The sequence below is a fragment of the Chryseobacterium luteum genome (assembly GCF_000737785.1).
In the GTDB taxonomy this organism is placed as follows: domain Bacteria; phylum Bacteroidota; class Bacteroidia; order Flavobacteriales; family Weeksellaceae; genus Chryseobacterium; species Chryseobacterium luteum.
Genome location: NZ_JPRO01000014.1, coordinates 173,014 through 288,356, shown reverse-complemented (window position 1 = coordinate 288,356; position 115,343 = coordinate 173,014). Strand labels below are relative to the sequence as shown.

The 115,343-nt window shown below is 37.6% G+C and carries 101 protein-coding genes (2 of these 101 only partly in view); 44 read left to right on the top strand and 57 right to left on the bottom strand.

The features are described from left to right. Nucleotides 1–301, top strand: partial view of a type I restriction endonuclease subunit R gene (locus tag IX38_RS15405; protein WP_034706442.1) — the 3' portion only. It extends 2,837 nt beyond the left edge of the window; the window shows 301 of its 3,138 coding nt (coding positions 2,838–3,138); its start codon lies beyond the left edge, outside the window; its stop codon occupies nucleotides 299–301. A 94-nt stretch (nucleotides 302–395) separates the two neighbouring features. On the opposite strand, the gene IX38_RS15400 is transcribed toward IX38_RS15405, so the two are convergent. The 3 genes from IX38_RS15400 to IX38_RS15390 form a co-directional block, all read right to left on the bottom strand. Beyond that, nucleotides 396–584 (bottom strand): hypothetical protein, encoded by a 189-nt coding sequence (locus IX38_RS15400; RefSeq protein ID WP_034706440.1) that lies wholly within the window; start codon nucleotides 582–584, stop codon nucleotides 396–398. Between the two features lie 365 nt (nucleotides 585–949). Next, nucleotides 950–1,750: a class D beta-lactamase gene (locus IX38_RS15395; RefSeq protein ID WP_117585907.1), complete on the bottom strand. Its 801-nt coding sequence runs from the start codon at nucleotides 1,748–1,750 to the stop codon at nucleotides 950–952. A 273-nt stretch (nucleotides 1,751–2,023) separates the two neighbouring features. After that, complete coding sequence (locus tag IX38_RS15390) at nucleotides 2,024–3,079, bottom strand: serine hydrolase domain-containing protein (RefSeq protein WP_034706439.1); 1,056 nt, start codon at nucleotides 3,077–3,079, stop codon at nucleotides 2,024–2,026. 535 nt (nucleotides 3,080–3,614) lie between these two features. Between IX38_RS15390 and IX38_RS15385 the strand changes: the two genes are divergently transcribed. After that, a complete protein-coding gene (locus IX38_RS15385; RefSeq protein ID WP_034706438.1) occupies nucleotides 3,615–4,145 on the top strand; it encodes a hypothetical protein in 531 nt (176 codons plus the stop codon). Between the two features lie 364 nt (nucleotides 4,146–4,509). Here IX38_RS15385 and IX38_RS15380 read toward each other — a convergent pair whose 3' ends face one another. Next, complete coding sequence (locus IX38_RS15380; RefSeq protein WP_034706436.1) at nucleotides 4,510–4,734, bottom strand: hypothetical protein; 225 nt, start codon at nucleotides 4,732–4,734, stop codon at nucleotides 4,510–4,512. A 970-nt stretch (nucleotides 4,735–5,704) separates the two neighbouring features. Here IX38_RS15380 and IX38_RS15375 point away from each other — a divergent pair. From IX38_RS15375 to IX38_RS15335, 9 genes are all read left to right on the top strand, one after another. Continuing rightward, nucleotides 5,705–6,172 carry a hypothetical protein gene (locus tag IX38_RS15375; RefSeq protein ID WP_034706435.1) on the top strand — a complete coding sequence of 156 codons (468 nt, stop codon included), beginning with the start codon at nucleotides 5,705–5,707 and terminating at the stop codon, nucleotides 6,170–6,172. 4 nt (nucleotides 6,173–6,176) lie between these two features. Beyond that, nucleotides 6,177–12,596, top strand: coding sequence for an RHS repeat-associated core domain-containing protein (locus IX38_RS15370; protein WP_084680291.1), 6,420 nt, complete (start codon nucleotides 6,177–6,179; stop codon nucleotides 12,594–12,596). Next, the gene (locus IX38_RS15365; RefSeq protein ID WP_131368692.1) at nucleotides 12,580–13,107 is read left to right on the top strand and encodes a hypothetical protein; all 528 of its coding nucleotides are present in this window, start codon (nucleotides 12,580–12,582) and stop codon (nucleotides 13,105–13,107) included. Before IX38_RS15370 ends, IX38_RS15365 begins: the two co-directional genes overlap by 17 nt. 118 nt (nucleotides 13,108–13,225) lie before the next feature. Then, nucleotides 13,226–13,909 carry a hypothetical protein gene (locus IX38_RS15360; RefSeq protein WP_034706431.1) on the top strand — a complete coding sequence of 228 codons (684 nt, stop codon included), beginning with the start codon at nucleotides 13,226–13,228 and terminating at the stop codon, nucleotides 13,907–13,909. A 1-nt stretch (nucleotide 13,910) separates the two neighbouring features. Beyond that, the gene (locus IX38_RS15355; RefSeq protein ID WP_034706430.1) at nucleotides 13,911–14,435 is read left to right on the top strand and encodes a hypothetical protein; all 525 of its coding nucleotides are present in this window, start codon (nucleotides 13,911–13,913) and stop codon (nucleotides 14,433–14,435) included. A 229-nt stretch (nucleotides 14,436–14,664) separates the two neighbouring features. Continuing rightward, complete coding sequence (locus IX38_RS15350; protein WP_131368691.1) at nucleotides 14,665–15,186, top strand: hypothetical protein; 522 nt, start codon at nucleotides 14,665–14,667, stop codon at nucleotides 15,184–15,186. 90 nt (nucleotides 15,187–15,276) lie between these two features. Then, nucleotides 15,277–15,753 carry a hypothetical protein gene (locus tag IX38_RS15345; RefSeq protein WP_034706427.1) on the top strand — a complete coding sequence of 159 codons (477 nt, stop codon included), beginning with the start codon at nucleotides 15,277–15,279 and terminating at the stop codon, nucleotides 15,751–15,753. A gap of 19 nt (nucleotides 15,754–15,772) precedes the next feature. Beyond that, entirely contained in the window at nucleotides 15,773–16,141 is a 369-nt protein-coding gene (locus tag IX38_RS15340; protein WP_131368690.1) for a hypothetical protein, read from the top strand. A gap of 39 nt (nucleotides 16,142–16,180) precedes the next feature. Continuing rightward, complete coding sequence (locus IX38_RS15335; RefSeq protein WP_034706424.1) at nucleotides 16,181–16,780, top strand: hypothetical protein; 600 nt, start codon at nucleotides 16,181–16,183, stop codon at nucleotides 16,778–16,780. Nucleotides 16,781–17,789: 1,009 nt separating this feature from the next. Here the strand turns inward: IX38_RS15335 and trxB are convergent. Both trxB and holA read right to left on the bottom strand, forming a co-directional pair. Next, entirely contained in the window at nucleotides 17,790–18,731 is a 942-nt protein-coding gene (trxB, locus tag IX38_RS15330; protein WP_034706423.1) for a thioredoxin-disulfide reductase, read from the bottom strand. Between the two features lie 903 nt (nucleotides 18,732–19,634). Beyond that, entirely contained in the window at nucleotides 19,635–20,672 is a 1,038-nt protein-coding gene (holA, locus tag IX38_RS15320; RefSeq protein WP_034706420.1) for a DNA polymerase III subunit delta, read from the bottom strand. 7 nt (nucleotides 20,673–20,679) lie between these two features. Between holA and IX38_RS15315 the strand changes: the two genes are divergently transcribed. The 3 genes from IX38_RS15315 (at nucleotide 20,680) to IX38_RS15305 (ending at nucleotide 23,036) form a co-directional block, all read left to right on the top strand. Continuing rightward, nucleotides 20,680–21,111, top strand: coding sequence for a type I restriction enzyme HsdR N-terminal domain-containing protein (locus IX38_RS15315; RefSeq protein WP_034706418.1), 432 nt, complete (start codon nucleotides 20,680–20,682; stop codon nucleotides 21,109–21,111). Between the two features lie 298 nt (nucleotides 21,112–21,409). Then, entirely contained in the window at nucleotides 21,410–22,021 is a 612-nt protein-coding gene (locus IX38_RS15310; protein ID WP_034706416.1) for an HAD family hydrolase, read from the top strand. A gap of 271 nt (nucleotides 22,022–22,292) precedes the next feature. After that, a complete protein-coding gene (locus IX38_RS15305; RefSeq protein WP_034706414.1) occupies nucleotides 22,293–23,036 on the top strand; it encodes a dienelactone hydrolase family protein in 744 nt (247 codons plus the stop codon). Nucleotides 23,037–23,133: 97 nt separating this feature from the next. Here IX38_RS15305 and IX38_RS15300 read toward each other — a convergent pair whose 3' ends face one another. The 5 genes from IX38_RS15300 to IX38_RS15280 all read right to left on the bottom strand — a co-directional run bounded on the left by IX38_RS15300 (nucleotide 23,134) and on the right by IX38_RS15280 (nucleotide 25,955). Continuing rightward, entirely contained in the window at nucleotides 23,134–23,493 is a 360-nt protein-coding gene (locus tag IX38_RS15300) for a cupin domain-containing protein (protein ID WP_034706413.1), read from the bottom strand. Continuing rightward, on the bottom strand, nucleotides 23,490–24,017 hold the full coding sequence (locus tag IX38_RS15295) for a GNAT family N-acetyltransferase (RefSeq protein ID WP_034706412.1): 528 nt from the start codon (nucleotides 24,015–24,017) through the stop codon (nucleotides 23,490–23,492). The genes IX38_RS15300 and IX38_RS15295 overlap by 4 nt, the downstream gene beginning before the upstream one ends. A gap of 3 nt (nucleotides 24,018–24,020) precedes the next feature. Beyond that, on the bottom strand, nucleotides 24,021–24,626 hold the full coding sequence (locus IX38_RS15290; protein WP_034706494.1) for a DUF2911 domain-containing protein: 606 nt from the start codon (nucleotides 24,624–24,626) through the stop codon (nucleotides 24,021–24,023). 207 nt (nucleotides 24,627–24,833) lie between these two features. Further along, nucleotides 24,834–25,382 carry a DinB family protein gene (locus tag IX38_RS15285; RefSeq protein WP_034706411.1) on the bottom strand — a complete coding sequence of 183 codons (549 nt, stop codon included), beginning with the start codon at nucleotides 25,380–25,382 and terminating at the stop codon, nucleotides 24,834–24,836. A gap of 54 nt (nucleotides 25,383–25,436) precedes the next feature. Further along, the gene (locus tag IX38_RS15280; RefSeq protein WP_034706410.1) at nucleotides 25,437–25,955 is read right to left on the bottom strand and encodes a Crp/Fnr family transcriptional regulator; all 519 of its coding nucleotides are present in this window, start codon (nucleotides 25,953–25,955) and stop codon (nucleotides 25,437–25,439) included. Between the two features lie 76 nt (nucleotides 25,956–26,031). Between IX38_RS15280 and IX38_RS15275 the strand changes: the two genes are divergently transcribed. Beyond that, a complete protein-coding gene (locus IX38_RS15275; protein WP_034706408.1) occupies nucleotides 26,032–26,883 on the top strand; it encodes a hypothetical protein in 852 nt (283 codons plus the stop codon). A 981-nt stretch (nucleotides 26,884–27,864) separates the two neighbouring features. On the opposite strand, the gene IX38_RS15265 is transcribed toward IX38_RS15275, so the two are convergent. The 7 genes from IX38_RS15265 to IX38_RS15235 form a co-directional block, all read right to left on the bottom strand. After that, nucleotides 27,865–28,908, bottom strand: a complete 1,044-nt coding sequence (locus tag IX38_RS15265; protein WP_034706404.1) for a bifunctional transcriptional activator/DNA repair enzyme AdaA — start codon at nucleotides 28,906–28,908, stop codon at nucleotides 27,865–27,867. 5 nt (nucleotides 28,909–28,913) lie between these two features. After that, complete coding sequence (locus IX38_RS15260) at nucleotides 28,914–29,684, bottom strand: isocitrate lyase/PEP mutase family protein (RefSeq protein ID WP_034706403.1); 771 nt, start codon at nucleotides 29,682–29,684, stop codon at nucleotides 28,914–28,916. A 63-nt stretch (nucleotides 29,685–29,747) separates the two neighbouring features. Then, on the bottom strand, nucleotides 29,748–30,218 hold the full coding sequence (locus IX38_RS15255; RefSeq protein WP_034706402.1) for a DUF1203 domain-containing protein: 471 nt from the start codon (nucleotides 30,216–30,218) through the stop codon (nucleotides 29,748–29,750). Nucleotides 30,219–30,353: 135 nt separating this feature from the next. After that, nucleotides 30,354–33,533 (bottom strand): carbamoyl-phosphate synthase large subunit, encoded by a 3,180-nt coding sequence (gene carB, locus IX38_RS15250; RefSeq protein ID WP_034706400.1) that lies wholly within the window; start codon nucleotides 33,531–33,533, stop codon nucleotides 30,354–30,356. Between the two features lie 171 nt (nucleotides 33,534–33,704). Continuing rightward, nucleotides 33,705–34,151: an IS200/IS605 family transposase gene (gene tnpA / locus IX38_RS15245; protein ID WP_034706399.1), complete on the bottom strand. Its 447-nt coding sequence runs from the start codon at nucleotides 34,149–34,151 to the stop codon at nucleotides 33,705–33,707. Nucleotides 34,152–34,164: 13 nt separating this feature from the next. Then, nucleotides 34,165–35,250, bottom strand: a complete 1,086-nt coding sequence (locus IX38_RS15240; protein ID WP_034706397.1) for a carbamoyl phosphate synthase small subunit — start codon at nucleotides 35,248–35,250, stop codon at nucleotides 34,165–34,167. A gap of 136 nt (nucleotides 35,251–35,386) precedes the next feature. Then, a complete protein-coding gene (locus IX38_RS15235; protein ID WP_034706396.1) occupies nucleotides 35,387–36,277 on the bottom strand; it encodes an aspartate carbamoyltransferase catalytic subunit in 891 nt (296 codons plus the stop codon). A 241-nt stretch (nucleotides 36,278–36,518) separates the two neighbouring features. On the opposite strand from IX38_RS15235, the gene IX38_RS15230 reads away from it, so the two are divergent. Beyond that, nucleotides 36,519–36,980 carry an Lrp/AsnC family transcriptional regulator gene (locus tag IX38_RS15230; protein ID WP_034706394.1) on the top strand — a complete coding sequence of 154 codons (462 nt, stop codon included), beginning with the start codon at nucleotides 36,519–36,521 and terminating at the stop codon, nucleotides 36,978–36,980. A gap of 109 nt (nucleotides 36,981–37,089) precedes the next feature. Here the strand turns inward: IX38_RS15230 and argH are convergent, their stop codons facing one another. From argH to IX38_RS15190, 8 genes are all read right to left on the bottom strand, one after another. Then, nucleotides 37,090–38,394 carry an argininosuccinate lyase gene (argH, locus tag IX38_RS15225; protein WP_034706392.1) on the bottom strand — a complete coding sequence of 435 codons (1,305 nt, stop codon included), beginning with the start codon at nucleotides 38,392–38,394 and terminating at the stop codon, nucleotides 37,090–37,092. 271 nt (nucleotides 38,395–38,665) lie between these two features. Next, nucleotides 38,666–39,748, bottom strand: coding sequence for a M20 family metallo-hydrolase (locus IX38_RS15220; RefSeq protein WP_034706390.1), 1,083 nt, complete (start codon nucleotides 39,746–39,748; stop codon nucleotides 38,666–38,668). Then, on the bottom strand, nucleotides 39,723–40,517 hold the full coding sequence (argB, locus tag IX38_RS15215) for an acetylglutamate kinase (protein WP_034706388.1): 795 nt from the start codon (nucleotides 40,515–40,517) through the stop codon (nucleotides 39,723–39,725). The genes IX38_RS15220 and argB overlap by 26 nt, the downstream gene beginning before the upstream one ends. A gap of 75 nt (nucleotides 40,518–40,592) precedes the next feature. After that, a complete protein-coding gene (locus IX38_RS15210; protein WP_034706387.1) occupies nucleotides 40,593–41,552 on the bottom strand; it encodes a Rossmann-fold NAD(P)-binding domain-containing protein in 960 nt (319 codons plus the stop codon). 133 nt (nucleotides 41,553–41,685) lie between these two features. Beyond that, a complete protein-coding gene (locus IX38_RS15205) occupies nucleotides 41,686–42,825 on the bottom strand; it encodes an aspartate aminotransferase family protein (protein ID WP_034706386.1) in 1,140 nt (379 codons plus the stop codon). Nucleotides 42,826–43,111: 286 nt separating this feature from the next. Beyond that, on the bottom strand, nucleotides 43,112–44,077 hold the full coding sequence (gene argC / locus IX38_RS15200) for an N-acetyl-gamma-glutamyl-phosphate reductase (RefSeq protein WP_084680290.1): 966 nt from the start codon (nucleotides 44,075–44,077) through the stop codon (nucleotides 43,112–43,114). 61 nt (nucleotides 44,078–44,138) lie between these two features. Further along, entirely contained in the window at nucleotides 44,139–45,335 is a 1,197-nt protein-coding gene (gene argG / locus IX38_RS15195) for an argininosuccinate synthase (protein ID WP_034706382.1), read from the bottom strand. Beyond that, complete coding sequence (locus IX38_RS15190; RefSeq protein WP_051884790.1) at nucleotides 45,304–45,909, bottom strand: GNAT family N-acetyltransferase; 606 nt, start codon at nucleotides 45,907–45,909, stop codon at nucleotides 45,304–45,306. The genes argG and IX38_RS15190 overlap by 32 nt, the downstream gene beginning before the upstream one ends. 160 nt (nucleotides 45,910–46,069) lie before the next feature. Between IX38_RS15190 and IX38_RS15185 the strand changes: the two genes are divergently transcribed. From IX38_RS15185 to nhaA, 12 genes are all read left to right on the top strand, one after another. Then, entirely contained in the window at nucleotides 46,070–46,486 is a 417-nt protein-coding gene (locus tag IX38_RS15185) for a transposase-like zinc-binding domain-containing protein (protein WP_034706381.1), read from the top strand. Nucleotides 46,487–46,770: 284 nt separating this feature from the next. After that, nucleotides 46,771–48,150, top strand: a complete 1,380-nt coding sequence (locus IX38_RS15180) for a hypothetical protein (protein ID WP_034706379.1) — start codon at nucleotides 46,771–46,773, stop codon at nucleotides 48,148–48,150. A 50-nt stretch (nucleotides 48,151–48,200) separates the two neighbouring features. Then, the gene (locus IX38_RS15175; RefSeq protein ID WP_051884788.1) at nucleotides 48,201–49,781 is read left to right on the top strand and encodes an MFS transporter; all 1,581 of its coding nucleotides are present in this window, start codon (nucleotides 48,201–48,203) and stop codon (nucleotides 49,779–49,781) included. A gap of 44 nt (nucleotides 49,782–49,825) precedes the next feature. Further along, nucleotides 49,826–50,053, top strand: coding sequence for a DUF6814 family protein (locus tag IX38_RS15170; protein ID WP_034706377.1), 228 nt, complete (start codon nucleotides 49,826–49,828; stop codon nucleotides 50,051–50,053). Nucleotides 50,054–50,123: 70 nt separating this feature from the next. Beyond that, the gene (locus IX38_RS15165; protein ID WP_034706376.1) at nucleotides 50,124–50,318 is read left to right on the top strand and encodes a hypothetical protein; all 195 of its coding nucleotides are present in this window, start codon (nucleotides 50,124–50,126) and stop codon (nucleotides 50,316–50,318) included. Further along, nucleotides 50,311–53,007, top strand: a complete 2,697-nt coding sequence (locus tag IX38_RS15160; RefSeq protein WP_034706375.1) for an ATP-binding protein — start codon at nucleotides 50,311–50,313, stop codon at nucleotides 53,005–53,007. Before IX38_RS15165 ends, IX38_RS15160 begins: the two co-directional genes overlap by 8 nt. Nucleotides 53,008–53,013: 6 nt before the next feature. After that, complete coding sequence (locus IX38_RS15155) at nucleotides 53,014–53,376, top strand: response regulator transcription factor (RefSeq protein ID WP_034706374.1); 363 nt, start codon at nucleotides 53,014–53,016, stop codon at nucleotides 53,374–53,376. A gap of 254 nt (nucleotides 53,377–53,630) precedes the next feature. Beyond that, nucleotides 53,631–55,517, top strand: a complete 1,887-nt coding sequence (locus tag IX38_RS15150) for an AMP-binding protein (RefSeq protein WP_034706371.1) — start codon at nucleotides 53,631–53,633, stop codon at nucleotides 55,515–55,517. Between the two features lie 53 nt (nucleotides 55,518–55,570). After that, the gene (acs, locus tag IX38_RS15145; RefSeq protein ID WP_034706370.1) at nucleotides 55,571–57,478 is read left to right on the top strand and encodes an acetate--CoA ligase; all 1,908 of its coding nucleotides are present in this window, start codon (nucleotides 55,571–55,573) and stop codon (nucleotides 57,476–57,478) included. Nucleotides 57,479–57,853: 375 nt separating this feature from the next. After that, nucleotides 57,854–58,219 (top strand): hypothetical protein, encoded by a 366-nt coding sequence (locus tag IX38_RS15140; protein ID WP_034706369.1) that lies wholly within the window; start codon nucleotides 57,854–57,856, stop codon nucleotides 58,217–58,219. A 110-nt stretch (nucleotides 58,220–58,329) separates the two neighbouring features. Beyond that, nucleotides 58,330–60,540 (top strand): RelA/SpoT family protein, encoded by a 2,211-nt coding sequence (locus IX38_RS15135; RefSeq protein ID WP_034706367.1) that lies wholly within the window; start codon nucleotides 58,330–58,332, stop codon nucleotides 60,538–60,540. A gap of 2 nt (nucleotides 60,541–60,542) precedes the next feature. After that, nucleotides 60,543–61,721 carry a Na+/H+ antiporter NhaA gene (gene nhaA / locus IX38_RS15130; protein ID WP_034706365.1) on the top strand — a complete coding sequence of 393 codons (1,179 nt, stop codon included), beginning with the start codon at nucleotides 60,543–60,545 and terminating at the stop codon, nucleotides 61,719–61,721. On the opposite strand, the gene IX38_RS15125 is transcribed toward nhaA, so the two are convergent. Continuing rightward, nucleotides 61,718–62,731, bottom strand: a complete 1,014-nt coding sequence (locus tag IX38_RS15125; protein ID WP_034706363.1) for a YihY/virulence factor BrkB family protein — start codon at nucleotides 62,729–62,731, stop codon at nucleotides 61,718–61,720. The two genes, nhaA and IX38_RS15125, sit on opposite strands and share 4 nt — an antisense overlap. Before the next feature lie 347 nt (nucleotides 62,732–63,078). Between IX38_RS15125 and IX38_RS15120 the strand changes: the two genes are divergently transcribed. After that, nucleotides 63,079–63,552: a 23S rRNA (pseudouridine(1915)-N(3))-methyltransferase RlmH gene (locus IX38_RS15120; RefSeq protein ID WP_034706361.1), complete on the top strand. Its 474-nt coding sequence runs from the start codon at nucleotides 63,079–63,081 to the stop codon at nucleotides 63,550–63,552. A 28-nt stretch (nucleotides 63,553–63,580) separates the two neighbouring features. Here the strand turns inward: IX38_RS15120 and IX38_RS15115 are convergent, their stop codons facing one another. The 4 genes from IX38_RS15115 to IX38_RS15100 form a co-directional block, all read right to left on the bottom strand. Beyond that, nucleotides 63,581–64,036, bottom strand: coding sequence for a tRNA (cytidine(34)-2'-O)-methyltransferase (locus IX38_RS15115; protein ID WP_034706360.1), 456 nt, complete (start codon nucleotides 64,034–64,036; stop codon nucleotides 63,581–63,583). A gap of 127 nt (nucleotides 64,037–64,163) precedes the next feature. Continuing rightward, nucleotides 64,164–64,979 carry a tetratricopeptide repeat protein gene (locus tag IX38_RS15110; RefSeq protein WP_034706359.1) on the bottom strand — a complete coding sequence of 272 codons (816 nt, stop codon included), beginning with the start codon at nucleotides 64,977–64,979 and terminating at the stop codon, nucleotides 64,164–64,166. Continuing rightward, complete coding sequence (locus tag IX38_RS15105) at nucleotides 64,976–65,542, bottom strand: phosphatase PAP2 family protein (RefSeq protein WP_034706357.1); 567 nt, start codon at nucleotides 65,540–65,542, stop codon at nucleotides 64,976–64,978. The genes IX38_RS15110 and IX38_RS15105 overlap by 4 nt, the downstream gene beginning before the upstream one ends. A gap of 3 nt (nucleotides 65,543–65,545) precedes the next feature. Further along, nucleotides 65,546–65,881 carry a Sec-independent protein translocase subunit TatA/TatB gene (locus IX38_RS15100; RefSeq protein ID WP_034706355.1) on the bottom strand — a complete coding sequence of 112 codons (336 nt, stop codon included), beginning with the start codon at nucleotides 65,879–65,881 and terminating at the stop codon, nucleotides 65,546–65,548. A 466-nt stretch (nucleotides 65,882–66,347) separates the two neighbouring features. Between IX38_RS15100 and IX38_RS15095 the strand changes: the two genes are divergently transcribed. Next, nucleotides 66,348–67,292: a hypothetical protein gene (locus tag IX38_RS15095; protein ID WP_034706353.1), complete on the top strand. Its 945-nt coding sequence runs from the start codon at nucleotides 66,348–66,350 to the stop codon at nucleotides 67,290–67,292. Between the two features lie 66 nt (nucleotides 67,293–67,358). On the opposite strand, the gene IX38_RS15090 is transcribed toward IX38_RS15095, so the two are convergent. The 5 genes from IX38_RS15090 to IX38_RS15070 all read right to left on the bottom strand — a co-directional run bounded on the left by IX38_RS15090 (nucleotide 67,359) and on the right by IX38_RS15070 (nucleotide 74,211). Further along, nucleotides 67,359–67,826 (bottom strand): DoxX family protein, encoded by a 468-nt coding sequence (locus IX38_RS15090; RefSeq protein WP_034706351.1) that lies wholly within the window; start codon nucleotides 67,824–67,826, stop codon nucleotides 67,359–67,361. Nucleotides 67,827–68,094: 268 nt separating this feature from the next. Then, complete coding sequence (locus tag IX38_RS15085) at nucleotides 68,095–68,751, bottom strand: hypothetical protein (RefSeq protein WP_228377972.1); 657 nt, start codon at nucleotides 68,749–68,751, stop codon at nucleotides 68,095–68,097. A 75-nt stretch (nucleotides 68,752–68,826) separates the two neighbouring features. Beyond that, nucleotides 68,827–69,726 carry a helix-turn-helix domain-containing protein gene (locus IX38_RS15080; RefSeq protein ID WP_034706349.1) on the bottom strand — a complete coding sequence of 300 codons (900 nt, stop codon included), beginning with the start codon at nucleotides 69,724–69,726 and terminating at the stop codon, nucleotides 68,827–68,829. A gap of 47 nt (nucleotides 69,727–69,773) precedes the next feature. After that, a complete protein-coding gene (locus IX38_RS15075) occupies nucleotides 69,774–71,009 on the bottom strand; it encodes a TCR/Tet family MFS transporter (protein WP_034706347.1) in 1,236 nt (411 codons plus the stop codon). A gap of 292 nt (nucleotides 71,010–71,301) precedes the next feature. Beyond that, nucleotides 71,302–74,211, bottom strand: a complete 2,910-nt coding sequence (locus IX38_RS15070) for a protein translocase subunit SecDF (RefSeq protein ID WP_034706345.1) — start codon at nucleotides 74,209–74,211, stop codon at nucleotides 71,302–71,304. A gap of 218 nt (nucleotides 74,212–74,429) precedes the next feature. On the opposite strand from IX38_RS15070, the gene IX38_RS15065 reads away from it, so the two are divergent. After that, on the top strand, nucleotides 74,430–75,794 hold the full coding sequence (locus tag IX38_RS15065; protein WP_034706343.1) for a PQQ-dependent sugar dehydrogenase: 1,365 nt from the start codon (nucleotides 74,430–74,432) through the stop codon (nucleotides 75,792–75,794). An 85-nt stretch (nucleotides 75,795–75,879) separates the two neighbouring features. Here the strand turns inward: IX38_RS15065 and hemN are convergent, their stop codons facing one another. From hemN to IX38_RS15050, 3 genes are all read right to left on the bottom strand, one after another. Next, complete coding sequence (hemN, locus tag IX38_RS15060; RefSeq protein ID WP_034706342.1) at nucleotides 75,880–77,238, bottom strand: oxygen-independent coproporphyrinogen III oxidase; 1,359 nt, start codon at nucleotides 77,236–77,238, stop codon at nucleotides 75,880–75,882. 177 nt (nucleotides 77,239–77,415) lie between these two features. Further along, nucleotides 77,416–78,441, bottom strand: a complete 1,026-nt coding sequence (locus IX38_RS15055; protein WP_034706341.1) for a beta propeller repeat protein — start codon at nucleotides 78,439–78,441, stop codon at nucleotides 77,416–77,418. 54 nt (nucleotides 78,442–78,495) lie between these two features. After that, nucleotides 78,496–80,040, bottom strand: coding sequence for an APC family permease (locus tag IX38_RS15050; protein WP_051884785.1), 1,545 nt, complete (start codon nucleotides 80,038–80,040; stop codon nucleotides 78,496–78,498). A gap of 166 nt (nucleotides 80,041–80,206) precedes the next feature. Between IX38_RS15050 and pnuC the strand changes: the two genes are divergently transcribed. The 5 genes from pnuC (at nucleotide 80,207) to IX38_RS15025 (ending at nucleotide 86,181) form a co-directional block, all read left to right on the top strand. Then, nucleotides 80,207–80,884 (top strand): nicotinamide riboside transporter PnuC, encoded by a 678-nt coding sequence (pnuC, locus tag IX38_RS15045; protein WP_034706339.1) that lies wholly within the window; start codon nucleotides 80,207–80,209, stop codon nucleotides 80,882–80,884. Next, a complete protein-coding gene (locus tag IX38_RS15040) occupies nucleotides 80,881–81,576 on the top strand; it encodes a hypothetical protein (protein WP_034706338.1) in 696 nt (231 codons plus the stop codon). The genes pnuC and IX38_RS15040 overlap by 4 nt, the downstream gene beginning before the upstream one ends. A gap of 90 nt (nucleotides 81,577–81,666) precedes the next feature. Beyond that, the gene (dapF, locus tag IX38_RS15035) at nucleotides 81,667–82,434 is read left to right on the top strand and encodes a diaminopimelate epimerase (RefSeq protein WP_034706337.1); all 768 of its coding nucleotides are present in this window, start codon (nucleotides 81,667–81,669) and stop codon (nucleotides 82,432–82,434) included. Between the two features lie 30 nt (nucleotides 82,435–82,464). Further along, nucleotides 82,465–83,490, top strand: a complete 1,026-nt coding sequence (gene mltG, locus IX38_RS15030; protein ID WP_034706336.1) for an endolytic transglycosylase MltG — start codon at nucleotides 82,465–82,467, stop codon at nucleotides 83,488–83,490. A 168-nt stretch (nucleotides 83,491–83,658) separates the two neighbouring features. Continuing rightward, nucleotides 83,659–86,181, top strand: a complete 2,523-nt coding sequence (locus tag IX38_RS15025) for a TonB-dependent receptor (protein ID WP_034706334.1) — start codon at nucleotides 83,659–83,661, stop codon at nucleotides 86,179–86,181. Nucleotides 86,182–86,220: 39 nt separating this feature from the next. Here IX38_RS15025 and IX38_RS15020 read toward each other — a convergent pair whose 3' ends face one another. The 4 genes from IX38_RS15020 to IX38_RS15005 all read right to left on the bottom strand — a co-directional run bounded on the left by IX38_RS15020 (nucleotide 86,221) and on the right by IX38_RS15005 (nucleotide 89,387). Further along, on the bottom strand, nucleotides 86,221–86,673 hold the full coding sequence (locus IX38_RS15020) for an adenylyltransferase/cytidyltransferase family protein (RefSeq protein ID WP_034706333.1): 453 nt from the start codon (nucleotides 86,671–86,673) through the stop codon (nucleotides 86,221–86,223). Nucleotides 86,674–86,778: 105 nt separating this feature from the next. After that, nucleotides 86,779–87,798 carry a UDP-glucose 4-epimerase GalE gene (galE, locus tag IX38_RS15015; RefSeq protein ID WP_034706331.1) on the bottom strand — a complete coding sequence of 340 codons (1,020 nt, stop codon included), beginning with the start codon at nucleotides 87,796–87,798 and terminating at the stop codon, nucleotides 86,779–86,781. 19 nt (nucleotides 87,799–87,817) lie between these two features. Continuing rightward, nucleotides 87,818–88,261, bottom strand: a complete 444-nt coding sequence (locus tag IX38_RS15010; RefSeq protein WP_034706329.1) for a hypothetical protein — start codon at nucleotides 88,259–88,261, stop codon at nucleotides 87,818–87,820. 1 nt (nucleotide 88,262) lies between these two features. Next, a complete protein-coding gene (locus IX38_RS15005) occupies nucleotides 88,263–89,387 on the bottom strand; it encodes a DegT/DnrJ/EryC1/StrS family aminotransferase (protein WP_034706327.1) in 1,125 nt (374 codons plus the stop codon). An 86-nt stretch (nucleotides 89,388–89,473) separates the two neighbouring features. Here IX38_RS15005 and IX38_RS15000 point away from each other — a divergent pair, with 86 nt between their 5' ends. Next, entirely contained in the window at nucleotides 89,474–91,078 is a 1,605-nt protein-coding gene (locus tag IX38_RS15000) for a S8/S53 family peptidase (protein ID WP_034706326.1), read from the top strand. A 405-nt stretch (nucleotides 91,079–91,483) separates the two neighbouring features. Here IX38_RS15000 and IX38_RS14995 read toward each other — a convergent pair whose 3' ends face one another. Then, nucleotides 91,484–94,018, bottom strand: a complete 2,535-nt coding sequence (locus IX38_RS14995; RefSeq protein ID WP_034706325.1) for a phosphoenolpyruvate carboxylase — start codon at nucleotides 94,016–94,018, stop codon at nucleotides 91,484–91,486. 128 nt (nucleotides 94,019–94,146) lie between these two features. On the opposite strand from IX38_RS14995, the gene IX38_RS14990 reads away from it, so the two are divergent. The 6 genes from IX38_RS14990 (at nucleotide 94,147) to IX38_RS14965 (ending at nucleotide 98,879) form a co-directional block, all read left to right on the top strand. Further along, nucleotides 94,147–94,578 (top strand): SLATT domain-containing protein, encoded by a 432-nt coding sequence (locus IX38_RS14990; protein ID WP_034706322.1) that lies wholly within the window; start codon nucleotides 94,147–94,149, stop codon nucleotides 94,576–94,578. A 406-nt stretch (nucleotides 94,579–94,984) separates the two neighbouring features. Beyond that, a complete protein-coding gene (locus IX38_RS14985) occupies nucleotides 94,985–95,389 on the top strand; it encodes a hypothetical protein (RefSeq protein ID WP_034706321.1) in 405 nt (134 codons plus the stop codon). A gap of 39 nt (nucleotides 95,390–95,428) precedes the next feature. Beyond that, nucleotides 95,429–96,049, top strand: a complete 621-nt coding sequence (locus IX38_RS14980; RefSeq protein WP_051884783.1) for a hypothetical protein — start codon at nucleotides 95,429–95,431, stop codon at nucleotides 96,047–96,049. A 249-nt stretch (nucleotides 96,050–96,298) separates the two neighbouring features. After that, nucleotides 96,299–97,462 carry an iron-containing alcohol dehydrogenase gene (locus IX38_RS14975; protein ID WP_034706319.1) on the top strand — a complete coding sequence of 388 codons (1,164 nt, stop codon included), beginning with the start codon at nucleotides 96,299–96,301 and terminating at the stop codon, nucleotides 97,460–97,462. A gap of 232 nt (nucleotides 97,463–97,694) precedes the next feature. Beyond that, on the top strand, nucleotides 97,695–98,156 hold the full coding sequence (locus IX38_RS14970; protein WP_034706318.1) for a lipocalin-like domain-containing protein: 462 nt from the start codon (nucleotides 97,695–97,697) through the stop codon (nucleotides 98,154–98,156). A gap of 66 nt (nucleotides 98,157–98,222) precedes the next feature. Then, nucleotides 98,223–98,879 carry a GDSL-type esterase/lipase family protein gene (locus tag IX38_RS14965; RefSeq protein WP_034706317.1) on the top strand — a complete coding sequence of 219 codons (657 nt, stop codon included), beginning with the start codon at nucleotides 98,223–98,225 and terminating at the stop codon, nucleotides 98,877–98,879. Nucleotides 98,880–98,920: 41 nt separating this feature from the next. Here the strand turns inward: IX38_RS14965 and IX38_RS14960 are convergent, their stop codons facing one another. The 4 genes from IX38_RS14960 to IX38_RS14945 form a co-directional block, all read right to left on the bottom strand. After that, complete coding sequence (locus tag IX38_RS14960) at nucleotides 98,921–100,282, bottom strand: DEAD/DEAH box helicase (RefSeq protein WP_034706315.1); 1,362 nt, start codon at nucleotides 100,280–100,282, stop codon at nucleotides 98,921–98,923. Nucleotides 100,283–100,537: 255 nt separating this feature from the next. Then, nucleotides 100,538–101,047 (bottom strand): hypothetical protein, encoded by a 510-nt coding sequence (locus IX38_RS14955; protein WP_051884781.1) that lies wholly within the window; start codon nucleotides 101,045–101,047, stop codon nucleotides 100,538–100,540. Between the two features lie 126 nt (nucleotides 101,048–101,173). After that, nucleotides 101,174–102,823, bottom strand: coding sequence for an ABC1 kinase family protein (locus IX38_RS14950; protein ID WP_034706313.1), 1,650 nt, complete (start codon nucleotides 102,821–102,823; stop codon nucleotides 101,174–101,176). 399 nt (nucleotides 102,824–103,222) lie between these two features. Then, nucleotides 103,223–103,429 carry a cold-shock protein gene (locus IX38_RS14945; protein ID WP_034706311.1) on the bottom strand — a complete coding sequence of 69 codons (207 nt, stop codon included), beginning with the start codon at nucleotides 103,427–103,429 and terminating at the stop codon, nucleotides 103,223–103,225. A gap of 402 nt (nucleotides 103,430–103,831) precedes the next feature. Here IX38_RS14945 and IX38_RS23045 point away from each other — a divergent pair, with 402 nt between their 5' ends. Continuing rightward, nucleotides 103,832–103,999, top strand: a complete 168-nt coding sequence (locus tag IX38_RS23045) for a hypothetical protein (RefSeq protein WP_165570742.1) — start codon at nucleotides 103,832–103,834, stop codon at nucleotides 103,997–103,999. A gap of 118 nt (nucleotides 104,000–104,117) precedes the next feature. Here IX38_RS23045 and IX38_RS14940 read toward each other — a convergent pair whose 3' ends face one another. The 9 genes from IX38_RS14940 to IX38_RS14900 form a co-directional block, all read right to left on the bottom strand. Then, nucleotides 104,118–105,626 carry a carbon-nitrogen hydrolase family protein gene (locus tag IX38_RS14940; protein ID WP_034706310.1) on the bottom strand — a complete coding sequence of 503 codons (1,509 nt, stop codon included), beginning with the start codon at nucleotides 105,624–105,626 and terminating at the stop codon, nucleotides 104,118–104,120. A gap of 199 nt (nucleotides 105,627–105,825) precedes the next feature. Then, complete coding sequence (guaA, locus tag IX38_RS14935) at nucleotides 105,826–107,355, bottom strand: glutamine-hydrolyzing GMP synthase (RefSeq protein WP_034706309.1); 1,530 nt, start codon at nucleotides 107,353–107,355, stop codon at nucleotides 105,826–105,828. A 154-nt stretch (nucleotides 107,356–107,509) separates the two neighbouring features. Further along, the gene (gene purD, locus IX38_RS14930; RefSeq protein WP_034706308.1) at nucleotides 107,510–108,748 is read right to left on the bottom strand and encodes a phosphoribosylamine--glycine ligase; all 1,239 of its coding nucleotides are present in this window, start codon (nucleotides 108,746–108,748) and stop codon (nucleotides 107,510–107,512) included. 87 nt (nucleotides 108,749–108,835) lie between these two features. Then, nucleotides 108,836–110,353, bottom strand: a complete 1,518-nt coding sequence (purH, locus tag IX38_RS14925) for a bifunctional phosphoribosylaminoimidazolecarboxamide formyltransferase/IMP cyclohydrolase (protein WP_034706305.1) — start codon at nucleotides 110,351–110,353, stop codon at nucleotides 108,836–108,838. A 357-nt stretch (nucleotides 110,354–110,710) separates the two neighbouring features. Continuing rightward, entirely contained in the window at nucleotides 110,711–111,280 is a 570-nt protein-coding gene (gene purN, locus IX38_RS14920; protein WP_034706303.1) for a phosphoribosylglycinamide formyltransferase, read from the bottom strand. Between the two features lie 153 nt (nucleotides 111,281–111,433). Next, on the bottom strand, nucleotides 111,434–112,426 hold the full coding sequence (gene purM, locus IX38_RS14915) for a phosphoribosylformylglycinamidine cyclo-ligase (RefSeq protein ID WP_034706302.1): 993 nt from the start codon (nucleotides 112,424–112,426) through the stop codon (nucleotides 111,434–111,436). 301 nt (nucleotides 112,427–112,727) lie between these two features. Further along, nucleotides 112,728–113,279 carry an NADPH-dependent FMN reductase gene (locus tag IX38_RS14910; RefSeq protein ID WP_034706300.1) on the bottom strand — a complete coding sequence of 184 codons (552 nt, stop codon included), beginning with the start codon at nucleotides 113,277–113,279 and terminating at the stop codon, nucleotides 112,728–112,730. Between the two features lie 147 nt (nucleotides 113,280–113,426). Then, nucleotides 113,427–114,155 (bottom strand): pirin family protein, encoded by a 729-nt coding sequence (locus IX38_RS14905; RefSeq protein WP_034706298.1) that lies wholly within the window; start codon nucleotides 114,153–114,155, stop codon nucleotides 113,427–113,429. Between the two features lie 853 nt (nucleotides 114,156–115,008). Next, nucleotides 115,009–115,343: the 3' end of an MFS transporter gene (locus IX38_RS14900; RefSeq protein WP_034706296.1), read on the bottom strand. It continues 832 nt past the right edge of the window; only the last 335 of its 1,167 coding nucleotides appear in the window; its start codon lies beyond the right edge, outside the window — the gene reads right to left on this strand; the stop codon is at nucleotides 115,009–115,011.

Genomic DNA, 115,343 nt, shown 5'->3' with positions numbered 1-115,343 from the left:
TAAATTAGGATTGGATTATAGAGAATATGCTTTTTATACAGCACTAGAAGTAAATAACAGTGCAGTTGCCGTACTTGGAGATGATATTTTAAAACAAATAGCTCAGGAATTATTAAAAACAGTTCGTAATAGCACGACTATTGACTGGACAATAAAAGAGTCTGTTCAGGCAGAACTCCGAAGAAACATCCGAAGAGTATTAAGAAAGTCTGGCTACCCACCGGACTTACAAGAAAAAGCGGTTGATACCGTAATTACACAAGCGAAAATGTTAGTTGATGATTTAGTAAATAATGATTAATAATCCTTGTTTACATTTTATTCAAATATATTTAAGACATCATATTTATTTACAAAAAATAAAAACAGAAGCCAAAGATACTTCGCTCTCTAGTCTAACTGCTAAATTCTGTCAAGGTCAAGCCCTCTATATTTTCAGAAAAAGTTTTTGCGTATAAAAGATAAGCAAAAACTTTTCCAAAAAAACCTTGACAGAATGTCTCGCTACTTTCCTTAAGGCTTTCTTTTTTTAAGATTTTTTCTTCGTTTTCTTTTAAAATATTTTCAGCTAAGAAATATCCCAAGAGTAAAAAGAATATTAAATTCCAATTATCAATTCAAAAAAAGTGTTCAAAATTTACCAATATTTTACTTTCAAATTCCAACGAAAATTTCTACTTTTACTACGTAAAATTTTTATATTGGATTTTACCGCTTTTTGCAAATGCCCTATTTAAGGCCTTTCACAAGATGCTACAGCGAAATGCTTATCAATAAAAGGATGAGAAGAAGTTACAAAAACCCTCTCTCTCCGCAAAAAAAGGGACAAATCAAATAGATTTGTCCCTTTTTTATTATAAATAATCCATTCGGAATGTTCAAAATTCTGGAGCCGTTTCTTGACCAGGGAAAATAACTTTGTTGGATAATTTTATTAAATTAAGGATATTCAATCAATAATCTGCAGTTCTTTAAAAATAGATTTTGTTATCTCTTTTCTGCAATTTCCAAAATTTGATACATTTAATTTTCTATCCTGTAAAATCCGGGTAGCAAAAAAGTAAACATCACCCCTACTTTCAATATAGCCAACCCACCATCCTGTATTGATATTATTTTCCCTGGTCCAGCCGGTTTTTGAACTTATAATGAATTTGTCGGTCTGTTCTGTGACCATCACATTTTTCACAATTTGCTGATTTTCCTCTGAAAAAGGAAGCTCCTTTTTATAAAGTTTCCTGAGAAAATTAACCTGGTTGATCGGCGAAATTTTAAATTCACCAAAATTCCAGAAATCGGCATCTTTTTGCGAGAGGTTTAAATTTCCGTAGTTGGATAAACTTAAGTATTTTTTATAGTTTTCTTTACCTATTTTTTTTGCCAGTTCCACAAAAACCCAGCCTGCCGAAACTATAAATGCTTCTTTTACGGTCATATCGTGATAAATATCCGGACGGTAGCCATATTTAACAGTATCTGTTTTGCCAGGCCACTTAATTATTTCATTTTCATTTGTTATCGTTTTTGTCTCTAAGGCAATGAGCAGGTTGATTATTTTGAAAGTTGATGCAGGAAGATTTTCAGTTCTCGCATCCTTCATATCGTTTAATATCCATGTTTTATTTTTACTATCATAAATGACTGCAGATCCTTTAACCTGACAATTATCAAAATATTTCTTAAAATCTTTTCGGATTAGAATTTTTTCAGCAATATTATTTTTTGCCATAAGCGATGCCATCATATCCATTCTTTTTTCCTGACCAGATCCGTGTACCGGAACAATACCTGCGTGCAGTTGCTTAGGTTTGTAAATGGTTCCTGAAAGACTCACGCCCTCATTTTCAAAAGTGATTTCTTCGGTAGTGAAAACAGAGTCATTAGCAGGTTCTGAGGATTTCTGTGCAAGAAAGCAATTGCTAATGCAACAGAATAATAGAAGTATATAAGATTTCATTATAATTATATCAATGGATTTTACAGCTGTTTTTTGATTGAATTATATCTTTACTTAATAGTTAGTCTAGAGGATGGCCTTACCAATTTTATATGCATAGTCACCCAAATCTGTCAGATTTGTGTTTGATAGAATGATTATACTCAAGTCATTATTTAAATAGTGAAACCAAACACTATTTGCACCTGCGATTCTGCCATAACGCTCCATACGCCTGTATTTTTCAACATCTCTTATCCATACGCTATAGCCATAATCATCTAAACCGGGTGTTAAAAGCTGATCCAAAGTTTCTTTTTTTATCAACTTAAAATCAAATAGTGCATTATTGAATTTTATCAGGTCGGACGTTGTAGAATACATGGCACCGGCAGAAGAAAAATCTTCGACATAGATGGGTATATTCGGAATCAGGTGATCGAGACTTTTATCTTTGTAATATGGCGTTGCCAGACCTTTTATCAATTTATAATGTGAAAGCAGACCGGAATTATGCATTCCTAACGGAATAAGAATTTTATCATTTAATACCTGTTCAAATGTCATCTGATACATAACTTCCAAAATGCGACCTAAAATCATATACTCCCCGTTGTTATAATCGAATTTTGTCCCCGGTTCATTCACCAGATTATTTGAACAAAATCGATTTACGATTTCCTTTAACTGGTATGGTGTATGATAAAATCCAATGCCATACTTCAAGAAATTGGCATCTTTAGCTGTATCCGTGTTTTTCATTCCGGAGGTATGATTCAGTAACTGGCGAATGCTTACTTTATCACCACCTTCGCCTTTATAATCAGGTAAATAGTCACGAATTTTATTATTCAGGTCAATCTTCCCTTTCTCAGCAAGCTGAAGAATGAGAACAGCTGTAAATGTTTTTGTTATTGAGCATACCTGATATTTCGTTTCATTTGTAACCGGCGAGTTGAATGAGCGCTCAGCAACACCAAAGCTTTTATGGTATATTACATGACGCCCTTTCTGAACCAAAACCGTTCCGTTAAACTGATTTTCAGCAGCATACTGATCCACCAATTTGCTTATATTATTTTTTTGAGCAAAAGAATAATTGCTTATAAAAAGTAGAAAAATTATATTTAAAATATTTTTCATAATTAGTTTCTATTTTTTGGAATGATATTGCATATGATTATTTGTAAGTACCAAATGTACACTGTGACATTCAGCCGTAAAATGGTTAATAATAACCATTTATAAATTACTTTCTGTTTCTATCTTTGCAGTCTGTTATACTATACTTACCACACAACACACTTAATCAATGTAAAACAATGATAGCTGTTCAGTATTGTTTTATTACCACGAAGACGGATAATCTGTTCAACTTATTAAAACGGCCTCACAATAATTCGCAAATTATAGAAAACACCAATAGAAGTATTGATTTTTTGTGTACTATTGCAAAAATTATACAGCATAAAGCTGATATGGGTTAAAAATTTACCTGTATATAAGTTCCGCATCACTATATGAAAAAGGCTATGAGAAATAGATGATACAGAATATGATAAACCGGGCTTAACCGGGAAATATCTGAATACATCTTTTACGGATCTTACGAAAATCAATTTTGCTTCAGGTGAAATAAAGTATATAAGAATTTAACATCAACAATTTAAATAAAATTATGAAAAAAACCATTCTGCAACTGCTGCTTCTGCCTCTTATTTTTGCAGCCTGTAAGACGTCTCATGTGAATAATGACCCGGCTCAATCTTTTTTACCGATGCAAATCGGAAACTACTGGAAGATGGATGCCCAAAATTATACAGAGATACAGGATACCATGAGGATAGATGGCAAATTGTATTATAAATTCTATTCCATGGTTGGCGGTGATGCTGTTTCAACGGAGTATCTGCGAATAGATGAGAAGAATCAGTTAATGGAATCATGGCCGGAAGCAACCGGTAAGGAATATACCCGCGCAAAGTTCAACAGCAAGGTTGGTGACAGCTTCTTCACTCTTAATGACCATACCACCAATGATTATAAAGTAACGGTAGTTGAAAAATCCGACAGCAAAATGACCTTCTCTTTTGATATGGTTTATCAAGACAATATGAAAGGCCAGCCGCATCAGGTAACTTATATCAAGGGATTAGGTTTAGATAATCAATGGAAAAGCATTAAGATTGACGGGAAAATTATAAAATAACCTGAAGATTTATAGCTGGATTAATCTGCTCAATCTGCCTAATCTGCGTGAGGAATATGATTCTTTAGTAATTATTTCTGCATCATAATTTTATCGAATAAAATTTAAACACATTCTTAATGGTTTAGAATTTTTTATCTCACGCAGATTTCTCAGATAACGCAGATTTTTTTCAGCTATAAAAATCTCCTCAATCTCCATGATCTGCGAGAGCAATATGTTTCTTTAGTATTATTATACAGAATCTCAGAGATACACGAAACTGTTAAATCCTGCAATTTTATAATTACAGGATTTTTTATTTTGGAATTATATTCAAAATTGGAGCGGTATAGTCTTGAAGGCCTTTTGAGACTTAGTTTACTTACACCTTAGCTTCCTCCCGGTTCACTATGGCAATGAAGCTGTTTTTGATAAGATCCGACGGATACACAAACTGATCTCCATTTTCTCCCTTTACCACAATGGCAGCCTGTTCATCGTTCAGGCATTTGTCCAGTTGGCTTTGCATTTCATTAAGTCTGCCCTCAGGAATATCTATCGTGTAGGTTCCTGTGATGTGTTTTATTTTTATGACCTTTTTTTCCATATTATTTTTTTGATTGGGGTCTAAATTTAGGAATTTTACTTTTAAATAAGGCCAGAAATATTTGGGAAATGAGGTCTTAACTCATAACGGAAGTTTTAGGAAATATCTGAATGAACGAATATAGAACCTTTTTGTAGGGGGGCTTTTCTATATTTGGGAGAAACGATAACCATGGGATATAAAGAAAAATTAAAATTTTAGGCTATGCTAAAGTAAATAATTTTCTGAATGAAATTAGTAATATCGCATATAAATATATGCATAGGTAGACGCATAGGTATATGAAAAAAAGATAATTCAAGTAATTATTAGCAAAAATCCTTTCCTAAAAGGCTATAACTCCAATACAGGAAAATAAGAACGGTATTATAAAACCAATTGAAAATACTTTTTTATTATCGCTTCCTGAAACAAAACTACAACAGTTAAAACAAATGACTGTGGATAAAAAAACACTGTGAGAAATTTAATCAACTCTACCATTGATGAAAAATATTTTAAATAATAAAAGCAAAGAGGCTGTCTCAAAAGTGAGACGACCTTTTTTTAGTATCAACAATAATAGGAAAGTTTTTGGCTTTCCTATTATTTGCAAATTGATAATTTGCTGTGTGTTAAGTAAATCAAAAATAGTCTTTAAAGATTATAATCCCAAATAAAATTTTCTTTTCCCTTCAAATTTATCGGAGTTAATAGAAAGTAACCATCCCGTCCACATTGTTTCATAAGTTATAGATGGCCTTGATATCAATAATTTAATCCTTGATTCATCTGTAAGAGATTTACTTATATAAAATATGAATTTCCTCATTGTGAGAAATATGAAAAAAATATAACTTGTTAGCTTAAAAACATAATATATAAAAATTAAAATCATCAGGAAATTGTCAGCTTTGACTTATGCTTTAATCCTGGAATTAAAATAAATTACGAACCAAACTTTCTAACTATTAACATCAAAACAATACTTATGAAAAAAAAGATACTCTCTTTATCTTCCTTACTGGTGGGATTTTTAGGGTTTTCCCAAACTGAAGTTTATTTCAAATATGACGAAGCAGGCAATCAACGATATCGCGGTCCTGATGCTTTTGCCAAACAATCTTCCGAAAGCTTCTCAAACACCCAGGCAAAAACAGCTTCTTTAACCCCGGTTCAGACTATGGATGAAAAAACATTCTGGAAACAGATCAGGCTTTATCCTGTCCCGGTTAATGATGTACTCACCATTGACTGGACCGAGGAAGTGGATGGATTGATAGAATCCGTTTCATTATACCAACACAGTACTGTACACTGGAAATTTCAGCAGCAGAATCTGCCTGATCTTAATAAACAAATCAAAATCAATATGACTGGATATGACTGGGGCGTATATGTACTGCGTTTTACCCTAACAGACGGACGGATTTTCAGTAAAAACATTACCAAAAGATAGAGCTATGAAATATTATAACAACAAAAAGAGATTTTTTTCCTCCTTTGTGCTGCTCCTGATCTCTATGGTAAGTTTTGCACAAATAGCCCCGGTACAGAATGTTCATGTTACCAAAGGAAATATTGAGGTCAATGGAGCTGGACAGCTTCAATTTGCTTTACCAATTGCTCTACCGCCGGGTATAGAAAGTGTAACACCGCAGGTAAATCTTGTCTATACCAGCGGTGCATCCAATGGAATTTCAGGCTATGGCTGGAATATTTCCGGCATTAGTTCAATTTCAAGAGTCGGAAAGAATATTGAAAAAGATGGAGAAATCAAAGGTGTTCAGTTGGACGAATTTGATTTTTATAATTTCAACGGGCAAAGGCTAGTTTTAAAGTCCGGTGAATATGGAAAAGATGGAGCCCAATACGTCACAGAAAAATTTTCCAATACAAAAATTAAGTCTATTGGTGCTATTACGGGACAAATATGGAAAGGGCCTGAATATTGGGAAGCCACCTTTTCGGATGGGTCACAGGCTTGGTATGGAGCAACAAGCTCAGGTGCCAGTACCGCCAGAACTCCTTTGGAATATAATATTGTGAAATGGAAAGACCCACAGGGAAATTATATCACATATAATTACTCACAAGATACAGGAACTAATGTTGCAGTAATATCTTCCATTAAATGGGGAGGAAATGAAACTTTAGGGAAGCCTCATTTTAATGAAATTGTGTTTAACTATAATGTAACTACAGCACGCGGACTTAAAGAACAATCTTATATGAATGGCATATCCTTTATTCAAGATAAGTTATTAAACACTATTGTAGTAAAAACTAATAACTCTCAGTATAAAAAATATGACATCATATACAAGTCTGACGATACAAAATACCAGTTTGTAGAAAAAATACAGGAGTATAATTCAGAAAACCAACCCGCTCACCCAATTGAATTTTTTAGATATGAATCTCAGTCCAGTAACAGCTATCTTCATGATTCAAGCTGGTCAAGTTTTCACAATCTTGCCTTGAATGGTGACTTTCGCGGAACTCATTCTTTGGATGCTATTATATATAAAAACGCGTCTGGTGGTAGTCCAGAAGGTTATTATCTGCATTATGAAGATAGCTTACCCAAGTATTATTTAGGTACAGAGAATGTTTATACAGCTGCGATTCCAATAAATATTAAAGACGGTAATAATGTTGTCAAGAGCAGACAAGGGTTTGTTTCCTACCAGGTAAATCCCACAACCAGAGATTTAACCCTTAATTATTATCTTATTGATTTGACAAAACCAGTTTCTTATACCGGTTCAGGCTTTCTTTATCCTAATGCCCTATATTTGGCAGCGACAAAAGTTATTCCGCGCAATCAATGGGATGAAAGTGAAAGTAATTTCTCTAATGTTTTCGATAGATATGAAAAAGTAACGAATATAACTAAACTTATTCCATATGATATTGATGGAGATGGTGTATCTGAAGTCTTGATATCAAAAAATAATACGATAACAAATAGAGTATGTACTATACCGGAAAATCAATTCCCGACAGAGGATGATTGCCAAACATATACTTATGATGAAAGTAAATATATTACTGTAAAACAGCAGGACAACTCCTTTCCCTTTTTTCAATTTGATTTTGATAAAGATCTTCTTTTGGGTGATTTTAACGGTGATGGAATTGATGACATTGGGAAATCTTTATCTACAAATTATACTACAATAAATGGGGAGTCTGTACCTGGAAATACTCTACAGGCATATAATCTGAAAAAAGACTTACAGGGCAATATGAGCTTATCTGAAGTTTTTTCTGCGGACTATTCCGGTGTTTCTTCTCAGGTACAAGTCGGGGATTTTAACGGGGATGGCATCTCTGATTTATTTGTGCGTACAGACGTCAATAATCACTATATTATAAACCTCAATACAGGAAAGAGCTTCTTAAAAACACCTTATTTTAATGATTTTAACGGGACTTATAGTTTAACTACTTCTCAATATGGTAATTATTCTACAGCCAGAGTTTTAGACATTAACGCAGATGGAAAGTCTGATATTATAAATTTTGCCACCGACTATAATATTACCTCCCCTTCTTCTGCAAATTCCTCACTCAACATAAAGGTCAGTGAAAATCAGGGGTATTTGGATGGAAAAATCCAATTTGGAGCTAACCCGGTAGTTACCACTAATTACAATGCTCCCCTTATTTTTAGAGAGATTTTAGGATTAAGACAGAATCAATTATATGTTTATACCCCTAGCAACAATCAATATATTGGCGGAGTCACTCCCTTTTATCATTATTCTAACCTTCAAAAATCACCAATTTACAATATCATACAGGGGGGAATAGGAACAAGGGTTCTTTATGATGGCTCAGATGTCCTTAGAGGATATTATAAGCCCATAAAAAATGAACAATATCCATTAATGGAACTTGGAGAAGTAAATTCAGAATTAGTTTCAGTCATTTCTGAAAGTAGTAATCAGGTTAGTAGATTTAAAAATTTCCGTTATCGTGGGCTTATCATAAACCTGCACAATAAGAAAACCATTGGTTTTAGACAAATGGCAAGTTCCTCATGGTATGCAGAGGGTTTTGAGAACACAAAAATATGGTCAGGAACTGAAACAGACCCCCTAAAAGAAGGAGCCCCGGTTAAAGAATGGTCTATCAGAACCAATGATAACTCTAAAATTTTTCCGGAAGATATTTCTGAAAACAATACCCAGCTGCTGAGCTTTAAATCTACAATTTATCAAGCGGATAAGCTCTTAAATGGTCAGGTAGTAACAACCGTTTCTGATGCAGACAAGGCTAAGGTGGTTACGGTGATTTTCCCTAAAATAACCAAAGCGAAAGATTTCTTAACAGATGCTACGGCAGAAAGTACAGTTACTTATGGTCAGTACTATCTGCCGTCACAAACGATCTCGAAGATCAATACTTCATATGCTGTGACAACTTCTAATTATCTATATGATAACAATCCTTTAGGGGTTGGGGGAAACTATTACATAGGACGTCCAACATCCAATACAAAGGTTGTTCAGGCATATGGTGACAGCAAAAGCAGTAAAGAAGAGTTTACCTATGAAAATAACCTTGTAAAAACCTTAAAAACATGGAACAGGGATAATAACGCATATACTTTAGACACTTTTACTTATGATAATTTTGGAAATATTACACAAAAAGTATCTGGTAATAGTGCAGATTCCGGGACGATAACGTCAGGTTACCAGTATGATCCTAAAGGCAGGTTTGTTGTAAAACAAACCGATAATCTAGGATTACAAACCGGGATTGATTACAACGATTGGGGGCAGATAACAATTAAAACAGACCCCTTTAATAATACGATTACCAATACATATGATAGCTGGGGTAAATTATTAACTTCCACATCCAGTTTAAGCGGAACTACGTCGTACCAATATGAAAGAGATAATAACTCTAATATCATTGTTACCCAAAATGATCCGGACGGTAATCTATCGAAAAAATTCACCAATGTACGGGAACAGGAGTACAAAACTTCAACTAAAGCTTTTGGTCAGGGACAGTTTATATCAAAGGAGACTCAATTTGATGCTTTAGGAAGAAAAATTAAAGAATCTGAACCTTATTTTGAGGGCCAAAGCGCCAACCAGTGGAATAGTATTGCCTATGATGACTCCGTATATCCGGCTAAAGTAACAGCAACTGCATTTAACGGCAAACAGACAGAAACAGCTGTTTCAGGATTCTTAACAACCGTAAAAGAAATTAACGGATATACAAGAACCAATTCCAAAATTACCGATGCCTTAGGGAATGTCATCTCTACCACAGATAAAGGAGGAACTATACAATTCTCCTACAATGCTGCAGGAGAACAAACCGAGGCCAGTTATGCTGAAAATACCGTTATCACAAAGTATGATTCCTGGGGAAGAAAATCAGAATTCAACGATCCTTCGAATGGGGTGTATGAGTATGAATATAATGGGCTTGGACAACCTAAGAAAATTATAAGCCCAAAAGGCACAAAACAATATACTTATAATAATTTTGGACAGCTCGTCAATCAAGTAGAATTATCATCGGATGGTATTTCTACAATTAAAAATATTACTTTTGATTATGACGGTTTTGGCAGGATTACTTTAAAATCAGGAACATCGAATGGAAAACCTTATAGTTCAAGTTTTGAATACGACACTTTTGGCAGAATAAAATCACGTATTGAAAAGAGTAATGGTAGAGTTTACACTCAAAACGGAATTTTCTATGATGATAAGTCAAGAGTTACATCTTACACAAAAAGTTTATCTTCTTCAGGCATTGTTACAACAGTAACAATTATACATAAATATAATGACTGGAACGGTGAATTGTATCAATTCAAGGATAAAAAAACAGACTTAATACTTTGGGAGCTTCAAAGCGCCAATGCCAAAGGTCAAGATCTTACATCTAAATTAGGTACTGCCACTATTAATAATACCTATGACAATAATGGGTTCTTAACCAATATCAACCATTCATCTGCCATTAAACCAAATATTCTTCAAATAGCATATTCATTTGATGCCATAAAGAATGAGTTGAAAAGCAAAAGTACAGGAGGAGATTTTAATATAAATGAGTCATTTAATTATGATGATAATAATCGTTTGGTCAATTGGACAGATCCCATAACGGGAGCTATACCTTCTGCCAACCGAAATACATACGATGTTAAAGGAAGGATAACACAAAACGACCAAGTAGGTGCAATCAAATTTGAAAATTCAACTAAGGTTTACCAGCCAACAGGAATGATTTTAAATACAGCCGGAGCCCAGAATTATAATAATGATCTGATTCAGACCATAACCTATAACGAAAATAATGATCCTGTATTTATTGACGGGCTAAAAGGAGATGTAAATTTTGAGTATGGACTAACATCAATGCGTCAGAAAGTTTCTTATGGAGGTAATTTTGGACCCAATAAAGCAGGTAAATTCATAAAATTATATAGTGAAGATGGGAGCTTTGAAGTGACAATTGATAATAATACTAAATTAGAAAAACATACTCTTTATATTGGTGGAACACCCTATGAGAGCAATATTATTTATTTGAAGAATTATAAAGACACATCAGGTTCTTACAAATTTTTACATAAAGATTATTTGGGAAGTATTCTTGCAATTAGTGATGAAACAGGTAAAAAATTAGAACAAAGACACTTTGATGCATGGGGAAATCTTACCCATTTACAGTTAGGCACTGGAAGTATAATTACCCAAAAATCAGGAATAGAGGAAGCCATAGCAAAATTCGGTCTAGTTACAGATCGTGGTTATACAAGCCATGAGCATTTCCTAGAAGTTGGGATTATACATATGAATGGTAGATTATATGATCCATTATTGCGAAGATTCCTAAACGCCGATGAAAATATTCAGGATCCTACCAATACTCAGAATTATAATAAGTATGGGTACGTAATGAATAACCCGATGATGTATAATGATCCAAGTGGAGAGTTTTGGGCGTGGTTTATTGGGGCTATAGTAGGAAGTTATTTTTCCGGTGTTCAGGCCAATCATGGAAATTATAATCCTGTAAAATGGGATTGGAAGAACACCTGGACTTCTGTAGTGGGAGGTGCGTTTGCCGGAGCTGCCATTGGTCAGGGGGTAAGCAATATTAGTGTATATGGAACTAAGTTTATTGCAAATTCCATAGTTGGATCTGTTGGAAGTATGTTTAATGGGATAGCAACCGGGCAAAATATTTTTAAGAGTGCACTAATAGGATTCACAGGAATAAATTATACATTTGATTTATTTCAAAATAAGATTACCTCTACAGATAATATGTACTCTATTACAAATGAATCATTTGGTAATGAATCACTTAATATAGATCAAATCAAAAATAAATATCCTAGATATTATAAAGTATTAACTAAACTACACGATTTTGTCTTAAATACAGACATTGTAGCACAAGCATTTATAGATAATTCTGGAATGTCTAAAGAAGAGATGTCAGCATTATTAAATATGGAAAGTATCAGAAACCTTCCTCTTAAAATTGATGAAATTGTATCTGTATTTCATAGTGGTAATGGAAAAGATTATGAAAATAAGTGGAATGTTGGGGGTAAAACAAGTGCATATTCTCCTTTTAATATTACTATTAACAAGCTTATGGTTATGACATTAGAAAGATTAACTGTAAAAACAGCCATTAATGCATATTCTTTTTCTTTAGGTATAACTACTTTACATGAACTTGTACATTATGCAAGATTTAAAAAAGGATTAGATAATTATAATTATGAGTATGGAAATGCTTTTGAAAAACAAGCCACGGGAATATTTTGGCCTTACGATGAAAATTTATTTAAAACAAATATACATGGTTGGAAATTTTAAATATTTAGCGCTTTTTGCGCTTTTCTTGTCCTGCTTTTCTTGTCAAAATAGAGAAAGAAAAGTTCAGTTAGCTAATGAATTAATTACGGAAAATTTATCTGTACTATTAGATAATTTAGATTATTTTAATATATCTAATGATTCTTTAACTGTAGGAGTTTACCAATATGTTGGTGAAATTAAATCAGATCAGAAAATAGTTATTGAAAAATTTCAAAATAAGTTCAATTTAAATGATGAAAAAATATTTAATGAGTACATTAAAATTGAAAAAATACCAAAAAAAATAGGTAATTATTCTCTTTTTTTAGATACTGATAATACTTTTCAAAAACGAAATAATATCGTAAAAGTTTCTTTTGTTAATTTTATTATAAGTAGGAATAATCAATATGCTTCTGTTGAAGTTATTAAATCTCTAGGCAATGGTACAAAATTTGAGATTTATTATTTTAAACAGATAGATGGTAAATGGGTTTTTGATAGCAAAGAGCTTATAGGATTAGGATAATTGAAGTCTACACATATAATAGTAATTATTAAAATCCTCTTGATAAATTCAAGAGGATTTTTGTTTTCATTATTTCACAAAATTTATTGAAAATTCCATAGTTGGATCTGTTGGAAGTATGTTTAATGGGATAGCAACCGGACAAAATATTTTTAAAAGTGCACTAATAGGATTTTCAGGAATAAATTATTCATTTAATTTATCTTCTACTGATGGAATTAATGCCGGATATAAACATTATATGATGTCTAATGATTATACGGAAGATAAATTTGGAATAAGTGGCGGTAGTAAAGATGCTTTAAGTACTGTATTAAATCTTTTAGGTATAAATCCTAGTGCTCCGGCAAGCATGTATTCATTTAGTGCTATGGCTTCTGTTCTTGTTCCCAAAGATGCTTGGATTGCTGTAGCAAATAAAGACACAATGGATGAATGGGCAAAAGGTTATGTGAAATTTAATATTAATAAGAATGACTTTCTTGAATATTCTAACGGATTTCAAAAGGACGTAGCAAGAGGAATAACAAATCCTGTTACCGGAAAAATGATATTAGCACCCGCTTTACTTAACGGAAAAAGAACTAATTTTGGATTAGGTAGTGTAATGATACATGAGGTCAAGCATTATACTAATTGGAAAAACGGTATACTTCAGGGTAATGACCCTTTAGTTAATGCTCTAAATGAGATCTCATCATATCAATTCACGGCAGAATGGACAGGATCAATGGACTCTGGAATCTTTGAATATTTAATGACTATTAGCCTTTATTATTTAAATACCTTAAAATATAAATAATATGAAAAGAATTATTGTAATAATATCATGTCTTGGCTGTACTTTTTGTTCACCACAAATGAAGTTAAATAAAAGTAAGCAAATAGATATTCTATTAGAAACACCTGGTAAACTAAACGGGGAAAATGATAAAATGTATACTATAATAAATAATAGCAAAGAAAGCTACATTATTGATCCATTTGGGTTTATTGGCAATTCTTATTGGATTGTTGATGGTAAAAAGATAGAACCTGCTGATTTCTTTAGAGGACATTATAAGCGTGATGATAATGAACTTTGTAAGGATGATTTAATTATATTGAATCCTTCTCAAAAAATTAGTACATATATAAATTTAGATTATTATAATAAAGGTATTTATGATTTTTCAAAACAAGGTAATTATATTTTAAACGTAAAATCAAAGCATAATAGGCAAAACGCCACATTATTAGGGTGTGATTCATATATCAAAATATTGGAAAGTCAGGGGTACCGAGTACTGGAAGATAGTATTGTAGCAAAAATACCTTTTGTAAAATAAATTTGATTATTGACCTCAATAAAAAATAAGGCATTAGAGTAAGAGCAGGAGAACCCTGTTCTTACTTATTTTACAGAAAAAATACCATATATTATTTTTAGTCAGTACTTTAAATGAGATCTCATCGTATCAATTCACAGCAGAATGGACAGGATCAATGGACCTTGGAATCTCTGAATATTAACGACTATTAGTCTGTATTAATTAAATACCTTAACATATATATAATATGAAAAGAATTGTTGTAATAATATCATGTCTTAGCTGTACTTTTTGTTCACCACAAATGAAGTTAAATAAAAGTAATGATATTGATATACTTGTCAAAACACCTGTAAAACTAATAGCAGATGAGCCAGTAATATTTACTATAAAGAACAATTCTAATTTTACATATATTATCGATCCATATGGTTTTGTTGGTAATTCGTATTGGATGTTGAATAATAAAAAATTAGATCCTGTAAATTTTTCAAGAGGATATCGTTCTCGTGAAGCGATAGATTGTAAAAATGATCTGATTATATTAAAGCCTAAACAGAAAATGGATACCACTTTAAGCTTAAATTTTATGGAAAGAGGTATTTATGATTTTTCTAAAGCAGGTAATTATATTAGAGTTGCCGAATCGAGGCATAATGAACAAAATGGTATGCCGCTAATCTGTAAACAGTATATTAATGAATTAGAAAGTAAAGGCTACCGCTTATTAGATGATAGTATTGATGCTAAAATACCTTTTGTAAGATAAATTGTTTATTGAAATTAATAAAAGGACATTGAAGTAAGAACAGGGTTCTCCTGTTCTTATTATTTTAGAGGCAAAATAATAAATTCTATATTGGAAAAGCTAATATCAAGTCTTTTAAATATAAAAACAGAAGACTTCAAGGTAATCCACCCTATATGGCCAGGGAATAAGCAATATAATGTATATGGAACTAAGTTTATTGCAAATTCCATAGTTGGATCTGTTGGAAGTATATTTAATGGAATAGCAACCGGACAAAATATCTTTAAAAGTGCATTAATAGGATTTACAGGAATAAATTATACATTTAATTTGTCTTCTACTGATGGAATTAATGCCGGATATGAATACAGTGTAAGTGAAATGCTTGTTAGTGATGATAATACTTTAAATGGCACAACGGAAGCTGCTTTCAGCCGTGATACAGTATTAAAAGTAGCAAATGCTCACTATAAAAATCAATTTATCCGCGGTAGTTGGCATTTTGTAGATGAAACAAGTGACTTAAGCCCTTACATAGTAAGCCAAGGCTATTCATTTGGTGGAAGTAGTAATAAAGATCTTTAGTCAATGGAGAAAGAAGATCTTGGGGATTAACGAAGTTCTTACACATAATAATATTATTGTATGGCAAAGAATATATTTACCAAAAGGAACATTCATAAGTTTAGAGCAATTGGACTTAACAATGGGACACGAGATTTTTCATTCTATTTTAAATAATGCCAGACTATTTGATGTAGAAGAGCTTACTGCAACTCATCAACGTGTTAGAGTACATGAATACTATACTTCCAGATGGGAACAACAATATATTATGTTTAGGAAGTGGGAAAAGCTTAATTTGAATATGGGTGCATTTAATACTGAAGTAAGTAACTTTAAAAGTTTTGATATCTTAAAACCCAAGATACAACCAATTTTTAATAATTATTTAAAAAGTACTTTAAAATGAAAAAATATCACATTAGCTTTATTAATAATATTTTGTTTATTGTCTTGTAAGCAAAAGCAGAAAAAGAATAATACTTTTAGCTTAGAGTATATTAAAAACGATAATGAATTGATTCTTATATTTGAAAATAATACTTCTCAAAACATTGTTTTCCCAGTACCGAATACACTTGAATTTGGAGATAAGAAATTCAAAGATTTTTCTACCCAAGGTGGGAAAGAAAGAGATTTTCCTATAAATGTATATGCTATAATAGAGGATAATCAATTTTCAAAATTTTATCAAAAAAAACTAGATAGTATTCACAATGCTTATCTAACTGAAATTGGAAACGCTGATTTTATAGGGGACGAAAGACCTGGTGATGGAAACTCTGTTTTTTATTTAAAAGAAAGGGAAAAATTGAGTGTAAAATATAAGTTAATTATCAAACAATCTGCCCCATTAGAAAAATATTCTTCAAAGTATAAACAAAACTATTATCCTTATGACAAAGTATTAAAAGGAAATTATCCCGAAGGAGAATACTTACGAAGATTTTCAAAACTTAATTTTGGGAAGACGAAATTTATAGCACAACCTATAATAGAGGACAGTTTGTTTTTGAACATCACGCAGAATGATGCTAATAAACAGTAGTTATCTACAATTATTGAGTATAATGTATAAATCTGTCCTTTTACTAGTCCGGAAAATCCGATATAGATTAAAGGACAAAAATAAATAATTGGACCAGAGCAAAAAAGTTTTTGCTCTGGTTTTTGTTTTTATAGTTTTTTGTGATTGTCTGTGCATATGATTTGAAATTAGATATGATTTGAAAATGTGGACGTAGTTCCTTATAAACTTCAATAGCCTGATCTACCATTTTCCTTCTCATATCAATATTAATATATGTTTATCAATATCAAATTCATACTTTAAAATACCGTTTACTCTTTTTGTAATCGTATTTTCATAAGGATCAAATTTTAGGCTATACTACATTTAATCGATATTTTTACAGAATCATCTAATATTCATTCAGGCAATACTAAAGGCCACAGTCACAATGATGAATCAGTGATTCATTGGTACTGTTATACTTTCTTAATACCCTTTGCAGGACTGTCAGACTGCTTTCTGTGTTTAAATTATCTGCCACCACCGGAAGCTGTTTTTTTGTTTATAGCCACTACCCCCTTCTATAACTGCCGGCAACCCCTTGCATAAGTCCCTACACCCCCTTACCCAGGGGGCTAAATCCCCTTTCATAAGAGGGTAAAAGCGGTTAGTCAAGTAGCTAAAGGCAGTTCAGTAACTGTCCCGCACCACTTACGAATAGCCCGGAGATACTTCATGAACTGCCCGGAGGAAGTTCATAAGCCGCTATACCTGCTTTTCTAATGGGTAAAACCATTTCAACAACCGGTTAAAGACACTTAATTAAGTGGTAATAGAGAGTTGACAGACCACCCGGAGGAAGTTCAGAACTGCCGGAAGGCTAAAGCCTATTCCTCACGCGGATCATGGAGATTCAGCAGATTTTTTTATTGTTGCGAATAGAAGCTTCTTTGATTTTTATAAAGTTTAAGGTATTGAAATGTAAATTATCTAAACAAAAAAAGCGCACCCACCGGGTACGCTCTGTATTGTACAATCTGAATTATTAATGTAATTCAGCCAGATACTTTTCTGCATCCATAGCCGCCATACATCCGCTTCCTGCAGCAGTGATCGCCTGTCTGTAGATATGATCCTGAACATCTCCTGCAGCAAATACGCCCGGAAGATTGGTTCTTGTAGATCCTTTTTCAGTAAGGATATACCCGTTTTCGTCAAGGTCTATCTGTCCTGCGAAGATATCCGTATTCGGCTTGTGGCCAATGGCGATGAAGATCCCTTCTACATCAACGGCAGAGGTTTCCTGCGTTTGGTTGTTGATGATCATGGCTCTTTCCACAAGGCTGTTTTCTCCTTCAATGCCGATCAGCTCATGGTTGAATTTCACTTCAATATTCGGAGTGTTTTCCACCCTGTGGATCATTGCTTTAGAAGCCCTGAAAACGTCTTTTCTCACCAGCATCGTTACTTTTCTGGTCAATTTGGCAAGATAAGTGGCTTCTTCTGCTGCTGTATCTCCTGCTCCTACTACCACTACATCTTTTCCCCTGTAGAAGAATCCGTCGCATGTAGCACATGCCGAAACACCGCCTCCTGCATATTTTTTCTCATCTGCAAGGCCCAGATATTTTGCGGTAGCCCCTGTGGAGATAATAACCGTTTTGGCCAGGATCTCTTTGTTTCCTGCGTATAGTTTGTGAACACCGCCGTTTTCTTTAGAGAACTCAGCTTTAGTGATCATTTCGTAATGAACTTTCGTGTCGAATCTTTCCGCCTGCTTCTGCAGATCCATCATCATTTCAGGTCCTGTAATCCCTGCCGGATATCCTGGAAAGTTATCAACCTCCGTAGTTGTGGTCAATTGTCCGCCCGGTTCCAAACCTGTGTACAGCTCCGGTTTCAGGTCTGCTCTTGCTGCATAAATAGCTGCTGTAAAACCGGAAGGCCCGGATCCAACGATCACACAATCTAAAATATTTTGTTCCATAATTTACTTTGTTCAAAAAGATTTTAATTCAGTCTGCTAATTTCGTAATTTTTAATGTTTTATTAAAGTATTTTTAATGATACTTGTCAATATGAAATATCAGATTTATATATTAAATCTGTTTAAATTTATATTTTACACAGTTGGCCAATCGCAAATGCGCAAAAATTTTATCTGCGATAAAATTTCTAAGAGGTTGTTTAATTTTTAAAATCTAGCAGATTACGCAGATTTTTATAACTGAAATAAACCTCCTTGGTATGCAAGAGAATATTTTTTTTTACTAATTATTTCTGCATTATAATTTATTGAATATAATTTAAACAGGCTTTAACTTTTTTACTATAGAATTTTTACTGAAAATCTTTGATTTTCTTGCGCCTTAAAAACATCCATACAGTTAAAAAAACTTTGCGCCTTTGCGATTCTCCAATAAAGAAGTTTAAACAAATTCATTATTTTAAACTAAACTTTTTGGAATTGACGACCAAAAACCAGAAAAGAAAAAATAAACTTAAAACAACAATTATATTAAATAGTGAAAAACGGCCAAAAGGATAAACCACCCAATTCCAATAATCATTAAATACAGAGTACAGAAAAAGATTTACTGAAGTAACAATAAGTAACGAAATATATTTTTGAGATTTATATATCACTTTTAAATATAAAAAGCTGGTTGATATTGATATAAAAATTAATTTTAAAATAAAAAAAAGCATATTGACTTTAATGCTGCCAAAACCGAATCTCCCAATATCTGTATTATTTAGTACAGTAACATCCTCATAACTTGCCTGGGAATAATATGGATAGAAAAAAATAAATGATAGAATTAAAATACTCACAAAAAATAAAAACAGAAAATTCAATACCGTAAGTAAAAATACCTTATTTCTCATTTTAAACTTTCATCTTAATCTTATCCACATTGATAATCTTATAGACAAGCTCTTTGATGAGTTCCGCCTCGCTCATATTCACAGCACCAAGGCCCTTTCCTTTCATATCAAATTCTCTCAAGATCGAAATGACCCTTGTTGCATGCTTCAAAGGATACAATCTTGCGCTTTCCGCATAATCTTTAATAAAATAAGGGTTAACACCCATTTGTGAAGCAATAACCTGTGGCGGCTGTCCGGCCATCGTCTGGTAAATGATCACATTGGAAAAGTAACTGTAAAGACTGGCAAGCATCATCACAAAAGGATTGTTCTTTGGATTTTTACCCATAAAATGAGCAATCCTGAAGGCAGCATCAGCATTTTTGGCTCCTAAAGCTTTCTGAAGCTCAAAAACATTATATTCTTTGCTGATCCCGATATGGTTTTCCACGATCGTTCCGTCCAGTATCTCACCTTCTTTTAGGATGATCTTCAGCTTATTCAGTTCGTTGGCAATTCTTGAAAGGTCATTCCCCAGATATTCCGCAAGGAGATTGGAGATATTCGGAGCCGTTTTAATTTTGAGCTGTGCGCATTCGTCCGCAATCCATTTCGGCAGATTGGTATCCCTAACCGATTCACTTAAGAAGAGAGCCTTTGCTTTGTCCAGGGCTTTTGCGGCTTTTTTCCTGCTGTCCAGCTTTTTATGCTTGTGGGCAAAAACAAGCACTGTAGACGGGACGGGATTTTCAACATAGGCTTCCAAAATCCTGTTTTCTTCTTCATTCAGCTTCAGATCCTGGGCTTCCTTTATAATGATCACCTGCCTGTCCCCCATCATCGGGAACTGCCTGGCCAGGGAAAGGATCTCCTGATAGGAAGTATCTTTTCCGTACACTACGGTCTGGTTAAAAGCTTTTTCGTCTTCCTCCAGAAAGTCGTGTTCAAGCACTTTTATGGCAACATCAATAAAGTAAGGTTCTTCTCCGTGGAAAAAATAAATAGGTAAAACTTCTTTATTTTTAATATTTTTGAGGATTAAATCTAATTCTTTCATCTTATTAATGGAACTTCCAAAACTGAATTTTCAGGAAACTTTTGATTTTAAATTCAAGAAAGACAAAGATAAGTTTTTTATTTATGACTTGGTCCGCAAAACTTACCTTCTCCTTACCCCCGAAGAATGGGTGAGGCAGCACTGGGTACACTATTATCTTACCGTAAAAGCTTATTCCCCGTCAGCACTTATTACCGAAAAAAAGATCCTTCTGAACGGACTTACCAAAAGAATAGACCTCCTCGTTACCGAGAAAACAGAGCCCATTATCCTGATCGAATGCAAGGCACCACAAATCAGGCTGACAGAGAAAACGTTTGAGCAGACGGCAAGATACAACTCCATTATCGGGGCAAAAGAAATTATCCTGACGAATGGCCTGCAGCATATCAATGCGTACTATGAAAACGGGCAGTACCAGTTCTATAAACCGGAGTAAATTTGTAACCACAAATTTTTAATTGGCAGGCATCACATTCCCCTCCTCCGGAGGGGTGTCGAAAATTCAAAGAATTTTTGACGGGGTGGTTTAGGTTTATATCAACCACAAAAGTCACAAAAGCTTTTTAAACACTTTAGTTATCGTAAGTTTTATAATTTTTTTGATCTTCTGCTTATATGAACTTAATGTTCTCAGAATAATAATCTTTTGAAATTTATGTATTCTAAAGGGTTTAAATATCAAAACTTTTGCGACTTTTGTGGTTAGGTAAAATTAAAAAAGCTTAAAAGCATATATGGAAATTAAGAATATTATCTTCGATTTTGGAGGTGTATTAGTGGATTGGAATCCCAGATATTTTTTCAAAGATTATTTCAATGACGATGAAAAGATGGAGTATTTCCTCCGGCATATTGCCCAGTCGGATTGGAATGAAGAACAGGACCAGGGAAGAAGCCTGGCAGAAGGTACAGAAATCCAGGTGAAAAAATTCCCTGAATGGGAAAAAGAGCTCAGGGCCTATTACGATAACTGGACCGTGATGCTGAGAAGTGATATTCCGCAAAATGTAGAGATTTTAAGACGCCTAAGCCGTACGGATTATCAATTATTCGGGCTGACCAACTGGTCTGAGGAAACTTTTCCTTATGCCCTGGAAAATTATGATTTCTTTCAGCTTTTTAACGGGAAAATTGTAGTTTCAGGAGCAGAAAAACTGATCAAACCGGACCCTGAAATATGGCATATCCTGCTGGAAAGATACCATCTTAAGGCGGATGAATCTGTTTTCATAGATGATAATCCTAAAAATACAGAAATGGCCGCTTCGCTGGGTTTTAAAACCATTAAAATTGATCCGGATACTGATCTGGAAAAGGAACTGGCGGACCTGGGAATTCAATTCTGATAAGGTTTATTTATCATAATATTCATCCTCAATATAAGTTATTTTCTGTAATTTAGTTGAGGATTTTTTTATTAGAGGCTGTTTAAATTTTAAAAATCTCGCAGATTTGGCAGACTACGCAGATTTTTATAACTGAAATAAATCTGCGTAATCTGCAAGAGGAATATGTTTCTTTAGTAATTATTTCTGCATCATAATTTTTATTGAATACATTTTAAACAGGCTCTTAATTCATACTCAAAAGCCTTTAACGTTTACTAAATTACAGAATATGATACGCAACCTCTTATTAACAGCATGCATGATCAGTGCAGGAACACTTTTCAGCCAGAAGCTTAAAACGGTCTCTTATCAGGACGGTTCACAGAAACTGAACGGCCTGGTAACCTCCAACGCAGGAAAAAAGCTGCCGGGCGTCCTGATCCTGCCCGCCTGGAAAGGCATTGATGATGAAGCCAAAACTGCGGCTTCGGAACTTGAAAAGCAGGGGTATATTGCCTTTATTGCCGATATTTACGGTGAGGGAAATATTCCTGCCGACAATGCTTCTGCCGGTAAAACAGCAGGATACTACAAACAGAATTATGATGCCTACCAGAAGCGTATTTCCCTGGCTTTGGAACAATTGAAGAAAAACGGGGCCATCTCCGATAAAATTGCCGTGATCGGGTACTGTTTCGGCGGAACGGGCGCTTTGGAATCGGCAAGAGGAAACCTTCCGGTTGTGGGTGCTGTTTCCATTCATGGAAGTATTGGAAAGGACCAGACGAGAAAAAACGGACCTATTTCTGCAAAGATCTTGGTTGAAAACCCGGCGGATGACCAGGGAGTAACCCCGGAAGATTATAATAACCTGATCAAAGAAATGAATGAAGGCAACGCGGACTGGCAGATCATCACCTACGCCCACTCAAAGCATACTTTCACCGATCCGAAATCACCTGATTATAATGAAGTGATGGCGAAAAGAGCCTGGAATCATACGTTGTTGTTTTTGAAGGAAATACTGAAATAAATTTCATTTATTTCAATGTAACAATGTTATCCGTTTAACAGTGTAACAATGGTTTTACCGCGAATTGGTCCATTGCTACACTGCTATACCGGTATATTTAATCTTCTCTGTTCACCAGATCCATCGAAAATGCAGGAAGGCAAATGGCAATATATTCGCAAGGTTCTGAAAAAGGGTTGCTGTAACGTACTCTTGCTCCTTTTTCTATTAGAATGCTCTGCCCTTTTTCAAGGATGATGATTTCCCCATCTATCTCAAACTGTTTTTTCCCTGAAATGATAAGGGTAAATTCATCAAACTCCGGAGTCTGGTGCGGCTCGCTCCATTCCGGCGGCGCTACCATATGGGCAATGGAAACATTGGAGTTTCCTGTAGAATTCCCCCAGTGTTCTTCTATAAGTTTTCCATCTGTGGTAGGAACTACAAACGGTGCTTTTTGAATTTTATATTTTTTCATGAGTGATCTTCTTTTTTGATTTCATATACAAAATTAGTCCTTGCAGGCTCTGCAAAATAAGCCACTTCCTCTTCTGCAATCTTCTTTCCGCCTATTCTTTCCAGAGCGGTCTGAGAGCGGAAATTTTCTTTCCCGATATGGAAATGCACTTTGTCCACGTACCGGAAGATATAATCCAGCATCAGCTTTTTCACCTGCGGATTGATGCCTTTTCCCCAGGATTTTGTCCCGTAGAAGGTGTATCCTATGAAAATATGGCTCTCCGTTTCGTCAAAATCATAAAAACGCGTGCTGCCTAAAACATCTCCCGAAGATTTTTCAATGATCTTAAAGGCCCCGCCACTTTCCATGGCTCCTTTAAAAAAGTTTTCAAAAACCTCTCTTTTATAGCGGTCTTTATTGGGATGCTGCTCCCAAACCCGCGGATCTGAAGCCACCTCGTATAAAGACTCAAAATCCCCTTGCTGCAAGGGGATTAATTGGTATTCCTGATTTTCTAAAACAGGTTGAATTGAAAATTTCATTCTTTAGCTTTTGGCTTTTGCAGCGTCTGCTTCTATTTTCTTGATTTCTTTCAGTTTATCTGAAATTTTGATCACGGCATCAGGTTTTGCAGGTTTCAAAGCAACTTCTGCCTCAGCCATATCCCATTTAATAACAAGGTTTCCTGAGTTTTCATCGGTCGGGTTCAATGTAATTTCAAACCATTCCTGCTTGTCTGCCAGTTTATTAACAGGTACTGTAACATCTACCACATCCTGTTTAGGATCATAGGTATAAGCGCCCCACTGCTGGAAATCTTTATTTAATATTACTTTCCACTCTTTTTCTGTAGGAACGATAAAAAGACCGTAAGTTCCTGCCGGAACCATCTTTCCACCGAAATTAACAGACTGCCCGAATGTGATTTTAGTAGATGAGTTAGCGCCCGCTCTCCAAACCTGTCCGTAAGGAACGAGTTCTCCGAAGATCTTACGCCCTTTGACTCCCGGTCTTCCGTAATCAATACTGATTTTAGACATGGAGAACTGCTGTTCTACCTTCTGGCGCGGACTTGCTGCCGGTACTGAGTAATCCTGGGCAAAACTTAAAGCCGAAGCTGATATGCAAAGTGCAAATAGTAACTTTTTCACGTGTAAATTTTTGCCTAAATTTACAAAAATCAAAATAAAATAGCCTTCTCTAATTCCAATAATTTTTGTTTCCTCCATATTCCGCCTGCATAGCCTACCCCTGCTCTGCGGAGCAGGTAAGCATTTCTCCCAGCGGAATCTGTATTTTTTTCCGGCAGATGATTCCCATTGATTTAAATTAATACATATTTGGAATTCTTTACCATACTAAAAATTCATGAAAACGTTTTGTGCCTGACGGATATGTCTTTGGTTATGATGGATGATAAAGCGAAAAGTATCACCCAGTTTCAGTTTGATCAGTTTTGAAATGCTGATGCCAGTTTTAACCGTATTAAGATTGATATCTTTTGCTTTTTCCAGCAATTCTATGAGCTGATACTGCTGTTTTATAAACTCTTCCACTACTTCTTTATCCAGCCGGCTGTTGATGGGATCCATGCTTTTGAAAGTTTTCATTTTGTTCAGTTTTTCCTTAGGAAGCATCGATTCAGCAAAGTAGTTTCCCAAGATTCCGGATTTGAAAACAGAGGCAGGTGAAGTTTTTGATGAAGAAATTCTCCTGCTGATCTCAGGAATATAAAATTTTCCGTAAAGATTGAGATGTTCAAGGCATTCCAGTACGCTCCAGCTTTTATCTGAAATTCTGGAATTAAGCTTGTCATCCGGTTCCCGCAGAAAGTTTTCAGCATAGCGGATATGTTCTATAGTTAATGCTTTCAATTCGTCCAGTAATCCTGATGCAGATATTTTCATTGATGATTTTTATGCAAATTTCGGGATCGTTTTTTTCTTAAATCTTGACTGAACTCAAGATTTTTTGAGCCTTGACAAGGTTTCCGGGGACATTCTGAGATAGTTGGCAATATATTTATTGGGAACTTCCTGAAACAGCTTCGGGCTTCTTTTTAAAACTCTTTCAAAACGTTCTTTTGGCGAGTGGGTCAGCAGGTCTTTTTCTCTTTCGATCTGCTGGAGTACAAGATCCTCCAAAATATGGATCCAAAATTTAAGATTTTCTTCCCCGGACTGAATGAATCTGTAGAAGTCTTTTTTTCCGGCCGTTCTTACCGTGGTTTTCTTAATCGCCTGAATATAGAAATCCGATGGTTTTCCGGACAAAAAGGAATCGAGGGAAACAACAATATTTCCCGTATATCCGAAGCGGATGATCCTTTCTTCATTTTGGTCCATGATAAAGATCCTGATGCTGCCGTTTTCCACAAAATAAATATGGGTATCGGTATTTCCTGAGACTTTCAGAAATTCATTTCTTTTGAATTCCTTTTTCTCCCAATGCAGTCCACTGTTAAGCAGTTTTTGAATCATTTGATATTGGTATTTGCCGTTCCAAAGATAATAGGTAATTTTAAAACTCCGGAATTTAACCGCTAATCACTTTATAATGTTCAAAAAAACAAGCTTTATCCTACTTTTTTCTGCCGGCCTTTTCAGCATACACGCACAGCAGACGATTCCCTTCAGAATTACGAAACATAATAATATCATTGTAAAAACCCTGGTGAATAAAAAAGATTCTCTGGATCTGATGTTCCAGATTGCTATGGAGGATGCTTCGATTTCTCCGGAAAGGCAGCGCAAAGCAGACCATATTATTTTCAGCCAGGAAATAAGCGAAAAAAATACGGTCCGGATTGGAAAATTAAATATAGATAACGTTCGTTTTTTTGACAATGAACTTACGGGACAGGAAGCGGACGGAAAGATAGGAACGGGAATGTTTGCGGGAAAAACCTTTAAAATTGATTATGACAACAACAGGTTTGAAATCTATGACCGCCAGCCTGATCTGAAAGGTTATCAGCCGATTATGCTCCTGAATGATAAAGGTGCTTTTTATATTGCAGCTGATAATGTTATTGACGGCAAGCAGCAACAGGAAGCCTATTTCCTCCTCCAGTCCGGATATCCCGGAGGCCTGCTCTACAGTAACAAGTTTGCCGAAGAAAAAGGACTGAATGAAAAACTGAAAATAACGGGAGAAAAAACGTTAAAAAATTCCAGTGGGAAGAGTATCATCACCAAACAGGGCATTCTTCCTTTTTTTAAATTGGGGAATTCTGTTTTAAAAGATGTTTCAGCAGGATTTTTTGCCGGAGATATGAAAACCCAGACGGTCAATTATTTCGGAGCGGATATGATGAGAAGGTTCAACTGGATCTTCGATGCGGACAGAAAAACGGCATATATCAAGCCGAGCAAGTATTTTTCGGAGCCGTATTATAAGGTTAAATAAGGCCGAAACGCGCATTTACTGATGAGTAAGAGGCTGTTTAAATTTTATTCAATAAAAATTATGATGCAGAAATCATTATTAAACAAAAATATTCCTCCCACAGATTAAGGAGATTGAGCAGGTTTATTTTAGTTATAAAAAATCTGTGTAATCTGCCAAATCATCGAGATTTTAAAAATTTAAACAGCCTCTATATTTATACTTTTAATCTGCTCAGCATGATCATTTTAATACTAACTGTATTTTGTAGACAGTCCTGCTGAGCATCAACTGAAGGTTTACGAATAGTGTTCATAAAGTATTTTTTAAAGCACTTTTAGTCTTAAGTCTGGGTATTTCAAAATCAAAAAATGTAAAGTCTGGGATGTTTCCTTAACAAAATAGCCTGACAACGGGGTAAAACTTCTTTGGCGGCCACTTTTATATTTCCGCCAACCTGCATAATATGATATAAAAATGCCTGCTATATATTTGATATAGAAAAATATAGAATGTGGCTTTCCAAGAATGTAAAAATCTGTATTGTCATCTAATGTAAATCGAATTGCAGTGATTTTCCATTTAGAGATTATAGAATCAGGATACATATTTTCGGTTTTTATTTTGGTGATCCGGGACGGATCTATTTCCAGACTATTAAACATTATTTTGTCTGTTAAATACAGTGTATTCAGATTTATTCCAAGCTTTTGTACAATGATAACTGTATCAATCAGCCAGATCAATATAAACGTTATAGCTGCAAGCACAGAGAAAGCCTGTAATGTATGGTTGAAGAAAACGCCGGTAAGACCGCAAAATAAGGCCATGGGAAAAACATTATACCTTAACCTGTCGAAAAAATTACCACTGATCCTCATAATAGTTGCTGCTAACGTTCCAGAGTTTTGGGATCGGACGGATTTCCGAACCTCAACGCTCAACTAATATAAAAAAATCAAACGAAGAACGACACTTACAGCAGTCCTTTTGTAAAGATATTTAAAATAAGATAGCGCCCTCCAGTTCCAGAAGTTTCTGTTTTCTCCATATTCCTCCGGCATAGCCTACCAGTTCACCATCTGATCCTATCACCCTGTGACACGGAATAATGATAGCGATTTTATTGATTCCATTAGCCGTTCCCACGGCACGTACGGCTTTAGGATTACCCAAAAATCCGGATTGCTGCTTGTAGGTACGGGTTTCTCCTGCGGGTATCTCTTGTAAAAGCTGCCAGACTTTCTTCTGAAAATCGGTTCCGGTGATGTAAAGAGGTACATCAAACTGTGTCCTTTTTCGTTCAAAGTACTCGCTCAGCTCTTCTTCCAGCTGTTTGAAATGCTTATTTTCACCCTGAATGATTTCTGCATTCATTGCCTTGGACAGGCGGGCAAGCTGCAGGTCTATATTTTTCCGGTCCGTAAATTCAAGCAGGCAGATTCCCTCTTCACAGGCACAGGCAAACATGGGGCCTAGCGGAGTCTCTATTCTTTTCAGGTCAATGATTTTCTGGCGGCCTGTATTTTTCGGTGTAGTACCAATTATATCTTTGAACCGTTCATTGAAGCCGCTTAAGCTTTCGTAGCCTGATTCCATTGCTACTTCTATGATACTTTCACCGTTTTTTATTTTCTTAAATGCCTGATTCATTCTGAATTCTCTTTGAAAAACCTGGAATGTCATTCCATGGTTTTTCAGGAACCAGCGCCTGATGGTTACCGGTTCAATATTTCTTTTCAGAAGATCTGCATCTTTGATTTTTAATGATTCATGCTGTTGCAGCTCATCCAGCAGATCCTGAATGTATTGGGGTGTTTCATTGAGTTTTTCAAGCGGTCTGCATATTTTACAAGGTCTGTAGCCGTTTTCTATGGCTTTTTCGGTATTGGTAAAGAATTCCACATTTTCTCTTTTGGGTTTTCGGGCAGTACAGGTGGGCCGGCAGAATATACCTGTCGTTTTTACGGCCATCCAGTAAATGCCTTCAAATGAGGAATCTTTTTCTAAAGATGCCCGATACATCCTTTCTTCTGTAAGTTTCATTATCTCTAAAAAACCGGAGAAAAACTTCCGGCCTCTCCAATGGCTTTTAATGTGGTTTCCAATTGCCCATAAATATAACCATTTAAGAAGTTTCCTGATGAAATTCTTTTAACACCTAATCTTTTAAGGGTTTTAAAATCCGGAAGTTCCGGCATACACATAACACTGAATGGAAGCTTTGCCGTCTTAATAACGGTTTCAATATCCTTTACCTGGGTAATGCACGGGACAAAAATTCCGTCCGCTCCTACTTCCTCAATGATTTTTATCCGCCCGACGGTTTCTTCTGTGGCATTTTCTACGCCCAGGAGAAACGGATCTATTCTGACATTGATGAAAATGTCAATATCCTGATCTTTAAGTTTGAGAATGACTGCATTTAATTTTTCATAAAAATCATGGGTACTCAATAGTTTTCTGGTTCCATCCATGATGATGCTGTCTTCGATATTGATTCCGACAACTCCGGCCTTCGCAAGCCTGGAAATGTTTAAAACAATTTCATCCGCGGTTTTCCCATAACCTCCTTCCAGGTCTACGGACAGGGGAATTGATATGGATTTTAAAATTCTTTCAATGATATAAAAATACTCATCAAAGCTTATATTTTCGCCGTCTTCGTATCCCAGACTAAATGCTACAGCCGAGCTTGAAGTCGCGACTGCTTTGTAGCCCTCTTTTTCATATGCCCTGGCGCTTTGTACATTCCAAACGTTTCCTATTAATAATGGATCATCCTGCTTATGCAGTTCTCTGAATCTCTGAATTGCCGTCATTTTAATTTTTTTATAAAAGTACTGGGGATCTTATTTTTATGCAACCGAAAAACGGACAAGTATTTATATTCTTTTTACGGTACAATTAAAGCATCCCGGTTTTGCATTATGCAAATGTATATATTCAATGTTTGGATTTTCCAGAATTTGCAAAAGTTTGTCTTTTAAAAATTTGCCTTCGGAAACATCAGCAACAACCATCATTGCATCTTTGCTATACCCCCGGATTGAAAGCAATCTATGATTGAACATTACCGGAATCTCATTTTGTGCATACGTTTTTGTTAATTGATTGGCCCGTAAAAAAACAGGCCCGCTGGCCCGATACGGAGAATTGACATTGTGAAAATCATAGTTGAGGAGAAAAACCATTTCACCGATCCCGGCATCTTCCAGAGTAATCCTGCAAGGAAAACCCGGAAATTTGTCCACTTTCATCTTTTTAATATGATTCTCTGCGAGCTCAGTTTCTGATAAATCATTCAAATATTCAAAATCTAAATGATTCAATGCTTCCAATTTAAAATTATTCATTTCTTTTTTTCTACAAATTTAAACGGAAAGGATTCCTATTACAACCGAAAAACGGATATGTATTTTTTAATGGAAATAAAAAATAAACCCCGCAAGAAAACTTACGGGGCTTGAATTATATATCTGGTTCCGAAATTACATCGTCTCCATTTTGAAACTCATGCTTTCAATAACTTTTAGAATCGCTTCTACCGTGTCCATTGAGGTTAAACAAGGAACACCGTTCTCCACACTCATTCTTCTGATCTGGAATCCATCTCTTTCTACCTGTTTACCTTTGGTCATGGTATTCACTACGTACTGTACTTTTCCTTTCTGGATCAGGTCGATCAGGTTGACATCATCTTCTCCGATTTTGTACCCTATTTTACAAGGAATTCCCTGTTCTCCGAAGAATTTGGCTGTTCCTTCCGTTGCCCAGATTCTGAAACCAACTTCATGGAATCTTGCCGCCAGATCCGCAGCTTCCTGCTTGTGCTTATCTGCCACTGTAAACAAAATTGAACCGTGCATCGGGACTTTTCTTCCTGCTGCGATCAGTCCTTTGTAAAGGGCTTTTTCCAGGGTTGTGTCTTTCCCCATTACTTCTCCTGTGGACTTCATTTCCGGTCCTAGAGAGATGTCTACTTTCGTCAGTTTTGAGAAAGAGAACACGGGAACTTTTACGTAAACTCCTTCTTTTACCGGAGCAAGACCGTTCTTGTACCCTAAATCTTTCAGTTTCTGACCTAAAATAGCTTTTGTTGCTAAGTTCGCCATCGGAACTTCTGTAATTTTAGACAGGAAAGGAACTGTTCTTGATGAACGTGGATTCACTTCAATTACGTATACATTTCCTTCGAAAAGAACGTACTGGATGTTCATTAAACCAATCACATTCAATCCTTTTGCCAGTCTCTGGGTGTAATCTACCAGGGTATCAATTTCCTGAGGCGAAACATTCTGAGGCGGATAGACTGCAATGGAGTCTCCGGAGTGCACTCCCGCTCTTTCGATGTGTTCCATGATTCCAGGAATAATGACTGTTTCGCCATCGCAGATTGCATCTACTTCAACTTCTTTTCCTGTAATGTAACGGTCCACTAAAACCGGATGTTCCGGGCTTGCATCTACCGCAAATTCCATGTAGTGAGCCAATTCGCTTTCGGTGTAAACAATTTCCATGGCTCTGCCTCCCAATACATAACTTGGACGAACCAGAACCGGGTACCCGATCTCGTTGGCAATTGTAATGGCTTCTTCTTTTGAAGTTGAAGTTTTTCCTAAAGGCTGTGGAATCCCCATTTCCTGAAGGGCTTTTTCAAACTTATCCCTGTTTTCAGCTCTGTCTAAATCTTCTAATGAAGTTCCCAGAATTTTCACTCCGTAACTTGCCAGCTTATCTGCTAAGTTGATGGCTGTCTGACCTCCGAACTGAACCACCACTCCCATAGGTTTTTCAAGATCTATGATACTCATTACATCTTCTTCCGTTAAAGGCTCGAAGTATAATTTATCTGAAATTGAGAAGTCTGTGGAAACGGTTTCCGGGTTGTTGTTGATGATGATAGCTTCGTAACCCATTTCTTTGATCGCCCAAACCGAGTGAACGGTTGCGTAGTCAAATTCAACTCCCTGCCCGATTCTGATAGGTCCTGAACCCAGAACAATGACTTTTTGCTTATCCGTTACTACGCTTTCATTTTCTTCTTCGTAAGTTCCGTAGAAATAAGGGGTTTCACTTTCAAATTCTGCGGCGCATGTGTCTACCATTTTGTAAACCGGTATCACGCCGTTTTCTTTTCTGAAGTTATACACTTCTCTCTGGGAAGATTCCCATAAATGAGCGATATTCTGATCTGAAAAACCTAATTTTTTAGCCTGAATTAAAGTTTCTTTGTCGAATTGATGAGCAGCAATTACTTTTTCAAAATCAACAAGCTTCTTTAATTTCCAGATGAAGAATTTATCAATTTTACTCCATTCTACAATCTGTTCCCAGTCGTAACCTCTTCTTAAAGCGTCACAGATAATAAACAGTCTTTCATCATCACAAACTCTGATTCTTCTTTCGATATCTTCATCCGTTAAAGCTGCGGCCTGTTTTGTTTTTAATCCTAAGTGTCTTAAACCAGTTTCTAAGGAACGAACGGCTTTCTGTAAAGATTCTTCGAAGTTTCTTCCGATGGCCATTACTTCTCCGGTCGCTTTCATCTGGGTAGACAGTCTTCTGTCGGCTGTTTCGAATTTATCGAACGGGAATCTCGGGAACTTGGTTACCACATAATCAAGGGCAGGCTCAAAACATGCATATGTTTTTCCTGTCACCGGATTCATGATCTCGTCAAGCGTTAAACCTACTGCTATTTTTGCAGCAATTTTCGCAATCGGATATCCTGTCGCCTTACTTGCCAGTGCTGATGAACGGGAAACTCTAGGATTCACCTCGATGATATAGTAGTTGAATGAATGGGGGTCTAAAGCCAGCTGAACATTACATCCTCCTTCAATTCCCAGGGCTCTGATGATCTTTAGGGAAGCGTTTCTCAGTAACTGGTACTCTCTGTCAGAAAGTGTCTGAGAAGGCGCCACTACGATAGAATCTCCTGTGTGAACGCCTACCGGATCTATATTTTCCATGTTACAAACCACAATCGCATTGTCGTTGGCATCACGCATTACTTCGTATTCAATTTCCTTGAAACCAGCAATGGATCTTTCGATAAGACATTGTGTAACAGGGCTGTATTTTAATCCTAATTCAGCAATCTCTTTCAATTCAGCTTCTGTAGAGGCGATGCCCCCTCCTGTTCCTCCCATTGTAAAGGCAGGACGAACAATTACCGGATAGCCGATTTCATCAGCAAAACGGATCGCTCCTTCTACTGTAGTCACGATATCCGATTCAGGAACCGGCTCATTCAGTTCTCTCATCAGCTCACGGAAAAGGTCTCTGTCTTCCGCTCTGTTGATGGCAGAAAGCGTAGTTCCCAAAACTTCCACTTTGCATTCTTCAAGAATTCCTGATTTTTCCAATTCTACCGCCATATTCAGACCTGTTTGTCCGCCAAGAGTCGGTAAAAGGGCATCCGGGCGCTCTTTTCTGATGATGTGGCTTACAAACTGAAGGGAAATTGGCTCGATATATACTTTATCCGCGATTTCTACATCAGTCATAATGGTTGCAGGGTTTGAATTGATCAGAATCACCTTGTAGCCTTCTTCTCTCAAAGACAGGCAGGCCTGCGTTCCTGCATAATCGAATTCAGCTGCCTGACCGATGATAATAGGTCCTGAACCGATTACTAAAATTGTTTTTATGTCGTTTCTTTTCATTTTTTTCTTTTTTATTATTCCATGGATTGCATCCGTGACTATTATTGTTGAACCATTTCATGGTTCTTTTTGGGCAGCCACGGAGTGGCTGAATTTTAATAGCCGTAGGTGAAACCTATGGATTGGATAGTTAATCACATTCCGACAACCCATTTATGGGTTGAATATTATTTACCACAGATATTTTTCATCGAATTCAATTCCATGAGATTTTAGCAAATTCTTATATTCAATCTCAAAGGATTCATTTTTATGATGTTCTTTTTGATTTTTAATATAATCAATGATCATATCTTTTTCTCTTTCTGAATAAGTGAATGCACCGTAACCACTTTGCCATTCTTCAAAATCAGGGAATAATCCGCTTTGCTTTATCCACAAGTTGCTTGAAACCTTTATATCTTTTATAAAACTGCTTAAAGAAACTGAAGGATGCAGGTCAGTAAATAAATGAATATGATCCGGCATTCCATTAATTCTATAAAGTTTACAGTTTTTATTTTTGACAATTCCCCAAATGTATTTATATAATTGATCTTCATGCTCAATATTTAACACAGGCTTTCTGTGCTTCGTACTAAATACAATATGATAATAAATTTGGCGAAAAGTTGACATTTATAAATGCAAATTACTGATTATTCTTATTCTTAAAATCCTCCATTAAATCGATGAAATCATCAAATAAATAATTGGCATCTTCAGGGCCCGGGCTTGCTTCCGGATGGTACTGAACTGAGAAACAAGGGTGAATTTTATGTTTCAGTCCTTCGTTTGTTCTGTCGTTCAATGCGATATGAGTTTCAATAAGATCCGTATCTTTTAAACTTTCCTGATCAACCGCATAACCGTGATTCTGAGAAGTGATTGCCACTTTGTTTTTCTCTAAATCCAAAACCGGATGGTTTCCTCCTCTGTGTCCGAACTTCAGTTTGAATGTCTTTGCACCGCAAGCCAAACCGATTAATTGGTGCCCTAAACAGATTCCGAAGATGGGAACTTTTCCTAATAATCCACGGATCATTTCTAATGCCTGTGGGTTGTCCTCAGGGTCGCCGGGACCGTTTGAAAGCATAATTCCGTCCGGATCCATTAACAGGATTTCTTCTGCTGTTGTATCCTGGGAAACCACTGTAATATCACAGTTTCTCTGAGACAATTCTCTGATAATTCCCAATTTGGAACCGAAATCTACCAGCACTACTTTAAATCCTCTTCCGGGATTCGCGTAAGACGTTTTCGTAGAAACCTGCTCTACCTGATTGGTTGGGAAAACCGTTGATTTTAATTCTTCAACGATTGTGCTTTCGTCAGTATCATCGTTGACGATTTTACCTTTTACAACTCCGGAATTACGAAGAACTCTTGTGAGCCTTCTGGTGTCGATTCCGGAAATTCCTGAGAGGTTTTTCCTTTTAAATAATTCATCCAAGGTCATCTGAGTACGGAAATTGGAAGGAAGATCGCAAACTTCTTTTACGATAAGCCCTTTAATAGCCGGCTCGATACTTTCATAATCATCACGGTTAATACCATAATTCCCGATAAGCGGATAGGTCATGCAAACAATCTGACCGCAGTATGACGGATCGGAGATCAGCTCCTGATAGCCTGTCATTCCCGTATTGAAAACCACTTCTCCGGCAGTTTCTAATTCTGCTCCGAAACCTTCTCCATGAAATACTTCACCGGACTCCAGTATTAATTTTTTCTTCATTTTATTTTATCTCTTTATTCTATTTTATCTTTTTTTAACCACCCCGTCAAAAATTCTTTGAATTTTCGCCACCCCTCCAGAGGAGAGGAATTTTTGTAGGTTCAAGCTCCCGAACCCAAATCTCAAAACTTGTTATCTATTTAAAAGTATACCCTTCCTTTTCCAGGGTTTCTTTTAAAATGGCCATTCTTGCGAATACGCCGTTCTGCATCTGTCTGAAAATTCTTGAACGTTCACACTCAACAAGGTCTGTATCAATTTCAACACCTCTGTTGATCGGAGCAGGGTGCATAATGATCGCGCCTTCTTTCATTGCTTTTTCTCTTCCTTTTGTAAGACCGTATTTCCTGTGGTATTCGGAAGCAGAATAGCTCATTTTCGCATCATGTCTTTCATGCTGGATTCTTAGCAGCATTAATACGTCTACCTCAGCGATTAACTGATCAACCGGCAAGTAGGTTCCGTTGATTAAAGCGCCTTCGTCGAACCACTGTTCCGGACCTGAAAAATATACTTTTGCGCCTAATCTTCTTAAGGCTTCGGCATTTGAATTGGCAACACGGCTGTGTTTTACATCTCCTACGATTCCTACTTTTAAGCCTTCGAATTTTCCAAATTCCTGATAAATCGTCATTAAATCCAGCATGCATTGGGACGGGTGGTTTCCTGTTCCGTCTCCTCCGTTGATTACAGGAATGTTTATATTGTTCAACTCGTCAAAATATCTGTCTTTCTTATCTCTGATCACGACAAGATTTACGCCTATGCTTTCAATCGTCTTTACGGTATCGTATAAACTCTCGCCTTTATTCACAGAACTGTTTGCTGCATCAAAAGGTACTACCTGCAGGCCCAGCTTTCTTTCTGCCATATCAAAACTTGTCTTTGTTCTTGTACTGTCTTCAAAGAAAAGATTTGAGCAAAAAACCTCTCCTTCTATTTTCGCAGTTTTCCCGTTGGCAAAAGCCAGTGCTTCGGCCAGTATACTGTTGATTCTCTCTGTACTTAGTTCTGTAATCGTAAACATAATTCTTAATTTTTGAGCATAAAAAAAGCGAAGACAGGATCTTCGCTTAATAATAATAAATATCGTAAAGGGCGCTTTCGCCCGGTAAATCTAATGATATAAACACTCTTTTATTCATTAGGTGCAAAGATACAAAAATTTTACGAACCTGCAAAACCAAAGTTTCAAATAAATTAAAACTCTTATTCTTTCCTTATTTTCATTTATAATTGATATTTTTGTTAAAACTCAAACCTATTCTATGGATTTAAAAGACAAAATGATCCTCAGCATTATTCAGGAAGACTCTACCTTATCTGTGAAAGAAATTTCAGAAAAGATAGGTCTTACGTTTACGCCTACTTATGAACGTATCAAACAGCTGGAAAAGCAGGGCATCATTGAGAAATACGTTGGTCTTTTGAACCGTGAAAAGCTGGGTCTGAATATTGTGGTTTACTGTAATGTTCGTCTCAAAGAACAATCCAAAAAAGTTTTAGAAACTTTTGAGAAAAACATTATGCAACATGATGAGGTTCAGGAAATTACCAGTCTTTCCGGCGAATATGATTATATGCTGAAAATCATTGCAAAAGATATTAATTCTTATAATGATTTTACGGTGAATGTGATTTCAAACATTCCTAATATCGGGCAATATCATAGTTCTATTGTGCTTCATGAGGTGAAAAAATCTACTAAATTTAAAATTGATTTGGGATAGTTAAGGATTTCGCAAGCGAATTCTGATAAACTATTAGAACATCTATGTTTTAAAATCTATAATTTTCTTAAATAAACTTAATAACTTTAATCCTCTTAATGGTTCAAAATTAACCCAATAGCTTATTTTTCAATTTATTAAACTGATATTCTATTTTACCCAGACAAAGATTTCCGATGCTTCCCTGATGGGTATGATTCAAATTTTTAATTTCAAAATCAAACTCATTATTTTCAATCTCCTGCCCTACTTTTACATAAGCATCACGGAATGAGCTTCCCTTTTTCACTTCTTCATTGATTTTTTCTACGCTGAAAAGATATTTGTATTTTTCATCTTCCAGAATTCCGTCTTTTACCTGGATATTAGGCAACGTATAGCTCAAAATCTCCAGACATTCTTTCAGCGAATCAATAGCTGGGAAAAGAATTTCTTTGGTCAGCTGTACGTCTCTGTGATACCCTGACGGCAGATTATTCGTTAATAAAATGAGCTCATTGGGCAAAGCCTGAATTCTGTTGCATCGTGCACGTACCAACTCAAAAATATCCGGATTTTTTTTGTGCGGCATAATGCTGCTGCCGGTGGTAAATTCTTTCGGAAAGCTTATAAAATCGAAATTCTGGCTCAAATACAAACAGACATCGTATGCAAATTTACCTAGCGTTCCGGCTAAGGTAGCCATGGCCATGGAGAGCATTTTTTCGGATTTTCCACGGGTCATCTGTGCGTATACGGAATTATAGTTCATTGACTGAAAACCCAGGTTGTAAGTTGTACTTTCACGATCAATCGGGAAAGAGGAACCGTAGCCAGCCGCTGAACCAAGCGGATTTTTATTAATGATATTCTTCACCGAAAACAACAGTTCAACATCATCCAGCAATGCTTCGGCGTACGCTCCAAACCACAATCCAAACGAAGACGGCATCGCGATCTGAAGATGGGTATAGCCCGGAAGGAGTATATTTTTATGCTGTTCAGCTAATTTGATTAAAATCTGGAAAAACTCATCCGTCAAAATGGTCATTTCACGGATCTCATCTAACAAATAGAGTTTAATATCCAGCAGAACCTGATCGTTCCGTGATCTTGCCGTATGAATTTTCTTTCCGGTATCGCCTAATTTTTCAATTAAAATCGCTTCAATCTGTGAATGGATATCTTCTGCACTTTTATCAATTTCAAAAGTTCCGTTTTCGATATCTTTCAAAATCCCTTCCAAAACAGACAATATCTGCTTTGATTCTTCATTGGAAATAATTTCAACTTCTGCCAACATTTTACAGTGTGCCATGGAACCTTTAACATCATATTTTGCTAAACGTTCATCAAAATCAAGGTCTTTCCCAACCGTGAATTTATTGACTAATATATTGGTGGCATTATCGTCTTTCTGCCATATTTTTTTCATAATTTTTTCTTTTAAAATTCAGTTTTGCTTTGACTTGCTCAGCAGAGCTTCTTTCATTCTTCATAAAACTTTAAACATTTCCACATTTTTAAGCTTTTCATTCTTAATTTTAATTTTTGCATAAATCTTTATTAAAAATATTCAAACTTCATCGTCTGCTGAGTGTTGTCAAAACATTTATTTTTTAGATATTAGATGTTAGATATTAGATATTAGTGCCATCGTATGCATAAATTTCCGGCTTCTAACTTCTAACTTCTAACTTCTCTCTTTATAAAACTTTTTCTAAGATCCTGATATAGATCTCGATTCCTTCTTCTATTTCTTTTATATAAATGTATTCATCTGCCGTGTGGGAGCGCGTGCTGTCGCCGGGACCTATTTTAACGGATGTGCATGGAATAATCGCCTGATCTGATGATGTTGGCGAACCATAGGTTGTCCTCCCTGTTTCCAGACCTGCCTGAACAAAAGGGTGATCCATTTCGATTTTTGAGGAATTCAACCTGAAAGACCTGGCCGTTAATGTTGATTTCATGTGTGACTGAATGATTTCAAATGCTTCTTTATTGGAATATTCATCCGTAACCCTTACATCCAAAGTGAAGGTACAGGCTTCCGGAACTACGTTATGCTGAACCCCCGAATGAATTCCTGACAGCGTAATCTTAACTTCCCCCAAATAATCTGAAACCTTCGGAAATCTGAAACTCAGAATATTCTGAAGATCTTGCATACATTTTACAATGGAGTTATCATCGTTCGGATGAGCAGCATGAGAAGGAGTTCCTTTCATTTCCCCGTCTATCACCAAAAGTCCTTTTTCCGCGATCGCCAGATTCATCTGCGTGGGTTCTCCTACAATGGCGAGTTCGATATTCGGAAGCTGTGGAAATAAGGCCTCAATTCCATCAAATCCTGAAATCTCCTCCTCAGCCGTCAAAGCAATAACTAAATTAAATTTTAAATCTTCTTTTTCATAAAAGTGTAAAAAAACCTGAGTCATGGAAACCAGAGAAGCTCCGGCATCATTACTTCCCAATCCGTACAGTTTACCGTCCTTTTCAACCGGAAGAAAAGGATCTGATGTGTATGCTTTATTAGGTTTTACCGTATCATGATGTGTATTCAGCAGAATGGACGGCTTGAATACGTCAAAGTTTTTGTTGACTGCCCAAATGTTGTTTTTAAAACGTTTTGCAGGAATATGATGTTCTTTAAAAAAATTCTCAATTTCTACGGACGTATTGTATTCATCCTTGCTGAATGAAGGAATTGCGATCAGTTTTTTCAGCAATTCAACTGCCTGATTCAGTAGCTCTTCTTTATTATAAACAGATTTCAGTTCCTGCATGATGGTTTTCTATATGGTTTTTTAATTCGGTTTCTTTAATCAGGAATACCTTGTTTACGTTGTTTTTTATTGCTCCAAGCGCGTTTTCTAATTTGGGCAGAATTCCTTTATGAAGTTTTCCTTCATTTTTCAATGTTGAAAATTTTTCTTCCGAAATATTTTTTATAACAGATTCAGGATTTCCGACATCTTCCAAAACCCCTTTTTTATCGAAACAATACAACAGCTCAACATCATATTTTGCAGATAAAGCCTGAGCAATGACTGAAGCAATCGTATCTGCGTTGGTATTGAAAAGATTTCCCTTTTTGTCATGCGTAATCGCTGAAAAAACAGGGACAAGCTTAAGCTTAATCAATTTTGAGATCAATTTCCTGTTTACGCTTTTCTTCTCAATATCCCCTACAAATCCGAAATCTATTTCCGCATGTTCTCTTTTCCTTGCTTTAATTAAATTCGCATCGGCTCCGGAAAAACCTATTGCCCTGCATTTTTTCTGCTGAAGCTTTGCCACAATATTTTTATTGATACTTCCTGCATACACCATTGCCACAATATCCAGCGTATCTTTATTGGTGATTCTCCGTCCGTTGATCATTTTTTGTTCAACACCTAATTTATCAGCCAGAGTGGTTGCCAGTTTTCCGCCTCCATGAACTAAAATTTTCTTTTCGTTAATTTCAGAAAACTGCTCTAAAAATCCGTCCAGTAATTGTTCATCATCAATTAGATTACCGCCGATTTTTATGATGTATAATTTATCTTTCATTGCAAACCTTTTTTGAGAACCTTGACAAGATTTTAAACCTTGACAAGATTTGCGAGTGAAACCTATGAGGTTTAATTATTTTGAATTAATTTCGTCCAAAATTTCAGAGAAAACCGTTTGGGCAGAAAAAATCCGGTTTTTGGCCTGTTGATAAATGATGGAGTTTTCCCCGTCCATTACTTCATCACTCAATTCTACATTACGTCGGACAGGAAGGCAGTGCATTACTTTTGCAGCGTTGGTATTTTCGAGTTTTTCTCTGGTCAGCATCCAGTTTTCTTTTACTTCCGGCATAGCTGCGTATTCATCGAAAGAGGACCAGTTTTTCACATAGATAAAATCGGCATCTTTTAAGGCTTCATCCTGGTTATGGATTACTTTGGTATCTTTTGTGAAACTTTTATCCAGATCATATCCTTCAGGGTTAGCAATCACGAAATCAACATCCATTTCCTGCATCCATTCTGCGAAAGAATTTCCAACGGCCTGAGCAATCGGTTTAATGTGCGGCGCCCAGGTCAGAACCACTTTCGGCTTGTGATCTTTTTTCCAGTTTTCTATAATGGTAATGCAGTCTGCCAGACTTTGAAGCGGATGTCGTGTGGCAGATTCCAGAGAAACTACGGGCACTTTGGCATGCTGCTCAAACTGACTCAGGATACTTTCATTAACATCGTCTTCTTTAGACTTCATTCCTGCAAAACAACGCACTGCAATGATGTCACAGTATTGGTTTAATACCTCGATGGCATCTTTAATATGTTCAACAGTGTCACCATTCATTACGGCTCCGTCTGCAAATTCCAGATTCCAGGCTTCCTGGGCTGCATTTAAAGTCAGGACGTTCAATCCTAAATTCTGGGCTGCGATCTGGCTGCTTAAACGGGTTCTCAAACTTGAATTTAAAAATACAAGTCCTATGGTTTTCCCCTTTCCTTTTTCTGTTTCGGAATGGGGATTTTCTTTAATCTGTAAAGCTTTTTTTATGATTTCCTGTAAGTTTTTTACGTCGCTTACAGAGGTGAATTTTTTCATCTGATAATTTTTTATTCTACATATTAGTGGGTGAAGGTTATTAATGTAAAGAAGGCTAAGATTTTTAATCTGTTGTTATGTTCGCAATGGCATTTCACTCAGCAAAAAATCATTTTAACTTCCCAAATCATTTTTAAATTTCCTCCAGTACTGTTTTTAAAGCATCGACAAAAAGATGGGTCTCTTCTTTTCCGATATTAAGAGCCGGAAGGATCCTCAATACACTTTTGTCATTGGAATTTCCTGTAAAAATGTGATGATCATACAATAAGCTTTTCCTCACTTCTGAACAGTCCTGATCCAGCTCTATTCCGATCATTAATCCTTTCCCCCGGATGGATTTGATATGTGGAAGATCTTTAATTTCGTTTTCAATATAATCACCCATTTTCTGAGCATTTGCCGTGAGATTTTCATCCTTCATCACATCCAGAACAGCGATTCCCGCAGCACAGGCCAAATGATTTCCCCCGAATGTTGTTCCCAGCAAACCGTTGCTTGCCTGAAACTTTGGATGAATCAGAACACCACCGATCGGGAAACCATTCCCCATTCCTTTTGCGGTAGTGATCATATCCGGTTCAATTCCAAACTCCTGATGGGCAAAGAAATATCCGCTTCTCCCGTATCCTGACTGAACTTCATCGAGAATCAGAGCTGCATTGTACTTTTCACACAGTTCTTTAATTTTGGACAGGAATTCTGCTGCCGGGATCACAATTCCGCCCACACCCTGAATTCCTTCAATGATAACGGATGAAATTTCACTTCCCTGAGTTTCAAAGACCTCTTCAAACTGTTTGATATCATTCCATTCAGATTTGATGAATCTTTCAGAAAAATTGACAGGAGCAACAATTTTTGGATTGTCAGTTACAGAAACCGCCGCAGAAGTTCTTCCGTGGAATGATCCCGAGAAATAAAGCACTTTACTTTTTCCGTTATGGAAAGATGCCAGCTTCAAGGCATTCTCGTTAGCCTCAGCCCCTGAATTGCACAGGAAAAGATTATAATTTTCATATCCTGAAAGTTTTCCTAATTTTTCAGCCAGTTCAGTCTGTAATTCGTTCTGAACAGAATTTGAATAGAAAGAAATTTTCTCTAACTGTTCTTTTAATTTATTTTGATAATGCGGATGATTGTGTCCGATGGAAATCACTGCGTGACCTCCGTAAAAATCCAGGTATTTTTTTCCTTTATCATCCCAAAGGAATGAACCTTTGGCTTTTACCGGATTTATGTTGAATAATGGATATACGTTGAATAAATTCATTTTTTTGTTTTAATTAATTTCTTTTGTCTTGAAACAAAAGAAACAAAAGTTCAAGACTGGAAAATTCCGCTAAAAATTATTTCTATTCTCTAAAAATTCTAAAACTTGCGCGAATTCGGCATTTGTTTTTCGACTTAATATTTGTCTCGCGCTTCAAACAGTAGAATTTTCTTAACGTTCATAGAATTAATTTTCTTAACGCTCCATTTTCCTAGGTCGGTTTTGCTTTGAGTTTAAAAATTCACAATTGACTTATTGACCATTCACTTTATTGGCTATTCACCTTTTAAAATGCTACAGGTTTTAAGTTCAGCCCTAAATTCTCTTCCCAGCCCATCGCTATATTCATGTTTTGAACTGCCTGCCCGGAAGCTCCTTTCAACAAATTGTCAATCGCTGAGTGAATAACTGCTACATTTCCACTCTTTTCTATATAAATCACACAGCGATTGGTATTGACAACCTGCTTCAAATCAATGGCATGCTCACTTACCTTTACAAAAGGCTCTTCTTCATAAAAATCCTGATACAACTGAATGATATCTGAAAGTATTAAATCTGTTTTCACTGTCGAACTTGTAAAAATTCCCCTTGCAAAATCACCCCTCCACGGAACGAAATTGAGACTGATATCTTTATGATTAAACGAAATTAACTGCTGTAAAATCTCATCTACATGCTGATGCGTCAGAGTTTTGTATGCTGAAATATTATCGTTCCTCCACGTAAAATGTGTTGTTGCCTGTAAAGACTGGCCCGCACCCGTTGAACCTGTAATTCCTGTTGTGTACACTTCATTCAACAAACCTTTTCCTGCCAATGGAAGAAGAGCGAGCTGAATGGCCGTTGCAAAGCATCCCGGATTGGCAATACTTTTTGCTCTTGCCAGATTTTTTTTATTAATTTCTGGAAGTCCGTAGATAAAATTTCTGTTTCCAAAGTTTCCATCCAAACGGAAATCATTTCCGAGATCAATCACTAAAGTTTCCTCATTAACAGGATTTTGACTGAGCCAATTCTGACTTTCTTTGTGCGGAAGACATAGAAAAAGAATATCCGCGACTTCAATTTTATCAGTTAAAACCATTTCACAAACCGTCGCCAAATCGGGGTATAAATCAGAGATCCTTTTCCCCGAATTGGAACGACTATATAAAAAACTCAATTCTGCATTGGGATGAAAAGCTAATAAACGCACCAATTCGCTTCCTGTGTAACCGCTGGCTCCAATGATTCCAATATTTTTTTTCATTTTTATTCTTTTCCACAGGTTTCGCCTGTGGCTATTGTTATTGAACCCTTCGGGTTCTCCATTAAAACACTGAATTTATCTGATGGTATATATTTAAAGAATTGCTTACAATTTTTGTGTAGCCTTTCACATCTTCAGCCGTCCAGGCCCTGTTTGCTTCGCCGTAGCTTCCGAATTTATCTGACATCAGATCGTGCCTGGATTCAATTCCGTTTAAAACAAATCTGTATGGATAAAGGGTTACAAATACTTTTCCGCTGACCGTTTCCTGAGAATCCGTTAAGAAAGATTCAATATTTCTCATCACCGGATCTAAGAAAAGTGCTTCGTGAAGCCAGTTTCCGTACCAGTCGGATAGCTGGGATTTTATCATCTGCTGATATTTTGAAAGTGTATGTTTTTCCAATAAATGATGGGCTTTGATGATCACAGATGCTGCCGCCGCTTCAAATCCTACTCTTCCTTTGATTCCAACGATTGTATCTCCAACATGGATGTCACGGCCAATTCCGTAAGCGGAAGCCTGTTCTTCAATTTTCTGAATAGCATACACGGAATGTTCAAAATTTTCTCCATTTACGGCTACAACCTCACCATTTTTAAACTCAATTTCCAGTTCTGAGGGCTGCGTTTCTTTAATCTGTGATGGAAAAGCTTCTTCAGGAAGGTAGTTTCTTGATGTTAATGTTTCTTTTCCCCCTACTGAAGTCCCCCACAGTCCTTTATTCACGGAATACTGAGCTTTCTGAAACTCCCTCTCATAGCCGTGGCTTTTCAGGAATTCAATTTCTTCTTCACGGGACAGGCTCATATCGCGGATCGGCGTGATAATCTCCACTTCCGGGCACATTATCTGGAAAATCAAGTCGAAACGAACCTGATCGTTTCCGGCTCCCGTACTTCCGTGAGCAATAGCATCCGCACCGCTTTCAATGGCATATTTTGCAATTGCCTGTGCCTGAACGGTACGCTCTGCACTCACAGATAAAGGATAAGTGTTGTTTTTCAGCACATTTCCGAAGATCAGATATTTTACGCAAGAATTATAGTAATCCTCCTGAGCATCCACGCACCTGTATTCCTTCACCCCAAGATTGAAGGCTTTTTTTTCCAGCTCTTTTTCTTCTTCTTTAGAAAAACCTCCGGTATTTACAGTCACTGCATACACTTCGTATCCCAGTGTTTCACTAAGATACTTGGCACAGTATGAGGTATCCAAACCTCCGCTAAACGCTAAGACGACTTTCTTTTTCTCCATTGTAACAATCTATTTCGGACTGCTGAATTTCAGTCCCGTTTACTTTATCATTCTTTTCAGGAACAAAAAGCATGGCTGTACACAGACAGTTTTTACGTTCCTTTTTCATTAAAATTTCGTAGTTCACACAGTTCTTACACCCGTCCCAAAATTCTTCATCCTGAGTCAGTTCAGAATAAATCACCGGCTTATAGCCAAGATCACTGTTGATCTTCATGACAGCAAGTCCTGTGGTTAACCCAAATACTTTTGCATTGGGATATTTTTCTCTGGATAACCTGAAAACTTTATTTTTGATAAAAGTGGCTACTCCCCTGTTCCTGTAATTGGGAGATACAATGAGTCCCGAGTTTGCTACAAACTGGCCGTGTGACCAGGTCTCAATGTAACAAAACCCCACCCATTCGCCATTTTCAGTAGCAACCACAGCATTGCCCTCTGAAATCTTTTTCGTTAAATATTCGATGGAACGTTTTGCGATCCCCGTTCCTCTACGCTGTGCAGAATCATACATTTCCTGCTGTATTTCACTCACATACATTAGATGTTCGCATGAGGAAATTTCTATTTCCATTTATTTATCTGAATTTTCCGGCAAATTTAAAGCATAATAACTTTAAAAACCAAATTATAAAGATATTTTTTTTGTTTAAATGAAATATACAGGTAATTTTATCTTTATATAGAATTATTATTTTGCTAAATTATTATATATTTGCTAAAAACATATAGCTATGGAAAATAAGTGTCCAAAATGTGGTGGTAATGAGATTGTAAAAAGCGGAATCATCAACGAAAAACAACGTTTCCTCTGCAAAGACTGCAAGTATTATTTCACCGTTAAAAAAATGGGGAAACAGATTGATGACTACTATGTAACCAAAGCATTACAACTCTATCTTGAAGGTCTAAGCTTCCGTGAAATAGAGCGGATTATCGGAGTTTCTCATGTAACCATCAGTTCATGGATCAAGAAATACAATATCACAAGACCGCCCCATTCTGAATTCCATCCTGTTTATAAAATCTTAAAACAAAATGAGCTGATTGAATATATTGCTCAGGAAGAAAACATTAAAAACTCCGGCCTTATCATTACCCAATTTGCTGATAAGTATATGTTGATTAAGTGGGAAAGGTTTAAGAAGTAGGTAAGATATTAGAATCAAGAGCTAAGAATCAAGATGTCAAACATAAGACATCAGATTTCAAATTTCAGACAATAGCGGTGGTTGCTTCGAGAATGTCAGCTACCAGCTACCCAAACTCATTTACTCTCAAACACTCAGACTTTTAAACTCCACTACTCGTCACTAAAAACCAACCAGTTAAGTAAAAACTATATACTTACCAATAATATATATTAAATTTCTTTAAATAAATTATTAATTACAATTTGGCTTTCACAAAAAACAACGCCAAAAATTGATAATTTATGAAGAAATTACTTTCATTTATTGGATTAGCCCTAATAAGCAGTTCTTTATATTCACAGGGTTCTCCTGATTACGGAGGCGGATTAAAATTAAACCTCAATCCGGAAGGAGACAAGTACATCAGATTTATTTTATGGGACCAGTTCTGGCTCAGAAATACCCAGATGAACCCGGGAAGCATGGTTGCAGGAGAAGCCACCGACAATTCGTGGAGTCTGGGAAACAGAAGATTACGTGCTTTAATGTACGCACAAATTTCTAAAAGATACATGATCCTGGCCCATTTCGGGATCAATAACCAGACCTTCATTAATGGTGGGGCAACAGGCACTACAGGGACAGGAGGGTATGGAAACGGGAAGAAACCACAGTTATTTTTTCATGATGCATGGAATGAGTATGCAGTTATTTTACCCGGAGAAGCAGGAAAATTCAGTTTATCTTTAGGGGCAGGGCTTCATTACTACATGGGACTTTCCCGTATGACTATGGCTTCGACCCTGAATTTCCTTACTGTAGACTCTCCTATTTTCTCATGGCCGTTAATTGACAATTCCGATCAGTTTGCAAGACAGCTGGGAATGTTTGCCAAAGGAAAATATGGAAAACTGGAATACCGCTTCAGCTTAAACAAACCTTTTGCAACCGACTTGGTTCCGGTGAACGTCACAGATCCTGCAAGAGCCGCAGCCGTGGATAACAATGGAAACCCAAGCTTTTCAAAAGCCGGATATGTGGAATATCAGTTTCTGGATGAAGAATCCAATACACTTCCTTTCAAAGTGGGTTCGTATTTGGGAACAAAGAAAGTTTTCAATGTGGGTGCAGGTTTTTATCATCAGACAGACGGGACCAGAACATCTGTTAATTCCAATATTGAAAAACATGATATCACACTTGTAGCAGTAGACGCCTTTGCAGATATTCCTTTGGGAAATGCGAAACATAAAATGGCCGTTTCTGCCTATGCCGGATATTACAACTATAATTTCGGTCCTAATTACATCAGAAATCTGGGAACAATGAATATTGCAGCCTCTGATCCTAATTTCACGGGAAACAAAGCGATTGCAGGTCCCGGAAACCTTCAACCAATGATAGGAACTGGGAATGTGGTTTATGCCCAGGCAGGCTTGCTTCTTCCCAGCCAGTCAGAAAAACCGAAGATCAGAATACAGCCTTTCGCGGCATATACCCATAAAAGCTTTGAAGCATTGGATAAGCCGTCTTCACAGTTTGATGTAGGCGCCAACTGGTTTATAGACGGGCATCATGCAAAGATCACCACACAATATTCCACAAGACCTGTGTATACCAGCCCTACGGAAAGCCCTTCTTCAAAAGGCGAATTCATTGTACAGTTTCAGATTTACCTTTAAACTCAGGATGAACTCAATATCTTAATTTTTTAACATCAAAATCAATCAACATGAGCGAAAATCACCACGAGAACTACGAGAATATGACCGAACGGCAGAAGAACCGCACCATCTGGAGCGTGATCACCGCCTCATCACTCGGTACTCTGATAGAATGGTATGACTTTTATATTTTTGGAAGTTTAGCAATCGTTTTAGCGACGAAATTCTTCCCGGCAGATAATCCTACCGCAGCATTTTTATCTACACTGGCGACTTTTGCAGCCGGGTTTGTGGTAAGGCCTTTCGGAGCTTTATTCTTCGGAAGATTAGGCGACATTATCGGAAGAAAATACACCTTTCTCGTTACTCTTTTGATCATGGGATTCTCCACTTTCCTGATCGGGTGTATTCCCGGGTACGAAACCATCGGATTCATGGCGCCGGTTTTAGTTTTAATTTTAAGACTTTTACAAGGTTTGGCCCTGGGAGGAGAATACGGGGGTGCAGCAACCTATGTTGCAGAATATGCGCAGCCACACAGAAGGGGTTACTGGACTTCATGGATTCAGACTACAGCAACTGCAGGACTTTTCATCTCATTAATCGTCATTTTAATTACTAAAAACACGTTGTCTGCGGAAGAATTTGATTCCTGGGGATGGAGAGTTCCGTTCTGGATTTCAATTTTAATGGTGGGAGTATCTTATTTCATCAGAAAAAACATGAAAGAATCTCCGCTTTTTGCAAAGGCTAAAAGTGAAGGAAAAACATCTAAAAACCCTTTAAAAGAAAGTTTCGGAAATAAATTTAATTTCAAATTTGTATTACTGGCATTATTTGGTGCTGCCATGGGACAGGGCGTTATCTGGTATACGGGACAGTTCTACGCTATGAGTTTCCTGCAAAAAGTAATGAATATAGATTCGATGCAGGTTGATTATTTAATGGCGACCGCCTTATTAATGGGTACACCGTTCTTCGTGTTTTTCGGCTGGCTATCAGATAAAATAGGACGAAAAGCAATTATGATGGCAGGTATGCTGGTTGCTATTTTAGCCTACAGGCCTATTTACGACAGCATGTACAAAAGTGTAAATATCGAAGCTAAAACCGTCGCAAATAATGGAATCAAAGAAACAAGAACCGCCGCTATCCACAAAGATATAGCGTCGGACAGCTTAATTACATTCCATAAAGAAACTACATTTACAGACGGAACATTCATTAAGAAAGACAGCATCGTACATTGGTCTGCAGCGGGTCCTGTAATGAAAGACGGAAAAGTGGAAGAGCCAAAAGTCACAAAATCTATTACGCTAAGCAATGATACAAGATGGTATCTGGTCTTTTTAGTGTTCATTCAGGTGATTTTTGTAACGATGGTTTATGGGCCGATCGCAGCTTTCCTTGTCGAAATGTTCCCTGTGAGGATCCGTTATACCTCAATGTCTTTACCTTATCATATCGGAAACGGAGTATTCGGAGGACTTCTTCCGGCAGTGGCAACTTATCTGGTAACTCAGGGAAAGGATGCGGGACATCCAACCTGGTATCTGGAAGGGCTTTGGTATCCAATTGGAGTCGCTGGAGTCTGTTTAGTCATCGGATTATTTTATCTTAAAAATAAGAATAATAATATTCACGATTAGACACCTGATCACTTAAATTTTTTACTAATTTTAAAACTACTAAAATGAACGGACTAAAAAAAATATTAGGCATACTCTGGATTGCAGTAGCTTTGGTGGTGGGATATTTCGGAACCACAGTTTTAGGAATTCCAAAAATCACCTCAGGAAAGCAGGAAGATCTGGTATTCGGGATCATCATCTTATTTGTGCTGATGCCGATCATCTCGGGCGGAATGGCTATTTTCGGATACTACTCGCTGACAGGAGAATATTCGGACGATAAGATTTAACTTATAAAAGATTAATGATAATTGATGAGTGACAGGTTACTCATCAATTATCTTTTATCAATCATCATTTATGAAGAAAAGACACGAACAAAAACTGGTTATCCTGAGCATCGGACTGATGATGGCTTTCAGCATCCCTATTTCACTGCTTTTTAACAGTGAAAAAGATGTTTTCGGCTACCCGATGATCCTGATCTACCTGTTCGCGGTCTGGATGATCTCCATCATTATTTCTTTTGTAATCGTAAAAAAATATGATGAGTAGTCTCGCGTTATTTGTTGTTGTTTTAATCTATCTCGCCCTTTTGTTCTTAGTTGCCCATCTGGCAGAGAAGAAGAAGAGCAAGCGATGGATCAACAATCCCTACATCTACGCATTGTCTCTGGCGGTGTACTGCACGGCCTGGACGTACTACGGAAGTATTGGTGTTGCGGCTACAAGCGGACTGAATTATCTGCCGATCTATATTGGCCCCGTCATGATTATTCCTGCATGGATCTATATTAACACGAGAATTGTAAGAATTTCCAGAATCAATAAAATCAGCAGCCTTGCGGACTTTATTTCTTTACGATACGGAAACAGCAGAAGCTTTAGTGCCATTATCACGATTGTCTGTTTGCTCGCCATCGTACCTTATATCGGACTTCAGATCAAAGCTATTTCCGAAACCTTCCATTTGGTGACCGAAACTTCGATGTCCAACAATATACTGACCGACAATGCAACGTTTGTAGTTGTTTTGATCGCTCTGTTTTCTTCCTATTACGGAACCAGATATGTGGATGCATCAGAAAAACGTTTGGGAATTATTTCAGCCATTGCTTTGGAGAGTTTTTTAAAACTTTTCTTCATCATTATTTTGGGTGTATTTGTCATTTATTTTGTATTCGACGGCTTTTCAGATATCTATGAGAAGGCGAGTAAATTTGAAGATTTTAAAGAAAAAAATACATTCAACGGGATTGAAGATGCCATGAACTGGATGGTTTTGTGTATGATCTCTGCCACAGCGATCTGCATTCTTCCGAGACAGTTTCACACAGCGATTATTGAGAACAGACAGGAAAAACACATCAAGACAGCAATCTGGTTTTTTCCTCTTTACTTATTGATCTTCACCATATTCATCTTTCCTATCGCCTGGGCCGGAAGACTTATTTTTGACGGAGAGAAAGTAAATCCCGAGTTCTACTCTATCCTGATTCCGCAGCATTTTGGCAATACTTTAATTACGGTTTTTGTATTCCTCGGCGGGCTGAGCTCATGTATTTCCATGATCATCATTTCAGCCATCACCTTGTCCATCATGCTTTCCAACAACCTCATCATTCCTTACGGTTTGCTGGGGAAATTCAAATCCGACAACGAGGTTCAGAATACAAGAAATATTACCAATATCAGGAAATTCAGCATATTTGCCCTGATCATTATGGCCTTTGTTTTTTATAAATATTTTATTCTGAAAACATCACTGGATTCTGTAGGACTTATCTCATTTGTGGTGATCGCACAGCTGGCACCTTCTTTTTTCGGAGCGATATTCTGGAGAAGAGGAAGTTATAAAGGTGCTGTAGCAGGACTTCTGGCAGGATTGGCGATCTGCTATTTCGGACTGATTATTCCGCAGTATTATTTCTCGTACAATCAGGAATTCAAAGGAGTGATCCGCGAAATATATGATGTCTTCGGATTTTTCAATATTTCCTTTTTGAGCAGGATCCCGCAAATATTCTTCTGGTCAACCTTAGTTAACACTTCTCTTTTTACGATTATTTCCGTTAGCGTTAAAGGAAATTACAGGGAACGGAATTTTGCGGAATTGTATGTGGACATCGACAAGCACATCCAGAATCATGAGAACGCTTTCATCTGGCGCGGAACGGCTTATGTTTCAGATATTAAAAACATTCTGGAACGGTTTTTAGGCAAAAACAAAACGGAACAGGCTTTAAGGATCTTTAATTTAAAATACAATATCGACTCCAACACTGAAACGGCGGATTCAAGGTTTATCAAATTCTCAGAAAATCTTTTAGCAGGAAGAATTGGGACAGCCTCAGCAAAAATACTGATTGAAGGAGTGACGAAAGAAGATAAAATATCCCTGAAGGAAGTTTTAAATATTTTAGAAGAATCCAAAGAAAATATTATCCTTAATAAAAAGCTGACAGAGCAGTCTGAAGAGCTACAGAAACTCTCTGATGATCTAAGGACAGCCAATGAAAACTTAATCGTTAAAGACCGCCAGAAAGACGACTTCCTGGATTCCGTAGCCCACGAATTAAGAACACCAATTACCGCCATTCGTTCGGCAGGCGAAATTTTAGCGGATGATGATGATATTCCACCGGACATCAAGCAGGAATTTTTAAACAATATCATCACAGAATCTGACAGGCTGAGCGAGATCATCAACGATATTCTTTACCTTGATAAACTGGAACACGGCGAAATTGCTTTAAATATCCAGGAAAATAATATTCTTGAAACCTACAAAAAAGCTTTAAATCCACTACTCCACCTGATACAGCAGAAAAACATCCATTTAAGTGAAGTCAATCTTCTGAATCAGACCGTATTGGAACATGACGAGGCAAGAATGATCCAGCTTTTCCAGAATATTTTCGGAAATGCTTTAAAATTTACCGATGATCAGGGAACTATACAAACCAAACTGGCTGAAAAAGAAGATCATCTGATCATTACTATTTTCAATACAGGTCGGCACATCCCTGAAGAAGACCTGGAGATGATTTTCGATAAATTTTACCAGTCAAAAAACCAGAATATTTTGAAACCTACGGGAAGCGGGCTCGGGCTGGCTATTTCAAAGAAAATCGTACAGGCCCACGGAGGAACAATAAAAGCGGAAAACAGCGGTTTGGGCGTCACTTTTACGATAAACATTCCGTACAACATAACAAAAAATGAAGTTGAACAAAACCAATAAACATCTATGAGAAAGATCATTATTGCCGATGACGAACACAAAATATTAATGTCGCTGGAATACAGCTTTAAGAAAAACGGCTATGACGTTTATATTGCAAGAGACGGAACGGAAGTCCTGGATTTCCTGAAAACAATGGTTCCCGACGTTATTCTTCTGGACATCATGATGCCGAACCTGGACGGGTACAGCACTCTGGAAGCCATTAAAGAAGATGAAAGAATGAAAGACACAAAAGTCATATTCCTGAGCGCAAAAAACAACCCGAAAGACATCGAGAAAGGTATGGAAATGGGCGCCGATGCCTATGTAACGAAACCCTATTCCATTAAAAAACTGATGCAGCAGATTGAGGAGATGTTTGGGTAGACAGATTCAAGACATTAGACACGAGATCTGAGACTTGAGACTGAGATACCGGAAATAATAATACAACGTCATTGCGGGCAAAGCAACGCAATCTTAATAATCTTACTTCTTAAACAGACCTTAATGGTTTCAATTTTAACCATTAAGATTTTGTTAAGTTGTTTAGAACATTAGGTCTTAGCATTGTTTTAAAGAGATTGCTTCGTCGCTTCGCTCCTCGCAATGACAAAAAAACATGAAACACAAAAATCAATATGGACGCAGATAATCTGTTTAAGCAAAGTATAGAAAACAAAGAAAATTTCTGGAAGGAACAGGCCAAAGAAATACAATGGTTTGAGTTCCCGGAAAAGATCCTTTCTAAAGATAAAAATGAGTATCCGCAGTGGTATGCTGACGGAAAACTTAATATATGCCACCTGTGCATTGACCAACATATTGAGGACGGTTTTGGAGACCAAACCGCCATTATTTACGATTCTCCCGTTACCGATCAGAAGAAAACCTATACTTTCAATCAGGCTAAAGAAGAAATCTCAAAATTGGCAGGAGGACTTGCTTCATTAGGCTTAAAAAAAGGTGATACAGCCGTTATTTATATGCCCATGATCCCGCAGACTCTTTTTGCGATGCTGGCCTGTGCAAGAATCGGAGTGATCCATAATGTGGTTTTCGGGGGTTTTGCACCGCATGAATTGGTCGTGAGAATTGATGACTGTAAACCAAAAGCTCTGATAACAGCCACAGCAGGTATAGAAATAGCAAGAAGAATTCCCTATTTACCGCTTGTTGAAAAAGCTATTGAACTGGCGCAGGATAAAGTAGATAACATCATTGTTTACAACAGAAAACTGGCAGACAACCGGCACGAAATGTTTGAAGGGCTGATAGATTATGAAGAACTGGTTCAAAAATCAGAACCTGCAGATTGTGTTTCAGTAGAATCAACTCATCCTCTGTACCTGCTTTATACATCAGGAACAACAGGAAAACCAAAAGGAATTGCACGCGATACCGGAGGTTATGCAACCGCGCTGAAGTTTTCCATGAAATATATTTACGGTGTGGAACCCGGGGAAACTTACTGGGCCGCATCAGATTTCGGATGGGCGGTAGGCCACAGCTTTAGCGTGTACGGCCCCCTTATTAACCGGAATACAACCATCATTTTTGAAGGAAAACCCATCATGACCCCTGACGCAGGTACATTCTGGAGAATCATTTCGGAATATAAAGTTTCCGTTATGTTTACCGCTCCTACAGCCATCAGAGCGATTAAAAAAGAAGATCCGAACGGAGAACTGGTTAAGAAATACGATCTCACCCATTTCAAAAAACAGTTTCTCGCCGGAGAACGGTGCGATGTAGCTACTTTAGACTGGTTCGCAGAACATATCGGGGTTCCTGCTATTGATCACTGGTGGCAGACAGAATCCGGATGGCCGATGTTAGGTCTGATGACTTTTGACGCTGACTATCAAATCAAAAGAGCTTCCGCAGGAAAACCTGTTCCGGGATACGACATCAGGATCTTTGATGAAAACGGACTGGAACTTGATCCGCACCATGAAGGCTATCTCGTGATCAGACTTCCGCTCCCTCCCGGTGCCCTTTTAGGAATCTGGAATGACCATGAGCGTTTTCAGAGCAGCTATCTGTCACAGTATAAAGGGTACTATTTTTCCGGTGATGGTGCTATTCAGGATGAAGACGGCTATATTTTCATTACAGGAAGAGTGGATGATGTCATTAATGTAGCCGGACACAGGCTTTCCACATCAGAAATGGAGGAAATTGTCTCTTCTCACCCTGATGTTGCAGAGTGCGCAGTCGTAGGCATTGATGATGAATTGAGAGGACAAGTTCCTTTTGCAACGGTTGTTTTAAAAAACGGTTCGGCAATTACAGAAGAAGAAATTGAAAAAGATATCATCAGAATGGTTCGTGAGAAAATCGGTGCTGTAGCTTTTCTAAAGAATGCAATGGTTGTCAAACGCTTACCTAAAACCCGTTCCGGCAAGATTTTAAGAAAACTGATCAGAACATTGCTGGATGGGAAGGATTTCCAGGTTCCATCCACGATAGATGATGAAAAAATCATTGAGGAAATCCAGGAAAAAATCAATGAATACAGGGCTTAAGCCATAAATTAAACATATATTTAATATTAATAAAATTCAAAAAACGAAGGGATATGAGAAATTACTTAATTGAAGATCTGCCACATTATTTTGAAGAGTACAAAAAGTCTATCAAAAATCCTAAAAAATTCTGGGACAAGATAGCTGATCAGAATTTTGTCTGGTACCAGAGATGGAGCAAGGTGGTTAAGTATGATATGAACGAAGCCAAAATCACATGGTTTAAGAATGCCAAATTAAATATCACCAAAAACTGTATTGACAGACATCTTGCAGTAAGGGGAGAAAAAACTGCGATCATCTGGGAACCCAATGACCCGAAAGAAGAAGCACAGCATATTTCTTACACTGAACTTTACAACCGCGTTAATAAAACAGCCAACGTTCTGCGCGAAATGGGAATTGAAAAAGGCGACAGAGTCTGCATCTACCTTCCGATGATTCCTGAACTGGCCATTACCATGCTGGCCTGCGCCAAACTGGGAGCTGTACATTCCGTTATTTTTGCAGGATTTTCCGCTTCTGCCGTGGCTTCAAGAGTGAATGACTGTAATGCGAAGATGATCATTACGTCAGATGGCAGCTACAGAGGAAACAAAGTACTGGATCTGAAAAGCATTGTAGACGAAGCGCTGGAAAAAACACCAAGCGTGGAATCCGTTCTGGTTGTGAAAAGAACAAACAACGAGATCAGAATGAAAGAAGGCAGAGACCACTGGCTGGCTGACCTTTACGAAAAAGCCTCCGCTGATTTCGTGACTGTGATCATGGATGCCGAAGACCCTCTTTTCATCCTTTACACTTCCGGTTCTACGGGAAAACCTAAAGGAATGCTTCACACTTCCGCAGGTTACATGGTGTACACAGCCTACACATTTAAAAATGTATTTAATTATAAGGAGAACGACATTTACTGGTGTACAGCCGATATAGGATGGATCACGGGGCATTCGTACATTTTATACGGACCGCTGCTGAACGGGGCAACCACTGTCATTTTTGAAGGTGTACCTACGTATCCTGAACCGGACCGTTTCTGGGAAGTCATCGAAAAACATAAGATCACCCAATTCTACACCGCTCCTACCGCCATCCGTTCATTAGCCAAAGAAAGCTCGGAATGGGTAGATAAGCATGATCTCAGCACGCTGAAAGTAATCGGTTCCGTGGGAGAACCTATCAATGAAGAAGCATGGCACTGGTTCAACGATCATGTCGGCAAGAAAAAATGCCCGGTTGTTGATACCTGGTGGCAGACGGAAACAGGAGGAATCATGATCTCTCCCCTTCCTTTCGTTACCCCTACCAAACCTACCTACGCTACACTTCCCCTTCCGGGAATCCAGCCTGTACTGATGGATGATAAACGCAATGAAATTACAGGAAACCAGGTGACGGGAAATCTCTGCATCCGTTTTCCATGGCCGGGAATCGCAAGAACGATCTGGGGAGACCACCAACGGTATAAGGAAACCTATTTCAGTGCTTTTCCGGGAAAATATTTCACCGGTGACGGCGCACTGAGAGATGAAGTCGGATATTACAGAATTACAGGCCGTGTAGACGATGTGATCATTGTTTCAGGGCACAATTTAGGAACAGCACCCATCGAAGACAGCATCAATGAACACCCTGCCGTTGCAGAATCTGCTATTGTGGGCTACCCTCATGATATTAAAGGAAATGCCTTATACGGTTTCGTGATCTTAAAGGAAACCGGGGAAGGCCGTGACAAGGAAAACCTTAAAAAAGAGATCAATCAGCTGATCTCAGACCAGATAGGACCTATTGCGAAACTTGATAAGATCCAGTTTGTTTCCGGGCTTCCTAAAACACGTTCCGGAAAAATTATGCGTAGGATCCTGAGAAAAATTGCGGAAGGCGACTTCAGCAATTTCGGAGATATTTCTACCTTACTGAATCCTGAAATTGTGGAGGAAATTAAAAATGAAAGGATTTAGAATTCAAAATAATATTTAATGGAAACGGGCTTCGGTCCGTTTTTTTTACCTGTAACAATAGAAAAGTATAATCATTTTCATATTTCCCATATTTTATGAGATCCTTTTTTAATGGTTAAAATATAAAATCTTCATTTTTTTAATGCACAATCTATCACCAAAAAACTTTGTGCTTTTTGCAGTTTATCAAAGTTTTTATCTTCTCAGATTTCATGTTTATATCATTATTAAACTTAAACAGGTGTTCAATAGATATTTTCAAACATTTTAACATTATATTATAGACAAATCATTAAAAAGTTAAATTCATTGAATTTATATTAAAAATATTGGAAAATATTTATTATCTTTAAATACAATTTAAAAACTATTGCTATGTCAAATATATTAGCTGGATTATTTGCACATCACAGCGATTACAAAAAGCTTGAAGCCGATCTGGAAAATTCAGGATTGGAAGATTCAGATTATATAGTATACCTTAATAACGGCTCTGATACCTCTCAATACCTGGCGAGTGTTGCGGTAAAAGATAATAACCAAACTGATGGCGTCCGGAATATTTTCAGCCAAAACTCAGTACTGAAGACTTACCTGTTAGAGAATATGGGTATTGGAGAGGCCAATTATGATAACATCAAAAGATTTATCAATGCCAGAAACAGAGCCGAAATCCATAACAGCCCCGATGTGAAAATAAAGTCATCGAGCAGCGGTATGGATTCAGAAGTGAAATTCTGACAAAACATAAAACCTAATAACCGGAAATCCGCAGAGCAGTCTGCGGATTTTTTATGGCTGAAAAGTTTAAAAAATTTCGTATTTTCGTTTAAATATAGGCATTAGCACAAATGAGTTACGATTTAGAACAGGAAAACAAAGAGATCCTTGCCCGGTATAAGGATCTGATTTCAAATACATACAGGACTCTGGACGAGGAAAATAACAAACTCATCCGGAAGGCATTCGATATCGCATTGGATGCCCATAAGGATCAAAGGAGGAAATCCGGTGAACCTTATATCTACCACCCGATCGCCGTTGCCAAAATAGTAGCAACAGAAATCGGTCTGGGTGCTACTTCTATTGCCTGCGCCCTGCTGCATGATGTGATAGAGGATTCCGACTATACCTATGAAGATCTGAAAAAAATCTTTGGAGAAAAGATCGCCAATATTGTGAACGGGCTCACCAAGATCTCCATTATGAATCACCAGAATATTTCCGTACAGTCTGAAAATTACAGGAAACTGTTACTCACGCTGTCTGAAGATTTCAGGGTCATTCTGATCAAAATTGCCGACCGTCTTCACAATATGCGAACCCTGGAAAGCATGGCTCCGGACAAACAGAAAAAGATTGCCTCGGAAACTGTATATATTTACGCCCCTATGGCCCACCGTCTTGGACTGTACAACATCAAATCTGAGCTTGAAGATCTTTCATTAAAATACAACAATCCGGAGGTCTATAATGAGATCACTGAAAAACTGGAGCTGGCAAAAGAAAGCCGTGAAAGATATATTGAGGAATTTAAAACGGAAGCCTCGGAAAAACTGAAAGAAGAAGGCCTGAACTTTACGATCAAAGGCCGTGCGAAAGCTATTTCCTCCATTTACAGGAAGATGCTGAAACAGGGTGTTTCTTTTGAAGAGGTCTTCGACAATTATGCGATCAGGATCATTTATAAATCGGACGCCAAAAACGAAAAATTCCTGGCCTGGAAAATTTACTCTATCGTAACGGATGTTTATCACAGTAACCCTTCAAGAATGAGGGACTGGATCACACAGCCCCGTTCTACAGGGTACGAGAGCCTACACTTAACGGTTCTGGGACCGGATAAAAAATGGATTGAAGTACAGATCCGCTCGGAAAGAATGGATGAGATCGCCGAAAAAGGGGTCGCCGCTCATTACAAGTATAAAGAAGGTTACAAACAAAGCTCCGATGACCGGAATTTTGAAAGATGGGTTACTGAAATCCGTGATATTCTTGAGCAACAGCAGAACCTTTCGACCTCTGAACTTTTAGATAATATCAAGCTTAATTTATATTCCAAGGAAGTATTTGTCTTTACTCCAAAAGGGGAAATCAAGATCCTTCCAACAAATGCTACAGCTTTGGATTTCGCTTTTGCGGTTCACTCTGACCTGGGAATGAAATGTCTTGGGGCAAAGATCAACGGAAAACTGGTTCCTATTTCTTACGTTCTTCAGAATGGCGATCAGGTAGATATTTTATCTTCACAGAATCAGAAGCCTAAATCTGACTGGCTGGAATTTGTAGTGACATCCAAGGCAAAATCCAAGATCAAAAGCTACCTGAATTCCCAGAAAAACCAGCTGGTGGAAGATGGAAAAGAAATTCTTCAGAGAAAACTGCGCCATGCGAAGATCAACTTTAATGATGAGGAGATCAACAAGCTTCAGAAATTTTTCAATCTGAAATCTTCTCAGGAACTGTTCCTTAAATTCCAAAGCAATGAACTGGATGCAAGCAGCCTGAGAAAATATCTTGAAAGCAAAAATGTGTTTAACAACCTGCTATCAAGGTTCAGAAAATCTCCGCCGAAAAATGTTCATTTTGATGAGCCTAAAGAGCAGAATCTGGATATGATCGTTTTCGGAAAAGATGAAGAAAAGCTGAATTACAGCTATGCGAAATGCTGCACGGTAATTCCCGGCGATAAAATTTTCGGGTTTATTACAATTTCTGACGGTATTAAAGTGCACAGCGACAACTGCCCGAATGCCATCAACCTGAGGGCACAGTACGATTACCGTGTGATCCCTGCCAAATGGGTGAATGCGGAAAGCTTTAAAAACAGGGTTAAGATCGAAATCGAAGGTCTTGACAGGATGGGAATGATCAACGATATTACCACCGTGATCAGCGGAAGCATGGGAATGGATATGAAAAGCATGTCGATAGAATCCAATAACGGTGTTTTCACCGGCAATATTAATCTTGAAGTTAAAAATAAAGGTCAGCTTGAAGAAACATTTAAAAAACTTAAAAATATCGACGGGGTTTCAAGAGTGAGACGATTACAGTCATAAAAATGAATTTATCTTTATATTTTAAAAAATTTTTCAGCAGCAATCAGGCATCGGGAATTATACTTATTTTCTGCGTGCTGGCTTCATTATTACTTGCCAATTCTTCCGCAGGTGAAGGATTTCAGCGTTTTTTAGACCAGGAAGTGGGAACTTCTGTTTTTCACCTTACTTATCCTGTGAGCATCTGGATCAATGACGGGCTGATGGCTGTTTTTTTCCTGCTGGTAGGACTTGAGATCAAACGGGAAATGGTAGAAGGCGAACTGTCTTCTTTTAAAAATGCCTCACTTCCCATATTTGCGGCTATTGGCGGAATGCTGGTTCCCGCAGTGATCTACACCATTTTCAATTACGGAACGGAATACGGCAGCGGCTGGGGAATTCCTATGGCTACGGATATTGCTTTTTCACTGGCTATTATTTCCATGCTGGGAAAAAAGATCCCCAACTCGATTAAAATATTCCTGGCGGCACTGGCTATTGTGGATGATCTGGGTGCCATCCTGGTGATCGCTATTTTCTATACTGAACAAATTCACTGGACGTATCTCCTGCTCTCGTTTGGAACAGCAGCACTGTTGTTTCTTTTAAACTTTTTTAAGGTTACCCGCCTTGTTTTTTATATTATTCCGGGATTATTTTTATGGTATTTCCTGCATCATTCCGGGATTCATGCCACGATAGCCGGAGTTCTGCTTGCCTTTTCTATTCCCACGAATGTGTCTGATGTAGAAATTTCACCCTTAGAAAAACTGGAGCATAAGCTTCATTTTCCGGTAAGTTTTCTGATCATGCCGATATTTGCTTTGACGAATACCAACATTGCTTTTACCAGTGAAATGGTAGCGGGAGTGACCAGTACATTAGGTTTGGGAATTATCTGCGGGCTGGTATTGGGGAAACTGATTGGGATCAACCTATTTTCTTTTATTGCCATTCAATTAAAGCTCAGTTCCCTTCCTCAAAACAGTACATGGCCACAAATGGCGGGAGTCGGTTTACTGGCGGGAATAGGATTCACCATGTCAATTTTTATTGCACTGCTTTCTTTTAAGGATGATATTTATATTCAGGATGAAGCTAAATTTGCGATTCTTATTGCTTCTTTCCTGGCGGCAGTTTTAGGATTTATCATATTAAGTATGAGTTCCAAAAAAGATATGAACGCTGAAGAAAATTAATCTTTTTTTCTTTCTTCCAGTTTCCTTTTGTGCTCTTCATCGCTTTCCAGATTAGGTTCTGTAACCTTTCCCTGATAATGAACCGCTTCTCTTTTGATTTCATCAGACAGCAGCTTTTCGATTCTCAGTTTCCTGAGGGCCATATTGAGCTCGTTTCCGAACAGAAGAAGATAGACATTGACATTGACCCAAACCATCAGCAGAATCATACTTCCGATGGATCCGTAAAGAACGTTATATCTGGCAATATCTTTCACATAAATTGCGAAGATAAAAGTAGTGACAACAAACAGAACCGTTGTTAAAATAGCTCCGGGTACCGCCTGCCTGAACCGGGCAATCCTTACCGTTCCCAACCAGTAAAAAAGAGTAAGAAGAATGAAATAAAAGACCGGAAAAGACACAAATCCTATAATCTTGGAAAGGTTTTTTACAAGCCAGGAAATATCATACGCCGGCGTAAAAAGCTTCATTACAACTTCTACATAATACACTCCGAAAAGTGCCAGAAAGACAATAGTAATGAACCCTATTGTTATAAAAAAGGAAAGAATGAATTCTTTTACATCGGTGAGCTTTTCATCTGAATTTTCATTGAATCCATTGATCAGCGAAAAGGTTCCATTGGTAGCAAAAACCAATGCCAGCACGATGGTCAGGTTACTGATTCCTTTCATATTCGGGATGATATTGGTCTCAATATACCCTCTTACATCGCCTTCCATATTAGAAGGGAAAACATTGTGCATCAAAACTTCAAAAATATAAAACTGAAGCTTGTCATAATGCGGCATGTACGGCAAAACGGAAAGCAGAAAGAGCAGAAAGGGAAACAGGCTGATGGTAAAGCTCCAGGAAATAGCCGCCGCCTTTCTTCCGATTTTCCCTTTGAAAATCCCGGAAATATAGATCTGAAACATCTGCCAGAGCGATATTCCCAAAACAGGAATATGGATACCTTCAAAAAACTCCTGAATCTTCAGGATAAATTTAGGAACTTTTATACTCATCTATTTGGTGCATTTTTCTTAATAAACAACTCAACTGCTGCCTTAAATGGAGAAATATCTGCTGCTTTTAATAAGTTTCTGTACAAATATAAACATTTTCCTTTTCTGTATCCCAATACTCCATTGAGGGGTAAATAGCAACTCTCTAACAGTTCAACTCTTGTGTATAGATGAATAAACGTAAAAAGACAATAAATAAATGAATTTTAACATTAAAATGACTTAAACATTAAAAATATACAAAATGAAACAGGGTTTCTATTTTAACATTTTTCAGCCCGGCTTTCATTGGTCTGCTTATTTTCCAGCACAAAAAGTGATATCTTTGCCTTTTGAAATTTCTATACATGCGAATCAGCTTACTTTGTATCGGTAAAACAGATGATAAGGAGATCACATCCCTGATCAGTTATTATCTCACCCGTCTTCCCAAGCACTGGAACTTTGAAATCACTGAAATTCCTGATATAAAAAACGCCAAAAACCTTTCTCCGGAACTTCTGAAAAAGGAAGAATCCAAGATGTTTTCCAATCACATTGACAAAACTGATCTGGTTATTATCCTCGACGAAAAAGGGAAACAGTTTACCAGCCGTGAATTTGCTCAGAAAATTGATACATGGATGAATTCGTCAGTTAAAAAAGTTCATATCCTGATTGGAGGTGCTTACGGTTTTTCAGAGGAGGTTTACAATAGGGCCAACGAAAAAATGTCACTCTCAAAAATGACATTTACACATCAGATGATCCGTCTATTCATCGTGGAGCAGCTTTACCGTGCCGATCAGATCTTACAGGGAAAGCCGTACCATAATGATTAGAAATTTTGAAAATAAACCTCTTATTCTGCTAACCTTTCAGGATGATCTGTCTTTTTGCTTCACCTACTACAAAAGCAACGGAATTGGCAATATTAAAACTTCGTATCAGTTTTGACATGGGAATCGTCAGATGATTTTTGAACCTATCCAAGACTTCTTTACTCAGGCCAACACTTTCCTTACCGAAAACCAGCCAGTCACCATCCTGGAAATCGGTTTCCAGATATGATTTTTCAGCATGTGAACTCATTAAAAAAACGCGGGAAGTATCTGGAATATTTTTCATCCACTCTTCAACATTTGCATATTCGGTAACGTCAAGGTGTACCCAGTAATCTAAACCTGATCTTTTCAGATTTTTATCATTGATTACAAATCCGAACGGATGAACCAGGTGCAGCTTACTTTCAGTACCCACACATAACCGTCCGATATTGCCTGTATTATTGGGTATTTCGGGTTCTATAAGAACAATGTTTAACATTTATTTTTTTATTGATTGAAAAGTCAAAATTAAGAAAAGCTTTATCATCATAGAGTGTTTGTGTGATAAAAAATTAGTTTCGGGGCCGGCATTTCATGCCGGCCCCGAAACTAATAATATAAAAGATTTATTTTTTTGCACATTTAGCATAATAATCTGCCAGAATAGCTTTTTCATAGCCTAAACCTACTGCTTTATCCAGATTTTCACAGGCTTCTTTAGGCTTTGCGGTATCGAACAGCACCAATGCTTTGGTTACATAAGAATGAGAAAATTTAGGATCAATTGAAATAGCTTTATTAACGTCTGCAAGAGCTTCCTTAGACTTTTTCATTTTGAAATAGACATCTGCTCTTCCGTTATAGAGAAGGGATTCCGGTTTTTCGGAGATCAGCTGGTTGTAATCTTTCAAGGCTCCTTCCAGATCGCCGCTATTTTTTTTGAGATTAGCCAATCCTGTTTTTGCAAAAATATTATCCGGTGCAAAGGTCAGGATTTGTTTGAGATCATTCAGGGCAAGGTCTTTTTTCCCCTGGCTGTCGTAAATTTTGGAACGGGTAAGGTAAAATTCAGGATTTTCGGCATCAATCTTAAGGCCGGTGGAGATATATTCAAGGGCTTTTGTCTTATTTCCTTTCTGACTGTTCAGTGATGCAAGATTGGCATATACAGGAGCCGATAAAGGATTAGCTTTTAAAGCGGATTCATAGGATTTTAAAGCTAATGCAGGCTTCCCCAGCCGTCTTTGGGCCGTCCCCAGATTATTGTAGTATTCAGACTGAAATTTCTGGATCTGCTCTTTTTCTGCAAGTTTGGCGTATTGTTCTTCTGCACACTTGTAGTCGGCTTTTTTAAAGCATTCTTCGGCTTTATTTTTATCCTGTGCGTAAAGAAGACTTAATGATGAGCATAAAAATGCCGTCAATAGTGAAGATTTTTTCATGAAGTTATAGTTTGTTTGTTGATGACTTTTTTGGCGAGCACTCCAAATACCACTCCCAATAAAGATCCAACAAACGCCCCCACCAAAATATCTATCGGGAAATGCACTCCTAAATATATCCGGCTGTAAGAAACTACCACAGCCCATACAAATATAGCATATGGAAACCAATTGAGCTTCTTTTTTAATAAAATACTTAAATAAGCTGCAAGAAAGAAGGTATTGGAAGCATGGGCAGAATAGAACCCGTACTGTCCGCCGCACTTCACGATCCTCATATAATGTTCTATACTGGGATCATGGCAGGGCCTCAGCCTGGCCACACCATATTTGAAAACACTTGCCAGCTGATCGGAGACTGTAGCGCCAAGTGCAATGAATATAAGGATAAAAACTAAGGATTTTAGCTGATAGTTCTTGTATAAAAAGTAAAGGAATATAATATAAAGCGGGACCCAGATCCATGTACTGGAAATAAGCATCCAAAACTGGTCGAAGGAAGTGTCGCCCAAGTTATTAAGGTATAGAAAAACCTTTTTATCTTCCTGAATGATCTCCTCCATGAATTATCTGCTTACAGGCCCTTCGTAATTTTCGTCGTCGGCAGGCTTGAGTTTAAGAGGTTCATTAGTAACGGAAGGTTCAGTCACAATATCTTTCTGGATATCCTTCATGGGATTGAAGTCTTTTGCTGCATCTTTTACCTTCTCAATTTCGCGCTTGATCTCAGAAACCGGGTTGTCGGTTTCCTTCATGATCTCAGTTTTAATGTCTTCCACTGCTCCGCGCATCTTTCTAACGCCTGCTCCAAGGTCACGCGCTATCTGAGGAAGTTTATCCGGACCGAATAATACAACAATCGCCACCGCGATCAGTGCCATTTCTCCAATGCTTAATTCCATGGGGTAAAATTACGAAAGTTTATACATTTATTTACGGTAAACTAAAATTTTAAACAAATTTTAAGATTTTGGAGCGTTCCCGGGTTTGAGAGTACGGGAGTATTAGGGTTTGAGAGTTTGAGTGGGGAGAGTAAATGGGTTTGGAGTGTTGCTAGTTACTTGTTGTTGAGTTAATGATTTATCGTCTGATTCTGGTATCTATAATCCTAGCTAATAAGCATAAATATCCGGTTGCTGAAACTCTCGAAGCCACCACTACTAATGTCTGATATCAGATATCTGATATCAGATATCAGATATCAGATATCTAACGTCTGGCATCTTTACTCTTGACTCTTGGCTCTTGATTCTCCCCTCTCCTTAACCTCCCCTCAACTTTCAGTTCACAAATATTTAATTCAAACAAAAGAGATTTATGATTAATTTCACTATATTTAGTATACACAAAATCATTAAATATTGAACTATGAAAAAACTTGTTACTACTTTCAAGCTTTTTGCCGTGATATCGGTACTAACGCTTACTGCCTGTCAGGATGACAACAGTGAAATGATGCAGGAATCTTCTGTCTCTAAAGTATCAACTTCTGACCTGAAAAAGGAAATTACACCGGGATTAAAGACTGTTCCGGAAAATGTTCAGATCCAGATTAATGATTCGAAGAAAAATCTTGAGCAGTATCTAAAGAACGATTTACAGATCACCGGAATTACCGTTTTAGGAAAACTTTCAACTCAAAAAGGGATTGATATCGTACAGGATTTAATTTCTGACAGAGAACAGTTTACAGCAGAAGGAAATATTCTTGCTCCTGAAACTGTAAAAGTGGGAAAAATAGGAGTATTATTCTCCGGAGATCAATTGACAGAAACTCAAAAAGGACTTAGAGAGTCTGCTTCAGAGCAAATCAAAACCGGTACTGATCTTCTGGAAATTTCATGGAATTACAAAGGAGAGCAATTCACGTCTCTATGTTTTTACAATGAGTCAGGGATTATCTGGGATAACGTATTTGCGGGACTTGTAATGATGGATGCCAGAGGGAATTCAGAGACTTCTCCCAGCGATGCCCAGGCTAAAGTATCTTCAAAATGGTTTAAGGAATGGTGGACGGCCAAGTGGCTTTGGGGATCTAAAAGAGGCGAAATCGGTTATCAGATCACCATCTACTATTCCGGTTCTACGGTTTCTAATGTCGACGTAAGTGACTGGGGAAATATAAGCTTAGGCAAAGCTAAAAGCGAAAGTAAGGTGACCAAGAAAACAGGAGCCTACGGACAATGCAGATATGCACTTGGACTATGTACCCCAACAGGTTCTTTAAGCTTTAATTCGAGTAACTTCTCTGTATCGTTTTCAGGTTTGGGAAGCAATGTTGTAAGCAACGGAACAAAATCACTTTATCCGTAAAAACTCTGAACACATTATTATATTTTCAATAAAAGATGGGGAAGCTTTAATGGCTTCCCTATTTTATTAGTGTCCAATTTCACTCTTTATTCTTCTGTTAAATATCCATCCGTCCATTGATAATTTCCCGGCCCCCTCAAACAGTAAAGCTAAAGCAATTCCAATGGCCAGAATATCAAACTGGCAGCCCTCTCCTTTCTGAGTTCCGAACCAGTTCATAAAAAAACCGTTCTCAACATGAGCCGTCAGCATAATTCCTGTCATTAAGCCAATAAATGACAGTGCCCAAAATCTCGTCCCTAAGCCTAAGAGCAGCAGAAATGATCCCAAAAACTCCACCATTATTACTGTAAATGCAGCAATAAAAGGCAGATTCAGATCATGTGTAAAAACGTCCATTGTTTTGCTGAATCCCATTCCACCGAACAGCCCAAATGTTTTCTGTAGTCCGTGCGGAATAAAAACGATGCTTAATGTCCATCGGAGGAAAGTTCCGGTCCATGTTTCATTCGTTTTAAAAAATAAATGTTTCATAATAAAAGAATTAAATGATTGAATTTGTTTAAAATTTTTTGTTGGAAAATCGCAAAAGCGCAAAGTTTTATCGATGTTTTAAGGCACAGGAAAATCAAGGATTTTCAGCAAAAGCTCTATAATAAAAAATTAGAAATTTTATCGCACATAAAATCTTTGCGCCTTAAAACGTATTTTATAATATAATTTGCTTCTTTGCGATTGCCCAACTATATTAAAATATAAGTTTAAACAGGTTTATTGTATAAAATAACGATGCTTTATGTTTTTAGTTAAATAATCTGGCAGAAGCAAATAGTCCATAATTCTGCTTGCTTTCTTTGAAAGGTCCGTAACTGTCGAAATTGGCTCCTGCCCCAAAAGTGATGGACCTATAAGTTACCCCAAGTCTGAGCATCAGATAACTGCGGGCGTGTTCTCCATCTTCTGTGGTTTCAGAATACAGTCCCTGGATGCGGGAATATCCGGTCCATGTTTCACTGATCTTAGGTTTGTACTCCATCATAATAAAACCTTCGGCAATACTGCTTTTGGAAAAGCCTATCAATCTTGGATTGACCACCAATAAAAAATCATTAAAATTCAGGGAATACATAAATCCGGCAGTAGGTCGAAGGCCTGTGGTAGGGGTATAGTGAGAACCGCCCACCAAACGGATATTTTTGATGATCTCGAAGGTAAGATTGGCCTGTATCATGGCATCTTTGGAATGATCCTCCGACCATTTTGAAGAGATATTGGCCACACTGAAAAAACCCAGTTTTTCACTTCCTTCAAATGCTTTATTCACTGTCATCTGTGAAGCAAAGCCTTTATTTCCGGCCAAAGCTTCAAATATAACGGGTGGATTTGAGATCCGGGTATTGCTCTGGGAACAGAAGAGCATAGGAATTAAACCAACTGTCAGAAATAGTATTTTTTTCATGTTTGAATCTTCATCAATTATACCAGCAAAATTCTGAAATACAAGAGAATATGGTTAGAACAGACACATCTATTATCAGGACAAATCAATCCTCTTTCTGTAATCCGAAGGGCTCATGCCACTGTGCTTTCTGAAAAAGCGGGAAAAATAGGAAACATCATCTATACCCAACGCAAAAGCAATTTCAGAAACAGAAAGATGGGACAGTGAAAGAAGGGCCCTGGCCTCCATTAATAAGGATTCATTGATAATTTCTGAGGCAGTTTTGCCTGTAGCATTTTTTACGGATTTGTTCAGATGATTGGGCGAAACACTGAGCAGATCGGCATATTCCTTCACCGAATGAAGATTTTGGATCTGGCCGGTGATCAGCTTCCGGAAACGGAATACCAATGTTTCATTTACAGACAGGTTAGGACGTGGGAGCTTCTCTATAAAATGGCGGATCTCTCCCAATAAAGTAAAAAGATACAGCCGTACAAGATCTAAACTTTGATTTTGATAGTAAAGAATCTCCATCTGCTGAAGAATAAGAAAGATCCTCTCACGGTGTTCATCATCAGGAAACAGGGTCGGATTATAAATGATATCTGCATGGTTCAGTATATCCTGCAAATATTTCAGCCCGGGGCCTTCCGCAATGAATTCGTTGGAAAAATGACAGTAAAATCCTTCTACATCGGGAGTATTATGGATAAAGGTCCGGATCTTGTGGGGAGGGAGAAGCATGATCATTCCTTCCTGCACGTCATACAGGCTGGAGCATACCATTTTTTCTATACTCCCTTTCCTTATGAATATAAAATCATTAACCGTTTTCCTGTGCGGCTGGGAAGGAGTTCTTGCATCTTTAAGGGCCTGGAGCGGTTCTATAAAGAAATCATTCACTTCCTTTTTTGCTGCACTTCTTTCAGCCCAGTCTATATTGAGGATCGGGTTAAAGTCATCAGGTTTATATTGAGGAATACGGCTCATAAGATCTGTTTAATTTACAATAATTTCAATCTTTAAGTTCCCTCTGATTACAATTTTTCGATCAGTTTTTTATTTTTTTTCTGAAAAGCATAATAGGTCATCACGACACTTATCGCCATTAAAATAAACGCCAGGAAGAACGGTGCCCCCGAGAATTCAAACGGTGCTTCATCGTGCGTGAAGAAGTAAAACAGGTTGGTCATCAAGGGCGGTCCTATGATAGAAGTGGCACTCATTAAGCTGGTCAATGCTCCCTGAAGTTCTCCCTGCTCATTGGAAGGAACACTTTTAGTAATCACCGACTGCAGTGCCGGTCCGCAGATCCCTCCTAAGCAGTAAGGAACCAAAAACGCGAACATCATCCAGCCTTCTGTAGCAAAAGCGAATAACAGCATCCCCAATGCATACAGAGCCAATCCGTAATAAATACTTTTCTCTTCGCCAAGCTTTGGAGTTGTCCAGCGTATCAGAACACCCTGAACCAAACCTACCAAAAGCCCTACCACACCTAATGAAATTCCCACCATCCTTTCTGTCCAGCTAAATTTATACATGGTGAAAAAACTCCAGTTGCTCTGTACGGCATGACCTGCAATATAAATTAAAATAAGGGCAAAGATCAGTCCCGAAATTTCCGGATGCTTGCCTAAAAACTTAAATGAACCGATTGGATTGGCACGTTTCAAATCAAATTCTCTTCTTTTATCTTTATCTAAACTTTCAGGAAGAACAAAATACCCGTAAAGGAAATTTAAAAGGCATAAACCTGCTGCCGCATAGAACGGCACTCTGGCACCATAATGCCCCAGAATTCCTCCCAGTACAGGCCCGATAATAAATCCGAGACCGAATGCAGCCCCAATAAGACCAAAATTCTTAGCCCTGTCTTCATCCGTAGAAATATCAGCAATGTAGGCACTGGCCGTTGTTACACTGGCTCCTGTGATCCCTGCAATAACCCGTCCCAGGAAAAGCCACCAGATGGTTGGGGCAAGGGCAAGAAAAATATAATCTACCGCAAATCCAAAGAGGGAGATCAGGATAATAGGCCTCCTCCCGTATTTATCACTCAGATTCCCCACCACCGGAGAAAAAATAAACTGGGTAAATGCATAGGCAAAACCAAGCCACCCTCCATATTTTGCAGCCTCACTGATATCGGCATGGATAAGCTCCTCAATTAATTTGGGAACGACAGGAATAATGATTCCCCATCCGGTAATGTCAATCAGTAAAGTAATAAATATGAAGCCAATGGCCGCTTTTTTCCTTGAGTTTTCCATAATGTTGCAAAAATAATGAAATCTGAAATATAATGGTTCTAAATTGTGAGTTTTGGAGAAAGAGTCAGGATTTGGATAAAGGATATGATACAGCTTACTACTTTCAATTGTGAGTTTTGCTTCGCAAGGTAATGGTGAATTTTTAATGGTCGGGGAGAAAATTCCGAAATTTGATTCGATGATTTGTTGAGGATCTAATAATTTTAATTCATCTACTCTTTATCTGCTAGACCCTGTACAAAAAAAGGCCGCTTCTTTCGAAGCGGCCTTTACTTATTTATTGTAGTTGATATTACTTTGAAGCAAGCACTTCTTTGGTACTTGTTGTTCTACCGTGCACCTCTTCTTCTTTTCCTTTCTTAAGGAAATCATAAGCGATAGCCGATGCAATAAAGATGGATGAATAAGTACCGAATCCGATACCGATCAGCATGGCAAACATAAATCCTCTCAGGTTGTCTCCACCGAAGATGAAGATCGCCAGAATTACAAGGATCGTTGTGAATGAAGTGTTGAATGTTCTACCTAACGTACTGGAGATAGAGTCATCAAATAATCCTGCCAATGTTAAAGCCTTCTTCTCTCTTAAATACTCTCTGATTCTATCGAAAATAATAACAGTATCGTTAATTGAATAACCCAATACGGTAAGGATTGCTGCAACGAAATCCTGATTGATCTCCATATTGAACGGCATATACTTGTGAAGCAATGAATAAGCTCCCAGGATAATCACCGCATCATGGAACAATGCTGCAACAGCACCCAATGAGAATTGCCATTTTCTAAATCTTAACAGGATATAGATAAAGATACCTGCCAAAGCAGCCACTACGGCAAGAATACCGTGAGTTTTGATATCATCTGCTACCGTTGGTCCTACTTTTTCGGAAGAAATGATTCCTGCATGCTCTTTATCTGCAGATTTGAAATCATGCAATGTAGTATTAGCAGGTAAACTTCCTTTTAAGCCTTCGTATAATTTTTGTTCTACAGTCTGGTCAGCTTTTAAAGATTCATCTTCGATAAGGTAATCTGTAGAGATCTTTAGCTGCTTGTCATTTCCGAATGTTTTAGCCTCAACAGAAGAGTTCTTACCGTCTTCAGTTTTAAATACTTTTACTAAGTTATGTTCGATATCTTCAGCATTAACCGCTTTATCAAATCTTACCACATAGTTTCTACCACCTGTAAAGTCAATTCCGTATTTGAATCCGTGGATCGCAATAGATGCAATACAAACCACTGTTAAAACAGCAGAAACGATATAGGCATATTTTCTTTTCCCGATGAAATCAATCCACGTATTTCTGAATAGGTTTTTCGTTGGAGGTGTCCAGACAGAAAGGTGTTTTCCTTTGTTCAGTCTTGAGAAGATCATTACTCTTGAAAGCAATACGGAAGTAAAGAATGTCATTAAGATACCAATTCCTAAAGTCAAAGCAAATCCTTTAATAGGTCCTGTTCCGAATAAGAAAAGTACACCAGCCGTTAATAATGTCGTTAAGTGACCATCAACAATCGCGCTTAATGCATGTTTGAAACCGTCTTTATAAGCTTCCAGGATGCTCTTACCCGCAAACAATTCTTCTTTGGTTCTTTCGTAGATAATTACGTTCGTATCGACCGCCATGGCCATCGTAAGAACAATACCTGCGATACCGGGAAGCGTTAATGTAAAGTCTCCGGAATCCATGATTCCGAAAATATAGAATAAGTTGATGATCATTGCAATTACAGCGTACACTCCTGCACCACCGTAATAGAAAATGATATAAACAATAATAATCAGAAATGCGATAGCAAATGAAATAACCCCTGCATTAATAGACTCCTGACCTAATGAAGGTCCTACAACAGTAGCCTGAACCACTTTTGCACCTGCAGGTAATTTACCAGCTCCTAGAACGTCAACCAATTCTTTAGCTTCTTCCTGAGAGAAGTTACCAGAGATCTGAGTTCTACCGTTAGGAATTGCGCCTACAACGTTTGGCGCAGTATAAACTCTACCATCCAATGTTACAGCAACCGGTTTACCAACGTTTTTCTCAGTTAAAGTTTTCCATTCTTTAGCACCTTTAGAATCCATCTGCATGTCTACTACTACTCTGCTTAGCTCATCATAGCTAATACTTGCAGTTTCAACAGCACCGTCTACCGGAGCTTTTTGGCTAATGTTACCTCTGATTGCATACAATACTAAACTTTCAGCATCCGTAGCTTCAGGCTTGTAACCCCACATGAACTGAGTATATTTAATGTTGGCCGGACGTAATGACTGACCTACTTTGCTGCTCAAAATTTTATTGATGGCCGCAGTATCGGAAAGTTTTACGCTTGCAACACCGTTTGCTCTTAATTTGTCAAGGTTTAAAAGATTCATGAAGTTGGTATTCTTCGCAACTCCCATTGAATCTCCTTTTATAGCCACCATTGTAGCTAATGTCTGGAAATATGGAGCAATTTCAGGAACCTGCTGTACTTCCCAGAACTGAAGTTTTGCGGAAGTCTGAAGCATTTTCTTCACCTTGTCGATATCTTTCATACCAGGCATTTCAACAGAAATTCTTGCCGTTCCAGGTACTCTCTGAACGTTTGGCTGCACCGCACCCATTTTATCGATTCTGGTTCTGATCACCTCGAAAGCTGTTCCTACAGAAAGATCAATTCTTCTTTTGATAATACTTTTTACCTGATCATCAGAAGTGTTATACTTAATCTCTGATAAATTCGTATTTCCGAAAAGTTCAGGATCTGCAAGCTTAAGGTTCGTCCCTTTTGCTCTGTTGATCGCCTCAAACTGATCGAAGAAATTATCAATATAAGATTTTGTAGAATTCTTCTGAACTTCATCAGTCTTGTTTAAAGCCTCGATAAGAACAGGATTGGTAGAATAATTGGTTAAATCATTCACCAGGTCTCTTTGGTTAATTTCCAAAAGGACGTTGATCCCACCCTTCAAGTCAAGACCAAGTTTCATTTCCTTGTCTTTGGCTTTAGTGTAATAAAGTTTTGTGAATCCCAGGTTCAAAGTATCCTTAGAAAGTCTTGTGATTTCTTTCTGATACTTTTCCGGATTGTCTCCTGCAACAGCAGTCGCCTGCTTTTCAATTTTGCTGGCGTACCAAGTTGGTAATAGCTCATTTAAGCAAATTAACCCTAGTACAATAGCAACAATTGTAATAAGTCCTTTTCCTTGCATTTTGTTATAACTACATTAAATTAAGTCGGCAAATATAATGATTTTATTATTATTTTATGAATTTTTTAACAGCAGAAACGGTTTATTTTCAGATATATCGGAGTTTCAACTTCTATTTAAGATTTAATAATTTTTCTTTCTTATCGTAATGAAATTTTCAAATTCCGATTGGTATAAAATTTTCATTCACTTATCAATACACTAAATATCAAAATATTATGAAAAAATTATTTTTTACTTTAGGCATCTTTTCTTCTTTAATTGCTAATTCTCAAAGCATTAATTTAGTAGAATTTGCGTCCGGGCTCACCAGCCCCGTTGAAATTACGAACGCCAATGACACCCGTCTCTTCGTCGTACAGCAGAACGGAATCATTAAGATCATCCAGCCCAACGGAACGATCAACAGCTCTGATTTTATCAATATCAGCTCCAAAGTTCTTTACGGAGGAGAAAGAGGCCTTCTTGGCCTTGCATTTCATCCCCAGTATTCAACCAACGGATATTTCTTTGTGTATTACAACAATACCGCCGGAAACATCGTTGTAGCAAGATATTCCGTAAGCTCTGCCAACCCGGACATTGCGGATCCTGCTTCTGAAAAAATCCTTTTGAACATTCCTAAACCTTTTGACAACCACAACGGGGGAAGCATTCATTTTGCTCCTGACGGAAACCTCTGGATCGTTACAGGAGACGGCGGAAGCGGTGGAGATCCTAACAACAATGCCCAGAACAAGAATTCACTTTTAGGAAAAATGTTAAGAATAGACGTAAATGCTACCGGCCCTTATAATATTCCGGCGGGAAATCCTTTCATTGGAGTTGACGGAGCCGATGAGATCTGGGCATATGGCCTCAGAAATGCCTGGAAATTCTCGTTTGATACCACCACGGGAAATGCAATGATCGCCGATGTGGGACAGGGAGCCATTGAAGAAATCAACAGAATGCCTGTTACGCAAGCCGGGGTTAATTACGGATGGCGCTGTTATGAGGGCAACAATGCTTACAATACAGCCGGATGTGCTGCCATGGCCACGATGACATTCCCGATAGCTGTTTATGATCATTCGGGAGACAGATGCTCCATCACCGGCGGCTATGTTTACAGAGGAAGCCAATATCCGGCGCTTCAGGGAAAATATTTCTTCGCAGATTACTGTTCTGAGCAGATCGGAATTTTGAATCCGGATAATTCCATTGTCTGGAACCCGGCAAGTTCAGGTAATAATTTTTCCACATTCGGGCAGAATTCCCAGAAAGAACTGTTTGTGGCTGCCGTGAACAGCGGAAAGATATTTAAGATCACAACAGGAAGCCTGGCAACAGATGAAACTTCCAGCATGAGCCCTATCAGCATCCACCCCAATCCGGCTTCTGAAAAATTTTTCATTGAAGGACTTACAGATATGAACAGTACCGCCGATCTGATCAGTACGGAAGGAAAAATAGTTTTGGAGAAAGCAAAAATTGAAAATGACGGCAGTGTTGATATTACAGGAATTCCGCCGGGAGCTTATTACCTGATCATCAAATCGGGAGATGTGAAATCGTACAGCCAGAAACTTATCATCAAATAATATGGTTGAGTTCTACTTGATTTATATGGCATTATAACAATTCCAATCAAAAAAAGCGGTTCAAATAATGAACCGCTTTTGCTTTTTATATCGTCATCGAGAAAATCCTCGTTTCCGGCTTGTTTCTCATCATTCTGAGATCAAAAACCATGGCAACGTTTCTCGTAAATGCTCTTCCTTTTTCAGTGATTTTAATCTGATGGTCATAGATTTCCACCAATTCATCCTTTTCCATTTCTTCCAGCATTTCAAATGCATTTTCCAGTTCCGGGAAGGAATTTTTATCTGTAAATGTAGTTTCAAGCTGGCACATCAGATTCAGAATATGTCTTCTCACAGTAAGGTCCTCTTCATTCAGAATATGGCCTTTTACCACAGGAATTTTACCTTCTTCAATAATTTTCTGGTATTCTTCCACCGTTTTTACGTTCTGGGCAAAGGCGTACCATGAATCTGAAATGGCAGACATTCCAAGACCTACCATCAGCTGGGTATTGCTTGAAGTATAGCCCATAAAGTTTCTGTGAAGTTTTTTATGGATCAAAGACTGGTAAAGATCATCGTGTTCCAGAGAGAAGTGATCCATTCCCACTTCAATATAGCCTAATTCCTGAAGCAGCTTTTTCCCGTCTTCGTATAAACGGCGCTTTTCTTCACCGCTTGGTAAATCATTTTCATCAAAACCTCTCTGTCCCACTCCTTTTACCCAAGGCACGTGTGCATAAGAATAGAAAGCCAGTCTGTCCGGCTTCAGTTCCATTGTTTTTCTGATGGTATATTCCATAGCCTCCCAACTCTGGTGCGGAAGTCCGAAGACCAAATCATGGCTGATTCCTCTGTACCCGATTTCCTTGGCCCATTCCGTTACATTTTTCACGTTTTCAAAAGGCTGAATCCTGTTGATCGCCTTCTGTACTTTAGGATCATAATCCTGAACCCCAAAACTCACCCTTCTGAAACCCAGATTGTATAAAGTCTGAAGATGTTCCCTGGTTGTATTATTGGGATGTCCTTCAAAAGAGAATTCGGGATGCTCTGCTATCTCAACCGTTTCAAAGATCCCTTCCAGTAAGGTTTTTAAATTTTTCGGAGAAAAAAATGTAGGAGTACCCCCTCCGAGGTGAAGTTCTTTCAGCTTCGGTTTTTCCTCAAAAAGCTCAAGATAGAGCTTCCATTCTTTTAAAACACTTTCCAGATAAGGAATTTCAACGCTGTGCTGTTTTGTAATACGCTTGTGACAGGCACAGAACGTACACAATGCCTCGCAGAAAGGCAGGTGAATGTAAATAGAAATTCCCTCCTCTGCATTGCTCTCATGAAATGACCGGATCACAGTCTCCTTCCATTTTTCAGGCGAAAACGTAGTTTCGTCCCAATAGGGAACGGTAGGATAAGACGTGTAGCGCGGTCCGGGAATATTATATTTATCTATTAAAGAATTCATTTCAAAATTTAAATATTACAAGTCATGAAATTTAACATACAATAAATTTCATCCTGCAAAATTAACCATTACGAATGAATTTTAAACCATGAAATATATTAGGCCGTATTTTATAATGAGTCTAAATATGATCGTTACTGAAATCCTTCAAATAGTGATAAATTCTATACCTAAGATTTAAAATTTTAATTTCATGAGTGAGATCCTGTCTTTTCCTGCAAAAACAACTGTATTTGCATTCACCCAACTGCATACAAAAAATCCTTTTTCATCAGACATTTTCTTCCAGGTTTTTCCGAAATCAGAGGAATAGCTGATATGCCTATCTCCCACTGCAATAATTTCTTTTCCTTTTGAACCAGGTTTTATTTTTACACAGGTCATATAACCTGCATTTTTCCCTGAAGCACGAATAGTCCAGCTTTCTCCACCGTTATTTGTAGTGGCAATATTATTGATATTTTCATCCTGCTTGGTATAATCACCACCCACTGCAATACCAAATAAATCTTTGTAGAAATCGATGGAATAAATTCCCTGTGATGATGTTCCGGAAATAAAAGGTTGCTTCGGGAATTGCCAAAGAATATTGGTATCGAAATCTTTTCGAAAAACTCTTGAAGTAACACCTCCTGTTGCTATCCAAAAATGATTTTCTGATGATGCAATATTAGAATTACTTGCAGCAAATGCCGCCTCTCCTTTTTTAAATTCCAAACCGTTTGTCTGATTTTTCCAAAAAATATTATCTTTCTTATTATACTGTAAAATACGTGCATTACCATCTTTGTCGGGATCGCTTAATGCAAATGCTTTATTATCATCCACAAAATGAAGTGCATCATAAAAAGCAGTTTTCAAAGTGTCCTCAAAAATAATACTATGCTTTAAACTCCTTTTATTTATTTGAAAAAAATAAGCCGGACTTTCAATGTTTATCGTATAAAAATATTTTTTATCCTGAGCTAAAGTTCTAAACTGTAATGTTTTTTCAGAAAGCTTTATCTGTTTTTGACGTTTCGGATTTTTTAAATTTACATATCCGAATTTGGAATCTGTACCGCTGTACCAGACCTTGTTATCATATATTTCAATGGCTCTTATGCTTATCTTATCATTCAGGATCGTGGTAAAGCTTTCTATTTGTTGTGAAAATATCAGTATTCCCAGACAGAAAAATAAAATGGAAAAAGTTTTTTTCATACAGACAAAAATAAAAAATCCACAGAATTCTGTGGATTTTAAGTTGATATTTTTTTATAAATCTATATCAGGTTTTTCTAAAGGTTCCTGTTCTGCTTTAAAAGTTTCTCCATAACCTCCGTTCTGAAGCTTGGAATGTTTTTTACTGTACAGGAAGTAAACAAAAAATCCGATGATCAGCCATGCAAAAGAATACATCTGTGCTTCTTTACTCAGGTTAAAGATCAGATAAATATTGATTGCGATACCTAAACAGGCAATAAGAGGTAAGGCAGGAACTTTAAAGTTTCTCTGTAAGTGAGGTTCTTTCACTCTTAATACCCAAACGGCCACACATACCATTGTAAACGCAAATAACGTCCCGAAACTGGTCATATGGGCAAGATCATTAATTGGAGTAAGGGAAGCTACAATAGCAATGACTACTCCTAAAATAAGAAGGTTCTTGGTAGGTACTCCTGTCTCAGGATTTACTTTTGAAAAAGTGGCAGGAATCAGTCCGTCTTTAGACATTCCCAGGAAAATTCTTGACTGTCCCATAATCATTACCATCAATACCGAGATCAGTCCTATAGTGGCGGCAATGGTAATAATGTAACCTGCCCAGGCATACCCGGCAATATCAAATGCATAGGCTACAGGCGCTTTGATGGCATCCGGATATTTACCGAGCGGATTAAAGTCTGTATAATGCATCATTCCCGTTAACACTAAAGAAACAAGTATATATAAAAGTGTACAGATGATCAACGAAGCGATGATGGCAAACGGTACGTCTTTTTTAGGGTTAATAGCTTCTCCCGCCTGTGTGGAAACGGCATCGAAACCTACATAAGCAAAGAAAATAGCGGATGCTCCCGCAACCACACCTGCCAGACCGTAAGCGGAATGTGAGACTCCATTTTCTGTAATAGTGGTTGGTTCAGGAATAAAAGGAGCCCAGTTTTTAAAAGGATCCGCAGAATTGAAAATAATAAAAGCGCCTGCAACGATTACGAAAATAATAGCAGAAACTTTAAGTACTACAATGAAGTTATTGGCTTTAGCAGCCCCTTTTGTTCCTCTTACAAGGATGGAAATCACAAAGAAAACAATCAAAAATGCGGGTAAGTTCATGGAAAACCCGGAATTTCCTGCTGCAATATAGGTCTGTGGGTCTGTGGTAAGATAAGCAGGAAGGTGTAGTCCGAACATTTTGAGAAGTTTTGCAAAATATCCCGACCAGGACACGGCGACGGTCATAGATCCCATAGCGTATTCCAGTATCAGTCCCCAGCCTATGATCCAGGCGAAAATTTCTCCTACCGTACCATATGCATAAGCATAAGCTGAACCTTCTACGGGAAGTATGGAAGCAAATTCTGCATAGCAAAGTGCTGCAAATACGCAGGCAATTCCTGCAATTACAAATGAAAGCGCCAGTGCCGGCCCTGCATTATAATAAGCACCTGTTCCTGTAAGTACAAAAATTCCTCCTCCAATGATTGCTCCGATTCCGATAGCAGTAAGGCTCCATTTTCCCAGAACGCGTTTCAGCTGACTCTTTTTGATATCAGCTTCGTAAGCGCTCATTGGCTTCTTAACCCAAATTTTAGACATGTTTTTTTATTTAATTAAAGATTTACGAAAATATAAAAATTTTACAAACCTTAACGTTTATTAATAAACTTTCGTGATTTATTTTAAATAAACCTATTTAAAAAACTGATTTACACATTATTTAGTTTATTTCCGGAAGTGTTAATTTTTGCTTATTTTTGATCGCATGAATTTATATGATCTTTTTGTAAAGCCGTATGAAAACTACAGCGGTATACAAATTCTCCTGGAAGCTACCGGTGCATTTTTCGGAATTTTGAGCGTCTATTTTTCAATTAAAAAGAATATCTGGGTATACCCTGCCGGCATCATCTCTACTCTGATCTATGTTTATATCCTGTTTAACTTCGGTCTGCTGGGCGACTGTATGATCAATGTTTATTATACGGCAATGAGTGTTTACGGCTGGATCCTGTGGTCTAAAAATTCTAAAGATCACGTTCATGTAGAGGTAAGCTGGGCGACAAATAAAGAAAGAATGTTTGCCGGGGTTCTTTTTATATTAAGTCTGGCACTGGTTACCCTTATTTATTATTACAAACCTTATATAGACAATAAGTTTTCCATAGAGGGAGCCAGCTTAGGATTGTATCATCTTGATTGGGCCAATTGGCTCGATGTGATTACCACTTCCATATTTTTAGTCGGTATGTGGTTTATGGCTAAACAGCGCATTGAGAACTGGATTTTCTGGATCATCGGAGATTTTATTTGTATCCCCATGATGATTTTTAAGGAACTTGGCATCACTTCGGTTCAATATTTGGTATTTACTATAATGGCTATCTCAGGATACCTTAACTGGAAAAAAAGTTTAAAAGAAAAAAGTACAATAAAGTCATGAAAAATTTATTTAAAATAGCATTCAGTATTTTAGCTATCAGCAGTCTGACATCGTGTTTGGCATATAGCGACGGTTATGCAAATAATGGCTACGGAGATCCATATTATGATAACGGATATTACTATGCCCCATCCGGATATTACGGAAACGGCGGTTATTATGGAAATGACGGCTATTATTACAGAAACGATGTCAATTATTACTATGATAACGGTATTCCTTATTATTACTATAATTCAGGGGACAGCCGAAGAAAGGTATATGTGGAAAGAAAAACTACGGTAACTTCACAGAGACAGGCTAACGGATTCCAGAATACACGTACCAACAGCGGAGGAAATTATAATGGCGGTTTCAATAATAACAGAACCGGTACAAGAAACAGCAGTAATAATACTGGATTCCGAAATTCGAATAACAGCAATTCGAATAATAACCAGAGACCGCAGGGCAGCCAGAATACGGGAGGCTTCAGGAATTCAGGTGGAAATTCCCAGAACAATCAGGGAAGCCAGAATAACCAAAGCAGCGGTGGTTTCAGAAATACACAACAGTATAATCAAAATCAAAATAATACCAGACCAACGGAGTCATCCGGCGGCGGGTTCAGGGGAAGCACAAGCACCCAGAGCAATACTCCGCAAAGCAGCGGTTCTACGAGACAGCAGTCAGGCGGAGGCGGATTTAGATAAAACGATTATAAATAAGAAAACGGACAGCTAACACTGTTCGTTTTTCATTTTAAATATATTAATTTTGCCCGTTAATTTTAGACTAAGAATATGGAATTTTATAAATATCAAGGGACTGGAAATGATTTTGTGATGATTGACAACCGTGATCTGCAGTTCCCTAAAGAGAAAGATCTTATTGAAAAATTGTGTGACAGACGTTTCGGAATCGGTGCAGACGGACTTATCCTTCTGGAAAATGACGATGCTTATGATTTCAAAATGGTATACTATAATTCTGACGGAGGCGAAAGTACGATGTGCGGAAACGGCGGAAGATGTCTGGTTGCTTTTGCTTTTTTCCTGGATATTTTCGAGGATAGATGTCAATTTATTGCTACAGACGGTAAGCATGAAGCAGAAATCCATAACGGTATCATTAAATTAAAGATGATTGATGTGGATACGATCTCCGGCGACGGGGAAGATACCGTGATGAATACAGGGTCGCCCCATTATGTAAAATACGTGGAAGATCTGGTGAATTACAATGTTTTTGCGGAAGGACACGGAATAAGAAACTCGGAAAACTATAAGGAAAAAGGCATCAATGTGAATTTTGTTGAAAAAATTACTGATGATGAAATTTTCGTAAGAACCTATGAACGAGGCGTTGAGGACGAAACTTACAGCTGCGGAACAGGAGTTACGGCTTCTGCTTTAACTTTTCTGCAAAAAAATAATCTAATCTCCGTAAAAGTTAAAACTTTAGGAGGCAATCTTAAGGTTCATGCTGAAAAAAAGGGAAATTCTTTTCAAAATATTTGGCTTGAAGGTCCTGCAAAGCAAGTTTTTAGAGGTAAAATAGATCTTATTTAAAAACTAAACTTTTAATCAACTTTTTTAATAATGAAAAAAACTGTTCTTATTATCGCTCTCATTATAGTTGGAGCGGCAGGATTTTTTGGTTTGAGATTTTATAATAAATACTATGGAAACAACGTACAGAAAGACGGGTATGTCCTGATTCCCCATAAAGCGGATTTCAGACAGATTCTTGATTCCGTAAGTCCATATGTAAAAGATAAGGAATCTTTTGAAGCCGTTGCCAGAGATAAAGATCTTGATAAATTTTTTAAGCCGGGGCGATATCATTTTCAGTCAGGGGCAGGCAACTCTAATCTTGTGAATATGATCAAGGCCGGAAACCAGTCGGAAAACAGCTTCAGAATAGGAGATTTCGGCGATGTTTACCAGATGATCGGTAAAGTAACCAAAAAGACAGAGCTTGATTCTTTACATTTTGTGAATGATCTGGATCAGGTAGCCGCAGAAAAAGGGTATAAAAATGCAGAAGATCTAAAAAAATATTTTTTCATCGATACTTATAATTTTTTCTGGACAGTAAGCCCGAAAGAATTTTTCAAAAAGTTTGATGAACAGTACAATGAATTCTGGACAAGCGAAAGAAAGAACAAGGAGCAGCAATCCGGTCTGACCAGAGATCAGGTGTATGCGCTGGCATCTATTGTTTACAAAGAATCAGGAGGGAAAAAGGATGAAATGAAAACGATTGCAGGCCTCTACCTGAACCGCTACAGAAAAGGAATGAAGCTTCAGTCTGATCCTACGGTGATCTATGCGATTAACAAGCAGACCAACTTCAGGGAACCTATCAAAAGAGTGCTATATAAACATTTGTCTACACCATCGCCCTACAATACGTACGCCAACGCAGGAATTCCTCCGGGACCTATCTGTGTTGTAGATAAAAACTCTGTGGATGCAGTTTTGAATGCAGAAAACAATAATTACATATTTATGTGCGCCGATCCTAAAAGGTTTGGGTATCATAAGTTTACAGCAAGTGCGGAGGAGCATGCCATCAATGCAAAAGCTTATCAGGACTGGCTGAATTCAAAAAATATCAAATAAAAAACAATTTAACTTTTATTTAACAATACGATAATTAACTTTTAAGAACTATATACGACTTATACATCTATAAATAATACATAAATCGTAATATTTGAAATCCCGCCCAATTAATGATTTCACAATATTAAGACTTATATCTTTACGATTTTACACAAAAAATACCTTATGAATCAGACGGAAATTGTCAACATTTTCACAAAAAAAACGCTGGCGCTTACTTTTGTACTTTCGGCAGCTGCGATGGCATTTGCCCAGGAGAAGGCAGGTGTTATGGGAATGATTGTCAACAAAAACAACCAGCCGGTTCCTTATGCTTCTGTAACGTTCAGCAATAAAGCGAACAAATCATTAAGCGATGCTGTACTGACCGATGAAAAAGGACAGTACAAACTGGAACTTGCCCCTGGAAATTACGACATTACAGTAGAAGCAATTGACTACAAAAAAAGCATAGTCAATAAAAGTATTGCAGGACCTGGAAACATTGGTGCTTTATCTATACAACCGGAAGCCACAACTACGATGGATGGAAAAACCCAGGAAATACAGGGTGTGGTAATCACTGCAGCGGCTACAAAACCTTATAAAGTTGAGCTTGACAAGAAAACTTACGACCCTTCACAGGATATTGTAAGCAAGGGTGGAAATCTTCAGGATGTTCTTTCCAATGTTCCTTCTGTTTCCGTGGATACTGACGGTACTGTGTCTATGAGAGGAAGTTCCAACGTGAAATTCCTGATCAACGGAAAACCTTCTGCCCTGCTTGGAATAGATGACGGAGCGAATGCGCTTCAAAGTATTCCTGCAGACCAGATCGACAGAATTGAAGTGATCACCAATCCTTCTTCTAAATTTGAAGCCAGTGGTACTGCCGGTATTTTGAATATTATTTTAAAAAAGAATAAGAAAACAGGCTTCAATGGAAGTGTTACAGGAACTTTAGGATATCTTCCCCAAACTGCTCTTAACACCAACCTGAGCTGGAGAAAAGGTAAGTTCACATGGTTCTTAAACGGTGGAGGCGGGTACAGAGAGTCTAAAAGTACCAGCAGAACCGACGCTTTCTTTAATAGTGGTATTAACAAAGAGCAACATAATGAATCTATCAGCAAAAATAAAAGTGACAATTATAATGCTTCTGGCGGACTGACTTTTGATATTTCCGATAAGACTTCGGTAAATGCCTCCGGAACGGTTAGAACTTTTGACAGTGACAATACAGGAAATATCAATTATTTTGATTATCCATTCGTAGGTGCAGATGTTTTCAGACAGAGGTCAAGTATTGGAAGCGGAAATAATCTTGCATTTCAGGGAGACTTTGGGCTGGACCATAAATTTGATGACAAGGGACAAAATCTTGCTCTTTCATTGAGCGTACAGAGAAACCGTTCCAATAATGATAGTGACATCAGTGATGCAACCGATGGTGAATTTAAACTTCGGGATCTTATTAATCAGCATACAGTCAATAAATCGGTGATAGCCAAAGCTGATTATGAACTTCCGATTGGTGAAAATTCTAAGGTAGAAGCCGGTTACAGATTGGATGCAAACAACAATGACTATAGTAATATCGTCATGCGACGTAAATCGTCTGACCTGACACCTAATTTTCTTCCTGACTATACCTATGACGCCAACTACAAAGAAATGTTCAATGCATTCTATGCTCAGTTCAGAAGCAAAATAGGAAAATTAGGATATCAGTTAGGACTTAGAGACGAAGTATCTAAAGTTGATATCAACTACGTAAACAAGGCAGGAGATGCAGTAATTAAATCTAAAAACTACAACAATCTTTTCCCAAGTGTATTTTTAAGTTATGAAATAGCAAAAGACAATCAATTTTTACTGAATTACTCAAGAAGAATTGATCGTCCTCGTTCTTTCTTTCTGATTCCAAATCCAAATTACAGTGATAGCCAGAATATTTTTGACGGAAATATTGATCTGAACCCTTCTTATGTAGACTCTTATGAGATAGGATACAGCATTTCTAAAAAGAATTTTACCATCAACCCTACTATTTATTACAGACACTCAACTGATGATGTAAAAATGCTGGTGTATGATGAAACGATACCTGCCACCGATACTGAAGATGCAATGACCGTCTTTCATACTAAACCTATCAACTTAGGAACAGATGACCGTTACGGAATGGATCTTAACTTTAACTGGGATGCTACAAAATGGCTTAAATTCTTAGGAAATGTAGATTTATTCGGATATAAGACAACCGGAGTATATTTTGATCCTGCGATTATGGACAAGCCTACATCATTTGAAGGAAAAGGATTCTCTACCAGAGCCAGACTTAGCTCTACTTTCAAAATTGACAAAACTCTTAGTTTCCAGCTACAAGGATTCTACAGAGGGGGACAGAAAACACAAAGTATAGACAGAAAAGATATGTATGCTGTAAATTTAGGAGCATCTAAAACAATATGGAAAGGTAATGGTACATTAAGTTTCAATATCCAGGATATTTTCAATACCAGATCTATGCAATCTACGGCATATGGACCTAATTATACCAGAGACAGCTATATGCAATGGCAGCCGAGACAGTTTGCTTTATCTCTCACTTACCGATTCAAACAAGGTGAAAAAGTAGAGCAGCCTAAAAGGAAAAAAGACATCAATGCCAACGAAAGTGGCGACGATCAGCAGGCTCCAATGTAATACACAAAAAAATCCCGAAAAATATTTTTCGGGATTTTTTTATTTTACGGTTTCTGTTCTTTCTAATTTTTCTTTTTCAGCTTCATAGATCCTTCTTCTAAGATCGCTGGTGGAAAACCTGTGATCTCTTTTGTTGTAAAAGATCTCAATTCCTTTCTCTTCACAATATTGCTTACCTGTAAAATCCCTGTTCATGTAATCATCCCCTATGATTCTTACATCGATCACAAAAGACTTCAAAATATCGAGAAGATCTTCTTCTGTATAGTAAGGAATGATTTCGTCTACTGCATTTACAGCCTTTAGCTGAATGTATCTCTCAACAATGCTTTGGCTTGGTTTGTTCTTAGTCGGGCGATCATGCGACGGATCAACCTGAAGCCCTACGATTAAATAATCACATACTGTTTTAGCTTCTTCAAGCATTTTGATGTGCCCTGCATGCAGCAGATCAAATGAGGAGAATGTAATACCTATTTTTTGTGTCTTCATAATAATGTCAATTAAAATTCCACTACAACAGTTTATTCTTTCTAAAGGAAGGTCCATATTGCGGGAAAAGATTTTGTATTATAATTGTTTTTTTAAGTTCTTATTTTAAACAGCCCTGGAATCAAGATACTGCTGCCATTTCCAGACGGTTCTCAAAGATTCTTGCAATGGAGTTTCAGACTTCCAGTGAAGCTCTTTTTCAGCTTTATCAGCATTGGCATAGGCAACGGTAATATCACCTTCTCTCCTCGGACAGATCTGGTAAGGAACCTTTACATCATTGGCTGTTTCAAAGGCTTTCACAACTTCCAGTACGGATGAGCCTTTTCCTGTTCCCAGGTTAAATATATCAATCACCGTTTCTTCGTTGCTCTCCATTAGTTTCTTAAGGGCACTTACGTGAGCTTTAGCCAGATCAACAACGTAAATATAATCACGGACCGCGGTTCCGTCCTCCGTATCATAATCATCACCCCAGATATTCAGTTTCTCGCGGATTCCTGCAGCGGTCTGAGTAACATAGGGAATCAAATTATTAGGAACACCTATGGGAAGCTCCCCCAATTTCCCTGAAGGATGGGCGCCAATAGGGTTAAAATATCTCAGCAAAGAAATTCTGCTGTTATAAGCTCTTGCAAAATCGGCTAAAATCTCCTCACCCATCTGCTTGGTCTTACCATATACACTTTCCGGAAGTTTCAGTGGAGTATTTTCATCAATGGGCATTTTCTCTGCCTGTCCATATACCGTGCATGAAGAGCTGAAAATAAAATTGGAGAGCTTTCTTTCTTTAAACTCCTGAAGAATATTGATCAGTGTAAATAAATTATTTTCATAATAATCTATAGGCATTACCTGGCTTTCACCTACAGCTTTAGACGCTGCAAAATTGATACATCCTTCGATCTGATGAGCATCAAAAACCTGGGTAAGAAGTTCTCTTCTCCTCAAATCAAAAGGATAAAAAACGGGCTTTTTACCTGTAATTTCTTCAATATTTTTTAAAATAAACCTTTCGGAATTGGATAAATCATCCACAATAACAACTTCAAACCCATTATTGATGAGTTCTACTACTGTGTGGGACCCTATGTATCCTAATCCTCCTGTAACAAGTATTGCCATTTTTTTTGTTTAATATTTTTTAATCGTTGTGTTTTCCTATATTGTCTATTTCGCTCTTTGCAGGCGAATGCCTTAAGTAATTTATAAGTAATATCGGTCCTATTAAAAACAAGGTTAGCCCAAATAAAAAAGAATAAATATATGCTCCCCATTTCTCATCATAATTAATATAAAAACTCATTGACGCTAAAATTATGATTGAAGCACCTGTAATATTTAAATATATAAACATTTTTTTTGATTCTTTGAACACATGTACAAATGTCACAATCAATAATGTAAATGCTATGAAATTTAAAAAATAGATCGGAATTCTAAATTGAATGTACTTTTCTACTAATCTATAACCTTTAAGTAAAACATTAATTACGAATACTCCATAATAAATAATCCAACCTAAAATAAAAACAATTGTAAAAAAATAAGCAAACTTATTCTTAAGTATTCTTTCGTCGTGAAGCATATTATTTCATAAACTCCAATACAGCATCCGAAATATACTTCAGCTGCTCTTCATCCAGTTCTGTATGCATCGGAAGAGAAATTACCTGGTCCAAAAGCATGTCTGTATTCACAAAATCCGCATCGTTGCTTTCCTGATAATACGCTTTTTGTTTTCTTAAGGCTACCGGATAATAAATCATTGCAGGAATTTCTTTTTCTGTAAGGAATTTCTGAAGTTCATTACGTTTTCCATTCAGAATTCTCAGAGTATACTGATGGAATACATGAGTAGAATATTCCGCCCTTTCTGGAGTTAAAATATTTTCGTTTCCGGCAAAAGCTTCGTCATAATAATCAGCTGCTTTTCTTCTTGCATCGTTGTAAGAATCAAGATTGGGAAGTTTTTTTCTTAAAACCGCCGCCTGAATACTGTCAAGCCTTGAGTTTACCCCAACTTCATCATGATAATACCTCTCATACATCCCGTGATTTACGATTCCTCTTAAACGGTGCGCCAGTTCATCATTATTGGTAAAAATAGCTCCACCATCACCATAGCAACCTAAATTCTTGGAAGGGAAAAATGAAGTGGTTCCCACAGTTGCCATTGTTCCGGCATATTTCTCAGTTCCGTCAGAGAATGTATATTGTGATCCTATTGCCTGTGCATTGTCTTCAATGACATACAGATTGTGTTCTTCTGCAATTTTTAAGATCTCTTCCATATTGGCACACTGTCCGAAAATATGTACCGGAATGATTGCCTTTGTTCTTGGCGTGATCGCTTTTTTAATTTCTTCCGTAGAGATCGTGAATGTATCGTAATCTACATCTACCAGTACTGATTTCAGTTTAAGCAGATGAATCACTTCCACTGTAGCAGCAAAAGTAAAATCTGCGGTGATCACTTCGTCCCCTTCTTTAAGATCCAAAGCCATCAGCGCGATCTGCAAAGCATCGGTTCCGTTAGCACAAGGGATCACATGCTTTACATCTAAATAAGATTCCAATTCATTCTGGAAAGACTTTACTTCAGGGCCATTGATAAAAGCCGCAGAATCCATTACATTTAAAACTGCATTATCTACATCATTCTTTATTTTGTAATACTGACTTTGCAAGTCAACCATCTGAATTTTTTTCATAAATAAATATTTGTGTAAAAATAAGGAATTTAAAATCCTATCAAAAATTTTATTGATTTTGTTTTATCTTTATAAAAAATAACTTCATGAAAAAACTTTTACTCTTTTGTCTTTTAGTGGGTTACTCGGCTGTAAATGCACAGACGGAGCTTGTTTTTGTTTATTTTACAGGCAAACCGAATAAAGCTGCTTTTTATGCGAATCCGCTTTCAGAGCTGGCTCAGAAATCCCTTAACAGACGTACTTCACTGGGTATTCCGCTGAATGATCAGGATGCTCCTATCGAACAGTCTTATATTCAGAATCTCCAGAACCTTGGCTTTACCGTTACAGACTATTCGAAATGGCTTAACGGAGCGGCTGTAAATGCAACTCAGGCACAGATAACAGTTTTACAGGCACAGCCCTATGTATCATCAGTAGAGCGATTTGCAAGAAATAATAATTCTGTTCCCAAAACAGCACAACAAAATAAATGGAACTTTTCTTCCGAAACTCAGGAGACGCTGACTGTTTTTGATTATGGCTCCGGTTCTGCACAGATCGACCAGATCAATGTAAGACCTCTTCACCTTGCCGGATTTACCGGAACAGGGGTATCTATTGCCGTTATTGATGCCGGTTTTCCTTATGTAAATACCGGATCGGCATTTGAAAGATTACGGACCAACAATCAGATTAAAGGGGTGTATGACTTTGTGACCAAAACAAGCAACGTATACAGCACTTCTATAAGCAATCATGGATCTGCTGTGCTGGGAGCTATCGGGGGCTATATCGAAAACACCTTTGTAGGATCAGCTCCGGATGCCGACTTTTATCTTTACCGCAGCGAAAATGCTGTTGGTGAAATTCCGGAAGAGGAATTATATTGGATAGAAGCAGCAGAAGAAGCAGACAGAAAGGGAGTCGATATCATCACATCTTCTCTTGGATACAATGTTTTCGACGATTCCCGATACAGTTACAGCTACTTAGATATGAATGGAACCACTTCTTTTATTGCAAGAGCTGCTGAAATAGCTGCCAATAAAGGAATTTTCGTTCTCGCCGCTGCAGGAAATTCAGGACTTCAGCCGTGGCATTACATCATAACCCCTGCAGATAATCCTAAGGTATTCACCATAGGATCAGTAGATTCAGCAGGAAATTCTTCAGGATTTTCATCATATGGCCCCAATGCGCTTGGAGTGGTAAAACCTGATGGAAGTGCAAGAGGAACTGCATCCGCAACAGTTACCAACAGTACATTAACCTCAGTAAACGGAACCTCGATTGCAACGCCTATTGCCGCAGGTGGTGTAGCATGTTTCGTGCAGGCATTCCCTTCGATGGACAGGGAGCAGATGAGAACCAAACTCCGGCAGACCGCTTCACTTTATCCCGGCCATACGGATCAGATGGGTTATGGTATTCTCAATTTCGGAAACCTTTACAATCAGGTATTGAATACCTCTGAAATGGTGAAAAAAGAAAAACTGGCTATTTTCCCGAATCCTGTCAGGAATATTTTAAATATTGCTTCTGAAAGTGAAATTCTGTCATTGGAAGTATATGATAACTTAGGGAAGCTGATCAGAAAAAATAGCAGTCAGAAATCCATCAAAGTAGAAGATTTTCCGAAGGGAACTTATTATCTGAAAATTCAGGCGAAGGATCAGGTTTTTTATGAGAAGTTTTTAAAGGAATAAATTATTTTTAATTGATGTTGATTTTGCAGATGGGTTTTATTTTTAAACACGAATAACACAAATATTTTAATACAAATACCACAAATTTTAAGCTACTCAGGGGTAAGTTCGAAGAAGTATTCCAAATTCAAGTCCATAGAAAGGGTTTGATTCCATTTCATTGTCATACTTCACCCTGCCTTAATAAATATCAGTTTTAATTCCACAGATTATACAGATTGCTCAAATTGTATACCTGTGACAAATATATTCAATAGGAACGGGCTTCAGCCCGTTTCACTTTTCAACCGAGCAAACAGCTTTAGCCAAAATCTAAAATTCACCACAGAAAATCATTGTGCTCATTTGTATTAAAATATTTGTGTTGAAAAAAAACGCCTCTCAATCGAAAGGCGTTAGTATAATTTAAGCTGAGTTTCTGCTCGCATTAATATTTCCAAACAATGATCTGGTCACCAGCTTTTCGTAGGCTTCTTTATTTCCTTCCCCTTTTTGGATTTTCATCAGTGCATACTGCTGAATACTCAGTAATGGCAGCACAATCTTTTCACGGATCTTCACCGATTTTCTGGACAGCGGGTCTTCTTCCTGCAGCATTTTGAAGCCGGTAAGTTCAAGCATGATATCCCTTGAAAGAACATATTCATCAAAAAGTATATTCCAGAATGCTCCGAATTTCGGATTGTTCTTAATGTAATACGTCAGCGGAAAATAGGATTTATTCATGCTCATCATTGAGTTCAAAACTAATGTTTTAAAGAAATCAGAGCCTTTATACAGCTCTTTTACTTCACCCAGCCTTCCCTGCTCTTTCATCTGCTGCATGGCAAATCCAAACCCGAAAAATCCGGGAACATTCTGCTTCAGCTGTGACCATGAGCCTACAAACGGGATTGCTCTAAGGTCTTCAAATTTCAGTTCGCTTCCGTTTCCTCTTTTGGACGGGCGGCTTCCGATATTGGTTTTACCATAATATTCCAGGGTACTCATCTCCTGGAGATAAGGAACAAACATCGGGTGAGCTTTAAGGTCTGAATATTTTTTGTAGCTGATATCAGCCAGCTCGGCGATCAGTTTTCTTTCTTTTTCTGTAAGGTCTTTTTTAGAATTTTTAAAAACATCATTTTCCACCCCGGCGGTCAGAAGCTGTTCAAAATTGTATTTGGCCTGTTCCTTATTTCCGAAAATACTGGTGATGGTCTGTCCCTGAATCGTCAGCTCTATTTTATTATTGGCAATAGTATTTCCCTGCGAAGCATAAAAATCGTGGGTTTTGCCACCGCCTCTTGCAGGCGGCCCGCCCCTGCCATCGAAGAATACGACTTTAATTCCATTCTGAACGGAAAGTTTAGTTAAGACTTCTTTGGCCTTGTAAATTTCCCAGTTTGCTTTCAGATATCCACCGTCTTTCGTACCGTCTGAAAAGCCTAGCATGATCGTCTGCTGATTTCCTCTGCTTTCAAGGTGCTTTTTATAAACAGGATTCTGATAAAGCTCGTTCATTACATTTTCAGCATTGGCAAGACCTTCCATGGTTTCAAAAAGCGGAACAATGTCCATTTTAATTTCTTCATCCTGATATCCGCAGATTTTAAAAAATGCATATACATTCATTACATCTTTTACAGCATCGGAATTGGAGATAATATAGCGGTTTATTCCTCTCTGGCCATTCAGATCCTGGATTCCGGAAACCTGTGAAACCGTTAACAGGGTATCTTTAACAATATCTTCAAACTGATCTGCATTGACTTTTTCACCAATCCGGATTAATTTATTAAATTTCTCTTCTTCGGAAGCGTCTGCATCTCCGTATACTTTTGCAAAAACATCATCAATTACTTGCTGATGAATCCTGCTGTCCTGGCGGATATCCAATGTCGCAAAGTGAGTTCCGAAAATTTTCACCCTGTCTTTAAAGTTGACCAGAAGATCCAAAAACAGGGAATTGTGCTCATTGACCAGTATTTTTTCTGCTTCATCAGCCTTTTTCAGGATATCTTCCGCTGTGATCATATTTCCGTTGAAGATGGCTCCGTAAAGTTCATCACTCAACTGCGTCAATGCTTCAGAAACTCCTCTGAAACTTAATCTTCTTCTTATAAATTTCAAATGACTGTAATAAGACTTCAGGATAGCGGAACGGAGCTCTTCTGCCACTCTTTCCGTAACATCAGCTGTCACAAACGGATTTCCGTCTCTGTCTCCACCCGGCCAGAAACCAAGCTGGATAAGATCTTCGTGAAGATGGGAATGACCGTCTCTGAAAGTCTTTTTAATCTTGGTAAACAGCTCCCCAATGGTATCGTAATAGACATATCTTAAATAGGAAATGATGCTCAATGCCTCATCAATCGGGGTTGGTTTTTCTTTGTTAACGAAAGGCGTTTTTCCCAGTTGCTGCAGGAGCATATCGATCTGGGTAACGGAATCGCTGGTAATAGCTCCGCGCAAATCCTGGATGATCCTCTGTACCGAACTTGGATAAAACTGAGTCGGGTGCGCTGTAAAAACTACTTTCACTGTAAAATCCTTCAGCTTTTCACGGACCTTTTCAAGTTTATGGTCCTGGTATGAACGTTCAAAAAGATTGGTCACTGTTCCGCTGTCACTTTCAGAATGGAGATTTGGAAATGCAGCATCTTCTATACTGTCAAACAAAACCACCTGTCTTTCGATGTACTGTATGATTTTAAAAAGCAGTTCGAGTTTCTGTTCTTCTGTTTGAAGGCCGGTATGGTTTTTAAAGAATTCTTCGACAATTTCCTCAGGGGTTTTGCCTTCTTCATAGCCATTTCGGCTTTCCTCGTAAAGAAAGGGAAGAAGCATCCCGATATTGGTCATTTTATCATAAGGCAGGCTCATAAATAATGAATTGTAGATCTGGAATTTATTCTCCACGATCTGCCTGAATTTTTCTGCTCGTTGGTCGTGTATCATATAACAAATGTAATGGATTTTGGAATTAAATTAATTGACAAATGACAAAAAAAGGAGTGCCCGGAACAAAATTATTTTGATATTCTTTTTTAAAATTAATTCGATAACTTTATTTAAAACTATTTACCATGAAAGAAGACTCTATAACTGATCCTTTTTATCTGCAGATACAAAAGGAAATTAACAGGATTCAAAGAAAGGCATATAACTACATCTGGATGTTCTACATTATCCGTATTACCCAAATTATTTTTGCAGGAATAATTACCGTTCTGGCAGGAATATCCGAGATTGAAGATCTCAAAACAGCTAAACCCATTTTAATTCTGGGAGCTGTAACAACTGCAGTGACAGCATTTGATACTTTATTTCAAGTTGACAATAAGAAAAATACTTATAAACTTGTTTTATTCGAACTCAGAGGTATCAGAGCCGAGATTGTTTATGAATTTATGAAAGAAGGAAAAATTGATAATGAATTTAAGGCAACATTTTTTGGAAAATATCAAAAGGCAACTTCTTATGCAAGAGACCTGATCAGTACAGATGTTGATAAGTGAAAAAGGTTAAAAAATAATATTTTCTATGGAATTAAGCCGTGAATCCATGCATGATGACAAACCTGCAGTTTTTATCTGTAATATTCTGTATCTATTGTAGAATGCCACGAATGCACGAATCTCTTTATGCTAAAAAATATCCATAGCCACAAAAATTAGTAAATTCGTGCATTCGTGGCAGCATTTTTTTTGGTTCACTACTTAAAAATTAAAATATCAATTATTTATATTTTTTCCACAACAACGAAAAAACAGAAGTTAACATCAACGATTTTGATACGGATTATCAGCTTGCACAGGTTCTAAAAACATTCAGGAACCATTATAACAATTCAAGTTTATTATAATTTTGAATACAACAGTTTAATGATTAAATTTACTTTTCATAGAAATTAATCAACATCTCATGAAAAATATATTCATATTCCTTTTAATGACTTTTATTTTCACAGCCTGTGGTGAAGATTGCTATAATGCTCCTCAGACGGTAGCTTTCAAATTCGTTAATTCTGATGATGAAAATCTGATCACAAACGGAACGCTTACCACTTATTCGGTCAAGGATGAAAATCAGGTTGGAGTACAATTAACCAAAACATCCGACGACATGGTTATTTTAGAAAAGGTGGGTGCTTATAATGGTACAAAAAAATATATTTTTCAATCTAATGTTAAAGCTTTTGATTTTTCAATACAGTCGTCAGAATTCAAAGGAGGCTGTGATGGGTATCAGATCAATAAATTAACATTTACAGGCATAGGTATTGATGTAACAGACGAAAAAGGATATTATAAAATTATATTGCAATAATTTAAACAGTCCTTAATGCTATTTAAGAAAATAATAATTATGAAAATTATTTCGATCATTTCTTTTCTGATACCGAGTCTATTACTTTCCCAAAATACAATTCCCGCCGATTTCAAAAAAATTCCGGAAATCCTTGACAATACCGAACTCCTCTACCCGTTCATTGTTCCGGACAAAGAATATAGTTACTGGAGAGTGCTTACCAATGATCCCGATCCTGAAAAGGCTGTGATCTACGAAAGCCAGATGCCGGATTTCATGACCATCAATGAGCCTCTTCCTGAGAAAGGCTTCTTCCAGCAGTGTATTGGAAACAGATGTTTTTCTTACATTCTTGCCTGCAAAAAAGACCGGTCTGTCTATTTCTCTAATGAACAGCAACTGAGGGATTTTATCGGAACAGTTGACAATCTTCCGGAAGCTGTTTTATTAGTCCAAACTTATGGTTTTAAAATAGATACAAGCAATAAAGTAAGTGGTTCCTATAAAATTGAGGACAAATATATTTATCTGTATGTTTCAAAATCCAAAAGCTGCCCGGAAATAAAAGAATCTCACTTCATAAAGATCAGCAGAAAAACCGGAAAACTGGAATCGAAAAATAATGGCATTTATTTCAAGAGTGACCATTGTAATCAAGCCGTTTACCAGAAGAAATAACTGTAAATCAAAATGTTACGTTTATAAATACTCTCGTTGATTGAGCAAATTATGCAGATTATTTATGCTATTTAAAGAGATAGCTTCGTTAAATCAACTTTGTTGATTTCTTCTTTGCATCTTTAAAGTAAAACATGTTTATCATAAAACTTATTGTTATTATAAAAGACCATGATAGTAATTTTAAAATTTCATTAACTCTGTTTTCATATTGCTTTCCGTAAATTTGAATCAAATAAATTTAGAACAATGCTTAATTTCGAATTTAAAAATCCTACAAAAATACTTTTTGGAAAAGGGGAAATCGCAAAAATCTCCCGTGAAGTTCCGAAAGATGCCAAAATATTAATGATCTACGGAGGCGGAAGCATCAAGAACAACGGTGTTTACGATCAGGTAAAGGAAGCTTTAAAAGATCATGATCTATATGAATTCGGGGGCGTGCCTGCCAATCCGGAATATGAAGTACTGATTAACGCTTTAAGTTTTATCAAAGAAAAAAACATCAACTATCTTCTCGCTGTAGGCGGTGGATCTGTGATCGACGGAACTAAATTCCTTTCAGCCGCTGCTAACTATGATGGCGAGCCGTGGGAAATCCTCAGAAACTCTGTGAGAACTTTTGAAGGGGAAGGAATGCCTTTCGGAAGTATCCTTACTTTACCGGCAACAGGCTCGGAAATGAATTCAGGCTATGTGATTTCTAGAAGAGAAACTAACGAAAAACTGTCTTCCGGCGGACCGGGACTTTTCCCGCAGTTTTCGGTGCTTGATCCTGAAGTGATCAGAACGATTCCTAAAAACCAGATCGTGAATGGAATTACAGATGCCTACACCCACGTATTGGAACAGTACATGACGGCACCTTCTTCTGCAGACCTTCAGGAAAGAATTGCAGAAAGCATTCTGATCAGTCTTCAGGAAACGGCTCCAAAAGTTCTGGCTGATGATTTCGACTATAACGCTGCCGGAAACTTCATGTGGTGCTGTACCATGGCTCTGAACGGACTTATCCAGAAAGGAGTCATCACCGATTGGGCTGTACATGCAATGGGACATGAACTGACGGCTTATTTCGGCATTGACCATGCAAGAACTCTGGCCGTTATTGCTCCTTCCCACTACCGTTATAATTTCGAAACTAAAAAAGGAAAGCTGGCCCAGTATGCTGAAAGAGTGTGGGGAATCAAAGAAGGGACTATGGAAGAAAAAGCAGAACTTGGGATCAGAAAAATGGAAGAATTCTTCCACAGCCTGAACATCAAAACGAAGCTTTCGGAATATACTGAAGACTATAAAGGTACTGCTGAAAGAGTTGAAAAAGCATTTACGGACAGAAACTGGTCTGGTTTAGGCGAATATAAAAAACTGACACCCCAGGATGCTTATAAAATTGTAGAGATGAGTTATTAGGTTTTATAGTGAAGAGTTTGAGGGTAAATGAGTGCAGAACGAGTTGCTGTTGATTCAATATCTGCCAAACGGTGGCTCATCCCTGTAACCTAAATCTGCACATTTTGGACTCTCTCTTCTCTCTTCGTTATAAAAAAAACTGTTATTTATAAACATTCGTTTAAAAAAGCATGATTTCATTATAAATATTTCAAATTTATTTATATTTTAGCATATTCTTAAATTTGTGAAAATGAAAAAACAGCTACTTTTATTTGCCTTTTCAGCTCTGGCACTAACTTCCTGTAAAGATGACAATATCGAAGCCTATGAATTGGAAATGATGAGCGGAGACTGGAAGGTAAGCAAAATAGAAATTATTTCCGGAAAAGACAATAAAACAGTACTTGATACAGAAACTCCGTCTGACTGTCAAGCTAAAGATATTCTGCACTTCAGAAGTGATTATTATACCAGCTATACGTATTATTCCAAAAACGGACTTGAATGCCAGATCAACGGGAAAACTGAAGGTAAATATACCTATACCGAAGAATCTAAGCTGTTAAGCATTAAAAATGACAATGATACCGAAAAATGGTACAGAGTAGAAGTCCTTACAAGCAAGGATCTGAAAATGGCCCAGCTGTTTGGTGCATTTGACCAGAACGGTGATGGTACGGATGATCTCACTTATGTGACCTATAAAAGATAAACACAGACTCTCGATTTTATCGGGAGTTTTTTATTACATTTATCATATATTTTAAAATTGATTGTAATGAAGAAGATTCTTTCAGCATTTGTATTGCTGTATTTTGCCTTATCCTTTTCACAGGAAAAAAAGCCGGTGTTCTGGCAGGACATCCAGAATTTCAAAAAAGCGGATCAGGAGAACCCTCCGCCAAAAGACGCCATCCTGCTGATAGGAAGCTCTTCTTTCACCAAATGGACAGACGTTGCCAGCTATTTTCCCGGCAAAACGATTATCAACAGGGGTTTTGGCGGATCAAAATTGACGGATCTTAACTATTTTGCCGATGATCTTTTAAGCCCTTACCAGCCTAAACAGATCATTATCTATTGCGGTGACAATGATTTTGCAGAGAATAATGACCTGAAAGCCAAAGTTGTGGTCAACAGGTTTAAAACGTTCTACAAAAAGATCCGTGAAAGATTTCCCGATATTGAAGTAGATTATATTTCTATAAAATATTCGCCGAGCCGCGAAATACTGTGGCCACAGATGAAAGAAACAAACAGGAAGATTGCCGCTTTCATGAAAAAAGAACCCAATGCAGAGTTCATTGATATTACAAAAGCCATGGAGGATTCCAATGGGAATGTAAGAAGAGATCTTTTTGTGGAAGATATGCTCCACATCACTCCCGAAGGTTATGAAGCCTGGGCGAAGGTTATGAGGCCCTATATGAAATAGCATCCCATGTAAAACAAAAAAATCCCTGTACGGGATTTTTTTTATTTCTTTTTCTTGGATTTTGATACTGATATGGATTTCTGCTGGGACCTGTTAGCTCCAAATTTCTTCGGTACTTTTCTTTTGGAAGGTCCTCCCCAGTTTTCTTTCTTGTTTTTATCCTTTTTCTCGTGAAATGCTCCTCCTCCGTCATACAGTTTTACCTGTGCCGGATTTTTCATGATGATCACATCTTCCTCGGAAGCAATCTTCTTAGGATTTATTTTTACTTCTGCTGGGAAATCGTTGAATTTAAGATCTCTGTCCATTAAAAGCTCAATATCAAGTACGTAAGCTTCTTCTTTTTTAGTTACAAAAGTAATTGCCTTACCGTCTTTATCCGCCCTACCCGTTCTTCCTATTCTGTGGATGTACTGTTCAGGAATTTCAGGGGTTTCAAAGTTGATAACGTGGGTAATATTCGAAATATCCAGACCTCTGGCCATTACATCGGTGGTAATCAGTCCTCTGATCTCTTCATTTTCAAACCTTTTCATGGCTTTAAGCCTGTAGTTCTGAGATTTGTTCGAGTGAATTACATCAAACTGCTCAGGGAAAAGTTCGTCAATTTTTGCAAACAGAAGATCAGAATTTTTCTTATTGTTAGTGAAAATCAACACTTTGGACATTTCATCTTCATTAGTTTTCAATAAATGTTCAAGAAGATTGATCTTTGTATTAAAGTTGTCCACTTTGTAACCGGACTGCTCAATTTTTTCAAGAGGCGTTCCAGATTTTGCCAAGGATATTTCTATCGGGCTTGCGAAATACTGATCCAGCATTTCATCTACCGCTTCTGTCATTGTAGCCGAGAAAAGAATGTTCTGCCTTTTAGGCTTCATCATTTCAAAAATATGGGTAAGCTGCGGTCTGAACCCTAAGTTCAGCATCTCATCAAACTCATCAATGATCAGCTTTTGTATTTCTCTCAATGAAATCGCATTGTCAATGGCAAGGTCCATCACCCTTCCCGGAGTTCCTACTAAAATATCACATCCGTCATTAAATAGCAGCTTCTGTGTATTGATATTTTTCCCTCCGTATATTCCGATCACCCTTGCGGTAATATTTTCTGTCAGTTTCTCAACAATTTCCGCTACCTGTACCACCAATTCTCTTGTAGGAACAAGAATCAAAACAGTAGGATTCCCTGTTTTGTTATATTTCCATGTTTTAAGAACGGGCAGAAGATAAGCCAATGTTTTCCCGGTCCCGGTCTGTGCGATCCCCATTACATCTCTCCCGGAAAGTATAGGGCCAATGCTCTTTTCCTGAATAGGTGTAGGTTCGAATAATTCCAGATCCGCTAAAACATCAAGAATTTTAACCGGCAGGTCAAAATCCGCAAAAGTGAGTTTTTCCATGGTGCAAAGATAGGTATTTAAATTTAGAGGTTAAGCTTAATGTCAATTGTCAATTTTGCTTCGCATATGAATTTTTCAAGAACTAAGGTTTTAGGTTTAAGAGGCTGTTTAAATTTTTAAAATCTATCTTATTTGGAGATTTCGCAGATTTTTACAACTGAAATAAATAAACGGCTTCACTTACCTGGCAAGTATCATCACTCTAAACTCTCAAACACAATAACCCTCAAACCCTCCAACACTACAACCGGAAACTCATTTCAGCTTCACGCTTGTACTTTCAATTTTAATATCATCATCTTTCCATATACTTGAAGTTATGATCACATATCCTTTCTTTTCAGGGTCTTTTCTGATCGGAAATTTCTCTTCTTCCCACTGTGTGCAGTGCGTGGAAATAGATGGCACCAAAGGTTTCCAGCCTTTTTTACTCAATGTATACACATGAAAAGCATGCCAGCAGCTTGTACACCAGCCCGGGTAAAAACCGATCTCATCTTTTCCGTCATCATTGAGATCTCCCAGGTTGTATAAAGTACCGTCATAAGCAGGTGAAATGATGAACGGCTTTATTTTTTTATCACTGAAATAAATGGTCGTTTCACATTTTCCGTCACATTCATCAGTACAGTCACTGACTTTGGTGTAGGCATATTCTTTGGTTCCATTGCCGTCGAAATCTCCGGAAATACCTTTTTCAACGGATTCCTGAGCAATAAATAATGAACTGCAGAAAGCAAGAGTCATTAAAATAAGTTTTTTCATAGGTTTGTTATTTGTTTCGCAGGGCGGGTTTTGTGATGTAAATTGTGAGGTATTGAATTTGAGTTCCTATTGGGGATCTCTAAGTTTCCCGGCTAAACTTCTAAAATCTGATTTCCGGCTTCTTATTTATTTCCTGGTAACCCTCAGCAGAAGTACCAGAACCAGTATAATGGAAAGTACAAAGCCCAATACCGCAACTAAAGACATTTCCCCTATCCGCGGACCAGATTCTGAAACAAAAACAATCGCTGTGGCAATCATATTAGCTCCCAAAACCATAGCCAGAATTAAATTGATGATACTGGATTTGATCAGCTGGTTGGTTTTTTCAATATTTTTAATCTCGCTGGAAACCGTGAATTTATTATCATCCAGTTTCTGAAGTACAGATCTGAGTTCTTTGGGAATTTCATCTACATTATCCGTGAAATTCATCATTCTGTCCATTCCGGTTTTTAAAAGATTCTTGGGCTTGATCTTTTTCGTAAAGATTTTCCTGGTGTAAGGATGAAGACTTTTCACGATATCCAGATCCGGATTGATTGTTCTGCCAACTCCTTCTATCAGGCTGATTCCTTTAAACAGAAGATAAAAATAATCGGGCATATAAAGCCTGTTGTCCTTCAGAATATCTTTCATTTTATTGATGATCACCTGAACATTGATATCCTGCAGCGATGAGCTGTGCACGAAGTTGAGAATATCTTCCACATCGTTTTCAAATCTTCTTTCATCGGGAATTTCGTAGCTGACCGCCATTTTTTTGAGATAGCGGACAATTTTATGTGAATTTTTAGCGACAAAGCTTACGATCAGACTTTCAAGAATTTCCTTATCATTCGGCTGGATCTTTCCTACCGCACCAAAATCAATAAAAACGATTTTCCCGTCTTTTTTCACCAGGATATTACCGGCATGCGGGTCGGCATGAAAAAAACCGTAATCCAGAATCTGTGAAACAAACAGTCTGAGTCCTACTTCCGATACTTTTACAGGATCAATATCATGAGCCAAAAGAGAAACTTTGTCGGTCACTTTGATCCCGTCGATAAACTCCATGCAGAGAATATTATTGTTGGAATATTCTTCATAGATCTTCGGGACATATGTTTCCTTATGGTTCTTAAAATTCCGGGCAAAATGCAGGATATTTTCCTTTTCGTTGATCAGGGAAACCTCTTCCAGCAAAGATTTTTCAAAAGTGGAAATCGCCTGTTTCAGATTGAGCTTTTCTCCTATTTCGGAATAGGCGGAAATCAGTTTTTCCAGGTCTTTTATGAGAAGCAGATCATCTTCAATAACGGTCTGTACATCAGCTTTTTTAAGCTTGAGGATCACAGTACTCCCATCCAGTAAAACCGCTTTGTAAACCTGTGCAATAGATGCTGTGGCCAAAGGTTCTTTCTGAATTTCCAGAAAATGATCTTTCACGGATATATTGAATTCATTTTCCAGAATTTCTTCTACATCCATATCTACCATATCCACTTTGTCCTGAAGCTTCTGCAGCTCCTGGATCAGTTCAGGCGGAAGCAGGTCTTCCCTGTTGCTGAATGTCTGGCCAAGCTTTACAAAGGTAGGCCCAAGCTCTTCCAGCACCAGTCTTATCCTTTCGTATACCGTCCCTTTAGAAATAACCTCATCCGGATCCACAGAAAGCTGTTCCTGCTTATTTCCTGTGTTCATCCTTGCCAGCATATCTTTGAATCCGTATTTACTGAGTACGGAAATGAGCCTGGCTGATCTTTTCAGTTTTCGTTGCTGCTTGTCAAACATATATTTCTAAATAGTTGATGCAAATTACTCCAAAAATTGTTCCTATTGCTGTTTTTTTATTTTAATTTAAACGGTAAACCGCACGGTGAAGTAGAGATAGAATTGTCTTTGATCTGAGGGGAAATGATGAACTTTTCAAACTTATCTTATTCCATTTTTTTATGTAAAGCTTCTGTTTCATTCTTTCTGCTTTCAGGGAAGCAAAGGGTCGCCGTTGTATCACTGATTAAGCTATCGGGTCCATCTGTCTGATTGAATTGATAACTGAATCAAAAGAATTTACAAAAAAGTAAAAATTTCTTCTGCGATCATTTTAAATATTTTAAAGCTCTTAATTGTGGCCCAAAAAAAAAGCTGCCTGGGATGGCAGCTTTATTTCAACAATATCTTAATAAGTTATTATCCTACTACTTTAACATTGTCTGCTTCAGGTCCTTTTTTACCTTCTTTAATCTCAAATTCTACTGCCTGCCCCTCTTTCAAAGTTCTAAGGCCTGAAGACTGAATGGCTGAATGATGGCAAAAAATATCGTTTCCGCCTCCGTCTGGTGTAATAAAACCAAAACCTTTTGTTTCGTTAAACCATTTTACTGTTCCTGTCATTATATTGTATTTAAATTGATCAGTGAAGATAGTAAATTTTAATAATATGTTGAAAAAAAAATTATATTCTTAGCTTATTTTTTTGAATTTGTTTAAACTTTTTTGTTGGAAAACCGCAAAGGCACCAAGTTTTAAACTGTATGGATGTTTTCAGGCGCAAAAAAAATCAAAGATTTTCAGTAAAAGCTTTATAATAAAAAGTGAGAAATTTTATAGCAGATAAAGTCTTTTCGCCTTAAAATAGCTTTTATAATATCATTTGCACCTTTGCGATTGGCCAACTGTATAAAATATAAGTTTAAACAGATTTTTTCTAACAAAACGAAAAAAAATGACATTCACAATATTATTTAAAGGATTTTTTTATCTTTATACTGATCAAACTAACCTATAAAATATTTAAAAATGAAAAATTTACGTAACAACAAACTTTCAAGAGAACAATTAAAAGGAATTAACGGAAGCGGTATTATTATCGGCGGAAACTGTTCAAACAAGTGCTGCCCGGATGACGGAAGACCAAGATGCCCGAAATTGATATGCCCGGCCGTGGTATGTCCTCAGTATTTGTAAAAAAGAACTTATTTTAAACATAGAGCAGAGTTGATCTGCTCTTTTTGTTTTAAGAGAAATTAGTGTCATACAAAATATCCTGTCCAAACTGAACAGGATATTTGTATTGATATTGCCTTTATTTAAGGTAGGTTTCATAAAGATCTTTTCTGCGGTCATTCATCACCTGAACAGAGCCGTTATGATGGAGATCTTTGAGAAGATTAAGGTCTACGTCTACAATGAGGGTCATTTCGGTGTTGGGAGTTGCTTCTCCTTTTACGCCATTAGACGGGAAGGCAAAATCCGAAGGGGTAAATACGGCAGCCTGCCCAAACTGGATATCCATATTGTTTACACCCGGAAGGTTCCCGACACAGCCTGCAATAGCAACGTAGCATTCATTTTCGATAGCTCTTGCTGCTGCACAGTGACGTACTCTGATATAAGCATTTTGGGTATCGGTAAGATAAGGCACGAAAAGAATTTTCATTCCCTGGTCGGCAAGAATTCTAGGCAGTTCGGGAAATTCTACGTCATAGCAGATCACGAGACCTATTTTTCCGCAGTCGGTATCGAAAACCCTGATCTCGTTTCCGCCTTTCATTCCGTAGTATTTTCTTTCGTTCGGGGTGATGTGGATCTTCCGGTATTCGTCGATACGGCCGTCACGGTGTAAAAGATAACTTACGTTATAGAGATCGTTATGATCACTATCAAAAACAGGCATACTTCCGGAAATGATATTGACATTGTAGCTGATGGCCAGTTCAGAAATTTTATTTTTGATTTCCTCGCTTAATTTAGCCAATTCTATCATACTGTCTCTTTCTGAAAGCTTGTTGAATGGTGCCAGCAAGGGGGTATTGAACAGTTCCGGGAAAAGGACAAAATCGGATTTGTAGTCGCCCATCACATTGACAAAAAATTCTACCTGCTCATAAAAGGCATCAATATTTTTAAAATGTCTCATCTGCCACTGCACAAGTCCCAAACGGATGATGCTGTCCTGCATCGTATTGGGTTTTTTGCTGTAATAGATGTTGTTCCATTGAAGCAAAACGGCATTTTCCAGTGAAGATTCATCTTCGGGAAGATATTTTTTAAGGATCTTGATGGGAAGAAAGTTATTGGAAAGCTGGAAAGACAGTACAGGATCGTAAATTTCCTTATCTCTTACTCTGCGGATGTATTCTCTTGGGGAAAGTTCGTCACTGTATTTATGGTAGTTTGGAATTCTTCCGCCGAGAATAATGGATTTCAGGTTAAGCAGTTCACATAATTCTTTTCTGGCGTCATATAATCTCCTTCCCAGGCGCAGTTCGCGGAATTCAGGATCTACAAAAACTTCAATCCCGTAGAGTACATTTCCCGTGGAAAGATGGGTATTGAACGTATAATTTCCTGTAATATCTACATAAGTGTGATCATCCCCGAACTCGTCATAATTCACAATAATGGAAAGTGCGACAGCGGCCAGTTTTCCGTCTACAGTGATACAGATCTGACCTTTGGGGAATATCCTGGTGAGCTTTTCGATGCTCTTTTTAGACCAAATAGATTCGGACATCTGCGGATAGGCGCGTTTCATTGTTATTACCAGTTCATCATAATCCTGAAGGGTCAGGGCTCTTGTTTCTATTTGCATTGACGTAATTTTACTTAAATTTAGTGAAAAATAATTAGCTGAAAAATTTATTATACAAACATAATCTTAAATGAAAATATACAGTAAGATTCATTCAGTAATCTATTTTTATCATTTTGTATAAACAATTTTCAACTCATATAACAAAAATCCTGCCCTCATAAAGAGCAGGATTATTATTTTAAAACTTCAGTGAGAGTTACTCCCACTCAATCGTTGCAGGTGGCTTGCTTGAAATATCATAAGCTACTCTGTTTATTCCTCTTACTTCGTTGATGATCCTGCTGGATACCGTATCCAGGAACTCATAAGGAAGTCTGCTCCACGTTGCCGTCATAAAGTCGATGGTGTTGGCAGAACGGACTACAGCAGTGTATTCGTAAGTTCTTTCATCTCCCATTACTCCTACTGATTTCACAGGAAGAAGGACTACGAAGGCCTGAGATACTTTTTCGTAAAGGTCGTTTTTGTATAATTCTTCAATGAAAATATCATCAGCTTCCTGAAGAATTTTCACTTTTTCAGCATCTACAGCACCTAATACCCTGATTCCCAATCCGGGACCCGGGAAAGGATGTCTGTGTACCAAATGATGTGGAATTCCCAGCTCCTCACCTACTTTTCTTACCTCATCTTTGAAAAGCTCTCTTAATGGTTCCAGTAATTCAAATTCCATATCTTCAGGAAGTCCGCCTACGTTGTGGTGAGACTTGATCACTGCGGATGGGCCATTCACAGACTGGCTTTCGATAACGTCAGGATAGATGGTTCCCTGGGCTAAGAATTTAGCACCTTCAATTTTATGGGATTCTTCATCAAAAACATGAATAAACTCGTTTCCGATGATCTTTCTTTTCTGCTCCGGATCGTCTACCCCAGCTAATTTTGAAAGGAATCTTTCTTTGGCATCAACCATTTTAATGTTCATATGGAAGTGTTCTCCATAGTTGTCCATTACTTTCTGGCCTTCTTCTTTCCTTAATAAACCTGTATCAACGAAGATGCACGTCAGCTGATCACCGATCGCTTTGTGAATTAAAACCGCTGCTACAGAAGAGTCAACACCTCCTGAAAGTCCGAGGATCACTCTGCTGTCTCCTACTTTTTCACGGATTTCTTCAACTGTTTTTTCGATATAGTTTGTCAGTTTCCAGTTTTTCTCAGCATTACAGATCGCGAAAACAAAGTTTTCAAGCATTTTTCCGCCTTCTTCTGTATGGGAAACTTCAGGATGGAACTGAACGCAATAGATTTTTCTTTCTTCATTTGAAATTGAAGCTATTACACCGGATTTTGCGTTTAATTCAAAACCGGCAGGCAGTTCTCCTACTTCGTCAAAGTGGCTCATCCATACAATTGAATTCTGAGTAACCCCTTTTAACAAAGAACTTTCTTTAATGATATCCAAATGTGCTTTTCCGTATTCTCCTTTTTCACCTTTATGAACTTTCCCGCCCAAAAGATAAGCGGTAAGCTGCATTCCGTAGCAGATTCCCAAAACAGGAACGCCTTGTTCGTACAGTTCTTTTTCTACTAAGTGAGCATTTTCTGCATTCACAGAACTTGGTCCTCCGGAAAGGATAATTCCCTTTGGCTGTCTTGCTAAAATATCCTGTAAGGGTGTATTGAAAGGAAGGATTTCAGAATATACCCCCATTTCACGGATTCTTCTTCCGATAAGCTGGTTGTACTGTGATCCGAAATCTAATATGATAATACCGTTGTTCATTTTATAAATGATAATTGATGATTGATAAATGATAAAAGCTTTAGGCTATAAGCTATAGTCAGTAAGCTTTTGTCCTTTATTTCGCTTACTGCTCTCTCAAGTGTTTTACAAAAAAAGACTTGGAAATGTTCCAAATCTTTTTTCGCGATTTATTTTAAAACTTTCCGATGTCTTCTCTGTAGAATCCGTAATCGAAATGAATGTGGGCTGCATCTTCGTACACTTTTTTGCGGGCATCATCGTAAGTCGCTCCGGTAGCCACCACGTTCAGAACCCGTCCGCCGTTGGAAACTACTTTATCGCCTTTTTTCACTGCTCCTGCATAAAGAAGTTTAGAATGTTTCAGTTTGTCTTCGCCTACAATTTCGTAGCCTGTTTCTATATTCCTCGGGTAACCTCCGGAACACATAACAAGGCAAACTGCTTTTTCGTCTTTAAACTTAAGCTGAATGTCTTTTCCTTCCATACAATCCTGGATAACATCAAGAAGGTTGTTTTCCATTAATGCCATCAATACCTGAGTTTCAGGATCTCCGAATCTCATATTGTATTCAAGAAGATAAGCTCCGTTTTTAGTCACCATCAATCCGAAGAAAATGATTCCTTTAAAGCCGAATCCTTCTCCTTTAAGACCGTTGATGGTAGGCTGTAAGATGTTTTTCTCAAAATCAGCATAGTGCTCCTGGGTAAATTCAGGGCTTGGTGCAACAGATCCCATACCACCGGTATTAGGTCCCGTATCTCCGTTTCCTGCTTTTTTGTAATCTTTTGCAGCCACACAAGGGAAAAGTTTTTCACCGTTTGAGAATGCAATGATGGAAGCTTCAAAACCTTCTAAATATTCTTCAATAACCAGACGGATGCCTGCATCTCCATAAATTCTTCTGATCATGAAGTCGTGGATCGTAGCTTCAGCTTCTTCAAGGTTGTCGCAAATCACAACACCTTTTCCGCCTGCCAGACCGCTTGCCTTCACCACCAAAGGATACTGCTGTGTCTGAACATATTCTTTAGCATCATTATATGAATCAAATACCACAGCCTTGGCTGTCTTGATATCATAGGTCTGCATAAATTTCTTAGAGAAAGCCTTACTTCCTTCCAGGCTTGCTACTTTTTGGTTGGGACCGAAAACTTTAAGATCGTGTTTTTTGAATTCATCCTTCAGCCCTGCTACAAGAGGAGCTTCCGGACCTACGATCGTAAGATCCACCTTTTCTTTAATGGCGAAATCTCTCAGTTCTTTGATCTCTGATAAATGAACATTTTTCCCTATTACATCGGTGGTAGCATTACCGTTAGCAAAAAACATTTTAGAAATTCTCGGGTCATTCTGAAGTTTTGCCGCTAAAGCAGATTCTCTACCGCCTTCACCTATGATTAATATTCTCATACTTTATTTATTATCTAGTCTATTTTACAAATATATAATTTTGAATGCTATAAATACAATCCCCAATTATTTTTAATTCTATTTTAATTAATGTAAAAAATGTCTAACTCCGGTAAACATCATCGGGATACCGTGCTCATTGGCAGCTTCAATACTGTCCTGATCTTTTACACTTCCTCCCGGCTGAATGATGGCTTTGATACCTTCTGCTGCACAGAAATCTACCACATCACGGAAAGGGAAGAATGCGTCAGAAGCCAAAACAAGATCTCCTGTGAATTTTTCTTTTGCTCTTTCGATGGCCTGTTGGGTAGCCCAGATTCTGTTCACCTGTCCGCCACCGATTCCGAAGGCCTGAATACCGTTGGAAACAACAATTGCATTTGATTTTACATACTTCACGACTCTCTGGGAGAAAAGAAGGGCTTTCTTCTGCTCTTCCGAAGGCTGCACCTCAGTTACAACCTTGATATCATCAGAGAAATGAGTGTCATTGTCCTGAACCAGGATACCGCCGTCAATCTTCACCCATGTCTGCTTGTCGGAAACAGGGTTAACGATCTTTATAATTCTCAGGTTTTTCTTTTTTCTTAAAACTTCAAGAGCTTCTTCATCAAATTCCGGAGCCATTACGATCTCAAGGAACGTCTTGTTCAGTTCTTCAGCTGTTGCCGCATCGATCTTGTAGTTCATAGCAACAATTCCGCCAAAAATAGAAACAGGATCACATTCGAAAGTTTTCTGGTAAGTATCGAGTGCTGAAGTTCCGATCGCAACACCACAAGGGGTAGAATGCTTCACGGCGCAACATGCCATTTCTTCTTTGAATTCCGTAACTACTTTCCAGCAAAGGTCCATATCACGAAGGTTATTGAAGGAAAGCTCTTTACCGCCAAGCTGTTCGAAATCTTTCATCGCACCGTTCTCAAACGTAGAAACGTAGTAAGCAGCAGTTTGGTGAGGGTTTTCGCCATATCTTAAGTCAGCTGCCTTTTTATAGGAAGCATTAAGATACGCAGGATATTCTTCATCTAAAAGCATTCTTGAAATAGCACCGTCGTAAGCTGAAGTAAGGTTGAATACTTTTCCTGCAAGCTTTTTACGTGTTTCAATGTACGTGTCACCGTTCTGTTCCATTTCAATTTTTACAGTCGAATAATCTTCAACGTCAGTAATTACTGTTACAGAATCAAAGTTCTTAGCGGCAGAACGAAGCATTGAAGGACCTCCGATGTCGATGAATTCTACCTTTTCGTGTAAGGAAATGTCTTTGTTTACATTTTCAAAGAAAGGGTAAAGGTTTACGATCACCATGTCGATCAGATCAATTCCGTGTTCCTGAACGGTTCTCATGTGTTCTTCATTGGAACGAACTGCTAAAAGACCTCCGTGCACTTTCGGGTGAAGGGTTTTCACTCTTCCGTCCAGCATTTCAGGGAAATTGGTCACCTCATCGATCTGAATCGGATTTAAGCCAGCGTCTTTCAAATGTTTGAACGTTCCTCCTGTAGAAATCAACTCATAATTCCGGGCTTCCAGGAACTGAGCGAACTCGATCAATCCGCTTTTGTCAGAAACACTGATTAAAACTCTCTTTTTACTCATTTTACTTTCAATTTTTTACTTTTCACAGCTATTTCAAACTGTAAACCGGGTCTTTCACCTCCGGTTTTACTTTATTTTACTTAGATTTTTTGCTTTTTTTCGAAATATTTAAAATCTAAATGTGTTTTCTTATGTTCTGTTTGTCATGCCGGAAGCGTCTTAACATGTTTAGATTCCTACGTAATGACCAATTGAATGTTGCTTTTTAACGCAAAGAGCGCTAAGTTCTTTTATTAATGCTGAATGTTTTTTTGTCCTCAAGGGCGTTTCACTCAGCGAAGGGTGAGTATTTTAAAACCACCCCGTCAAAAATTCTTTGAATTTTTGACACCTCTCCAAGGGAGGGAAATTTAGATCCTACGAATTGTTTCCCAAGACCTTGTTGATTGCTTTTGGAAATATTTCATATTCAATATGGTGTACTTTCTCTGCTATTGTTTCCGGGGTATCATCTGCTGTTACTTCAAATGATTTTTGAAGAATGGCTTCTCCTTCATCAATTCCCGGAGTTACAAAATGTACGGTTGCCCCGCTTTCTTTTTCTCCGGCTTCAATAACGGCATTGTGAACATGCATGCCCCACATCCCTTTTCCTCCGAATTTCGGAAGCAGTGCCGGGTGGATATTGATGATTTTACCGTCCCAGTTCTCACAGAATTCAGGTTTCAGGATGGATAGGAATCCTGCCAACACGATCAGATCTGTATCTTTTGGAATTACTCTCCCCAATTCACTGCTGAAATTCTTTCCTCTTGGAATGAGAACGTTTTCTATATTGTGATTTTTGGCTCTTTCCAATCCGTAACATTCTCTGTCTGCAACGACTAAAGATACTTTTGCGTTTTGGATTTCTCCATTATCAATGGTATCAATAATTCTCTGAAGATTGGTTCCTGAACCAGAAACTAAAATGACTATATTTTTCATTTTTATTTTGTGAGCCTTGTCAAGGTTTAAAACCCTGACAAGGCTTTGACTGTTATTAACTAGCCCCGATTGCAGCGGCATCCTTTTTCGTGGAGGCCGGAGCGAAGCGGAGGCCGTAACGAAAAAGATATAGCGGAAAGCGGGATTAAGCTCCTAAAATTTTAAATCTATTTTTTCGCTTCCTTCTGTAATTTCTCCGATTTCGTAAGCATCATCCAGAAGATGCAATACTTTTTCAGCATGGTCTGCATCTGTAACAATGACCATACCTACTCCCATATTGAAAGTTCCGAACATTTCTTCACGGGGTACACCGCCTCTTTTTTCCAGTTCAACCATAACGCCAGGAATTTTAATCTTCGCAGCATCTATGGAAGCACATAATCCTTCAGGAATGATCCTAGGAACATTCTCGTAAAGGCCACCACCTGTAATATGGGCAATACCACAAACTTTTACTTCTTCCAACACTTTATGAATGTCTTTGTAGTAAAGTCTTGTAGGCACTAAAAGGGTTTCATATAAAGGTTTTCCTTCAAATTCTTCATGGAAGTCCGGAAATACTTTTCTTACCAATGAGAATCCGTTGGAGTGGAATCCTGAGCTTGGAAGGGCAATAATTTTATTTCCTGCCTTGATACCGGAACCGTCAATGATCTGGTCCTTTTCTACGATTCCTACACAGAATCCTGCAACATCATAATCTCCAGGCTGGTACATTCCCGGCATTTCAGCAGTTTCTCCACCGATCAGTGCACAGTTGTTGTCTTTACATGCTTTTACCATTCCAAGAACAATCTCCGCAGCGATTTCCGAATCAAGTTTTCCGCAAGCCAGATAATCCAGGAAGAATAACGGTTTTGCTCCGTGGCAAAGGATATCATTGGCACACATGGCGAAACAGTCGATACCGATAGAGTCGTACTGTTTGGTATCCAAAGCTACTTTCAGCTTGGTTCCCACTCCGTCTGTTCCTGAAACCAGCACAGGATTTTTATATCCTCCGATCTCATAGAAAGCTCCAAAACTCCCCAAATGGTTCAATACATTTGAGTTGTGGGTTTCGCCTACTGCTTTTTTGATCTTGTCAACCGTTTTGTATCCTTCTTCTTTGTCTACGCCTGCTGATTTGTAAGTGTTGCTCATGCTTAATAATTTTATTAATGTAGCAATGTAGTCAGTTTAACAATGCAACAATCATCTTGTTTGGAAAACCAAAAAACTGGTACATTGGTATATTGATACATTTTATTTCTATAATTACTTTTTATATCGATTTTAGAAAATAAAAAAGCCGACAATCTTGGTAGATTATCGGCCGGTATTTTATCTCAGAATTTCAGAGCCCACAGTTTTCCCTTTCTCTGAGAAACATTCTTTAAAAGTGGTCTGAATTTTCATCTTTTTCTTTTTGCAAAAATAGTAATTTTAAATTAATATTCAAATTCTATTTTTCAAGGATGGTTTCAATGGCTGCAATCTTTTTGATTTTGTCCTTTAATTCACTGTCTTTCTCTTCATTAGAAATCTTCTGTACCGCTTTATCAAAGTTGTCATTAAAGAAAGGAAGTGAAAAAGTTTCTACAATATTTCCACCGTGGAAAGGGAAACGCTTCGATGCGGCTTCTAAAACGCCGGCTCCGCCTCTTGCTCCTGGAGCGGTAGACATGAGTAACATGGGCACTTCATTCCATACTGTTCTGTCCTTGATTCTCGATACCCAGTCGAACACATTTTTGAATGCTGTAGAGTATGTTCCGTTATGCTCAGGTAATGAAACCAAAAGAACATTTGCTCCGTCAATTTTTGATGCAAAATCGTGGGCTTCCTGAGGAATACCACCAGCCAGCTCTCTTTCATGCTTATAAATTGGCATTTCGAAAGGATTCAAGTCTACCACCTCCGCTTCTGCATTTTCAAAAAGTGATGATGCGTAAGCTACTAACTGTCTGTTCATTGAAGCATCAGAATTGCTTCCCGCTATTGCTAAAACTTTCATTTACTGTATATTTTTTAATCTATTGATTATTCTTTGTCTTTATTTTTAACAAAAAGACCGCAAAGGCTTTTTTGATAACCTAATGTTATTTTTACGAACATAGAAGCGTCAACATCCGGTAAGATGACAAAAAATATATTCTATTTGTTATTTTAAATAAGCAGGGAGTTCCATCGGCACTTCCATTAACAGGATTTCAGCATCTTCTACTGCTTCAATATTAAAGCTCTGGGTATCCCAGATTCCCAATCCGTCTCTTTCATTCAATATCCTGTCTCCTACTTTGGCACTTCCCTTTAAAACAAAGGCATACACTCCATTGTCTTTTTTATTAAGCATATAGTTTTTTCCGTTTCCTGCCTTGAAGTTAGCCAGATTGAACCAGGCATCCTGATGGATCCAAACTCCGTCATCATTTTTGTTTGGGGATAAGATCTGCTGGAACCCGTTGATTTTTTCGCCTTCTTTGATGCTTTTCTGGTCGTATCGCGGTTCAACGTTCTGTTCTTTAGGAAAAACCCAGATCTGCAGAAATTTTACTGCCTCATCTTTATTTTTATTGTATTCGCTGTGCATTACACCTGTTCCTGCGCTCATTACCTGGATCTCTCCTTTTTTGATAACGGCAGTGGTTCCTATTGAATCTTTGTGTTCCAAATCTCCTTCCAAAGGAATTGATATAATTTCCATATCCCTGTGAGGGTGTGTCCCGAATCCCATTCCCTGTGAAACGGTATCGTCGTTCAATACTCTCAATACCCCGAAATTCATTCTGTCTTTGTTCTGATAATTGGCAAAGCTGAATGTGTGGTAACTGTTTAGCCAGCCGTGGTCTGCATGGCCTCTTGAATCTGCTTTATGATATACTGTTTTCATACTGTGATTATTTATAGTACAAATGTAGGGATATAGGGTATTGGAAATGTTGATGTAGGTTAAGAAAGGATTTTGGGCTTTGGCTGAAGTGAAATATAATTGTTTTGATTAAACGCAAAGACATCAATTTATTCCTGCTCTTCTGTTTTAAGGTACTATGATTTTATTGAAGATAAAATTGATTGTGCTATGTTTTTTATCTCTCGCTGATTTGGCAGATTGTGCAGATTTATAAGTGTGGATATCTGTAAGATCTGTGGGAGAACACATTACACAAGATTTATTTTTCTAAAGGCACAACAGATCAGCCGTGAATTTTAGGTTTAGCTAAAGCCTTACGTGCCTTTCCCTTCTTTTACGGAGTTCCAAAAATATGTTTACGAGGTCTTCACCCCAGTCTTTCAAGATTAAATTAAGTTGTTAAGATTATTAAGTTTTCTGATTATAGTAAATTAAAAGCGGATTTGAATTGATCCGCTTTTGTTATTTTAAAAAGCCTCTTTTATTTTAGAGTTTCTTTTTAAATAGAAAAGCAAAACGCAAATGAGAATCATACAAATGATGGTTGAATTGTTAATAGTGAATTTTTATAATGGCCATTGACAATTTTAATATGTCCTTTTGTCTTGAAACAAAAGGACCAAAAGTTCAAGACTGGAATCTTCCGCTAAAAATAATTTCTGTTCACTAAAAATTCTAAAACTTGCGCGAATTCAATATGAGTTCTTCGATTCAGGATTTGTGTCGCGCTTCAAACAGTAGAATTTTCTTAACGCTCTCAGAACTTATTTTCTTAACGCTACAGCTTCCCTGGTCATTAAAAAACGATGGTGTAAAGCCCGCTCCTATTGAATTAAAAGGCTTCTTTTATTTTAGAGTTTCTCTTTAAATAGAAAAGCAGAACACAGATGAGGATCATGCATACGATGAGAAATTGGAAAATAACTGTCGTTTCTTTAGAAAAACTGCCTAAAACATTAGTGATAATTCCTGTTCCGATTTGGTTGGCTGCCATCAAAAATCCGGATACTAAAACGGACAACGTTGGAAATTCTACCGTTCCCCAGCCAATAGATCCCGGAAATATACTTCCCATGAAAAATCCGATCAGGAACATCATTAATATTATGATACTTACGTTGGGGTAGATTAATAAAAGTAAGAGCAATCCTGCAACAATTAAAGGTG

Bases quoted from the DNA above. Each gene is read 5' to 3' on its own strand.
- IX38_RS15000 (WP_034706326.1), top strand. From the start codon at position 89,474: ATGAAAAAACTTTTACTCTTTTGTCTTTTAGTGGGTTACTCGGCTGTA.
- IX38_RS15095 (WP_034706353.1), top strand. From the start codon at position 66,348: ATGAAAAAACTTGTTACTACTTTCAAGCTTTTTGCCGTGATATCGGTA.
- purD (WP_034706308.1), bottom strand. From the start codon at position 108,748: ATGAGAATATTAATCATAGGTGAAGGCGGTAGAGAATCTGCTTTAGCG.
- IX38_RS15085 (WP_228377972.1), bottom strand. From the start codon at position 68,751: ATGAAAAAAATACTATTTCTGACAGTTGGTTTAATTCCTATGCTCTTC.
- acs (WP_034706370.1), top strand. From the start codon at position 55,571: ATGAGAAATTACTTAATTGAAGATCTGCCACATTATTTTGAAGAGTAC.
- IX38_RS15165 (WP_034706376.1), top strand. From the start codon at position 50,124: ATGAAGAAAAGACACGAACAAAAACTGGTTATCCTGAGCATCGGACTG.
- IX38_RS15090 (WP_034706351.1), bottom strand. From the start codon at position 67,826: ATGAAACATTTATTTTTTAAAACGAATGAAACATGGACCGGAACTTTC.
- argG (WP_034706382.1), bottom strand. From the start codon at position 45,335: ATGGAGAAAAAGAAAGTCGTCTTAGCGTTTAGCGGAGGTTTGGATACC.
- IX38_RS15120 (WP_034706361.1), top strand. From the start codon at position 63,079: ATGCGAATCAGCTTACTTTGTATCGGTAAAACAGATGATAAGGAGATC.
- argB (WP_034706388.1), bottom strand. From the start codon at position 40,517: ATGAAAGATAAATTATACATCATAAAAATCGGCGGTAATCTAATTGAT.
- IX38_RS15355 (WP_034706430.1), top strand. From the start codon at position 13,911: ATGAAAAGAATTATTGTAATAATATCATGTCTTGGCTGTACTTTTTGT.
- IX38_RS15365 (WP_131368692.1), top strand. From the start codon at position 12,580: ATGGTTGGAAATTTTAAATATTTAGCGCTTTTTGCGCTTTTCTTGTCC.
- nhaA (WP_034706365.1), top strand. From the start codon at position 60,543: ATGAATTTATCTTTATATTTTAAAAAATTTTTCAGCAGCAATCAGGCA.
- IX38_RS14970 (WP_034706318.1), top strand. From the start codon at position 97,695: ATGAAAAAACAGCTACTTTTATTTGCCTTTTCAGCTCTGGCACTAACT.
- IX38_RS15050 (WP_051884785.1), bottom strand. From the start codon at position 80,040: ATGTCTAAAATTTGGGTTAAGAAGCCAATGAGCGCTTACGAAGCTGAT.
- IX38_RS14975 (WP_034706319.1), top strand. From the start codon at position 96,299: ATGCTTAATTTCGAATTTAAAAATCCTACAAAAATACTTTTTGGAAAA.
- tnpA (WP_034706399.1), bottom strand. From the start codon at position 34,151: ATGTCAACTTTTCGCCAAATTTATTATCATATTGTATTTAGTACGAAG.
- IX38_RS15170 (WP_034706377.1), top strand. From the start codon at position 49,826: ATGAACGGACTAAAAAAAATATTAGGCATACTCTGGATTGCAGTAGCT.
- IX38_RS15075 (WP_034706347.1), bottom strand. From the start codon at position 71,009: ATGGAAAACTCAAGGAAAAAAGCGGCCATTGGCTTCATATTTATTACT.
- IX38_RS14940 (WP_034706310.1), bottom strand. From the start codon at position 105,626: ATGCAAATAGAAACAAGAGCCCTGACCCTTCAGGATTATGATGAACTG.
- IX38_RS15260 (WP_034706403.1), bottom strand. From the start codon at position 29,684: ATGACGGCAATTCAGAGATTCAGAGAACTGCATAAGCAGGATGATCCA.
- IX38_RS15150 (WP_034706371.1), top strand. From the start codon at position 53,631: ATGGACGCAGATAATCTGTTTAAGCAAAGTATAGAAAACAAAGAAAAT.
- IX38_RS15110 (WP_034706359.1), bottom strand. From the start codon at position 64,979: ATGAAAAAATCTTCACTATTGACGGCATTTTTATGCTCATCATTAAGT.
- IX38_RS14965 (WP_034706317.1), top strand. From the start codon at position 98,223: ATGAAGAAGATTCTTTCAGCATTTGTATTGCTGTATTTTGCCTTATCC.
- IX38_RS14960 (WP_034706315.1), bottom strand. From the start codon at position 100,282: ATGGAAAAACTCACTTTTGCGGATTTTGACCTGCCGGTTAAAATTCTT.
- IX38_RS15055 (WP_034706341.1), bottom strand. From the start codon at position 78,441: ATGAAAAAAACTTTTTCCATTTTATTTTTCTGTCTGGGAATACTGATA.
- IX38_RS15315 (WP_034706418.1), top strand. From the start codon at position 20,680: ATGGAACTTCCAAAACTGAATTTTCAGGAAACTTTTGATTTTAAATTC.
- carB (WP_034706400.1), bottom strand. From the start codon at position 33,533: ATGAAAAGAAACGACATAAAAACAATTTTAGTAATCGGTTCAGGACCT.
- IX38_RS23045 (WP_165570742.1), top strand. From the start codon at position 103,832: ATGAAAAATTTACGTAACAACAAACTTTCAAGAGAACAATTAAAAGGA.
- IX38_RS15240 (WP_034706397.1), bottom strand. From the start codon at position 35,250: ATGAAGAAAAAATTAATACTGGAGTCCGGTGAAGTATTTCATGGAGAA.
- IX38_RS15395 (WP_117585907.1), bottom strand. From the start codon at position 1,750: ATGGATATGATGGCATCGCTTATGGCAAAAAATAATATTGCTGAAAAA.
- IX38_RS15080 (WP_034706349.1), bottom strand. From the start codon at position 69,726: ATGAGCCGTATTCCTCAATATAAACCTGATGACTTTAACCCGATCCTC.
- IX38_RS14990 (WP_034706322.1), top strand. From the start codon at position 94,147: ATGAAAGAAGACTCTATAACTGATCCTTTTTATCTGCAGATACAAAAG.
- IX38_RS15065 (WP_034706343.1), top strand. From the start codon at position 74,430: ATGAAAAAATTATTTTTTACTTTAGGCATCTTTTCTTCTTTAATTGCT.
- IX38_RS15300 (WP_034706413.1), bottom strand. From the start codon at position 23,493: ATGAAAAAATATAAAATTCAAAAAGCACCGTTTGTAGTTCCTACCACA.
- IX38_RS15230 (WP_034706394.1), top strand. From the start codon at position 36,519: ATGGATTTAAAAGACAAAATGATCCTCAGCATTATTCAGGAAGACTCT.
- purH (WP_034706305.1), bottom strand. From the start codon at position 110,353: ATGAGTAAAAAGAGAGTTTTAATCAGTGTTTCTGACAAAAGCGGATTG.
- IX38_RS15040 (WP_034706338.1), top strand. From the start codon at position 80,881: ATGAAAAATTTATTTAAAATAGCATTCAGTATTTTAGCTATCAGCAGT.
- IX38_RS14980 (WP_051884783.1), top strand. From the start codon at position 95,429: ATGAAAATTATTTCGATCATTTCTTTTCTGATACCGAGTCTATTACTT.
- IX38_RS15185 (WP_034706381.1), top strand. From the start codon at position 46,070: ATGGAAAATAAGTGTCCAAAATGTGGTGGTAATGAGATTGTAAAAAGC.
- IX38_RS15190 (WP_051884790.1), bottom strand. From the start codon at position 45,909: ATGGAAATAGAAATTTCCTCATGCGAACATCTAATGTATGTGAGTGAA.
- pnuC (WP_034706339.1), top strand. From the start codon at position 80,207: ATGAATTTATATGATCTTTTTGTAAAGCCGTATGAAAACTACAGCGGT.
- IX38_RS15385 (WP_034706438.1), top strand. From the start codon at position 3,615: ATGAAAAAAACCATTCTGCAACTGCTGCTTCTGCCTCTTATTTTTGCA.
- trxB (WP_034706423.1), bottom strand. From the start codon at position 18,731: ATGGAACAAAATATTTTAGATTGTGTGATCGTTGGATCCGGGCCTTCC.
- IX38_RS15175 (WP_051884788.1), top strand. From the start codon at position 48,201: ATGAGCGAAAATCACCACGAGAACTACGAGAATATGACCGAACGGCAG.
- IX38_RS15390 (WP_034706439.1), bottom strand. From the start codon at position 3,079: ATGAAAAATATTTTAAATATAATTTTTCTACTTTTTATAAGCAATTAT.
- argH (WP_034706392.1), bottom strand. From the start codon at position 38,394: ATGAAAAAAATATGGCAGAAAGACGATAATGCCACCAATATATTAGTC.
- IX38_RS14955 (WP_051884781.1), bottom strand. From the start codon at position 101,047: ATGAAAAAACTTATTTTAATGACTCTTGCTTTCTGCAGTTCATTATTT.
- mltG (WP_034706336.1), top strand. From the start codon at position 82,465: ATGAAAAAAACTGTTCTTATTATCGCTCTCATTATAGTTGGAGCGGCA.
- IX38_RS15265 (WP_034706404.1), bottom strand. From the start codon at position 28,908: ATGAAACTTACAGAAGAAAGGATGTATCGGGCATCTTTAGAAAAAGAT.
- IX38_RS15205 (WP_034706386.1), bottom strand. From the start codon at position 42,825: ATGAATTTATTCAACGTATATCCATTATTCAACATAAATCCGGTAAAA.
- IX38_RS15350 (WP_131368691.1), top strand. From the start codon at position 14,665: ATGAAAAGAATTGTTGTAATAATATCATGTCTTAGCTGTACTTTTTGT.
- holA (WP_034706420.1), bottom strand. From the start codon at position 20,672: ATGAAAGAATTAGATTTAATCCTCAAAAATATTAAAAATAAAGAAGTT.
- IX38_RS14905 (WP_034706298.1), bottom strand. From the start codon at position 114,155: ATGAAAACAGTATATCATAAAGCAGATTCAAGAGGCCATGCAGACCAC.
- IX38_RS15305 (WP_034706414.1), top strand. From the start codon at position 22,293: ATGATACGCAACCTCTTATTAACAGCATGCATGATCAGTGCAGGAACA.
- purM (WP_034706302.1), bottom strand. From the start codon at position 112,426: ATGAGCAACACTTACAAATCAGCAGGCGTAGACAAAGAAGAAGGATAC.
- guaA (WP_034706309.1), bottom strand. From the start codon at position 107,355: ATGAACAACGGTATTATCATATTAGATTTCGGATCACAGTACAACCAG.
- IX38_RS15005 (WP_034706327.1), bottom strand. From the start codon at position 89,387: ATGAAAAAAATTCAGATGGTTGACTTGCAAAGTCAGTATTACAAAATA.
- IX38_RS15360 (WP_034706431.1), top strand. From the start codon at position 13,226: ATGTTTAATGGGATAGCAACCGGACAAAATATTTTTAAAAGTGCACTA.
- IX38_RS15125 (WP_034706363.1), bottom strand. From the start codon at position 62,731: ATGAGTATAAAAGTTCCTAAATTTATCCTGAAGATTCAGGAGTTTTTT.
- dapF (WP_034706337.1), top strand. From the start codon at position 81,667: ATGGAATTTTATAAATATCAAGGGACTGGAAATGATTTTGTGATGATT.
- IX38_RS15285 (WP_034706411.1), bottom strand. From the start codon at position 25,382: ATGAAAATATCTGCATCAGGATTACTGGACGAATTGAAAGCATTAACT.
- IX38_RS15155 (WP_034706374.1), top strand. From the start codon at position 53,014: ATGAGAAAGATCATTATTGCCGATGACGAACACAAAATATTAATGTCG.
- IX38_RS15010 (WP_034706329.1), bottom strand. From the start codon at position 88,261: ATGCTTCACGACGAAAGAATACTTAAGAATAAGTTTGCTTATTTTTTT.
- IX38_RS15310 (WP_034706416.1), top strand. From the start codon at position 21,410: ATGGAAATTAAGAATATTATCTTCGATTTTGGAGGTGTATTAGTGGAT.
- IX38_RS15180 (WP_034706379.1), top strand. From the start codon at position 46,771: ATGAAGAAATTACTTTCATTTATTGGATTAGCCCTAATAAGCAGTTCT.
- purN (WP_034706303.1), bottom strand. From the start codon at position 111,280: ATGAAAAATATAGTCATTTTAGTTTCTGGTTCAGGAACCAATCTTCAG.
- IX38_RS15115 (WP_034706360.1), bottom strand. From the start codon at position 64,036: ATGTTAAACATTGTTCTTATAGAACCCGAAATACCCAATAATACAGGC.
- IX38_RS15020 (WP_034706333.1), bottom strand. From the start codon at position 86,673: ATGAAGACACAAAAAATAGGTATTACATTCTCCTCATTTGATCTGCTG.
- IX38_RS15380 (WP_034706436.1), bottom strand. From the start codon at position 4,734: ATGGAAAAAAAGGTCATAAAAATAAAACACATCACAGGAACCTACACG.
- galE (WP_034706331.1), bottom strand. From the start codon at position 87,798: ATGGCAATACTTGTTACAGGAGGATTAGGATACATAGGGTCCCACACA.
- IX38_RS15160 (WP_034706375.1), top strand. From the start codon at position 50,311: ATGAGTAGTCTCGCGTTATTTGTTGTTGTTTTAATCTATCTCGCCCTT.
- IX38_RS15280 (WP_034706410.1), bottom strand. From the start codon at position 25,955: ATGATTCAAAAACTGCTTAACAGTGGACTGCATTGGGAGAAAAAGGAA.
- IX38_RS15140 (WP_034706369.1), top strand. From the start codon at position 57,854: ATGTCAAATATATTAGCTGGATTATTTGCACATCACAGCGATTACAAA.
- IX38_RS15235 (WP_034706396.1), bottom strand. From the start codon at position 36,277: ATGTTTACGATTACAGAACTAAGTACAGAGAGAATCAACAGTATACTG.
- IX38_RS15295 (WP_034706412.1), bottom strand. From the start codon at position 24,017: ATGAAATTTTCAATTCAACCTGTTTTAGAAAATCAGGAATACCAATTA.
- IX38_RS15025 (WP_034706334.1), top strand. From the start codon at position 83,659: ATGAATCAGACGGAAATTGTCAACATTTTCACAAAAAAAACGCTGGCG.
- IX38_RS14910 (WP_034706300.1), bottom strand. From the start codon at position 113,279: ATGAAAGTTTTAGCAATAGCGGGAAGCAATTCTGATGCTTCAATGAAC.
- IX38_RS15100 (WP_034706355.1), bottom strand. From the start codon at position 65,881: ATGGAATTAAGCATTGGAGAAATGGCACTGATCGCGGTGGCGATTGTT.
- IX38_RS15370 (WP_084680291.1), top strand. From the start codon at position 6,177: ATGAAATATTATAACAACAAAAAGAGATTTTTTTCCTCCTTTGTGCTG.
- IX38_RS15275 (WP_034706408.1), top strand. From the start codon at position 26,032: ATGTTCAAAAAAACAAGCTTTATCCTACTTTTTTCTGCCGGCCTTTTC.
- IX38_RS15070 (WP_034706345.1), bottom strand. From the start codon at position 74,211: ATGCAAGGAAAAGGACTTATTACAATTGTTGCTATTGTACTAGGGTTA.
- IX38_RS15220 (WP_034706390.1), bottom strand. From the start codon at position 39,748: ATGCAGGAACTGAAATCTGTTTATAATAAAGAAGAGCTACTGAATCAG.
- IX38_RS15135 (WP_034706367.1), top strand. From the start codon at position 58,330: ATGAGTTACGATTTAGAACAGGAAAACAAAGAGATCCTTGCCCGGTAT.
- IX38_RS14950 (WP_034706313.1), bottom strand. From the start codon at position 102,823: ATGTTTGACAAGCAGCAACGAAAACTGAAAAGATCAGCCAGGCTCATT.
- IX38_RS15105 (WP_034706357.1), bottom strand. From the start codon at position 65,542: ATGGAGGAGATCATTCAGGAAGATAAAAAGGTTTTTCTATACCTTAAT.
- IX38_RS15210 (WP_034706387.1), bottom strand. From the start codon at position 41,552: ATGAAAAAATTCACCTCTGTAAGCGACGTAAAAAACTTACAGGAAATC.
- IX38_RS15375 (WP_034706435.1), top strand. From the start codon at position 5,705: ATGAAAAAAAAGATACTCTCTTTATCTTCCTTACTGGTGGGATTTTTA.
- IX38_RS14985 (WP_034706321.1), top strand. From the start codon at position 94,985: ATGAAAAATATATTCATATTCCTTTTAATGACTTTTATTTTCACAGCC.
- argC (WP_084680290.1), bottom strand. From the start codon at position 44,077: ATGAAAAAAAATATTGGAATCATTGGAGCCAGCGGTTACACAGGAAGC.
- IX38_RS15255 (WP_034706402.1), bottom strand. From the start codon at position 30,218: ATGAATAATTTTAAATTGGAAGCATTGAATCATTTAGATTTTGAATAT.
- hemN (WP_034706342.1), bottom strand. From the start codon at position 77,238: ATGAATTCTTTAATAGATAAATATAATATTCCCGGACCGCGCTACACG.
- IX38_RS14995 (WP_034706325.1), bottom strand. From the start codon at position 94,018: ATGATACACGACCAACGAGCAGAAAAATTCAGGCAGATCGTGGAGAAT.